We start from the raw sequence: 111,118 nt of genomic DNA, 5'->3' as shown, positions 1-111,118 counted from the left end.
GCTCTGGCTCGCCGAGCGGCTGGTGTTTCGCAAACTGCGCGCCCGCTTTGGCGGTCGCACCCGCTTCCTGCCGGTAGCCGGTGCCCGTCTGGCTGACGATGTGAACCTCTTCTTCCAGGCCATGGGGCTCAACCTCAAGTACGGCTACGGCATGACCGAAACCACCGCCACCGTCTGCTGCTACGAAGATCAGCAGTTCAAGCTGGGTTCCATCGGCACTGTGTTGAACGGTATCGAAGTGAAGCTGGGTGAGAACAACGAACTGCTGGTGCGCTCCCCCACCGTGATGCGCGGCTACTACAACAAGCCGGAAGCGACCGCCGAGGTGATGACCGAAGATGGTTTCCTGCGCACCGGTGATGCCGCCGAGCTCGACAGCGAAGGCAACATCTACTTCACCGAGCGCCTCAAAGAGCTGATGAAGACCTCCAACGGCAAGTACGTGGCGCCACAACTGGTCGAAGGAACCATCGGCAAAGATCGCTTCATCGAGCAGATCGCCATCGTCGCCGATGCTCGCCACTTCGTCTCGGCGCTGATCGTGCCCTGCTTCGAGTCGCTGGAGGAGTACGCCCGCTCCATCAACCTGCAGTATCAGTGCAAGACCGAGCTGCTGCGCCACTCCCGGGTAGTGGAGTTCTTCGAATCACGCATCGCCGATCTGCAAAAAGAGCTGGCCAAGTTCGAGCAGGTGAAGAAGTTCACCCTGCTGCCGAGCGCCTTCTCCATGGAGCTGGGTGAACTCACCCCCACCATGAAGCTGCGCCGCAAGATCATCGAAGCCAAGTACCAGAGCGAAATCGAGGCGATGTATAACCACGTCTGATACCGTTCGGGTTTCCGGAAACAAAAAAGCCGCTCATCGAGCGGCTTTTTTCTTGGTCTGCCGTCAGGCAGTGGTCTTGCTGGTACCGAAGTAGTCGGCCAGGAAGTCATCGAACGACACGCTGTCGCTGCGCTCGCGCTCCCGCTGCTTGGCCAGCGAATCCTTCGCCTCACCGGCAAAGTAGGCCTCATCCCAGTATTGCAGCTCCCCTGCCAGCAGCTCCTCACGATAGCGGGTCGCCAGCTTGTCGCCGTAGCAGCCATTGTCCTTGCCGCTCTCCAGCAGCTCCTTGAGCATGCGGGCGGAGTAGGTGAGCTCGGGGTCGAGCAGTTTCTCGCGATGCATCGCCAGCGTCTCGCGGTAGCGGTTGCGACCGCAGCAGCGATCCAGCAGGTCGGCTACCTGAGCCAGCTCCTCGAACAGCTTGAGGCCGTACTCTTTGAGGCCAATAGCATTGCCCTGCTCATCTTCAAGCGTCAGGCCGGGGCGACGCCCCTCCAGCACCACCTTGCTCTGGTTGCGGCGATTGCGGGCAATCTCCTCCTCGCTCAGCACCGGAGAGGGGCGCAGCAGACACCAGACCAGGAACAGGTCGAAGAAGCGGATTTGATCGGCGTCGATCCCCAGCGGCGTGAAGGGGTTGACGTCAACGGTACGCAGCTCGATGTACTCGATGCCGCGCTGCTCCAGCGCATCCGACGGCTTCTCGCCGCTGCGCGGGGTGCGCTTGGGCCGGATCGGGGCATACAGCTCGTTCTCCAGCTGCAGCACGTTGTCGTTGAGCTGGCGATACTCCCCATTCACCTTGACCCCGATCTTGGCGAATTCGGGATCATGGGTATTGATGGCGCGGCGCAGACTGCTGACATAGGCCGGCAGGTTGTCGTGGCTGATCTTGAGCCCCGCCTGGGAGCTGTTGGTATAGCCCAGATCGGAGAGACGCAGCGCGGTGGCGTAAGGCAGATAGAGGGTGCCCTTGCCGGTCTTCTCGAACGGCAGGTTGCTCTTGCGCCCTTTGAGGAAGGATTCGCAGATGGCCGGCGAGGCGCCAAACAGGTAGGGCACCAGCCAGCCGAAGCGATAGACGTTGCGAATAAGCCCCATGTACTTGTCGGAGATAAAGCGCTGGCTGCAGCACCCTTCGCACACCAGATCCTGCCACTCGCTCCAGAAGCTGTCAGGCATGGAGAAGTTGAAGTGCACCCCGGCGATCACCTGCATCAGGCTGCCGTAGCGATTCTTCAACCCCTGTCGGTAGAGGGTCTTCATTTTGCCGATGTTGGAGCTGCCGTATTGGGCCAGCCGGATGCTCTCCTCACCGCCGACGAAGCAGGGCATGGAGAGCGGCCAGATCCGCTCGTCACCCAGATGACGCATCACATGGTGATGGATGTCACCCAGTTGCTCCATCAGGCTGTCGAGGGAGTCGGTAGCCGGGGTGATGAACTCCAGCAGGCTCTCCGAGTAGTCGGTGGTGATGTTGGGATGGGTCAGGGCCGAGCCCAGCGACCGGGGATGGTCACTCTGGGCGAGTCGGCCATCCGGCGTGATGCGCAGACATTCACGCTCGATCCCGCGCCGGATCCCCTTGAGAGCAGTCAATCGCTCGGGAGATCCCAGCGCAGTCAGCAACTCGGTGAGTGACAAGCTTGTTGTAGTCATATTCACGGCTCATGTGAGGCCGCCCCATCCGGGGCGGCTCTTGATTTTTATAAAGCGTCAGTTACGGCAACTGCAGCGGATAGATGGGAAGATGAAGCTCCTTCAGGGGTTTTTCAAGCTTTTGCTTGTCTCCCACCACCACGATCACCATGTCGGCCGGATTGAGCCAGCGGGCAGCACTCGCCTTGAGCGTCTCGGCCGACACCGTCTTGATCAGGTTGTTCTGGGCCTGCACATAGTCCGGTTTCAGGTCATACATCACCATCTGCAGCAGGAAGCCCGCCTTCTGGCCCAAGGTCTCGTAAGAGAGGGCATCCTGCTGGGAAACTGCGCTACGCATATAGGCCAGCTCGACCGGGGTCGGGCCGCTCTTGCGGTAGTTGTCCATCTCCTTGAGGAACTGGCGAATGGCATCCACGGTCGCATCGGTACGCACATTGGCGCCGGTGGCAAAGGTACCCACCTCGCGGTTGGCGGAGAAGCCGGAGCTGGCACCGTAGGTGTAGCCCTTGTCTTCGCGCAGGTTGAGGTTGATGCGGCTGTTGAAGTTGCCACCCAGATTGAAGTTCATCAGCCCGGCGGTGAAGTAGTCACCCGTGGTATCGAACGGCATGGCACGGCGGCCGATGCGGATCACCGACTGGGGCGCACCCGGTTTGTCCACCAGATAGATGCCCGGCTTGGCCTGCTTGCCCTTGAGTTTGAGATCCCCCAGAGCCGGCGTCGCCCCTTTCCAGTCGCTCAGGAAGCCGAGCTGCTCTTCAATCAGCTTCTGGCTCACATCGCCAGCCACCACTACCTTGCCATTGGAGGGGTTGTAGTAGGCCTGATAGTAGTGCTTCACATCCGCCAGCGTCAGCTTGGCCACATCGGCAGGTACCCCGTCGGAGGGTTGGCCGAGGCGGTTGTTCTTGCCATAGACCAGCTCGCGGAATGCCTGTCCCGCCAGCCATTCAGGCTGCTGCTGGGCCTGTTGCATCCCCTGCAGCATTTGCGCCTTGACCCGCTCGAAGTCCGCCTCCCGCATACCGGGGCGCTCGAACACTTCGCGCACCAGCGCCAGCGTCTGTGGCAACTTGTCGGCCAGTGAGCTGATGGTGATCAGCGTGTTGTATTGGGCACTGGAGACATCGATGCTTGAGCCCAGCTTTTGCAGCTCGTCGCTGAGCTGCCCTTCGGTCAGGCGCACCGACCCCTGCCCCATCATGGCGGCGGTCAGATTGGCCAGCCCCAACTGCCCCTTCTCCTCGGCCCGGATACCACCCGGCAGGGCGATCATGATGGAAACCGCCGGGATTTCGTCACTTCGGGTGCCGATGATCTCGATGTTCTTGTCGAGCTTGCCGTGCCAGATGGCGGGCACCTTGACGCTCACCGCATCGGCCGCCTTGGGCTGTACGCTGCGATCGAAACTGTCTTTTACCGGTCGTTCGGCCAGCGCCTGATCATGCTTGCTGTAGTCCGGCAGTTCGCGTTTGGCCGGGGTGAAATTCGGGGTGGCGACCTGCCACTCGGCCTTGCCTTTCGGCACCACGCTCAGCACCACCGCCGGCTTGTTGGCAATGAACTGGTCGTAGGCGGTTTTGACCTGCTCCGGCGTCACCTTGCCGATGGCGTCGAGGGTCTTGAAGACGTAGTTGGGATCCTGGGCAAACACCTGACCCATGGCGAGCTGGCTCACCTTGCCGGAGACACTGTCGAGCCCCCAGATAGCCGAGGCGCGATAGCTGTTGATCGCCTTCTCCAGATCCTCCGGCTTGAGGCCGCGCTGGGCGAACTCGCCGATCACCTTGTCCACTTCGCTCTTGAGGGTCTTGAGGCTGCCATCTACCGCCGGGTTGGGGTAGGCGTAGACGGTCAGGGTACAGGCCAGCTCTTCGCAGTAGTGCGAGGCGCCCGCATCGATCGCCTTGCCGGTCTTGACCAGCGACTGGTAGAGCATGGAGCTGGCGGAGCCGCCCAGCACGTCGGCAAACATGTCGAGTGCCGGCTCCTGCGGATCGCCGAGCGACACGGTCGGATAGCTGATATAGAGCAGCGGCAGGTGCACCTTGTCCTGCAGCGTCACGTAGCGGGTCTCGGGCAGGGTAACCGGTTTTGGCGTCGGCTCGGCCACTTCCGGGCCGCGCGGGATGGAGCCAAAGTACTTCTCGATCCAGTCGAGGGCCTGCTTGGTATCAAAATCGCCGCCCAGAGTCAGAGTCGCATTGTTGGGGCCATACCAGCGCAGGAAGAACTGCTTGAGGTCGTTGACGTCAACCCGGTCGAGATCCTCCACATAGCCAATGGGCTGCCAGGAGTAGGGGTGAGTGCGCGGATAGAGCGCCTCGCCCACCTTCTCGCTCACCAGACCGTAGGGCTGGTTGTCGATACGCTGGGCCCGCTCGTTCTTGACGGTGGCGCGCTGGATCTCGAACTTCTTCTGGCTCACCGCATCGAGCAGGAAGCCCATCCGGTCGGCCTCCAGCCACAGCACCTTCTCCAGCTGATTGGCCGGCACGGTTTCGTAGTAGTTGGTGCGGTCCTTGTTGGTGGTGCCATTCATGTCACCACCGGCTTCGTTGATGATCCGCATATGCTCCTGATCACCGACGTGCTTGGAGCCCTGGAACATCATGTGCTCGAAGAAGTGGGCAAAACCGGACTTGCCGACCGTCTCCCGTGACGACCCGACGTGATAGGTCACGTCGAGATGCACCAGCGGATCGGATTTGTCGGGCGCCAGAATGACGGTCAGGCCGTTGTCCAGCTTGTACATCTGGTAAGGGATGGCGAGCTTGCCCTCCTCCTTGACCTGCTCGGAGACCAGAGTCGGAGCCGCCAGCACGGGCAGGGTGAAGCCCAGCAGAATGGTTAAAGGTATGACTTTGTTCACGGTAACCTCGTGAGTGACAAAAAGGGCTAGAAGATCTGACTGGCCAGTAGAAATACCAGAGCGTAACGCAACAATTTGCCGAGCCCTATCAGGACAAGAGAGCGCCAGAAGGAGAGGCGCAGCCAGCCGGCCAGCAGACAGAGTCCATCACCGACCACCGGCGTCCAGGCAAGCAGCAGACACCAGTGGCCATGTTGTTTGAGCCAGCCGAGGGCTTTTTGTTCCCCACGGCCTTGAAAATCTTCCGGTTTTTTCTTGAAGGTGGCGAGCCAGCCAAGCCACCAGGTGGTCATGGAGCCGAGGGTGTTGCCCAGCGTCGCCCACAGCAGCAGGCTCGCCATGCTCCACTCCCCCTTGGCCGCCATGGCCCCCAGCAGCACTTCCGAGCTGCCGGGCAACAGAGTGGCTGAGGTAAAGGCGCTCAAAAAGAGCCAACCCAGCCCCATCTCCATCATCCCGCTCATGCAGGACAACCGTCGGCGGCGGGCATGCGCAGCAGCAGCTTGCCACGTACATGGCCACCTTCGATACGCTGATGGGCCAACGCTCCTTCGCTCAGGGCAAATTCACCGGCGATGGCAATCTTTACTTCGCCCTGCCGCAGCAGCATCAACATCTGGCTCAACTGCTTCTGGTCTGGGTGCACCAGCATACCGACCACCTCGATACCGGCAGCCGCGCCGGCATCCTTGATCAGCTGGGCAGTGATGGTGGGCACAGTCACCAGCCGGCCACCCGGCTTGACGCATGCCAGCGCCGCCTTGCCGCTCTCGCCCCCCACCAGATCCAGCACCAGATCGAACTGGCCATCGGCGATCACCTCGGCGAACCATTCTGCCTGATGGTAATCCACCATCCTGTTCGCCCCGAGACTATGGAGGAAGCTGTGGTTGTCGCCGCTCGCCGTGGCTACCACGTGAGCACCATAAGCAGCGGCAAACTGCACCGCCAGATGACCGACACCGCCAGCACCGGCCAGAACCAGCACTCGCTGCCCCGCCTTAAGGGCGCCATGTTCGAACAATCCCTGCCAGGCGGTGAGTCCCGCCAGCGGCAGCGCCGCCCCCTGCTGGAGGCTCACCCCGTCAAGCTTGACCAGCTCGTGCTCGTTCGCTACCACGGATTCAGCGTAACCACCGGCAGCAAGGGGAAAACCGACCATACCGCACACCAGATCGCCCTCGGCCAGCGAGGCTACACCGGGACCCACTCGCTCCACCACGCCCGCCACGTCGTAACCGGGCGTCCAGGGCAGCTTGTCCTTGTTCTGAGCTGCAGCCCAGCCAAGACCGGCCCGGGTCTTGGCATCGATGGGGTTGACCCCCGCAAAGCAGATGCGCACCCGCACTTCGCCATCGGCAGGCACCTTGTCGAGAGAGGGGTTGAGCTTGAGTACCGAGGGGTCGCCGAATGCGGTAATCTGTAGTTGCGTCATTGCACAAGCCATCCTGTTGATGCATCGAGGGTCAACAGAATAACAGCGAGGAGACCATGGCTCGAATGTTTCTTATTCCTCTGTTGCTGGCGCTGGGGTGGTGGGCATTCCTGCTCTACTTCCGCATCCCGCTCAAACAGGGGGCCAAGGGGTTTTACTGGATCATCGGCATCGGTGGCGGACTGGCTGCCTTCCTCAGCCTGATGATGGTGCTGACCAACTGAATCAGATACGAAAAAGGCCACCCCATCGGTGGCCTTTTTGTCGCTGCCGTTACTGCACCGGCTGCGAATTGAGGTAGTAGTGGCGATTGCTCCCCTGCCCCAACACCCCCTGCGACAGCAGATGGTGGAACACCCGATCCACCTCCTCCAGCGAGAGTGACAGCGCCTGCGCCACCGAGCGCTTGCTGCACTTGAGCTCACCGCTCTCCAGCGCGCCGCGCACCTGAGCCAGCACCTCGGGAGCAGGCTCCGGCGGCTGCATGGGCTCGGACTGGGCTGCCTGTGCCAGCGCCTCCTGCTCCTCGGCACGGGCGCGTGCCTGCTGCCAGCGCCACATCCGGCGAAAACGACTCTCCTCACCGATCAGGCTGACGAAAAAGGCACCGAATACGTCGAGCAGCACCGAGAGGAAACAGACCAGCAGAAACTGCACCTGGCTGATGCTCATCCCGACCCCGTCCGCCAGACTGCTCATCAGCCCCAGCATGGAGGATTGCTCGTTGACCGGCTTGGCATCGCGCTGCTGACGCAACTCATCCTGCTGCAAGCGCAGCTTGGTGTTGGCGTGCTGCAGGGAAGAGACACCGCTGGAGATACGCTCCAGCTCGATATATTTGCGGGCCGCCTCTTCGTTTAGCTGGATCTGCCGCTCGATGCTGGCGATCTGTTCGTCAAAACGGGCGATCTCCCGTTCATGGCGCGCCTGCTGGCTCAGCACCGTATTGGTAGCGCTATTGATACCGCCGATACTGCCACCGATGGAGATAGCCGCCAGCACGCTGTAGAACAGCAACGACCAGAAGGCACCACTCAGATCCCGGCGCGCCTTGCGCTCGCCGTACTCGTACCAGACGTAGAACTTGCCCAGCTCGAAAATGATCGCCAGGCCGCCAAACAGCCACTTCATCAGCGGGTTGTCATCGATGGAGAGAAACAGCAGCAGGGAGAAGATGATGGAGGCCAGAATGGCCAGCCCAGTAAAACTGTATACCGTGGTGAGCGCGAACCATCCCTTGGGATAGCGCAGCGCGGAAGCGTCCTGTGTGGTCATGGTGAAACTGTGGTGCAGTGCAGGAAAAGTTGGCTGCCGATTATAGTCGGCAGAGCCGTTCAGAGAAGGGCAAACACCTGAATTCCTTCATATTGCAAACCAGCTGCCCAGAGTGCGACCAAAACGGACAAATTGGCAGCAGAAAAGCGCTACAATCCCCCTCCTGACTTCATCGTGTGGCGAGATGGGATGCGATTCCGCCCGGGTTCAGCCCGCAGACGTATACTCATCCGCCGTTGCAATTATCCGAGGCCATCATGAACAGAACGACCCCTTTGCTCCTCTCACTCTTGCTGCTCGCCGGCGCAGCCCATGCAGACCAACCATCCCAGGAGAGCAGCGGCTCAACCTTCTCTGTCGATGCGATGACCTTCAATCTGGACTGGGATGACAAGCAGTTTGGCTGGAGCCAGAAAGAGTGCCTCGATCTGGGGGTAAACGACTATATTCCCTCTGACTGCAAGGGGATGAGAGTCAATGTCGAGAGCGAAGAGAATCGCAACCAGCCGCCCAGTACCAACCAAGTGCCCGCTCCGCAGGGCAACAACCAGTAATCAAATGAGCAGGGGCCGAGTGGCCCCACCATCATGTTGCGTTACCAGTAGTTCTCCGCACTGATATTACCAGGTGCCCGGCGCAGATTTTTGGCCAACCCCAGTGCCAGCAAGGTCTGCTGAGTCTCTTTCACCATCTCCGGATTGCCACAGATAAGCACCTGACTCAGTTCGGGTGAGAACTCCAACCCTACCCGCTGCTGCAACTGGCCGTTGGCTATCGCAGCCGGGATCCTGCCAACCATTGCATCGTGCCATTCCTCTCGACTGACAAAGGGCACATAACGAAAGCGCTCGCCATGTTGCTCGGCAAAGCTGGCTATCAAAGCCTGATAGCTCAGCTCTTCGCCTTTGCGCACCCCGTGTACCAGCACCAGATTCTCGAAACGGTTGAAGGCCTCTCCATCAGCCAGCATGGAGAGGAAGGGGCCGATGGCGGTACCGGTCGAGAGCAGCCAGAGATCGCGTCCGGCCGGTACCTCATCCAGTGTCAGAAAGCCGGTGGCCAGAGACTGCACCAGCAGGGTATCGCCCGCTTGCAGCGAGCCGAGGGAAGGGGTCAGCTCACCGCTCGGGATCTCGACCAGATAGAACTCGTGGTATGGCGCAGAGGGAGGATTGACGAAGGAGTAGGCGCGCTGAATGCGCCGCTCGCCCTGCTCAAGGGCCAGTTTGGTGAATTGACCTGCCTTGTAGGGGGCCAGATCGGCCGCTACCCGCAGGGAGAACAGAGTGGGTGTCCATTCGATGCGTTCGATGACGCGACCTTCGACCCAGGCCATAGAGATCTCCTCCAGAGGAACAGAGCTTCACTCTACCCTCGGGCCTGAAAATAAAAAACCCGCGCAAGTGCGCGGGTTTTCTCTGCAAAAGCGAATCGCTATTACAGGGCAACAACCTGGATCTGTACGGTTGCTTTAACGTCAGCGTGCAGCTGAACAGCAACTTCGTAGTCACCGGTGTTACGCAGAACGTTGCCCATGCGGACTTCGCTCTTGGCAACGGCTACGCCGGCAGCAGTGATGGCTTCAGCCACGTCACGGGTACCGATGGAACCGAACAGCTTGCCTTCGTCGCCAGACTTGGAAGCGATAACCACGGTAGCCAGTTCGGCCAGCTTGGCAGCACGCTCTTCAGCAGCAGCTTTGTTGGCAGCCAGTTTGGCTTCCAGCTCAGCGCGACGAGCACCGAAAGCTTCGATGTTGGCCTTGGTGGCCATAACAGCTTTGCCTTGCGGGATCAGGTAGTTACGGGCATAACCAGATTTCACGGAAACTTGGTCACCCAGACCGCCCAGTTTGGCGATTTTGTCGAGCAGGATAACTTGCATTACCTTTCCTCTATAAATTTCGTTGAGTTAGGCTTAAGTGCCGGGCCGATTCTTACTTGTTGTGCAGATCGGTGTACGGCAGCAGAGCCAGGTAACGAGCACGCTTGATGGCGCGTGCCAGCTGACGCTGATACTTGGCGCGGGTACCGGTGATACGGCTCGGTACAATCTTGCCAGATTCAGTGATGTAGTTTTTCAGAGTAACGATATCTTTGTAGTCGATCTCGGTAACGTTCTCGGCGGTGAAGCGGCAGAACTTACGACGACGGAAATAACGTGCCATGGCCTTTATCCTCTAGTCAGTGATCCAGAATTACTCTTCGGAAGCAGCTTCAGTAGCTTCTTCGCGGCGCTCGTCGTCACGACGGGTGAAGCGCTCTTCTTTGGCCTTGGCCATCGGAGAAACTTCAGTCACGGCGTGCTTGGTGCGCATGATCATGTTGCGGATAACGGCATCGTTGAAGCGGAAGTTGGTTTCCAGCTCATCGATAACGGCTTGCTCTGCTTCTACGTTCATCAGAACGTAGTGGGCTTTGTGCAGTTTGTCGATCGGGTAAGCCAGCTGACGACGGCCCCAATCTTCCAGGCGATGAATGGTACCACCGGAAGTGGTGATGGCGCCGGTGTAACGCTCGATCATGCCGGGAACTTGCTCGCTCTGGTCCGGATGAACCATGAAGACGATTTCGTAATGACGCATTTTAGCTCCTTACGGATTAATTCAGCCTCCGCCCAGGTGCAGCCAGACCTCGGAGGCAAGGAACATAATGGTGTTTAGTCGCTGCTTTTCTAGGGCGGAGTATTGTACGAAATCGCATCCCTCACTGCAACTGACGACCTCAAAAGTTTTTCCCGATGGATATGATACAAAAGACCAATTGATAACAATTATCATTTAGATCTATTCTCTCTCCATATCCTGATGGAGGGTGATGCCATGCAACCCGCACTGACTACAACGATTCCAAGCCGCAAATTCAAACTAACCCTGCTCGGGCCCGCCTTTATCGCTGCCATTGGCTACATAGATCCGGGCAACTTCGCCACCAATATTCAAGCCGGCTCTACTTTCGGCTACCAGCTGCTCTGGGTGGTGGTATGGGCCAACCTGATGGCCATGGTGGTGCAGACCCTCTCGGCCAAGCTCGGCATCGTCACCGGCAAGAATCTGGCTGAGCATATCCGCGACCGACTGCCGAAACCGGCGGTCTGGGCATATTGGGTACAAGCGGAAATTATCGCCATGGCCACCGATCTCGCCGAATTTATCGGCGCCGCCGTCGGCTTCAAGCTGCTGCTTGGCGTGACCCTGCTGGAAGGAGCCTGTATCACTGCCGTGGTCACCTGGGGGATCCTGATGCTGCAATCCCGTGGCCAGAAGCCGCTGGAGTTCGTGGTCGGTGGCCTGTTGCTGTTTGTCGCGGCGGCCTACATCGTCGAGCTGATCTTCTCCCGCCCCCATCTGCCGAGCCTGCTGGAAGGGGCGATCTTCCCCGGTCTGCCCAACAGCGATGCCGTCTATCTGGCCGCCGGTGTGCTCGGTGCCACCGTGATGCCCCACGTCATCTATCTGCACTCGGCGTTGACTCAGCACACGCAGGCTCAGGGCTCGGTCAGCCAGCGGCTACATACCACCCGGGTCGATGTGGCCATCGCCATGACCATCGCCGGCTTCGTCAATCTGGCGATGATGGCAATGGCGGCGGCCGCCTTTCATAGCTCGGGCCACCAGCAGGTAGCGGAGCTGGAGTCAGCCTACCAAACCCTCACCCCGCTGCTGGGTCAGGCGGCGGCCACCCTGTTTGGCCTCTCGCTGGTCGCCTCCGGCATCAGTTCTACCGTGGTGGGGACGCTGGCTGGGCAAGTAGTGATGCAGGGTTTTGTCCGCTTCACCATCCCGCTCTGGCTGCGCCGCGCCATCACCATGACCCCCGCCTTCGTGGTGATCGCCATGGGCTTCAACACGACAGAGATATTGGTGTTGAGTCAGGTAATCCTGAGTTTTGGCATCGCGCTGGCGCTGATCCCGCTGCTGATGCTGACCGGTGATCGGGCGCTGATGGGGCAACATCGCAACCATCCGGTCACCCAGGCCATCGGCCGTCTTATCGTTGCACTGGTGATCGGGCTCAATGCCTACCTGCTGGTTGCCATGATCTAGCAACCAGTCACCAAACAGGAGGCTCATTAACACTGGTTAATGAGCCTCCTCGCACTTTGGCGTATGCTGCCGCTTTCTCTTCTCATCTATCGTTGCGGGAGCCTTGCCATGGAACATACCCGAGTCAGCTTCGTGCTGGGCCATCATCAGGAGCAGGCCAGCGTGGTCTGCTGCCAGCGCGGTGAAACCACGCTGCTGGTCACCGACCTCACCCCCTTTCATCCCCAAAGCCATCTCTGGCCCGATCAGCCGGGAGATGTGGGTCATGCATGCTGGGAAGGGGGCGAAGCCGCTATTGGCCCTTGCCGGATGGGGGCTCTCAGCCCGGATGGCGAGTTGTTCGTCGATGTCGATATTCCGGTCAAACGGGGTGCAGAGGGATGGCGGTTCGTTGTGGTACACCCCTTGGCGGGCGAGCACAGCTTGCCAGTCGGCAGTCGGGTCGTGTTGCAAGTTGATAGCGCCACCCGCCACGCCCTGAGCCTGGGCCACAGCGGCTGCCATCTGGCAGCGCTCGCCCTCAACCGGACTCTCACTCCTTACTGGCGTAAAGAAGTGAGCGAGCTCGATGCACTGGGTCAACCGGACTTCGACCGCCTCGCCATTCAGAGCTCGCGGGTCGAACCTTGTGGTTCGCGGGAGCAGTACCGCATCGGCAAGAGCCTGCGCAAAAAGGGGGTCAACAACGAGGCGCTGCTGGCAGATTTGGCGGTGATTGAAGAGAAGGTCAACCGGCAGCTGGCCGACTGGGTTGCAGCCGGGGGCGAGATCCGCCGTAGCCGCGCTGGCGAGGCGATCATCGATTCGCGCTACTGGCACTGCATGCTGGAAGGTCAGGAGGTGACCATCCCCTGTGGCGGTACCCATGTTGCCTCGCTCGCCGAGTTGGGAGAGGTCAGGGTGACGCTCAATCCTGCTGAGGAGGGATTCACGCTCCATACCCAAGTGACAGCGCCGGCAGCATAAGGGCGGGAAACACACTACACTGCAGCTGGCCAGCGACAAATTGCTTCATTTTTGGCCAGTGGCTCATTAGAATGCGCCTCCCACAGGAGGCACATCACCCATGAGTAGTACCCATCTGCGCACCACTTCGGATCGGCTCCGCTATCTGGTTCTCTATGAAGGCATTGGTCTGGCCATGGTTGCCCCGCTTATCAGCCAGCTGTTTGGCCAGGGCGTGGCAGAGGTCGGTTCACTGGCGATCTTCTTCTCGATTGTCGCCACTGCATGGACCTATGGCTGGAACCTGCTGTTTGACAAGGCGCTGCTGGCTCTGTGCGGGCGCACCAACAAGCGCCCTCTTGATCGCTTCCTGCACGCGTTTGGCTACGAAGCGAGCTTTATGATGCTCTCCCTCCCCTGCGTCATGTTCTGGCTCGATCTGGGGTTGTGGGAAGCGCTACTGCTGGATCTCGGCTTCGTCGCCTTCTACCTCGTCTACATCATTCTCTTTACCTGGGCCTACGAGCGGATCTGGCCATTGCCAGCGACCGCGCAGCAGACGGCCTGACGCGCAGAGTGCGCTTGCGCAAACCAAGGTAGGGAAGGGTAAAACCGAAAGCCCCAATAAAAACAATGCCAGTCAGCAAGCTGACTGGCATTGGACAAAACAGACTTTAAGACTTACTTGACGGCGTCTTTCAGAGCCTTGCCAGCCACGAATGAAGGCACGTTGGCTGCAGCAATCTGGATCTCTTTACCAGTTTGCGGGTTACGGCCGGTGCGGCCTGCGCGGTGGGTGACCTTGAAGGTGCCAAAACCGACCAGCTGCACAGCATCACCTTCTTTCAAGCTCTGGGTAATACCATTGATGATCTCTTCCAGAGCCACTTTGGCCTGAGCTTTGCTCAGATCTGCTTTGGCGGCAATCGCATCGACAAGTTGAGCTTTGTTCATAACATTTCCTTTATGATCGGGCATTTAGCGCTGGGTCACTCTATGCAAAAAAAAACGCTCAAGCAAAGGCTTTATCGAGCAGGGGGCGTCAAACGCTGGGGTTTTCATCAAGATCTGCGGAAAAAGTCACATTCCAGCCCTGAAAAACCCTGAACCAACCGGCCTCTCGCCCTTCAACAAGCTCAATTTGACACCCACCTCAATACCACTTAACAATATCCCGGCAAGCCTATTGACGCTTGGTCAGATTTTCCCTAGTTATAGGGTGTGTCACTGTTCAAACGGCTAGGAAGCCCCATCAATCGCCCGGCCTTGCCCCATGGAGGGATTATGTTGACGAAACTGGAACAGACCAAACAGGCGCTGGCAGGAAAACACAAGGCTATCGACGACTGGCTGGATGCAAGACAAGCCCTGCTGGTCGAATACATGCGGCTGGCTGGCCTTACTCCGGCCCGAACCAAACAGCGATGCCTGCCCAAACCCGAAGAGCTGCAGCACTTCTGTGACAGACTGGTCGACTACGTCAGCGCAGGCCACTTCGAAATCTACAATCACGTGGTCACCGCCTTCGAGCAGGCCAGCGGCGAAACGCTGGAGCTCGCCAAGCGCATCTATCCCCATATCCGTACCAGTACCGAACTGGCTCTCGAGTTCAACGACAAGTACAGCGAGGCTGATGAAGCCCAACTGCTGCTGCTCGATGATGACCTCAATGAACTGGGACCTGTGCTGGAGGAGCGCTTCAAACAGGAAGATCGTCTTGTCAAGGCACTCCATGTGGTGGAATCCCTTAGTGCACAACAGGCTTGAACGCCATTTTCGGAGCAAGTTCAAGATATGGGCAGTCAAGGTGGATTACACTCAAAGCAATGACCATCGGGTCCACACTGATTGCATACAAGATTGCATACAAGGAGATGAGCATGTCTGAGCGCCGCCGTTTTGCACGGATCCTCTACTTGACCATGGCTGAACTCACGCAGGGGGAACGCAAGTGGCGCACTCAGCTTGTCGATATTTCCCTGCAGGGTGCGCTGCTAATCCGGCCTGACGACTGGGTGAGCAATGAGAACAAAGAGTACCAGCTGAGCTTTGTCCTGAGCGGCAGTGACATCGAGATCAAGATGCAGGTAGAGCTGAACCATGAGGCCAGCAAGAAGCTGGGCTTCTACTGCCATCACATCGACATCGACAGCGCCACTCACCTGAGGCGGATGATCGAACTCAATGTGGGCGATGAGGAGCTGCTGCACCGGGAGCTGGAGCAGCTGCTGAGCGAGCATCTGGAACACAGCCAGCCCTGACGTTCCATATTTCCCCGTAATCCCGTAAATAAGAAGAGCGCCTTGGCGCTCTTCTTATTTTCGTTCATCCCAAGACATAGTCTTTTAGTTGCACCGGATTACAGCGCCTCGAGCGCATCAGACAACTTCTTGACCGGTACTACTTCCATCCCTTCGATTGGGTGCTTGGGGGCATTGGCGTGCGGCACGATGGCGCGGCGGAAACCATGCTTGGCCGCCTCTTGCAGTCGCTCCTGACCGGACGGCACCGGACGAATTTCGCCGGAGAGCCCGACCTCGCCAAACACCACCAGATCCTTGGGCAGCGACTGATCGCGGAAGCTGGAGACCATGGCCAGCAGCAGGGCCAGGTCAGCACTGGTCTCTTCCACCTTGACCCCGCCAACCACGTTGATGAAGACATCCTGATCCGCCATCTGCAGACCACCGTGGCGGTGCAATACAGCCAGCAGCATGGCGAGCCGGTTGTGATCCATCCCCACCGCCACCCGGCGCGGATTGGAGAGCTGGGAGTAATCCACCAATGCCTGCAGCTCCACCAGCAGCGGGCGGGTGCCCTCCCAGATCACCATCACGATGGAGCCGGGAGCCTGCTCCTCTCCCCTGCTAAGGAAAATGGCAGAGGGATTGCTTACCTCCCGCATTCCCTGCCCGGTCATGGCAAAGACGCCAAGCTCGTTGACCGCCCCAAAACGGTTCTTGTGGGAGCGCAAGGTACGAAAACGGGAGTCATGGCCACCATCGAGCAGCACGGAGCAGTCGATACAGTGTTCCAGCACCTTGGGGCCGGCCAGCGTGCCATCCTTGGTCACATGGCCCACCATGAAGATGGCCACGTGGTTCTGCTTGGCGTAGCGAGTGAGCAGCGCTGCCGCCTCCCGCACCTGCGAGACGGAACCGGGCGCCGACTGCACATCCGCCACATGCATCACCTGGATGGAGTCGATCACCATGATCTGCGGCTGCTCCTGCTGGGCAATCAAACAGATCCGCTCGACGCTGGTCTCCGACAGCATCCGCAACTTGTCGGTAGGCAAGCCGAGGCGATTGGCGCGCATCGCCACCTGCTGGAGGGACTCCTCACCGGTGACATAAAGGGTTTTCATCCGCTCGGCCAGACCACACATGGTCTGCAGCAGCAGGGTCGACTTGCCCGCCCCCGGGTTGCCACCGATAAGAATGGCAGAGCCTGGTACCACGCCGCCGCCAAGAACCCGATCCAGCTCCTTGAAACCGGAGGAGAAACGGGGGATCTCGGTAGTGGCTATCTCTGCCAGTGTCTGCACCTGACTGCCAATTGCACCGGCATAACCGGTATAACGGGCACTCTTGCCGGCAGGAGTCACCGACCCGAGGCGCACCTCGGTAATGGTGTTCCACTCCTTGCACTCACTGCACTGGCCCTGCCAGCGTGTGAAGTCGGCACCACATTCGGAACAAACATAAGCAGTTTTATTTTTGGCCATTGATTACTCGGGGACAGGATGAATTCCTGCTTGATATACTTGTTTGCGACCGACAGATCAAACCCAGAATCGGAAAAGTGACTTTCCGTGGCAGGAACACATGGATTCAGAACACCAACAATATCTGATTGAACAACTTGTCCCCTTGTTGCGGGAGAAAGATTTCGAGGAGATCTTCAACCGCATGACCCAGGAAGAGAACAGCAACAGCCGTTTTCTGCTCAAAATGGAGCTAAAACGCAAATGCTCTCCGTGCCGCAGGGTCATCGACATGCGCGATGAGCTGGCAGATGAGTGTCTGATCCATGAGTTCGACGGCATTACCCACTTCATGCCGGCCGAGGCGATCAACCTGTTCCAGTCCCAGTGCTATCTCTACCGTGACGCCTATACCATAGGGGTCAACGAGGCACTGCAACAGTGGCAAAAACAGCAGCACCACGCTCGCGTCGATGGCCACCTCACCCCGCCGGCCAGTCCGTTCAGGCAATATGATGTCAATACCATCGCCTTCGCCAGCTACTACGGCCGCCGTCAGGAGCGGATGCACTTCAGCTCGCCGGTACTGCTCAAGCTGCCGGATGGTGAAAAGCTGTTTGCCAAGAGTTCCGATCTCTCCCTCGGCGGGATGCGCATCTCGGTGCCCTATCTACCCAGTTACCATACCGGCGCTCAGGTCGAGGTCTTCTTCACCGGGCTGGAACGCGACAACCCCAACCCGGTACTGCACCAACCGGTCAATTACCAGATCCTCGGGGAAGAGAGCAAAGAGGGAAAATTCTGGCTGCGGCTGGTGCGCACTGGCGAGCAACCCGCCTTTGACGCTTTTTTGAAAGAGTTCATCGAAGTCAACAAGGTGCGCTACCGGGTCAGCGTCGACTACCTGCTCTCGGCCGCCATCATCAAGGGGTACGAGCAGTTCTACCTGCCACGCATGACCGGCATGCCGCTCTTCTTCGGGACCGGCGACAGCCCCTGCCTCGAGATTGCCCTGCGCACCGAGAACAACCAGCATCTGCTGGAGTACTGGCGTGACGAGAAGAACCGCGATGCGCTGGCGGGGCTCTTCAATGCCGAGCGGATGAAGCGACTCTGCCCCGCCCCCGGTGCCACCAGCGAAACCCTCATCTACTGCTTCACCCACACGGTGCGCAGCCACATCTACTTCTTCTCGGCAACTGCCGAAGAGCTGCGCCAGAGCGGCCTGACCGCCCTCTTCTTCCAAGTGGGCTCACGCCGCCCCAGCTGGCGCGTCTACAAGTTCACGCTGGAGGCGTGCGAACTGCTCGAAGCGGATGTCGGCCAGCTGCAGGGGCTCGAAAACCCGCAGTTGCAGGACATACTGCTGCTCGAGCGACTCAAGCAGATTGGCTATTGCGGCCTGCTGCAGGAGATCAGTCAGGAGTCCCAGCGCGAAGAGTTCTATCAGGAGGGGGAGGCTGGCAGCAACGCCAACGAGTTGCAGCGTTTTGGCCACGAGCAGGGGGTTGCCCCCTTCGAGATCGAGACCCTGCACTATGTCCAGCTGCGCAAGGAGCTGCGCTACATCCACAAGACGGCAGTCGCCATCCACCACAACGGCAAGTCCTGGCTGGGCTGGACCCGCGACATCTCGGCCCATGGCCTGCAGATCGAGCTGGAAGAGGCGTTTGTCGGCGAGAAAAACGATGTGGTGACCATTGCCCTGCCCCGCCTGCAGGAGCTCTCCAAGAGCATGGACTTGCAGCATCTCTCCTATCGGCTGGTCAGTCTCAACATGACCCGTACCGTGCTGCATCTCTGCATCGAGGGGGATTCCGATCGCCACACAGGTCGCCAGTTCTTCAGCCTGCTGATCGAAAGCAACCAGAACAAGCTCAAGGCAGCGCAGGAGCAGCGTCGCTACCGCGGGCTGGCCCGCGCCCTGCGCAACATCTACACCCACCACCTGTTCAACTCGCCGGTCTACATCAACAAGCTGAAGGGGGCCCCCAAACCCGCCTCCATCGGCAAGTCGCTCAAGCCGCGCAGCCTGCAACGGCTGCTCACCGCCTGCGCCGAGCTGCCGGAGCAGGAGAACCTCTATCCGCTGTTTCAGGGAGAGCTGCTCAAGGAGCTGCTGATGACGCCGCTGCGCAGCATAGAGCGGGAGGACAAGCCGAAGGAGGAGGAGGTCTACATCGCCAGCATCCAGACCAGAGCTGGCCTGCCCATCTTCCGCAGCCGTCTCGCCAGCGAGTTCACCGGCGTGAAGGAGAAACGCCAGTTTATTGAGCTGGCGCTACAGGAAGGGGAGTTCTACTCGGTGCTGGTCGGCGTCTCCCGCACCGGGCGCCCCGACACCAACTTCATTGCCAACGAGCTGGATTACATCGCCAAATTTGCCATTCACAAGGCGAAAAAGCTGGAGGAGGAGCTCTGGAGCGTCGTCGGGGTCGGCGAGCTGACCGACACCACCCAGGCGACCCTGTTCCGCCTCGGCATCACGCCGCCACTCAACTGATCCCGGCCACAAGAAACAGGGCGCATCATGCGCCCTGTTTTTTTATCACGCGGCCTGCGGATCCAGCAGCCAGTCGAGGATCCGGGGGAAGTGATCCTCCTGCGCCTGCGGGGCGGTCAGCATATTGATATGGTCGTAATCAAGCCGGTTGCCGTTGTCCCGGCCAAGCCGGGTATGGCGGGTCCTTGAGCCCATCTCGTCGCTGAAACGGCGCACGTCGGTGGGGTGGCCCAACACCTTGTCCGCCTTGGCCGAGATCATCCAGAGCGGCGGCCAGTTGACCCGGGCAGCCGCCTCGTCATAGGCAAAACCGTCGTGAGGATCCTGCCAGGGACCGCACTTGACCCAGGGGATGGTCTCCTGCAGGTAGCGCAGCGGCTCGTCATCGGCACCAATCTTGAGATCCCGAGCAGCCAGAAAACCGCGGCGACGCGCCAGCCATGGGGCCAGCCGGTTCCAGATCAGATCCACCTTCAACCAGCGCTCGGGATTTTGCACCGACACCCCGCGCTTGGTGCCGAAGAAGAGCAGGCTGGCCACCTGCTCTGCAAGTTCGGGAAAGCGCACCAGCGTGGAGGCCATGATGACGCCGCCCCAGGAGTGAGCCACCCAGTGCACCTTGAAGCCTTGGTGGCGCGCGGCAATCCAGCGGTGCAGGGCGGGCAGATCCTCGGTGATCAGCTCGTGCTGACCGTGCTCCGCCAGCTCGGCGATGGCGGGGGTACTGAGCCCGCGCCCGCGCAGATCGGCGACATAGACCTGAAAGCCGTGGCGAGCCAGAAAGCAGGCCAGCCCCTTGCCCGACTCGGTGTAGAAGATGCGACCGTTCTCGATGGCGCCGTGCACCATCAGGATGGGTTCACCATGAACGGCCGCCCCCGGTTTGATATGACGGACGTGCAGTTGATGCTTGCCACAGGGGACAAAGAGTGATTGCTGCAACAATTCCATTTCGATTGGTTTCCTCCATGAAACAATATCAGGGGCGATCCCAGCGCCTTTCGCTACAGCTGCGTGCCGAGAGCAGGCAGAGCACACCCTCCAGATCATGATGATTGAGGGTCGCTGCAGCCTGAGCCCGCACCAGCGGTTTGGCATGGATGGCGATGCCAAGACCCGCCACCGCCATCATTTTGAGATCGTTGGCGCCATCGCCGATGGCCACGGTCTGGGCGGGAGCAATTGCATACTCGGCCGCCAGCAGCTGCAACACCTCGGCTTTGACGCTGGCATCGACGATGCGCCCGCTCACCTTGCCGGTCAGCTGGCCCCCTTCCACCGCCAGCTCGTTGGCGAAGATGGCATCCAGCCCCAGCTCCCGCTGCAACTGACCGGCAAAGCGGGTAAAACCGCCGGAAGCGATTGCCACACGCCACCCCGCCTGTTTGAGGGTATCGACCATCAGCTGCAAGCCCGGCATCCAGGGCATCCATGCCGCCACCTCATCGAGGATGGCGACAGGCGCCCCCTCAAGCAGCGCTACCCGATTGCGCAGACTGTCGGCAAACTCCAGCTTGCCCTGCATGGCGGCCGCGGTCACCGCCGCAACCTGATCGCCCACCCCCGCCAGCCGTGCTATCTCGTCGATGCACTCGATGCGGATCGCGGTGGAGTCCATGTCCATCACCAACAGACCGGGCTCACTCAGGGTCGGCAGCGCGGGCAGATGGCAGAGATCGCTCTCCCACACCCTCTCCTTGAGCGCGGCCACCAGCTCGGGCGAGAAGCGGTCGGTACCGAGCAACAGTAACGGGCAACCTGCTACCTCGGTCGCCGGATAGAGGGTCGCCGTCACCCCGTGCTCAGCCAGCAGGGGCGCCAGCGCTTCCAGAGAGGCCGGCCCCAGCGCCTTGCCAAACAGCACCAGCCAGCCAGCCGCAAGGGGAGTTCCGGTCGGTTGCAGGGCATCTGGGGTCAGCTGCCACCAGGGGGAAGATGACAGCTGGGCGGGCCATTCGGATAAGGAGGTGGGGAGCCGGGACAACAACATAAGCGATACGCCTTCCATGGTGATCAAGGGGTTAACAATAGTGGCCCAGAGTAGCGTATTGCTTTTTGCGCAGGCAAGCGCCAAGATCCCGCAACTTCCGGTCAGCATGAGGTCTCGCGCTTGCAGCGTCATCTTCCCATCAAACGTGTGCTCAGTCTGGTAGCCGGCCTGCTGCTCGGCTGCTGGGTACTGGTTGTGCTCCTCCATATGCAGGGAGAGAGTCAGGCCGCCCTGCACAGCGAAGCGCGCAACCGCGCCCAGGCGCTGGTCGCCTATGCCGCCCGCGATATGAAGCGCTGGATCAAGGAGGACAACAGCAGCGAGCTGGAGCGACTAGCCCGGGATCTGGCGACCGAGCCGGAGATCCTCGATGTCACCCTCTATGATGGACGCGGCATCCCGCTCGCCCAGTCGGAGCAGGCCGTTCCGCTGGAGAGCCTGCTCCCCATCGGCAGCGACAACAAGTCGATGCCGGAGCAGGGCAAGGGACGCATCCAGTTCGTGCAGGAGATCCAGGACGGAGCCCAGACCCTCGGCTATCTGCGCATCACGCTGGAAGAGCAGCAAATGCTGGCGGACAAGGATACCCGGCTGAAAGTGACACAGGAGAAACAGCGGCTGATGCTGCTGGTCGCCCTGCTGGCCGGCGTACTCATCTCATACGGCATTCGCCGCAACTACATGCGGGTGCGCAAGCACAAGAAAAAGAGTGCGCCCCCCTCCCCTCCACCGGAAAACTGATGGCCCGGACAGAGAGCAGATAAAAAAACGGCGGCCCGCAGGCCGCCGTTTTTTATTCGCAAGGGGATTACTTGTCGCCCAGCAGGACGGAATCCAGTGCGATTTCGATCATGTCGTTGAAGGTCAGCTGACGCTCTTCGGAGGTGGTCTGCTCACCGGTACGGATATGATCGGAGACGGTGCAGATGGTCAGTGCCTTGGCACCGTACTCTGCAGCCACGCCGTAGATACCGGCGGCTTCCATCTCGACACCCAGGATGCCGTATTTTTCCATGACGTCGAACATGGAGGGGTCCGGGGTGTAGAACAGGTCGGCGGAGAAGATGTTGCCCACGCGCACGGCAACGCCCTTGTTCTTGGCAGCCTGCACAGCATTGGCAACCAGGTCGAAGTCGGCGATGGCGGCGAAGTCGTGATCCTTGAAGCGCAGACGGTTTACTTTGGAATCGGTGCAGGCACCCATACCGATTACCACGTCACGCAGTTTCACATCTTCACGCACGGCACCGCAGGAACCAACGCGGATCAGGGTCTTCACACCGTAATCGGTGATCAGCTCTTTTGCGTAGATGGAGCAGGAGGGGATACCCATGCCGTGGCCCATTACGGAGATACGACGGCCCTTGTAGGTACCGGTAAAGCCGAACATGTTGCGCACGTCGCAGATCTGCTCGACGTTCTCCAGGAAAGTCTCGGCGATGTACTTGGCGCGCAGGGGGTCGCCCGGCATCAGCACGGTATCAGCAAAGGCGCCATCTTTCGCATTGATATGAGGAGTTGCCATTCTCTTGATTCCTTCACACTTGGGTTGAGTTTTATTGTCTTTATTAAAATTGCCCGCCACCTGAGTGGCGGGCAGGTAAATTACAGGAAGCTGGTACCGTATGCCAGTTTGGGCAGACCGTGGTACGCCGCAATGCTCTGGCCGATGTCGGCAAAGGTCTCGCGACGGCCGACGGAACCGGCTTTGACCGGCTTGCCGTAGAACAGTACCGGGATGTACTCGCGGGTATGGTCGGTACCGCTCCAGGTCGGGTCACAACCGTGGTCTGCGGTCAACACCACCACGTCGCCATCCTGCAGCAGGTCGAACAGCTCCGGCAGGCGGGAGTCGAAATACTCCAGCGCATCGGCGTAGCCCTTCACGTCGCGACGGTGACCGTAGGAGGAGTCGAAGTCGACGAAGTTGGTGAAGACGATGGTGTTGTCACCGGCCGCTTTCACCTCTTCCAGGGTGCGATCCCACAGCTCGGTCAGACCGGTACCCTTCACTTTCTTGGTGATGCCCTGCTCGGCATAGATGTCGGCGATCTTGCCGATGGAGACCACCTGACCACCCGCGTCCTTCATGTAGTCCAGCACGGTCGGTGCCGGCGGCAGCACGGAGTAGTCGTGACGGTTGCCGGTACGCTTGAAGTTGCCTTTGCCACTGCCCACGAACGGACGCGCGATGACGCGGCCGATGTTGTAGGGCTCCAGCAGCTCGCGCACGATGTGGCACAGCTCATAGAGCTTCTCGAGGCCGTAGGTCTCTTCGTGGCAGGCGATCTGGAACACCGAGTCAGCAGAGGTGTAGAGGATCGGCTTGCCGGTGCGCATATGCTCTTCGCCCAGATCGTCCAGCACCTGGGTACCGGAGGCGTGGCAGTTGCCGAGGTAACCCGGCAGACCGGCCTTCTCGACAATGGCATCCAGCAGCTCCTGCGGGAAGCTGTTGGTATGATCCTTGAAGTAGCCCCACTCGAACAGTACGGGCACACCGGCGATCTCCCAGTGACCGGACGGAGTGTCCTTGCCGGAGGAGAGCTCCTGAGCGTAGCCGTAGGCACCGACCACCTCGATATCTTTCTTAAGACCTGCCGGGAAGGTGCCGGAAGCCTGTTCACAAGCGTGGCCGAGGCCCAGCTTGCTCAGGTTCGGCAGATTGAGGGCACCGCGGCCCTGCGCTTCACCAGCCGCACACGCCTTGGCGATATGGCCAAGGGTATTGGCGCCCGTGTCTCCGAACTTGTCAGCGTCGGCGGCAGCGCCGATACCGAAAGAGTCCATCATCAGGATAAAGGTACGTTTCATGGGACTTCCCCTTGTTACAAATCAGCCAGGGTGATACGGCGGTACACTTCAGGCAGTGCCTCGGGCCGCTCTCCACCAATCCGGACAGCCGCCTGCACCATGCTGGCAGCCTGAGCATATTGCTCTTCAGTCTGAGCGTGGATCATGGCGATCGGCTTGTCAGCATCGACGCTCTGACCCAGGCGGATAAAGTCGGTCAGACCAACCGCATAATCAAGTTTGTCACCGGCAGCGCGGCGACCGCCGCCCATGGCGACCACGGCCAGACCCAGTTCGCGGGTATCCATGGCGGTCACGAAGCCGCTGTTGGCCGCGAAGACCGGGCGCACGATGGCGGCTTTGGGCAGGTAAGCGTCGTAACGCTCCATAAAATCAGCCGGGCCACCCAGGCCAGTCACCATGCGACCGAAGATCTCGGCAGCCTTGCCGTTATCCAGCACCGCCTGCAGCTTGGTGCGGGCATCGCGCTCGTCGCTGGCCAGACCGGCGGAGATCAGCATCTCGGCACACAGCGCCATGGTCACTTCGTGGATGCGCGGGTTGCGATATTCACCGGTCAGGTAGCGCACCGCTTCACGCACTTCCACCGCGTTACCGGCGCTGGAGGCCAGCACCTGGTTCATATCGGTCAAGAGCGCTGAGGTGCGACAGCCGGCACCGTTGGCCACGGCCACAATGCTCTTGGCCAGCTCTTCAGAGGCTTCAAAGGTCGGCATAAAGGCGCCGGAGCCCACTTTCACATCCATCACCAGCGCTTCGAGCCCGGAGGCGAGCTTCTTGGAGAGAATGGAGCCGGTGATCATGGCGACAGATTCGACGGTGGCAGTAATGTCACGTACTGCATAGATACGCTTGTCGGCCGGGGCAAGATCGCCAGTCTGGCCGATGATGGCGACACCCGCCTCTTTCACCACTTTCAGGAAACGATCGTTGTCGACCGAGGTCTGGTAGCCGGGGATGGCATCCAGTTTGTCGAGGGTACCGCCGGTGTGGCCCAGGCCACGGCCGGAGATCATCGGCACGAAACCGCCGCAGGCGGCGACCATCGGGCCAAGCATCAGGGATACAACGTCACCCACACCGCCGGTGGAGTGCTTGTCGACAATCGGGCCACCCAGATTGAGGTGATCCCAGGTCAATACCATGCCGGAGTCGCGCATGGCGCAGGTCAGGGCAACCCGCTCATCCATGGTCATATCTTTGAAGTAGACCGCCATCGCCAGCGCCGCAATCTGGCCCTCGCCGATGGTGTTGTTGGTAATGCCCTGAACGAAGAATTGAATCTCTTGGGTACTGAGCGCTTCACCGTTGCGCTTCTTGCGAATAATTTCTTGAGGCAAAAACATCTTTCATTCCCTCCGCCATTGCTGGCGTTACACAAGCCTGAATCCTTGCCCGCGCACCACAGGTGGGGGCTTAACAGGGCGGACAGCAGTCCGCCCTCTCATCAACCTATTAGTAACCGCTGGTGTTGGCCGGCTTGTCGCCATGCCCCAGAGTGGCCAGCAGACTGGCCAGCAGGCTGGATGCACCAAAGCGGAAGGTACGGGCGGATACCCAGTCCTTGCCGAGGATCTCTTCGGCCATGGCCAGGTACTGACCCGCCACGGCGGCATCTTTCACGCCACCGGCCGGCTTGAAGCCGACTTTCGGATTCTTGGCCTTGATCACTTCCATCATGATGCGCGCCGCTTCCGGGGTCGCATTGACCGGCACCTTGCCGGTGGAGGTCTTGATGAAGTCGGCACCGGCATCGATACAGATTTCGGAAGCGCGACGGATCAACGCCTCTTCTTTCAGTTCGCCGGTTTCGATGATCACTTTCAGCAGCACGTTGGCACCACAGGCCTCTTTACAGGCTTTGACCAGATCAAAACCGATCTGTTCGTTGCCAGCCATGAAAGCGCGGTACGGGAACACCACGTCCACTTCGTCGGCACCGTAGGCGACAGCGGCACGGGTCTCGGCCACGGCGATCTCGATGTCGTCGTTGCCGTGCGGGAAGTTGGTCACGGTCGCAATGCGCACGTCGGCAGCGCCGATCTCACGCAGGGTCTTGCGAGCGATAGGAATGAAACGGGGGTAGATGCAGACGGCGGCGGTCAGACCGGCCGGTGACTTGGCCTTATGGCACAGGTCGATCACCTTCTGATCGGTATCGTCGTCGTTCAGGGTGGTCAGGTCCATCAGGTTCAGGGCGCGCTGGGCGGCCAGTTTCAGATCACTCATTCTGTTCTCCAAAGTCTCGATTTGATCCAGATAACCGGGCACCACCACAAGCTCCGAAAAGGAGATAGCAGTAGCAATTCCCAGCTATACGGGAATGGAATTACAGTGCGAAGGCTGAGGCACAACGACTGTAAATAAGGCAAGAGCCCTGTCACTTTCTTACAAAAGTGCGGACTTGGTTCCATGAAGACTTGAGAAAGGCAGAGCAACTCCGACCCGACTTCCCAATCAATTCCATTTGACCGCCAACACCCGATTTCATCGAGCATTAGTCATTGCCAGCACCCTGCTGGCAACGCCTATTTCAGCCGAGATACCCCCTGTTTGCAAGCCGGATTTGCCAATTTCAGAGGTACCTCACATCTGGCAAATCCGCATTCAAAAATGCCTTACGAAAAGAAGCGCGTCAGGATCCAGGAGTAGGCCAGCCCCCCTAGATAGACCCCGACAATCCCCATCACCCCGGACAAAACGGGAGGAGCAGGGATCGGCAATTTGAGGAAAGAAAACAACAAACCGACTATAAAGCCGGCCACCATCGCCAGTAGCACTTCATTCATATAACCTCCGATTTGACTCATTTTATTATTAGTTTAGATAGGAAAACGGTTGTCACCGCTCCATACGCGAACGCCACGGCAGATGCCGTGGCGTTCGTGTTTATACCCTGTCAGTCAGGCTGATATTACATGCCGGACAGTGCCAGGAAGAAGCCTGCGATGGTCGCAGACATCAGGTTGGACAGAGAGCCAGCCAGTACGGCTTTCAGACCAAATTTCGCAATGGTGCCGCGGCGGTTCGGTGCCATCGACCCCAGACCACCCAGCAGGATGGCAACGGAGGAGAGGTTGGCAAAACCACACAGTGCAAAGGAGATGATCGCCTTGGTGTGATCGGACATGGCCACACCGTTGATCAGCACCTCGTTTTTCAGGTACGGAGCGAAGTTCAGATAAGCCACGAACTCGTTCACTACCAGTTTCTGACCGATGAAGGAACCGGCAACAATCGCTTCACTCCAGGGCACACCGATCAGGAAGGCCAGCGGGGAGAAGATCCAGCCCAGCAGCAGTTCCAGAGAGAGCTGCGGATAACCGAACCAGCCACCCACACCGGAGAAGATACCGTTGATCATGGCGATCAGGCCGATGAAGGCCAGCAGCATGGCGCCGACGTTCAGAGCCAGTTGCATACCGGCAGAAGCGCCAGCGGCAGCGGCGTCAATGACGTTGGCCGGCTTGTCGTCCAGCTCGGCATCAGCGGAGCTTTCGTCATAGTTCGGGGTCTCGGTTTCCGGTACCAGCAGCTTGGCGAACAGCAGACCACCCGGTGCAGCCATGAAGGAGGCAGCGATCAGGTACTCCATCTTGACGCCCATGGAGGCGTAGCCAGCCAGAACGGAACCGGCAACAGATGCCAGACCACCACACATGACCGCGAACAGCTCGGAGTCAGTCATCTTGGAGATGTAGGGACGAACCACCAGCGGGGCTTCAGTCTGACCTACGAAGATGTTGGCAGTCGCAGAGAGGGATTCGGTACGGGAAGTGCCCAGCACTTTCTGCAGACCACCACCCAGCAACTTGATGACCATCTGCATGATGCCCAGGTAGTAGAGCACAGCGATCAGGGAAGAGAAGAAGATGATGACCGGCAGAACACGGAAGGCAAAGATAAAGCCGCCGCCACCGAACACTTCAAACATCTTGTTGCTGACCAGACCACCGAACAGGAATTCGATACCATTCTGGCCATAGCTGATTACGCTGGAGACTGCATCGGATACACCGACCAGAATATCGCGCCCAACCGGTACGTAGAGTACAAATGCACCCAGACCAGCTTGAATTGCAAACGCACCGGCTACGGTACGGACGTTGATTGCCTTGCGGTTGCTGGAGAACAGCACCGCGATAAGGACGAGCGTCGCCATCCCTACCAGACCCATGAACAAATTCATTATTATCTTCCTCTAGTAGCACCTGGCTTGTTAGCGAGTTGTAAATAAACCCAACTAATCAAGGGGAGCGCATTATACTAATTAAAGTCCGATAAAATAGAATGCTGGTCACATTTTATCGGTATCAAATTATTCAAGTGTCACAAAATTAGACAGCAAACGATTTTTACGCTTATTTTTTTCCCTGATAGCTCAACCACTTGTTACACCAATGTTTCATTTCCTTTTGCGATGCCGGAAAAGTCGCTCGGCATTATCAATTAACATAGTTGAAACATGCTCTGCAGATTCTTTTCGTATCCCCATCAATATCGCCGCAATTTCCGGCAGCGCTTCCGGTGTATTTCGCTCTCCTTGCCGCCCCTGTAGCGGCATATCCGGTGCATCGGTTTCCAGCACCAGCGATTCAAGCGGCATGGCCCGAAATACCTCACGGGTTTTGTTGGCCCGCTCATAGCTGATGACCCCGCCGACACCAAGATAAAAACCCAACTGCCAGAACGCCTCTGCTTGTTGCAGCGAACCGCTGAAGGCGTGGATCACGCCACCTCGAACCGGTTTGAAACGACGCAGCAGCTTGGCCACAGTGTCATTGGCCCGTACCGAATGAACTATCAATGGCAGCTCGAAATCCACTGCCAGCTTGATCTGCGCCTCGAACAGTTCGAGCTGCCTAGCCTGAGGTACATGGGAGCGCAGATCCAGTCCGCACTCACCGATGGCTACCAGCCCCTCGGGACGGCTCGATACCAGCTCCCGCAGCCGATCTATTACTCCTTCCTCTTGTTCACCGGCATACCAGGGATGAACACCCAGGCCATAGCACACGCCTGTGTGCTGGTTGGCCAGCGTCATCACACGGTGCCAGTTGGTCTCGGCAATAGCAGGAATGATATACTCCGTCACCCCGGATGCCTGGCAACGAGCCAGCAATGCCTCCCTGTCCTCGTCAAAGTCAGGAAAATCGAGGTGGCAATGGGTATCTGTCAGCTGCATATCACTCACACCTGTTTGTGGGATTTAATGGGTCATTGAAGATGATGAACAACAAACACCGTGGTTTTACCCTGATTGAGCTGGTGCTGGTCATCATCGTACTGGGGATCCTGGCAGTGGTGGCCCTGCCCCGTTTTATCAATATCAAGGATGATGCGCTAAAAAGCATGGTATCGGCGACTGCGGGCAATTTTGCCAGTGCGGCGCGCCTGGCCAATGCCGGCTGGGCGGTGGTGGTGAAGGGGCAATCCGTCGCGCTCTACAACCTGAGCAGTTTTGGCAACAGCACGATAGATATCAACCGCTATGGCTGGCCGGTGGGATCCGAAGAGGATTACAACAAGCCGGTAGACACCCCCTATCAGCCGGGATCGGGCAACCATATCTCGGTCAGCAACCAGTCAGACTGCCGACTGCTTTTTACCGATCTGCTGGATGGCAGTCAGAGCGTTGCGTCAACGGATCAGCCTGACGCAGTGCAGAAGCGGGCTGATTACCTTTCCACCATGATTGGCCCAGGTCATCCGGATGAAGATGAAGGCAACGAGATGCACTATAACTGCCGCTATATTCTGCGCGATTCTGTCGGTCGCTTCCCGGATTACCCGAATGGCCTGGGCTTTGAATACAACAGCGTTACCGGTGCCGTGACCCGCAATTTTCAGTAAGTGAATCATCACTGCCGGGATTGCACTCTTTCGATGGCTCCTCATCATAACGAACCGGCGTACAACAGCGCCGGTTCTCCTGAGTAAGTCCCCACTCTTCACACCACTCGTCGTAACGGGCCAACCAGCGTAGCAACACCCCTTTCATCGGCACTCCCTCCCGCAGTTGAAACACAAGCAGGAGAACATCCTAGCAGAGCGGTGAAAGTGAACAAGTCATCGCGATGCGACATAAACAGCGATAAAAAAACCGGCCAGCATTGCTGACCGGTTTTTCTCATCTTGACTCGATAGCCTTAGAGGCTTTTGAGCTTCTCTTCCGGCAGGGCCAGCTCGTCGTTGTGGTTAACGCCGATGCCGCGCTCCAGCACATGGCGAGCGATGGCATGGGCCTCTTCCAGCGAATGCATGCTGTAGGTGCCGCACTGATACTCGTTCAGCTCGGGGATCTTGCCCTGCTCCTGCACGGTCAGCACATCACTCATGGCTGCTTGCCAGGCAGCACCGACACGGGCCTCGTCCGGCGCACCGATCAGGCTCATGTAGAAGCCGGTACGGCAACCCATGGGGGAGATGTCGATGATCTCCACACCGTTGCCGTTCAGATGATCACGCATGAAACCGGCGAACAGGTGCTCGAGGGTATGGATACCCCGCTCGGAGAGGATCTCCTTGTTCGGTACGCAGAAACGCAGATCGAACACGGTAATGGTATCTTTGTTCGGGGTCTGCATGGTTTTGGCCACACGCACCGCTGGCGCTTCCATACGGGTGTGGTCAACGGTAAAACTGTCCAATAACGGCATTTCTGACTCCTGATTGGGTTACCAGAACCAGCCCCCGCGGGAGAGCTGATCCTTGCATTGTCGATACTGGGCGCCGTAGCGCTGGGCGCGAGCTTCCACCTTGCGCGAGGTTTTCATCAACCACCCCTTGCTGCGATAGCTGCCACGCCGATAGCCACCCCACCCTTCGTGATAATTGAGATACTGGCCATAGGCATCCCACTTGGAGGTGCCATTGAGCCGCTGGGCCTTGTTAGTGTACCAGCCCATAAAATCGATGGCGTCGGCAAAGTCATCGCGATCGCTCCAGCTATTGCCGGTCTCTCGCTGGTAATCAGCCCAGGTCTCGTCTTTCACCTGAGCGTAGCCATAAGCCGAGCTCGCCCGCCCGGTCGGAATAAAGAGGAAATACTCCATCGGCGGCTGGGCGTCGTGTACGAAGGAGGACTCCTGATACATCATGGCCATCACCACATGGATCGGCGTCCCCCACTTCTCGTTCATCTTGAGCGCGGCCTTGTGCCACTCCGGCTTCTCGCGAAAGATCTGGCACAGGTTTTCCGGCTGAGCCGGCGGGCGGGTACTGCACGCAGTGAGTACTACCAGCAAGCCTGCCACCGCCACGATGCGCTTTCGGGACAGCAGAGCAGAACTTGATTTGCTCTCCTGAACATAACGAGGCAAAAACGACATCAGATAGCGTCTTCGTTCTCTTCGCCGGTACGGATACGAATGACGCGCTCCACCTCGCAAACGAAGATCTTGCCGTCACCAATCTTGCCGGTGCGGGCAGTGTTCTGGATCGCTTCCAGACAGGCATCGAGATCCTCGTCCTGCACTACCAGCTCCACCTTCACTTTCGGCAGGAAGTCGACCATGTACTCGGCACCGCGATAGAGCTCGGTGTGCCCCTTCTGGCGGCCGAAGCCTTTGACTTCGGAGACGGTCATGCCGTTGATGCCAATCTCGGCCAGGGCCTCGCGCACATCGTCCAGCTTGAACGGTTTGATGATGGCTTCAATCTTCTTCATGGTGACTCCTTACCAGTTCTGTTTGCCAAACCCGGAAGTAATGGGGTAACGGCGATCCTTACCAAAGTTGCGGGCCGTGATACGGGGCCCAACCGCCGCCTGACGGCGCTTGTATTCGTTGAGATCCACGAGGCGGATCACCTTGCGCACCACCGCCTCCTCGAAGCCCTCTGCCACCATGTCGGCGACCGACGCATCCTCCTCTACGTAGCGCTTGAGGATGGCATCCAGGATGTCGTACGGCGGCAGACTGTCCTGATCCACCTGATCCGGCGCCAATTCTGCTGAAGGCGGACGGTCGATAACCCGCTGCGGGATAACGTAGTCGACCGAGTTGCGATATTCGCACAACTTGAAGACCAGCGTCTTCGGCACATCTTTCAACACGTCAAAACCGCCCGCCATGTCACCATAAAGAGTCGCATAGCCCACCGCCATCTCGCTCTTGTTGCCGGTAGTCAGCACAATACGACGACGTTTGTTGGAGAGCGCCATCAAGAGCACACCACGGCAGCGCGCCTGCAGGTTCTCTTCGGTGGTATCGCGGGCGGTACCTTCAAACAGCGGCGCCAGCTGGGTCATAAACCCTTCGAACATCGGCTCGATGGAGATGATGTTGAACTCAACCCCCATCCGCTCGGCCTGCTCCTTGGCATCCTCCACGCTCATCTGGGCGGTATAGCGGAACGGCATCATCACCGCCTGCACCTTGTCGGCACCGATGGCATCGGCCGCAATGGCGAGCGTCAGCGCCGAGTCGATGCCGCCGGAGAGGCCCAGCACAGCACCGTGGAAACCGTTCTTGGTGACATAGTCGCGCACTGCCAGCACCAGTGCCTGATAGGTCTCGGCCAACGGCTCCAGCGGTGTTGCAGGCTCCCGTTCTTTCACCGGCTGGCCATCGGCAAAACGTACCAGTGCCAGCTCTTCAGCAAACGGGGCCAGCTTGTGGGTCAGTTCGCCCTGGCTGTTGAACACCTTGGAGCAGCCGTCGAAAATCAGCTCATCCTGACCGCATACCTGATTGAGGTAAACCAGCGGCAGGCCGGTCTGATCGCAGCGTTCAATCATCAGTTCGCGGCGGATCCAGGGTTTCTCCTGATCGTAGGGAGACGCATTGATGGTGAGCAGCAGACCGGCCCCTGCCGCCTTGGCGGCCAGCGCCGGGCCCGGCTGCCAGAGGTCTTCGCAGATGAGTAGACCCAGATTGTGACCACGGAAGGGAACCACACAAGTCTCGGTCGCGGCGGTGAAGTAGCGCTTCTCGTCGAATACCCCGTAGTTGGGCAAGTCCTGCTTGAAGTAACGGGCAATCAGCTTGCCGTGCTCATAGAGGGAGGCTGCGTTATAGAGCGCCTCCCCTTCACGCCAGGGATGCCCGACCAAAATGGCGCAGTTCCCCTGCCATTCGGCAATGCGAGCCAGCGCGGCATCGACCCGGATCATCAGGTCGGCGCGCAGCAGCAGATCTTCCGGTGGATAGCCAGTCAGAGCCAGCTCGGAACAAACCAGCAGATCGGCACCTTGCAGCTCGGCCTGAGCCGCCGCAGCGAGCACTTTGTCAGTGTTATCTTCGATGGCGCCTACCGTCAGATTCAACTGGGCAAGCATCAGAGAGAGGGCTTTTGCCATGGCGATGCATCTTGAATTCGAAAATGATGGGGAATGATAAAGAAAAGGGGGGCGATCTGCCAGTTCAAGACTGGTGTAACCATGTGACAGCCATCGGCAGTAAGGATAAGCTGTAGATAGTCACGGAACGACACACCTCAGGCCACCATGAAACAACGCGGATTTACCTTGCTGGAGCTGATGATCGCCATTGCATTGGGGGTCATACTACTTGCTATTGGTATTCCTGCCCTAAGCGACCTGCTCAAAGAGAACACCGCCAACTATGAAAGTGAGCGGTTGATGAAACACCTGCGCTTCGCGCGTAACGAAGCAATCAGTGAACAGCAAACCGTAAGCGCATGTCTAATCAACAACACAAGCCAGTGTGTTTCCAGCAATTCAACACAGTTCTTGGTATTTGCCGATACCAATAACAACTCCCAACTTGATAACGGTGAAACAGAGTTGGCACGTACCCCAACCTTTTCATCCAACGCAGCCATCACTTCCACCAGAACCCGGGTTCTGTTTGCTCCAGACGGCACCAGCCTGGGCACCAATATGACCATTAAAGTCTGTGTGAGCCAAGAACCGGAGATTGACCTCGTTATTGCCGTTTCTGGCCGCAGTAGCAGGACAGACACCACAACAATCTGCCCTTGAGCCAATCATCTTGCACTACTGCTATCTTGGCTGCTCTTTCTCTTGTTTTCGGGCGGACTCGAGAGTGAAAGGCCGATCAACAGGCTGACATTCCAGCACTGTCCTCACCATCAGCAGCTGCCCGTTTATCTCAAATCCCTTCTCCTTGAAGGCAATCTCAGGCTTTTTGTTATCCGCAATAGCGCCCTGCAATACAACATTCGCCCCATTTTCCAGTTCGACATAGCACTTACGATCTACAGCTGCATGGGCGCAGCTAACGCCCAGCAGAGTCAACAACAGCATATTCACTCTCATTGGGGTTCATCCTCGTAGAGGTATATCTTCTTGGGTGTCATATCCATTTCGGCCTCATCGGCTCCCTCTGAACATTGCCCGGCCCCGGTACAACGGGTAGGTTGATTATTCCCGTCATCTTTCAGAATAACCTCCTCGCCCGGAGCACCACCGATAATACGGATCTTGGCATCATCACCAGCATGCACCACAAGGTCATCAGCCACTTTATTATTGACCTCGACATAACGTTCCGGAGACTGATTACCATCCTGATCGACCGTGTAGCGGAATGATGTGCCATAGTGCATATCCACCATGTATTGCCGCATGGCACCTATCGACTGAATGGTACACTCTTCGAAAGATTGAACCTGCGGCAGGAAGGAGGTGAAGTAAAGTTTGCCCTGAAGGACAACCCCAGCCCCCATCGACTTCTCTCCCGTTTCATCCAGCCAATATTTCCACCCCATCTTGCTGGTCAGACTTTTCTTTATCGTCAATATCTGTGCATCGGTTTTGCCAAGGAAGGGGTCTGTCGTTACATCGTAGAGTTGATCAATAGTGATCGCCGATGGAGGAGTGACGGTGCGGTAGGATTTGGGTACAACCTGATAGTCCCGCAGCATGAAATAGGCATTGTTGACGGTCGATTCTGATGATGGGCGATTACGGTCACCAGAACCAATCAAGACCGCATCGAAGGGGCGTTCGCTATAAACATACTGGCTATTTTTTACTTCCCACCCCTTATTGATTGTTCTTACCAATACAGGCTGAGTGAAGAAACGCCGATCTTCACTTTGCTGTGTATCGGAACCCAGACTGGCAAATTTGAATACACTCCAATCTGTTTTATTGGTTCCTGGCAAATCCATTCGCCAGATATTTCCGCCGGTATCGCTGGCATAAATACGGTCGACTTTACCATCCCCATCACTATCAAGTGTCGCCACACCACCAGGCATACTGTCCAGCATGGTGCTGACTTGCAGGTTTGTCGTACTGTTGGCTGCTGGCGTTGCACTGTATATCAGCGCACCGGTATTGGCATTCACTATGTAAATACCAGCTCCGCTACTATCAGAACTGCCCAGCCCGAGAGTACTTTTATTCAGGTCATAACCACCGGAAAAAATAACTACCGGATCGGTAACACCGGGAACAAATGCCACTTCAGGGACAGACCAGGTCTGCCCCAACTGGGAAAATCCACTCGAGTCGGGTGTGATGGACCATTTCAGTGTTGGTGCATCAGGATTCGTGACATCAAAGGCATAATAGTTTTTACCGCCACTACGCAACCCGACAAACATCCAGACATAATCGCCCTCTGATGCTTTTATCACCCCATTCTGGTTAGCATCTTTGATGAGTGCTACGGGAGAGGAGTCGACACCAAATACGTGAGCAGATGACTCACTATTTTGCCGTAAAGCTTTTTGAGTGGCTAGCAGCGGATAAGGCATCATGGCCCAAGTTTCATCAACAGATGAACCAAGATCCTTGAACATATGCAGAAAACCGGCATTGGTCCCCATGATAATACGCAAGTCAGGGGTACAACTAGTCTGCCCTTGTGCAACCGTACAACCGTAGTTGATGACTAAAGGTCTGGAGTGCAGGGGATCACCCAATATATATTTCCTGATTGTCGTACTGCTGTCGTTATCTTCATTGTCGACATCACTACCAGTGATCCAGCTGAACATATTATCCAGTTCAGAGACGTCAGATAACTGCATCAGTGAACGTAGCGCCTCAGCACTGCCAGCCATTATCTGGGCATTGCTGCGCGTAAAACTATCAAGGCGTTTTGGCGATGCCTTGTCATTGATGAGATAAAGGTTGCGGTTACTTTTATCGGCAAGCATCTCCTGCACACCACCTTTTGCAACCAGATTACCGTCATCCTCTGATGACCAAAAAGTTCTGGCCCCCTCCAGAATGGTGCCATCACTCTTTATCGCCGGTAATGTAGTGGTATCAACTACATAGCCCTTGTCAGACAAGACCAGTTTTTTCAGATTACCTTTCCATCGTGGACCCGTATCAGGTTCAAACATGGCATAGTAGATATTATTAAGACTTCTGGTCCGGTCAAAGTTATTTGTTGCAATAGCGGGAGATACCAGAGAGGTATTGATGCGCAGTATGGCAAGCAAAGATGACTTCAGTGCCTGACTGAGAGCTTCGGCACTAGTCGCAGGATAATATAGTCCGCCACCACGACGCGCTGTTTCAGCTAACAGGTTTCCTGCACCAGTAACAGCATCATCACCAAATCCAACTGTAAATGTTGTAACAGTCTGAACTCCGGGAGAACCTGGGTTTATATCCTTGTTTTTCATATAGCCAGCCAGTGCAGCAATATAGCTGGTGCTGCCACTACTGCCATATCCAACAGTTGTACCATATGCTGCTTTTTCAGTCGCATTGAGATTATCCAGCAACCCCTGCACTAACGAGTTGGCATTGGTATCCTGGGTTGGCTCACCATCTGTTATATAAATAACATAGCCATTATTAGAGCATTTATCATAAGGAGCTTTATAGGTTCCGACAGGGTTTTCTGCCAATGTATCCCGAGTCGGAGTTCGTGAGCTATCGTCATCACCATAATAAACTGAGCGGCCACCAAATAGACGATAGGCTTCATATAGCGTTTCACATAGCGGCGTATTAGTTTCCGCTCCAAGGCTATCTATGGTCGACAATAAATTCTGTTCTGCAGTAACACCATTACCGATATCGGTATCGTTACTCAGAATACGACGAACGATGCGCCCACCATTTCGGCCACCATTGCTGTCGTTGTAATTATATACAGCCAGTCCAAAATCAACACCAGGAGTTGAAGATATCAATCCCTTCACAGCATCCTTGGCGACCTGAAGTCGTGACTGGACACTATGTCCTGTCGGCCCATAATACCACCTGATGTAGTTTGCACTATATAAGGTAACTGCAGTATTACTCCCCGCAGCAGCATTGCTGATATTCGTTGTGTAATACCATAAGCCACTACTATTTGAAGTCTTATTTACTGGATAACCATTCGAGATGCTTCCAACAACCAAAGCTGGACCAGAGTAGGGGTTACTGTTGTTACTGGAAATTATATCTTGCTTGCAATCAACCAATACAATGTTCGATTCAGTTCGGCCAGACACGGAACCCCATGTTCCCTGCCTCGGTGTACTGCCTGAATAACTGGAATAGTTGTAACTCCATACTTGAGACTGGAAATAGCCAACTGTAGACAGTGGAGACTTTGAGGATGCGCAGGCATTTATACTATCTTTAAATCGCTGAGTATTGGTGATTGTCGGAACTGTACCATCGGTAGAAAAGTAGACATACTTTTTACTATTTCCGGTGTCTGGATCATTACTGAGTGCTGGATATATCGTATTTGGATCGTAAGCTTCTCTAACCACATCCATGGTCGAGCTCATACTCCCTGAATTATCAAAGATAACCAGGATTTTGGGTCTGAAGTCACCTGCTTTTGAAAAATCATAAATAAACAGCTCGGTGTCATCAGAATAACTGCTGCTTGCCAAGACCGGCATGGCGGCCATTACGGTGCAAAGCAGCAAGGCTCGTCCATGTTCGCGCATATCCTATGCTCCTATTCCGCCTTTAACAGGGGTTGCTCTACCCCAGCAGTCCAATTCATTGCACGACTGTTCTTGCCATATGTTGCTGCAGCCTGCAGCTCAACATAACGACAAGAAGGGATAACATTCTGGCTACTGGCATCCACTTTTCGCTTGCAGACACTTTCACCACGCCGTTCCATATTGACCGTATTTCCATTAACCGAGATTGCAGAACTGGCCCCCATTGTCGCAATCTTGCTCGACAGACCAGCTTGCAATAACGCACTCTCTATCATCCCTTCAATCCGATGCTCAGCCTGCTGCAAACTGGCTGCAGCCCCCGCCATTTTGAGATCCACACCACTGGACTGCATCATCACGACAGCAATCAGGGTCAGCGGTACCAGGATGACCAAAGCCACGATCAATGCAACGCCTCTGGCTCGTCTCATTTGCCACCTCCAGCAATGGCAGCAGGGTTACGCAACGCAATGGATGTCTCCAGAAGCAATCGCCGAAAACCATCACCACTACCGGTGACCTGAATATTACCAACCTGATATGTGTTGTTATTTACATATTTTGATGAAGCTTGCAGAGAGCGCACAAGAATAAACAGACGGGCAGCAATGACCCGTCCTTCATTCCATTCATTACTGGCAACAGAACTGATTGACACATATTTGTCTATTCGCCCATCCTGAACTGGACTGGTATCTACACCGTATAGCAAAGTTATTTTTTCTATACCTTGCGCCAGTGCGCCAGATATATCCCATGATCCATCGTTGGCAGTCAGCATTCGCTTGTGTAATTCAGGGACTCCACTGTTATCCACAATATGGTAGATGTAATGCTGGTACTCCCATAACTGTCTATTTGGCATAGCAGTATTATCAGGAGGGGCTTCGTTGCCGCGAAATATAACAGCAGACTGAGGCGTCGTTGCCATATAGAATCTATTTGCAGAGAGTGCACTGTCTGCCAAGGGGAAACCTATCAACCGCTTGATGCTGATGATGTCTGAATTCGCAACCCTGTTGGCCGATGCAATACAGCTGAAAGCATTGCCTGTGATCAGCTTGTTGGCATCAATATGTGTCGCCCATACACCACGTACTGGTGCGGATGCTGATGGGAAACTTCCTTCACCACGCTCATCCAAGCAATCTTTGCTGGAGGTAATAACAGCACCAGAAGTTATCGTTACCCCTGAGTTCAGCTGCATCGGCATACCGGTATAATCGCCCCAAAAACCGGCCCACTTGAGATCCTGGGCTATCAGACGCATCGCCAATCGCCCATTTTCCTGCAACTCACTCTGGTCAAACGCATCTTCAGAAGTCGTTCTGGAAGCAACGAACACACTCAGCACACCACCTAGCAGAAAAACACCGATCACCATAGCAATCAGCCATTCCACCAAGGTAAAGCCACGGTTATTCATAAGGTGGTCGTCAATACGTATTGACGCCTCGTCAAGTCGACCCCGGATATGCCGCAAGCATTGGTTGTAACTGATGCGATAGCACTTGAACCATCATGGGAAGCCTTGCGACCAGCCCAGAAAATGGCCACGGTCAGCGAGTCACTCGCCCCCTTGATGATGCAACCGACAGGATTGTTGAGCGTGGAGCCGGCACCCGATGCGGCACTACCTATCAAGGACTGACGCCAATAGTAGAGATCGAGCGCCAGCATATTGGCATCACTGCAGTTGCTCATGGTGCCATCAGCATTGGCACAGGATGGTAGCGATGATGTACTCGAACTGACGATCCAGGTATTACTGGCTTGCACCTCCCAGATAGCTCGATTGACCTTGATCCGCTCCACCATGTCGTTTGCCAGCCAGCTGGCTATGGTGCGTTGTCGCGCCTCATATCCTGCGAATTTGGATTGCGCCTGCATGGCGACCAGTCCCAGCAGACCAAAAGAGAGCACAACAGCAGCAATCATCACTTCAAGCAAGCTGAAACCGGAGGGCACACTATCAAAACCAGTGCGTTTCATGACCTAGTTCCAGCAATCATTGTTGGTTGCATTGCTGATATTTTTTGCGCTCTTGGTGCCATTTTGATCGACAGAGAAAATAATGCAGTCTCGGTCAGAGCCCTGTGCACCAGAGGCAGTCGCAGTCAGGGTATAGGTATTAGCGGCAGCAGAAATAACCAGATGGTAAAAACCGGAATCTGAATTGTCAGAGATATTGAGTGCCGACGCCGAAGAGGCGTACTGATTGAAGTCCATAAAATAGCTCTCTTGCCGGTTGGCGGCATCAAGCAGCATCTTTTTTGCATCGACACGATGACTGGTCAGCAAATATTGCTGATAAGCGGGATAAGCGATGGTGCCAAGGATCGCCACAATGGCGACAACAACCATCAACTCAATGAGAGAAAAGCCACGAAAGTATCCAATCATATCCCATCCTTGGTGACAGACTGCTTCATAAGTTTAACGCCGAGCCTGTCACTAGAACAAACCCGGCGTCAATATCATTGCACTTTATTCTTAAGCCTTGCTGGCGTCACTCAAATGATTCTAAGTTCCGGCGGTACTTCAAACACCACGTTCTCTTCGCGACCGGGATGCTCGGCGACCACCTTGCCACCCAGCTCGCGCAGGCGAGTAATGACGGATTGCACCAGCACCTCGGGGGCAGAGGCTCCGGCAGTCACGCCAATAGCCTTGACCCCTGCCAGCCAGCCGGCCTCGATCATGGAGGCGTCGTCGATAAGGTAGGCCTTGGCACCTACTTTCTCGGCAAGCTCCCGCAGACGGTTGGAGTTGGAGGAGTTACGTGACCCCACCACCAGCATGGCTTCCACCAGCCCCGCCATCTCCCGCACCGCATCCTGGCGGTTCTGGGTGGCGTAGCAGATGTCATCCTTGCGCGGCCCCTGAATGTTGGGGAAGTGCTTGCGCAGCGCATCGATGACATCCGAGGTCTCATCCACGCTCAGGGTGGTCTGGGTGACGAAACAGAGGTCATCCGGGTTCTTCACCTTGAGTTTGGCCACATCTTCCGGCGTCTCCACCAGATACATGCCACCCTCACGGTTCTCGTACTGACCCATGGTGCCGATCACCTCGGGGTGGCCGGCATGACCGATAAGCACGGCTTCGGAGCCCTTGCGACTGGCACGATGGACTTCCATATGCACCTTGGTCACCAGCGGACAGGTTGCATCGAATACCTTGAGGGCGCGGGACTTGGCCATCTCGCGCACCGCCTTGGAGACGCCGTGGGCGGAGAAGATAACAATGCTGTCATCCGGTACCTCGTCCAGCTCTTCGACGAAGACGGCACCCGCATCTTTCAGCTTGTTCACCACATAGCGGTTATGTACCACTTCGTGACGAACATAGATGGGAGCACCGAACTTCTCCAGCGCACTCTCGACGATGCTGATGGCACGGTCGACACCGGCGCAGAAGCCACGGGGGTTAGCCAGCAGAATATCCATCAGTGAACCTTCTCCTCGTCATCAACCCCCAGGATCTCCACCTCGAAGGTAACGGTGTGACCGGCCAGGGGGTGGTTGAAATCGACCGTGACCGACATCCCTTCCACCGCCCGGATGATCCCCGGCAGCTCGCTGCCGTTGGGCTGGTCGAACAGGATGATGGTACCGACCTTGGGCTCTACATCGGCGCCAAACTTGGCGCGATCCAGATGGTAGATGTTGTCGGGGTTGGAGAGACCAAAGGCCTCTTCCGGCGCCAGAGTAAAACTCTTGCTCTCCCCTTCGCTCAGCCCCAGCAGACACTGCTCGAAGGTGGGAGTCAGGCTGCCATCGCCCATCCGCAGGCGGGCAGGTTTGCCGTGCAGTGCAGTGCTGTCGGCAACCGAGCCATCTTCCAGCTTGATGGAGAAGTGGAACAGCACGCTGCTGTTAGCGGTGATCTGCTGGCTCATGCCTGCTCCTTTTTCTCACCACGGAAACCGTCCAGCACGATCATGGCGGCCCCGATAAAGATAAAGCTGTCAGCCAGATTGAATGCCGGCCAGTGCGCACGCTGCCAGTAGAAGTCGAGGAAATCGACCACATGGCCCAACACCAGTCGATCAAAGACGTTGCCGAGGGCGCCGCCGATGATGAGTGAATAGGCGATACCGCTCCAACGCTGGGTCACCGACTGCTTGCGCAGCCAGTGGATCAGCAATCCACAGATGGCAAAAGCCAGCACCGCGAAGAACCAGCGCTGCCAGCCCCCCTGATCAGCCAGAAAGCTGAATGCGGCGCCCTTGTTGTAGACGTGAACCAGATTGAAGAAGGGGGTGATCTCCACCCCCGGGTAACCAAATGGCAGCAACTTGACCACGGCGAGCTTGCTCGCCTGGTCCAGTACAAAGGCCAGCACTGCCAGCCACAGCCAACGCAGGCCGCTTTTATGTTGAGTCATCTTCATCAGGCAAATTGACGAGTTTCGCCGTCACCCTCAACGTTGGTCACACAGCGACCACAGATCTCTTCGTGACCCGCGATGGTGCCCACATCTTCTACATGGTGCCAGCAGCGGTCGCACTTGGCGGCGGCAGACTGGGCCACGCTCAACCAAAGGTCATCACGCTCGGTCCCGGTGCAGTCGTGACCAATGATTTTGAATCGGCCACCCTCAAGTTTGACAATCCCACCGACCCCACCGAAGTCCATTGACATATTTAATCGTTCAATTTGTGTGGCACTTAATTGATTAATTACTTCTGCGGATCTCTCTTTATCTTCATTATCAAGAGCATGTAGTGAAACATTTTGGTCAACCCGCTCAACCATTGCTTTAGAGGTGATAAGTACAAAGCGCAGCTCATCTCCCAACTGACCGAGCTGCTCTGCCAATCTAGGCCTTGCATACAAAGTGACCTCTGCCTGTAAGGATCCGCCGATGCGCTTCTCGCTACGGGCAGCTTCCAACGCTTTGTTCACTTCAGCCCGCACGCTAAGAATCGTGCTCCAGAATCCGTTGTCGGTTTTATTTTCACCAGCGCTCAGTTCGAGCTTGTCAGGGAATTGATACCATTCTTCAGTAAAGACAAACTCGCCACGCTCACCCGGCAGCAGTGCCCAGATTTCGTCAGCGGTGAAGCTCATGATCGGCGCCATCCAGCGCACCATGGCTTCGGCGATGTGATAGAGCGCGGTCTGGCAAGAGAGACGGGCCTGGCTGTCGGCCTTGGCGGTGTACTGACGGTCTTTGATGATGTCCAGATAGAAGGAACCCATCTCGACCGAACAGAACTGCATCAAAAGCTGAGTTACGCCATGGAAGTTATATGACTTGTAAGCCTCTTTAATTGCCTTCTGAACATCTTTGGCACGACCAATAGCCCAACGATCCAGCTCCACCATTTGTGAAGGCTCACGAACCATGTCGGTCGCCGGATTGAAGCCGTTCAGGTTGGCCAGCAGGAAGCGGGCAGTGTTGCGAATACGACGATAAGCATCGGCAGAGCGCTTGAGGATCTCGTCGGAGACAGTCATCTCGCCGGTGTAGTCAGTGCTCGCTACCCACAGACGCAGGATGTCGGCACCCAGCTTGTTCATTACGTCTTGCGGGCTCACCACGTTGCCGATGGACTTGGACATCTTGCGACCCTGACCATCCACGGTGAAGCCGTGAGTCAGCACCTGGTTGTAGGGAGCCTTGTCTTTCATGGCCACGCCGATCATCAGGGAGGACATGAACCAGCCACGGTGCTGGTCAGAACCTTCCAGATACATGTCGGCCGGCTTGCCGTTGAACTCGGGACGGGCATCGACCACGGATGCGTGGGTAGAACCGGAGTCAAACCAGACGTCGAGAGTGTCAGGCACTTTCTCGTAGTTGTCGGCATCGGCGCCCAGCAGCTCGGCCTTGTCCAGATCCCACCAGGCCTGGATACCGGACTGCTCGACCCGCTTGGCCACCTCTTCCATCAGGCGGACAGATTCCGGATGCAGTGCCTGAGTCTCCTTGTGAACGAACAGGGAGATGGGCACACCCCAGGTACGCTGACGGGAGATACACCAGTCCGGACGGTTCTCGACCATCGCCTGAATGCGGTTTTTACCCCAGGCCGGCACCCAGCCGCTCTGACCGTGCTGGGCAATGCCCTCTTTCTCGATACGCTCGATCTCTTCCAGCGCACGCTTGCGCAGACCCTTCTGCTCCATGCTGATGAACCACTGCGGGGTGGCACGGAAGATGATCGGGGTCTTGTGACGCCAGCAGTGCGGATAGGAGTGGTTGAACACCTTGTGGTGCAGCAGGGCACCACGCTCGGTCAACACCTCGACAACAGCTGCGTTGGCCTTGAATACGTGCTGGCCGGCAAACAGTTCGGTATCCGGCAGATAGACGCCGTTGCTGCCAACCGGGTTGGCCACTTCCAGACCGTACTTCTGACCGACCACGAAGTCTTCCTGACCGTGGCCAGGGGCGGTGTGAACAGCACCGGTACCGGCATCCAGAGTAACGTGATCGCCCAGTACCACCGGCACATCGAAGCTGTAGAAGGGGTGGTTGAAGCGCAGCAGCTCAAGAGCGGCACCCTTGGCGTAGCCCAGGTTGTGGTAGTGCTCGATACCGGCGCGATCCATCACGTCCTTGACCAGCTCGGCGGCCAGGATCAGACGCTCGGGGTTCTCCCCTTCAACCTGCACCAGTGCGTAGTCCAGATCGGCGTGCATGGCGATGGCGCGGTTGGCCGGCAGGGTCCACGGGGTAGTGGTCCAGATCACGGCAGAGAGTGTGCCTTTGCCGGTGTGGCCTTCGGCGCAGTCAAACTTGGCGGCAACGGCGGCCTCGTCAACGGCCTTGAAGCGCACGTCGATAGAGGGGGAGTTCTTGTCGTAGTACTCAACTTCGGCTTCAGCCAGCGCGGAGCCGCAATCGGTACACCAGTGCACCGGCTTGGAGCCTTTGTGCAGGTGACCGTTTTCAACGATCTTGGCCATGGCGCGGATGATGTTGGCTTCGGTGCCAAAATCCATGGTCAGGTAGGGGTGTTCCCAGTCACCCAGCACGCCCAGACGGATGAAGTCGGTCTTCTGCGCTTCGATCTGGGTCTTGGCGTATTTGCGGCACTCGGCGCGGAATTCGGCAGCGGAAACCTTCTCGCCCGGCTTGCCGACCATGCCTTCCACTTTCAGTTCGATAGGCAGACCGTGGCAATCCCAACCCGGCACATAGGGGGAATCGAAACCGGAGAGGCCTTTGGACTTGATGATGATGTCTTTGAGGATCTTGTTGACCGAGTGACCGATGTGAATGTTGCCGTTCGCATAGGGGGGGCCATCGTGCAGAATGAAAGAAGGCTTGCCCGCTTTAGCGCGGCGAATAGCGCCGTAGAGATCCTGATCGTACCAACGTTTCAGCATGTTGGGTTCGCGCTTGGCCAGATCGCCACGCATCGGAAACTCGGTTTCCGGAAGATTCAGGGTGTGTTTATAGTCGCTCATCAGTCCTGGGTTCCCTTCTTTTCTAAAAGAGTGCTGGGTAAATGAAATTGCGGCAGCCCGAACCAGGCTCGGGCCGCCAGGGCATCTCGTTCGATCTGCTCTTTCAAGGCAGAGAAAGAGTCAAATTTCTGCTCTTCGCGCAGCTTGTGGCGAAGCAGCACCTTGACCTGTTGACCGTAAAGGTCACCAGAAAAATCAAACAGATGTACTTCCAATCTGGCTTGTGTACCGCTCAAGGTCGGCCGTACACCCACATTGGCTACACCGGGGAAGGTCTTGCCGGAACATATCACTTCCACCGCAAACACGCCACCGACCGGGATTACCTGACGCTTGAGGGCCAGATTGGCGGTGGGAAAACCTATGGTGCGCCCCAGCTTGTCGCCGTGGGCCACCCGGCCGCTGATGGCATAAGGACGGCCGAGCATCAGCTCAACCTCCGCCATCCGGCCCGCCTTGAGCGCCTCGCGCACCAGCGTGCTGCTGACCCGCTGACGGGATAGCTGGAAGCTCTGGGTGCTGATCACCTCGAAACCGAAGCGTTGGCCCGCCGCCTCCAGCAGGTGGAAGTCCCCTTCCCGCCCCTTGCCGAAGCGAAAATCGTCGCCGACCACCAGATAGCGCACGCCAAGCTTCTCGACCAGCAGCTGCTCGATGAAGGTGGCAGCCGCCTGACTGGCAAAGCGGTGGCTGAAGCGCACGCAGAGCATGCGGTCGATCTGCAACCCCTTGAGCGCTTCATACTTCTCGCGCAAGCGGCTCAGGCGTGCCGGCGCCTCGCTACCGGCAAACAGCTCCAGCGGCTGCGGCTCGAACAGCATGACGCAGGCGGGCAATCCCAGCTGGGCCGCTTTCTCCCTGAGACGTGCCAGTACCGCATGGTGACCCTGATGAACCCCATCAAAGTTGCCAATGGTCAATACACATCCCCGGTGACGGGGCTTGAGATTGTGAATACCGCGAATAAGCTCCATCGCTGCCTTGTGCGTTGCTGCTGTCGAAATCGCCGGATTATATATCAGGCGGCCATCAGGGTCAGCCCTGTTGCGGCCCCGATTTCAGCTCTCGGGGCCGAAATACCAACTCACTTGGCGCCTTCAAGCCTCGGATATGGATCAATCTTCACGACCCGCTCTCAGATCTCTTGGCCGGATCCCCAGTGCCAACAGCACACCTGCATAAATGGCACCACCCAGCACCAGCAACATGGTCAGCTGCAGGCTCGCCTTGCCCATGCTCCATGCTCCCCATTGGGCCAGCTCTGGCGACAGGTAGAGGAGCACGCCCCCCATCAGCAGGCTCGCCGTCAGCAACTTGAGGCAAAAGACCCCGGTGTGGCGGGAAGGCCGGTAGACGCTCTGCTGATGGAGTCCCTTGAACAGCAGGGCTGCGTTAAGCGTGCCCGAACAGGCGGTCGAGAGCGCCAGCCCCACGTAACCGAGCGGATAGATGAAGAGGAGGTTGCAGACCATGTTGGCGGCCATAGAGATCATCCCGATCCGTACCGGCGTTTTGGTGTCCTGACGGGCGTAGTAACCGGGCGCCAGCACCTTGATTAACATCAGCGACAGCAAACCGGAGGTGGATGCCAGCAAGCTGGCGCTCGACATAGTCACCTCATGCAAGCCGAACTCGCCGCGCATGAACAGCACCCGCAGGATGGGCTCACGCAGCACGGCAATCCCCACCATGGCGGGCAAACCGAGCAACATCACCATCCGCACCCCCCAGTCCATGGTGCGGGAGAAGTCAGCGGGATCGGCATCCACATGCTTCTTGGCCAATGCCGGCAGAATGACGGTACTGATGGCAACGCCGAACATGCCGAGCGGGAACTCCAGCAAGCGATCCGAGTAGTAGAGGTAGCTGATGGCACCGGTCGCCAGAAACGAGGCAAGCATGGTGTTGACCAACAGGTTGATCTGGCTGACCGATACCCCGAACAGCGCCGGGATCATCAGGGTGCGGATCTTCACGACCCCCGGATGGTGCCAACCCCACTTGGGCCACACCAGCATGTTGATCTGACGCAGGAACGGGAACTGGAACAGGAACTGTACCAGACCACCGAGGAAGACACCGATGGCCAGCGCCAGTTCGGGATCGTCCAGCCAGGGCGAGATCCACCAGGCGGCGGCGATCATGGTGATGTTGAGGAAGATAGGGGTAAAGGAGGAGACCCCGAAGCGACCGAAAGTATTGAGAATGGCTCCCGCCATGGCGGTAAAGGTGATGAACCAGAGGTAGGGGAAGGTGATTTTGAGCATCAGGCTCGCCATCTCGAACTTCTCGGCGGCCGGCCCGCCATGGAGCCAGTCCCAGAACCAGCCCCAGCCAAACAGGGCGGTCAGCACGCCGGAGCCCAGCACCCCGAGCAGGGTGACCACGGTCACTATCCCGCCGAGAGTCCCCGCCACCGCAGCCAGCAGTTCACGCACTTCACTCTCATCACCCTTTTTCCGGTACTCGGTCATCACGGGAACAAAGGCCTGGTTGAAGGCGCCTTCGGCGAACAGACGACGCAGGAAATTGGGAATGCGATTGGCAAAGAAGAAGACGTCTGCGGCAACCCCGGCACCGAGCAGATTGGCGATGACCACATCGCGCACCAAGCCCATCACACGGGATGCCAACGTCATTCCGGACACAATAATTCCGGATTTGATCAATTTCTTACTCAAGACGAGGCCTCTGGAACTGTCAGAATGAAAAGAATGCTGCTAGAATCGGCCGACAGTTTAACCGTCTCCCATCTGACACACCACCGGGGGGCGGTGTTTATTTGCACAAATCATTTGACAATATGTGGTTGGGAAGGCATATTTCCGGGCCTTTTCAATACACTCGCTAAGACAGTTTTAGGAGTTTTACCTTGGCTAACATCAAATCTGCTAAGAAGCGCGCTCTTCAGTCAGAGAAACGCCGTCAGCACAACGCCAGCCGTCGTTCCATGACCCGTACCTACCTGAAGAAAGTCATCGCTGCTATCGCCTCTGGCGACAAAGCTGCCGCGACTGCCGCTTTCGCTGTTGCTCAGCCGATCATGGATCGTATGGCGACCAAAGGCCTGATCCACAAGAACAAAGCTGCTCGTCACAAGAGCCGCCTGTCTGCCCAGATCAAAGCTATGGCTTAATCAGCTTCTGCTGATAAAAGCTGAAAAAACCGGCCTAGTGCCGGTTTTTTATTTATCTGCGCTGCAGTAAAGCCGATGCAGCAAGGTGATCATCTCGCGCACCTCGTGACTGCGCAGCGAATAGTAGACCGTCTGGGCCTCTTTTCGCGTGTTGACCAGCTCATCGCGCCGCAGCAATGCCAAATGCTGTGATAAGGCCGACTGGCTCAATCCCAACCGCTCGTTGAGCTCCCCCACCGACAGCTCCCGCTCCAGCAGATGGCACAGGATAAAGAGCCGCCGCTCGTTGGCCAGCGCCTTGAGCAGGGCAACCGCCTGACCCGCACTGGCTTCCATCTCTTCAAGTTGCATCACATCTCTCCTCTGCCAATCATCGCCGATGATACGTGGTGACGCGCCGTTTTAAAACGACAGGGACGCAGGCTGGATGGCGGAGAAGTTCTCCTCCCCGGCAAAGAGGAAGGTGAAATCACTCTCGCACACCCGTTTTACCGCCGGATGCTGGATCATCCGCTCGGCGAAGATGACGTAGTACTCCTCCATCAGATCCTGGGTCTCACCCAGCAACATCACCCCCTCTCCCTCGAGGATCTCCTCCCGATAGATGGTGGGGGCCATGAAGATACCCTGATTGAAGAAGCCAAACGCCTTCATCAGAGCCGCATCGTCAAACTCGCCAAGAATGCTGGGGGAGACCCCCTGCTGTTCAAACCACTGGGTAAGCTGGCGCCCCATTGCGGTGCGGCGCCCAGGAATAAGCAGCTTGCGCTCTTCAAGACAGGCCGGAAAAGGGAGCGATGGCAGCGGCGCCTTACAGAAGAAGCTGACACCACAGCCACCAAGTCGCTTGGAGAGCAAGCCCGCATGCTGGCTCGAATCCACCGGACAGTCGGAAAGGATCATGTCTAGCTTGTGCTCGCTCAGCTGCTCCAGCAGCAACTCGTGGGTCGATTCGAAGCAACGCAGGTGGATGGAGCCATCGTTGGGGATGACTGAGAGCAGCACACGGCTGGCAAGACGCTTGGAGAGGGCATCGGCGATGCCGACGTCGAACAGGATCTGGCTCTCCTTGCGGTAGTTGACGATATCGAGCATCTCGTAGGAGAGGCTGAACATCTTGTCGGCGTAGCGAAACACCAGCTGGCCCAGCTCGGTGGCCTCAAGGGTGCGCCCCTTGCGCTTGAGTAGCTTGCCGCCCAAACGCTGCTCCAGCAGCTTGATCTGGCCGGTCACAGTCTGCGGGGTCAAAAAAAGGGCTTCTGCCGCCTGAGTGACAGAGCCCTTCTTCTGCGTCATCCAGAAATAGTAGAGATGGTTGTAGTTAAGGTGTGACATCCGATGGGGTTCCCGCCTGGCGCGGGCTCCGGTAGCAGCTGAGTTCAACCGCCAGAATGTCATACATGTCGCTGACCGAGTCAACCTTGTTCGCGCCGAACTGCGCCATCAGGTCAGCCTTGAGCCGCGCCTTGTCGGGCTGGCGATCACCGCAGTAGCGTTTGTTGGAACGCTTGACCATCTCCCCTGCCCGGCTGCTCAGCGCCCGCTCGGAGAAGGTCTCGCCAAAGCGGGCCCTGGCCTGCTTGTCCCCCAGCAGCACGGCGCTGTCCACCACACCGTTGAGATAGGCAGAGCAGCTTGCCGAGGCGGCATCCTGCCTGCAATCCTCAAATCCGCCCGCCCATGCCAGCGGGCTTAGCAACATTACTGCCAGCCATACCTGTTTTTTCATAGTCCCTCCGCACTCTGATCCCCGTCACACTTGGGAAGAGCCAATCGCAAGGCCAGATAACCAACTACCGCCGCCAGGGTTGAGCCCACCAGAATACCGAGGCGAGAGTAGCTGCCGTAATCCAGCCCACCATGCTCGAATGCCAGCGATGCGATAAACATCGACATGGTGAAACCAATGCCGCAGAGGATGCTGACCGCAAAGATCTGCTTGAAGTTGACTCCCGGTGGCAACTGCGCCACACCCAGCTTGACCGACAACCAGCTGATGGTGAACACCCCGAGCGGCTTGCCGATAAACAGCCCCAGCATGATGCCCATGGGTACCGGGCTCAGCAGGGATGAGAGACCGATCCCCTCCAGCGATACCCCCGCGTTGGCAAAGGCAAACAGCGGCAGGATCAGGTAGGCACTCCAGGGGTGCAGGGCATGCTCCAGATGCTTGAGCGGCGAGGCATAGCGCTTGCCGTTAAGCGGGATCATAAAGCCAACCACCACGCCTGCCAGGGTCGCATGGACACCGGATTTCAGCACAGCCACCCAGAGCACCAGACCAACCAGCATGTAGAGGCTGATCCGATCCTCGCCGCGGCGGTTCATCCAGAAAAGCGTCAGGGTCGCCAGAATACCGACCGTCAATGCTGCCAGCGACAGTTGCTGGGTGTAGAACAGCGCGATGATGATGATGACACCCAGATCATCCATGATGGCCAGCGCCAGCAGGAATACCTTGAGGCTCACCGGCACCCGCTTGCCGAGCAGCGCCATCACCCCGAGGGCAAAGGCAATATCGGTCGCGGCAGGAATCGCCCAGCCAGCGCGCGCCACTTCATCCGAGTAGTTGAAGAAGGCGTAGATCAGGGCCGGAGCCAGCATACCGCCCACCGCAGCGATGGCCGGAAAGGTCGCCTGCACTCGGGATGAGAGCGCTCCTTCCAGCATCTCGCGCTTCACTTCTAGCCCGACCAGCAGGAAGAAGATCGCCATGAAGCCATCGTTGATCCAGAGCAGCAATGGCTTGTTGATGTCCAGTGCCGCAATGCGTACCTGCACCGGCGTATCGAGGAAGGCCTGGTAGCTGCCAGAGAAGCCGGAATTGGCCAATATCATTGCCAGCATGGCCGCCATGATCAGAATAATTCCGGAGGCGGCCTCCAGCTTCAGGAACTTTTTGATTACGTCGCTCATGGTTAAAATATCCACAGAATTACTTTACGTTGAGTCTATAACCGATAACAACTCTTGGAAAATCGTTTCTTACTGCTCAATACAACGAAAAAACCGAAGTAAAACCAAAACAGCTCCGCCAAAGGCATCTTTCATAGCGGTGTGGCCAGTTCTCGATTTTCAATCACAAAAATGAATATCTAACTGTTTTTAAGCATAAAAAAGGCGCCCTGGGGCGCCTTGCAATCAGATGGCGACGGGCGCCTTGATGCCGGGATGGGGGTCGTAACCCTCTATCTCGAAATCCTCGAACTTGTAATCGAAGATGGAGTCCGGCTTGCGCTTGATCACCAGAGTTGGCAGCGGACGCGGCTCACGGGTGAGCTGCAGTGCAGTCTGCTCCATGTGATTGGAGTAGAGGTGCACATCACCGCCGGTCCAGACAAAGTCGCCCACTTCCAGACCACACTGCTGGGCCATCATATGGGTCAGCAAAGCATAGCTGGCAATGTTGAACGGCAGGCCGAGGAACACGTCACAGCTGCGCTGGTAGAGCTGGCAGGAGAGCTTGCCGTCCGCCACATAGAACTGGAAGAAGGCATGGCAGGGCGCCAGCGCCATCTTGTCCAACTCGCCCACGTTCCAGGCGGAGACGATGATGCGGCGCGAATCCGGGTTGTGCTTGATGTCGTCCACCGCTTTCTGGATCTGATCCACCACGCCACCGTCGGCGGTCGGCCAAGAGCGCCACTGGGCGCCATAAACCGGTCCCAGATCGCCGTTCTCGTCGGCCCACTCATCCCAGATGCTGACGCCGTTCTCTTTCAGATAGGCGGTGTTGGTGTCGCCATTGAGGAACCAGAGCAGCTCATGAATGATGGAGCGCAGGTGGCACTTCTTGGTGGTCACCAGCGGAAAACCTTCCGCCAGATTGAAGCGCATCTGATGACCAAACAGAGAGACGGTGCCGGTACCGGTGCGATCGGACTTGACGGTCCCCTCGTCCAGGATCTTCTGCATCAAGTCGAGATAGGCTCTCATTGCTTTGCCTCCTTCACGGCGTTACCGAACAGCTGCGGGCGCTTGTAGGCAACCCAAATCATCAGGGCACCGATGAAGATCATCGGGGTGGAGAGGATCTGACCCATGCTGATCTCGTTGAAATAGAGGCCCAGCTGGCTGTCTGGCTGGCGGACAAACTCCACCAGGAAGCGGAACAGGCCGTAGAACAGCAGGAACATACCGGAGATGGCACCGCGCGGCGGGTTCTTGCGCCAGAACAGGTTGAGGATGATGAACAGCACCACCCCTTCCAGCGCGAACTGGTAGAGCTGGGAGGGATGACGCGGCTCGGGGCCGGCCTCCGGGAAGATGATGGCCCAGGGCACATCGGTGATCCGGCCCCACAACTCACCGTTGAGGAAGTTGCCGATACGGCCGACGCCGAGGCCAAACGGAATAAGCGGTGCCACAAAGTCGGCCACGGTGAAGAAGTGGCGCTTGGTCTTGTGGGCAAACCAGATCATGGCAGTGATCACCCCGATCAGACCGCCGTGGAACGACATGCCGCCGGTCCAGATCTTGAACAGGTAGGTCGGATCCGCTAGGAAGAGATCGAAGTTGTAGAAAAGTACGTAACCGACACGGCCACCGAGGATCACCCCGAGGAAGCCGTAGAAGAGCAGGTCAGAGACCTCGTTGCGTGTCCAGCCGCTGTTCGGCGCATCGGCGCGACGGCCAGCCAGCCACATGGCAAATGCAAAACCGAACAGGTACATGAGACCATACCAGCGTACCGATAGTGGTCCCAAACTGAATGCTACGGGATCAATCTGCGAGAAAACCCAATATCCATCGTGCTGCATAAGCGGCCCCAGTCATAAGAAAAGCCGCATTTTCCGATCATTCGCCAGCAGGGACAAGGCATGTTTATCAATCAACCGATTTTCGGTTTGTGACCCGCGCGCAGCAAGCCCCCCAAACCGTGCTCTTCCAGATAGCGGGCAAACAAGCCGCGCAGCACGTGCGGATTGTCGTGCTTGAGACCATCGGCCAGCAGCTCGGTCAGCTCACTCAGGGTCGATTGGCGCAGCACGTACTTGATCCGGGCGATGTTGTGGGTATTCATACTGAAGCGGCGATAGCCCATGGCCAGCAGCAACAGCACACCGACCGGATCACCAGCCAGCTCGCCGCAGACCGAGACCGGCTTCTGATAGCGGTTGGAGGCATCGACCAGCAGTTGCAACGCGCGGATCACCGCCGGATGGAACGCATCGTAGATGTTGGCGACGCGGGAATTGTTGCGATCCACAGCCAGCAGGTACTGGGTCAGGTCGTTGCTGCCCACCGACCAGAAGTCGATGAGCGGCGCCATCTCCGGCAGGATGTAGAGGGCGGAAGGCACCTCGATCATCACCCCGAGGCTGGGGTAACGGATCTCGGCATTGCGGCTGGCAGCCTCTTCCGATACTTCGCGCCACGCCTGATCCAGCAGACGGCGGGACGCCTTGATTTCACTGACACTGCTGATCATCGGCAGCATGATGGCCAGATTGTCGAGCCCTTCGCTGGCCCGCAACATCGCCTTGAGCTGCACCAGAAACAGTTCGGGGTGATCCAGGGTGAGCCGGATCCCCCGCCAGCCAAGGAAGGGATTTTCCTCGACGATGGGGAAATAGGGCAACTGCTTGTCACCGCCTACATCCAGCGTCCGCATGCAGACCGGCCGGTTGCGATAGGTCTCGAGAATGCCGCGATAGCGGGCAGTCTGCTCCCACTCGGAGGGGAAGCTGTCTTGCAGCATGAAGGGAATTTCGGTGCGATAGAGACCGACCCCGTCCGCCAGATGATTGAGAGAGATCTCGGTATCGGCGCTGAGCCCGGCGTTGAGCAGCAGGGAGACCTTGGTACCGTCCGCCGTCTCCGAAGGCTGGTTGTCGACACTGCGCACCAGACTGTCGAGTGCCCGCTCTTCACTCAGCAGCTGGCGATACTCGGTCAGGATCACCTGATTGGGTTCGATGAAGAGATCGCCGCTATAGCCATCGACAACCAGCATGCGGCCACCGATATCACCGAGCGGCAGATCCACCCCCATGATGGCGGCCACCCCCATGGCGCGGGCCAGAATGGCGGCGTGGGAGTTGGTCCCCCCCTTGAGCGAGACAACCCCGGTCAGGTATTCGCGGGGGACTTCCGCCAGAATGGTGGCAGTCACCTCGTCGGCGACCAGCACCACGGGCTCACCGATGGAAATATGCTCCGGCTCGTTCTGCACCAACCGACTGATGAGGCGTTGGGCGATATCCTTCACATCGGTGGAACGCTCCTGCAGGTAGGGATCCTTCATCCCCTTGAACTGCTCGATGAGGCGATCGCTGACCAGCTTGACGGCGGAGACCGCGGTCCAGTGCTCCTTGCTCACCTTGTTGCGGATCGGCTTGATATAGCCGGGATCGGCTAGCAAATGGAGATAGATGTCGAAGATGGCGACAGAATCCTCGCTGTAACTCTCGCGAAAGCGCAGCGCCAGGCTCTCCAGATCGTGACGGACCTCTTCTACCGCCAACTCCAGCCGTTCCAGCTGGCCGGCATGATCCTCATCCTTGCGCGGAGTGATGGAAGAGAGCGCCTTGCGCGGCCGCCACACCCAAGCCTTGGCCATAGCGATGCCGCTGGCACCGGCAATACCGCGCAGCGGCTTGCTCCAGTCAGTCTTCTGCAGCCACCCCTTGGCTTGCGCCTGAGCGATATGCGCTGCCAGCTGGGCCGCCAGCGTGACCATGAAGGACTCTTCCCCCTCATCGAAACGGCGGCTCTCTTTTTGCTGCACCACCAGAATGCCGACCACCTGACGCTGGTGCATGATGGGGGCGCCCAGAAATGAGCGAAACGCCTCTTCGGCGACATCTGGCAGGAATTTAAAGCTGGGGTGTGCAGGGGCATCGGCCAGGTTGATCAGCTCTTCCCGCTGACCGACCAGACCGACGATACCCTGCTCGAAGGGCAGAGTGACCTTGCCGACCGCCGAAGGGGCAAGACCATCGGTCGCCGCCAGCCGGTAGCGGCGCATCTCGGGTTCCGAAACGTAGACAGAGCAGCAGTCCACCACCATGGCGTGCCGGGTCTGGCTCACCAGTGCCTGCAAGGCCTGTTCCAGGGTGTTGGCCCCGGCCATGCTCTCGACGATACGTCTCAGTTCCGTTAACAACTAATCTGTGCTCCTTAGCGAGCGCGGTTGCGCCGCCCATCCTTCTTGTTGACCTGCTGCACTGCCGGCGCCGGCATCGCCAGCGGAGCAAACTCCTTCATGACCCGGCGGTAAACCTCCCGCTTGAACGAGACGACCTGGCGTACCGGGTACCAGAAGCTGACCCAGCGCCAGTCGTCAAATTCGGGATGACCATGACAACCGAACTGGATCCGCGACTCTCGGCCCGAATTGAGCTGCAACAGGAACCATTTTTGTTTTTGGCCAATACAGACCGGTGAACTGTCCCAGCGGACAAGACGTTTGGGTAAACGGTATTTAAGCCAGTTACGACTGGTGGCCATGATGGTCACATCTTCGGGCTTGAGGCCTATCTCCTCATACAGCTCGCGATACATGGCCTGTTCCGGCGTTTCACCATCATCAACTCCCCCCTGCGGAAACTGCCAGGAGTGCTGCCCATAGCGTTTAGCCCACAACACCTGTCCTTCACGGTTACAGATCACGATACCGACATTGGGACGAAATCCGTCGCCATCAATCACGTGATCACCTTATAAAGGCTGAATCTATAAAGAGATTGTTCCACATTCACTTCGTGGCAGCAAACAAGGAGTGACTCCCGGCGTTCATGAATAACTTTCAATTTCACACATACTTATAAACAAACGGGAAGATCTGCTCTACCAAGTTGCCCACCCAGACTGTGCATAAGCCTGTGAGCAAGCTGGTATATACAGTACTTTTTAACTGTAAGTGAAAAACAGACTATCACCTCGCAGATCAGAGTTAAAACTAATTTTTATTTATTATACATATAGTTAAACACAAACAACTGGATCTGGATCCATGGTTTTGCTCACGCAGGATCCGCGACGACGATTGTGAACAAGTTCTACTGCTCAAAGATCCACCAAGGCCAAATTATCCACAGGAGTGGCACAATATCTACCCTGTTTCCTCGATGAAAATGGGGTCAGATTCACAATTTTTTGTAACATATCAGATACTCCTCCCACTTTATGCCACTTATCCAAGATTTCTGTGGATAACTGTGTGTAACATCATCCTCAAACCCTTGGACAACTATTTCGGACCCGGATCGGGTGAATATCCTTGCTCGATAAAAAAGACAAATTTCTTTAAAATCATAATCATAAGACCTACATAGCCGAATTATCCCCATTTACCCTTATCCACTCAGGATCGGTTATAAAAACAGCGATCCTCCCGGGATCCTGCCCTGTTAGAATAGGTCGAGCAATATGGAGCCAAACATGCCAAACAATCCCCAATCCGAACAGGAGTTGCTGAGCCGTGCCTACGCCATGGCAGGCTTCACGCTGGCGCAGCTGGCCGCCGAAGCTGGTGTGGCGGTACCCAGAGATCTGCGCCGGGACAAGGGGTGGGTGGGCCAGTTGATCGAGCTGCAGCTGGGGGCCAGTGCCGGCAGCAAGCCGGAGCAGGACTTTCCGGATCTCGGGATCGAGCTCAAGACGATCCCGGTCGATCCTCAGGGCCGACCGCTGGAAACCACCTTTGTCTGCGTCGCGCCGCTGATCGGTGTCAGCGGTCAGCGCTGGGAGGAGTCCAACGTGCGCAACAAGCTGTCACGAGTGCTCTGGATCCCGGTGGAAGGCAGCCGCGAGATCCCGGTTGGCGAGCGGCGGGTGGGGATGCCGCTGATGTGGAGCCCCAGCGAGGAGGAAGATCAGCTGCTGCGCCAGGACTGGGAAGAGCTGATGGACATGATAGTGCTGGGTGAGGTGGAGCAGATCAGCGCACGCCACGGCCAGGTGATGCAGCTGCGTCCCAAGGCTGCCAACAACAAGGCGCTGACTCGCGCCATCGGTCGCGATGGTCAACCGATTATGACCCTGCCCCGCGGCTTTTATCTCAAAATCGATTTCACCCACAGCCTGCTGCAACGCTATTTTGCCCTGCCAGTTTGATCTGCTTTATCAACATCTTTGTCATAAGGTGGTATAAAAATAGGCAGGAGCCATTTTTAACTCACAGACAAGGAGGCGTCATGCCACTTACCAAGCAGTTTCTCAAGTCCAAACCAGAGGTGAAGGTGACCTTCGCCGTCGAGAAAGAGGCCGCAGCAGGCGCACAGCAGGTGATGCTGATCGGCGAGTTCACCCAGTGGCAACCGGTCGAATTGAAGCGCATGAAGAGCGGTGAGTTCAAGGCCACCCTCAACCTGCCGACCGACGGGCCGGAAAGTTTCGAGTATTGCTACCAGTTCATCACTTCGGAGGGAGAGACCCTATACGAGAATGACTGGCAAGCCGATGCCTACGTACCCAGCCCCTACGGCCGCGATAACTCGGTGGTGCGAGTGATCCAGTAACAACAACCAGATAGCCAATAGACGGATACAAAAAAGGCTCGCCATTGGCGAGCCTTTTCACTACCTATCGAGCTTTTCGCCGACATATCGACACCAATTCGAATCGAATTAGTTGAGCTTCTCTTTGATACGAGCAGCTTTACCGGACAGGTTGCGCAGGTAGTACAGTTTGGCGCGGCGAACATCACCACGACGCTTCAGTTCTACACTGTGGATCAGCGGAGAGTGAGTCTGGAATACACGCTCAACACCTTCGCCGTTGGAGATCTTGCGAACGGTGAAAGCAGAGTGCAGACCGCGGTTACGCTTGGCAATTACGATGCCTTCGAAAGCCTGCAGACGCTCTTTACCACCTTCTTTAACACGAACTTGAACACGTACGGTATCGCCCTGGGCAAAAGCCGGGATGTCGGTACGCATTTGCTCTTGTTCAAGCTGCTGAATAATCTTGCTCATTGTCTTTCCTTACCTAGGATAAACTGAAAACTCTACTTAACGCTGTCACGCACTTCGCGGACATACTCGGCAAGAAGTGATTCTTGCTCGTCAGTCAGAGCTAGGTTGTTAATAAGTTCCGGCCTTCTTTGCCAGGTTCGTCCGAGCGATTGCTTGAGACGCCAGCGCCGAATCACTTCGTGATTGCCGCTTGTCAGCGCCTCGGGCACCGCCAGCCCATCCAACACCTCCGGCCGAGTATAGTGGGGATGATCCAGCAAGCCATCCGTAAAGGAGTCCTGCTCGGCACTGGCCTGATCACCCAAGACTCCTGGAACCAGACGCGAAACCGCATCGATCAGGGTCATGGCAGGCAACTCGCCACCACTTAACACGTAATCCCCGATAGACCACTCTTCGTCGACTTCGGTTTGTATCACGCGTTCATCAATACCTTCGTATCGACCGGCTACCAGAATCAGTTTCTGATTCGTCGCCAACTCGGTTACGCCCGCTTGAGTCAGCTTGCGTCCCTGAGGGGAGAGATAGATGACTTTCGCCCCGTCTCCCGCCGCTTGCTTGGCTGCATGAATCGCGTCACGCAGCGGCTGAACCATCATTAACATGCCGGGCCCACCACCATAAGGACGATCATCGACCGTACGGTGTTTGTCGTGGGTAAAGTCCCGGGGGTTCCAGCACTCAATCTGCAGCAGGCCACTCTTGACGGCCCGACCCGTTACCCCGTGTTCGGTAATGGCTCGGAACATTTCAGGGAAGAGGCTAATCACCCCAATCCACATAAGAAACCTCCGGCACTCGTGTTACCGCGGGAAACTAGAAACCAGGATCCCAATCAACTTCGATTGTTCGAGCAGTCAGATCAATATTCTTGATCACCTGCTCTTCCAGGAACGGAATCAACCGCTCCTTTGCACCAAAGGCATCTTTTACATTGGCCTCAACCACCAACACATCGTTGGAGCCGGTTTCCATCAATTCGGTCACCTTGCCCAGGTCGTATCCCTTGGTGGTCACTACCGAGCAACCAATCAGGTCACGCCAGTAGAACTCGCCCTCGGGCAACGCAGGCAACAGATCGGCTGCTACGCCAATCTCGACATTGGTCAATGCCAGGGCATCCTCGCGCACATCGATACCATCGAGTTTGCAGATCAGACCCTTGTTGTGACGTTTCCAGGATGAGACCCGAATTTCACGCCACGCCCCGTTCTGATTAATCAGCCAGGGGTTGTAATCGAAAATCGCTTCGGCAACATCGGTGAAGGAGTTCACTTTAAGCCACCCCTTGATGCCGTATACGGTACCCAGGGTGCCCAGAACTACAGGTTTTTCCACCTTAACTCCTTACCGTTTGACTGATTAAGCAGCTTTGGCAGCGTCTTTGATCAGCTTGGCAACGCGCTCAGAAACAGCGGCACCAGTAGCAACCCAATGCTCGATACGAGCCAGGTCCAGGTTCAGCTTTTCAGCTTGACCAGCAGCAACCGGGTTGAAGAAACCAACGCGCTCGATGAAACGACCGTCGCGGGCGTTACGGCTGTCAGCAACTACTACCTGGTAGAACGGACGCTTTTTCGCGCCACCACGTTGTAAACGAATGGTTACCATATCGTCCTCATTAACATCTAATGAACAAGGCCCGCAAACACGCGGACCCTAGCTTAAAATAAGCCGCATAATTCTACTTGGATTCGTAATAAATGCAACCAAGCCAGCCATTTTTTGCGCAGAGCAGCAATGAAAAGGGTCTGCCACCGGCAGACCCTCATGCAATACGTCAGCCCGAATAATCAGAACGGGCCGCGACCGCCACCAAATCCCGGTGGCAGCATGTTCTTCATCTGGCTCATCATTTTGCGCATACCGCCCTTGCCGGACATCTTCTTCATCATGCGCTGCATCTCGGTGAACTGCTTGAGCAGCTTGTTCACGTCCTGCACCTGCATGCCGGAGCCTGCGGCGATACGGCGCTTGCGAGAGCCTTTGATCAGGTCGGGATGGGCACGCTCCTTCGGCGTCATGGAGCTGATGATGGCCTCCATCCGCACGGTGAGTTTGTCATCCATCTGATCCTTGATGTTGTCAGGCAGACCGGACATGCCGGGCAACTTGTCGAGCATCCCCATCATGCCGCCCATGTTGCGCATCTGGGCCAGCTGCTCGCGGAAATCCTCCAGATCGAAGCCCTTGCCGCTCTTGACCTTGCTGGCCAGCTTGGCAGCCTTCTCTTTATCGACGTTGCGCTCGACCTCTTCGATAAGAGAGAGCACATCGCCCATGCCGAGGATACGGGAGGCGAGACGATCCGGATGGAACGGCTCCAGCGCGTCGGTCTTTTCACCCATACCGATGAACTTGACCGGCTTGCCGGTGATGTGGCGTACCGACAGGGCGGCACCGCCGCGAGCGTCGCCGTCCGCCTTGGTGAGGATCACACCGGTGAGCGGCAGCGCCTCGTTGAACGCCTTGGCGGTGTTGGCGGCATCCTGACCGGTCATGGCATCGACCACAAACAGGGTCTCGACCGGCTTGATGGTGGCGTGCAGATCCTGGATCTCGGCCATCATCTCGCTATCGACGTGCAGACGACCGGCGGTATCGACGATCACCACGTCATAGAATTTCTTGCGCGCCTGATCGATGGCGGCAGTCGCGATGGCGACAGGCTTCTGGCTGGCATCGCTCGGGAAGAAGTCGACGCCGATATCGCCCGCCAGTGTTTCCAGCTGCTTGATCGCCGCAGGGCGATAAACGTCGGCACTGACGACCAGTACCTTCTTCTTGCTGCGCTCTTTGAGCAGCTTGGCCAGTTTGCCGACCGTGGTGGTTTTACCGGCACCCTGCAGACCGGCCATCAGGATGATGGCGGGCGGCTGGGCCGCCAGATTGAGCTGCTCGTTGGCCTCACCCATGACGGTGACCAGTTCGCCGTGCACAATCTTGATGAACGCCTGACCCGGGCTCAGGGATTTGGCCACTTCCTGGCCGACGGCACGCTCTTTGACGCGCGCCACGAAATCACGCACGACCGGCAGGGCGACGTCCGCCTCGAGCAGCGCCATGCGGACTTCGCGCAGGGTTTCCTTGATGTTCTCTTCGGTCAGGCGGCCACGGCCGCTGACATTGCGCAAGGTGCGCGAGAGTCGTTCTGTCAAATTCTCAAACATGACGCATTCCGGTTCTTGGCGTTGTAAATGGGGGGCATTATAACCCAGAGCAGCCGCGAGGACGATTATTCGCCGCACTGCCGCTCATCGATGCTTCATTCCTATATATGGGCGGATCGGCCATTGCACAACTGGCGAGCATTTCGCGTGCAAGGTATACTGCCCCTCTTACCCTCAAAAGCTTGTGCATCAACGACCTGGTTATGATCGTAATCTCTGTTCTGGCCCTGGCGTTTTATCTGCTGGCCATCATCGCCTCCCTGCATCTGTTACTGAGCGCCAAGCCGGTAGGACAGCGCTCCCTCTTTGCCTGCATCGGACTGGCCCTGATCGCCCACGCTACCGCCCTCGGAACCGAGGTGTTGAAAGGCTCCGGCCAGAACCTGAGCATGCTCAACGTGGCCTCGCTGGTGAGTCTGATCATCAGTACCTTCATGACCTGTATCACCCGCCGCTTCAACGGCTGGATCCTGCTGCCGGTGGTCTACAGCTTCTCGGCGCTGCTGCTGGCGGCCAGTGCCCTCATACCCGGGCGCTATATTACCCATCTTGAGGCCCATCCCCAGCTGTTGCTGCATATCGGTCTGGCACTGATGGCCTACTCGGTATTGATGATCGCCTGCCTGTTTGCCCTTCAGCTCGCCTGTCTGGACAAGCAGCTCAAGTCGAGAAAGATCAGCCAGTTGCCAGCCATGCCCCCCTTGATGACCGTCGAGAAGCGGCTGTTCCAGCTCATCTCCGCCGGCGTGCTGCTGCTGACCCTCTCCATCGCCTCGGGGCTCTTCTTCCTCGAAGACATGTTCGCCCAGGGCAAATCCCACAAGGCCGTGCTCTCCATCATCGCATGGTGCATCTACGTACTGCTCTTGTGGGGCCATCACACCTATGGCTGGCGTGGCCGCAAGGTGGTCACCCTGAGCCTGATCGGCAGCGTCATCCTGACCCTGGCCTATTTCGGCAGCCGCTTCGTCAAAGAAGTGCTGCTGAGCTGATAACCGTTAGTCACACCATCTACAGGAGCCCTTTTTGGACAGCATCTCAACGAGCACACTACTGATTGTTCTCGTTATCTTGATCCTTCTATCCGCCTTCTTCTCCAGTTCCGAAACCGGTCTGATGTCCATCAACCGCTACAAGCTGCGGCATCTGGCACAGACCAAACACAAGGCGGCCCGTCGGGTAGAGAAGCTGCTGTCACGCCCGGATCGGCTGCTCGGCCTGATCCTTATCGGCAACAACCTGGTCAATATCCTCGCCTCCGCCATTGCCACCATCGTCTGTATCAGGCTGTTCGGCGATCTCGGTGTCGCGGTGGCCACTTTTGGCCTGACGCTGGTAGTGCTGGTATTTGGTGAAGTGACTCCCAAGACGCTGGCGGCCATGTTCCCCGAGAAGATTGCCTACCCCGCCTCCTGGATCCTCAAGGGGCTGATGGTGCCGCTCTCCCCGCTGGTCTGGCTGATCAACGGCATCACCAGCGGTCTGCTCAAGATGCTGAAGATCACGCCAAACAAGGATGACTCCCTCAACACCGAAGAGCTGCGTACCATAGTCAACGAGGCGGGCAGCCTGATCCCCCAGCGCCATCAGGAGATGCTGCTGAGCATTCTGGATCTCGACAAGATGCTGGTCGAGGACATCATGGTGCCCCGCAGCGATATCTACGCCATCGATATCAATGACGACTGGAAGAGCATCCAGCGCCAGCTGGCCCACTGCGCCCACACCAAGATCCTGCTCTATCGCGACAGCATCGACGACGTGGTGGGCTTTCTCCACGCCCGCGACGCTCTGCGGTTGATGGCCCGGGATCAGTTCAACAAGTCGAGCCTGCTGCGGGAAGTGGACGAGATCTACTTCATTCCGGAAGGTACGCCGCTCAACGTGCAGCTGGCCAAATTCCAGCGCAACAAGGAGCGAATTGGCCTGATCGTCGACGAATATGGCGACATTCAGGGGCTGATCACCCTGGACGACATTCTGGAAGAGATAGTGGGCGACTTCACCACCTCCATGACGCCGACCCCGAGCGACGAGATCCATCCCCAGCCGGACGGTTCGTTTCTGGTGGAGGGGTCAGCCAGCGTGCGCGAGCTGAACAAGGAGATGAACTGGCATCTGCCCATCGACGGGCCGCGCACCCTCAACGGCCTGATCCTCGAATATCTGGAGGAGATCCCCCAGCCCAATATCGGGATCCGGCTGGCGGGCTACCCCATCGAGATCCTCGAAGTCGAGAACAACATGGTCAAAATGGCGCGGATCATGCCGGCCTCCTACCGAGCTGAAACTGCACCACAGAATTGAAAAAGGGCTGCCACTGGCAGCCCTTTTTCATTGCAGCTCTTCACTGTTCATCTTCGTCATCCGGCTCCAGCACCAGGGTCGGGATCAACTCGCCAAACACCCTCTGCAGCTCGTCGCGATTGGCCAGCAAGTCCTGCAGGGTGTAGCTGTCCATCACCGCCAAAAACGCATCCATCGCCTCTTTCAGCGCATTCTTGAGCAGACAGACAGAGACGATGTGACAAGCGGGCGAGCCGCAATCAATCCCGTCCAGATTTCCTTCCAGCGCCCGGATCACCTGCCCGATGTTGATGGTGGCGGGATCGCGCGCCATGCGGATCCCCCCATTCTTGCCACGCTGGGATTGCAGATAGCCCAGCTTCACCAGCTGATTGACCACCTTCACCATGTGGTTGCGAGAAACGTCGTACAAGGCAGAGACCTTGGCTACGCTCGAGAGCTCCCCTTCCGGCAGGGTGGCAAGGTAGAGCAGGGCTCTCAATCCGAAATCTGTATAACTGGTTAGTCTCATAAAGCCTGATTAGCGCGATGCGAAAAGTGGAGTATTGATTCAAATCAAATAAACATCTAGGATGCCACTTATTAAATGGCATTTTAGATGTTCAATTAACGACGAGGCTCCCTATGCTAGACCAAACCACCATTGCCGTCATCAAAAGCACTATTCCTCTGCTCGAATCAGCCGGCCCGGCGCTGACGCAGCACTTCTACCAGCGGATGTTCAGCCATAACCCGGAGCTGAAAGATATCTTCAATCTGGCCCATCAGCGCAGCGGTGGTCAGCCACTGGCGCTGTTCAACGCCGTCGCCGCCTATGCCAAAAATATCGACAATCTGGGGGCGCTGGCTGGCGCGGTCGAGCGGATTGCCCACAAGCATACCGGATTCCTGATCCAGCCAGAACAATATCACATTGTAGGTAGTCATCTCTTGGCCACGCTCAAAGAATTGGGCGGAAGTGCGGTCACCGACGAGGTGCTGGAGGCATGGGGCAAGGCATATGGCGTGCTGGCCGACATCTTCATCGGCCGCGAGCGGGAGATCTATCAGGAGAAGGCGAGCCAGAGCGGCGGCTGGCAAGGGACCCGCTCCTTCATCATCAAGGAGAAGCGAGCCGAGAGCGAGCTTATCACCTCCTTCCAGCTGACACCGGAAGATGGCAAGCCGGTGCTGACCTTCCAGCCGGGCCAATACCTCAGCATCAAGCTGGTTCACCCCGAGCTCGAGCATCACGAAATCCGCCAGTATTCGCTCTCGGATGCACCGAACGGCCGCGACTATCGCATCAGCGTCAAGCGCGAGCCGCAGGGTCAGGTCTCCAACCTGCTGCACGACCGCCTGCAAGCGGGCGACAAGATTGAAGTGATGCCACCCACCGGCGATTTCTACCTGAAAGCGGATAGCCAGACGCCGGTTGTGCTGCTCTCGGCCGGGGTCGGCCTCACCCCCATGATGAGCATGCTCAACCAGCTGCTGACGAGCGACCATCAGGCCAGCATCACCTGGCTGCACGCCTGCGAGCATGGTCGTGTCCACGCCTTCCGGGAAGATATCCGCAGCAAAATCAGCCAGCACACCAATCTGGTCAGTCGGGTCTGGTATCGGGAGCCCGCAGAGAACGACAAGCAGGGAGAGAATTACGACTTCAGCGGCACCATGGAGCTGAACGCGGTGAAGGAGCGTATCACACCAGAGGCCCACTACTACTTCTGCGGCCCGCTCGGTTTCATGCAAGAGGTGAAGCGGCAGCTGACTGAGGCCGGGATCCCCGCAAGCCAGCTCCATTACGAAGTTTTTGGCCCCCACCAAGATCTATAACCGCCGGGTAGCCATATAACGAAAGGAGGTTCCTGCCTGTCATGGCACGGCGGCAGGAACCGGACCCACAGGTGCAGACCTGTGGGTCATTTTTTTTGGATCAGTGCATCGCCTTGGCGCGGGCCACCACGTTGGCCGGCATCCGGTTGCCAAGCCGACTCAGCAGACTGGCCGCCTTCTGGTGCAGGGCTTTGTCACCGATAACGGAGCCGTGCAGCCAACGGTAGGCATCTTCGTAATCGAGCGGGCTCCCCATCCCCTGCAGTAACATCTCGACCCACTCCATGCGAGCCCGCAGAAAACCGAGGCTGGCCGCTTCACGCATCAGCGTCTCGGCACGAACCAGATCCTTCTGCACCAGCGTCCCTTTCCAGTAGTAGCGGCCCAGCTGCTCCAGCGCGGGAGCCAGCCCCTGATTGGCCGCCTCCCACATATACTGTACCCCCAGCTCGGCGTTGGACTTGGTACAGACGCCCCAAGCCAGCATATCTCCCCAGAGGAACTGGTAGGCAGGGATCTTCATCACCGACGCTCGCGCCTCTATATCCTGAGTCAACTGGCAGCGATCCTGTTTCACCTGAGTGAGGTGGCGTCCCTGCTCGATCCAGTTGAGCAGCTCGTCCTGACGATAGATGGCCACCGCCTGCAGATCGCCGGCATTCAGCGGTGCCACCGAAGGCGCTGGTTCCGCAGGTGGCGCGGCTGGCACGGGGGCTGAAGCGGGCTCTGCGGCCGGAGCAGGCGCTACCGGATCAGCCGGCAACAGCACAGGCGCAGGGGCCGCAGTCACCGCTGCCGACGGAGCCGCCTCTCCGGTAGCCGCGGGAGCAGGTGCCGCAGCTTCAGCTGGCAACAACACGGGAGCCGGAGTAGCTATCGCCGCTGATGCGGGCGCCGTTTCGCCAGCGGTGGCGGAAGCAGCCGAGGCAGCTGGCACCGGCTCGGCGGCATAAAGGGGCGCGCCAGCCAGACAGATAAGGGAGAGAAGGGTAAGGGGTTTCATCATAAGGGATCTCCTGCTGCTCTCTGTTATCGGCCACAACCCCCATCTTCTTAAGCTGGCGGGAGCCCAACAACGCAAAAGGGAGCCGAAGCTCCCTTTTCATGCGGTCATGCCGCTTATTTGACGAAGTCGACACCCAGCTGGATATCGGCTTTCAGGGTGGCCAGCATCCCTTCCATCGCTTCCAGCTCGAAGGCACTCAGCTTGCCGTAGTCCAGCACGGTTTCGACACCGTTCTTGCCCAGCAGGATCGGCTGTGCAAAGAAGGTAGCGTGTTCGCCGTTGCCTTCAACGTAGGCACACTCGATGACGTTGGCTTCGCCCTGCAGGCCCTTGATGAGCGACAGACCGAAACGGCAGGCAGCCTGACCCATGGAGAGAGTGGCGGAACCGCCACCGGCCTTGGCTTCTACCACTTCGGTACCGGCGTTCTGGATACGCTTGGTCATGGCAGCCACTTCTTCGGCACTGAAGGAGGCACCTTCAATCTGGGAGAGCAGCGGCAGAATAGTCACGCCACTGTGGCCACCAATCACGTTGACGCGAACCTTGTCCACGTTCAGCCCTTTGGCGGCGGCGACGAAGGTCTCGGCGCGGATCACGTCCAGAGTGGTGACACCGAACAGGCGACGCTTGTCATAGACACCTGCTTTCTTCAGCACTTCGGCGGCGATGGCGACGGTGGTGTTGACCGGGTTGGTGATGATGCCGATCAGCGCTTTCGGGCAGGCTGCCGCGCACTTCTCGACCAGATTCTTGACGATACCGGCGTTGATGTTGAACAGGTCGGAGCGATCCATACCCGGTTTGCGCGCCACACCGGCGGAGATCAGCACCACGTCGGCACCAACCAGTGCAGGAGTCGGATCTTCACCGCAGAAACCCTTGATGGCGACATCGGTAGGAATATGGCTGAGGTCTACGGCTACGCCCGGAGTGACCGGGGCAATGTCATACAGGCTCAGCTCGGAGCCGGCCGGCAGACGGTTTTTCAACAGCAGAGCAAGGGCTTGACCGATGCCACCAGCGGCACCCAGAACGGCAACTTTCATGATCAACTCCATGTTTAAGCGTAGGTTTAAGGTTATTTGTTCTTGTGCGCCCAACCTTAATGGATCCCCCCATAAAAAACAATCTGATAACAGTTGCAGTCACGGGTTCTGTGAGCCAAGAAACAGGCAGCGAATAAAAATGGGGAAAAATCCAAAAAATTGGAGGGGAAGCACAGTTTTTCTGCACTTCACCCTCCCATAAAGAGGTAGTTATGCCGACTCAAGCCTGGAATGCCAACGCCCGCTTTTCACACCAACGAAAACCAATTGTTAACAATCCGTTCATGGTGAGGTAAAGGGCCCCCGCAACGCCGAAGACGGCAAGGGTGTCATAGGTCTGGGCATTGAGTCCCTGTGCAAGCCCCATGATGTCCATGATGGTGATGGTACTGGCGAGGGAGCTTCCCTTTAGCACCAGGATCACCTCGTTGGAGTAGGCTGGCACCAGATGACGGGCGGCGTGGCGCACCTTCATCCAGAGGGTCTGACGACCGTTAAAACCGAGCGCACGGCACGCCTCCACCTCACCGGCAGGAATAGCGTCGAGCGCCCCCTTGAACAGCCGGGTGGAGTAAGCCGCGGTGTTGAGGCCCAGCGCCAGCACGGCGCAGAACCAGGGCTGCTTGAGCAGCGGCCAGAGCGGGCTGGCTTTCAGCCACTCGAACTGACCCGGCCCGTAGTAGATGAGGAAGATCTGGATCAGCAGCGGCGTGCCGGTAAAGAGCAAGACCCACAGCTGCACCAGCTGGGTCGCCACCGGCAGCCGCAACTCCAGCACCCAGGTCATCAGGGCCGCCAGCACGAAGCCGAGCAGCAGGCTGAACAGGGTCAGCTCCAGCGTGGTGAGCAAGCCCCCCAGCAGGGTCACAAGATACTCTTGCATCGATTAGCCTCCGTAGCGACGGGTGTAGCGGGCCGCGAGGCCGAGGCCATACTCGCTCACCAGGCTGATGGCCAGATAGATGAGGGCTGCGGCGGCATACCAGGTGAAGGGCTGATAGGTACTGGCCGAGGCCATCTGCGCCTGACGCATCATCTCGTTCACCCCGATAAGCGACACCAGCGCGGTATCTTTCAGCAGCACCAGCCACTGGTTGCCGAGGCCCGGCAGGGCGTGCCGCCACGCCTGCGGCAACACGATGCGAAAGAAGATATGGCTCTTGCTCAACCCCAACGCCAGCGCCGCCAGCCGCTGCCCTGCGGGCACCGCATTGAGCGCTGCCCGCAGGGTCTGGGTCGCATAGCTGGCGAACAGCAGAGAGAGCGCCAGCACGCCGCAAGCGAACGGGCTGAACTCCACATACTCGCCGGTGATGAGAAACAGCACCTGGGTCGAGCCAAAGTAGATGAACAGCACCACCAGCAGCTCGGGCAACCCGCGGATCAGGGTGGTGAGGGTGGCCACCGGCCACACCAGAGCGCGCTGCTTGCTCAGCTCAGCCGCACTGAACGCCAGTGCCAGCACCATGCCCCCGACCAGGGATGCCAGGGCCAGCCAGAGGGTCATCCAGGCTGCATCCAACAACAGGCTCAACATGGCTTAGTGCGCGAAGTATTTGTCGAAGATCTTCTGATAGGTGCCGTTGGCCTTGATATCGGCCAGCCCCTTGTTCAGCTGGGTCAGCAACTCCTGATTGCCCTTGGCCACCGCGATGCCAAAGCCGGTACCGAAGTACTTGGCATCGGTCACCGGCGCACCCACCACGGCGTACTCCTTGTGCTGCTTCAGCCAGTCGGCGGCGACGGCGGTATCGGCAAACACGCCGTCGGTGCGGCCGTTCATCATGTCGAGGAAGGCGCTCTGGTAGCTGGCGTAAGGCACGGTCAGCAGCCCCTTGCTCACCCAGTTATCCACCAGATAGGACTGGTGAGAGGTGCCGTTCTGCACGCCGACCGTCTTGTCTACCAGCCCTTCCGGCCCCTTGAAGGCGCCTTTTTTGGCCACGAACACGGCAGAGTTCTCGTAGTAGATGTCGGAGAAGTCGACCTGCGCAGCCCGCTCCGGGGTCACGTCCATGGCGGCGATGGCAGCGTCATAGCGACGGAATTTCAGGCTGGGGATCAGGCTGTCAAAGGCCTGGTTGTGGAAGCTGCACTCCAGCTTGGCCTGCTCGCAGATGGCGCGCGCCAGATCGATGTCAAAACCCTGAAACTCGTTCTTGTCGTCCAGATATTCGAACGGTGCGTAGGTGGCCTCGGTGGCGAACTTGATCTCTTTGGCCAGTACGGAGGTACTCAGCAACCCCATGGCTGCGACCAGCAACAGACTCTTTTTCATGACAGCTTCCTTATCGATTCAGTATCAATGCATCAAGAATTCGGCAAACCGGCTGGTTTGCGGGGATTGGAAAATGGCGGCGGAGCCGGACTCGATGATCCGCCCTTTCTCCAGATAGATCACCTGACTGGCGACCTTGCGGGCGAAGTCGACCTCGTGGGTCACCACCACCTGGGTGATGCCGGTCTGGCTCAGGGTACGGATGATCTCGGCCACCTCCTTGGTGATCTCGGGATCGAGGGCGGCGGTCGGCTCGTCAAACAGCAGCACTTCCGGATCCATCATCAGGGTGCGGGCAATGGCCACCCGCTGCTGCTGACCGCCGGAGAGGCGTGCCGGCCAGGCATCGCGCTTGTCGGCCAGTTGCAGCTGGGCCAGCAGATAGGCGCCCTTCTCGATGGCCGCCTCCTTGCTCATGCCCAGCACCTTGACCGGCGCTTCAATCAGATTCTCCATCACGGTGAGGTGTGGCCAGAGATTGTACTGCTGGAACACCATGCCCACCTTGCGGCGCAGCAGTTGGGACTGGCGATTGAATTCGGCAGTGGAGAGGGGGCTCGGGAAAGAAAATTCATTTTCCCCTATGCGCAGAACACCGGCATCCGGGGTGTCCAGCAGGTTCATCATGCGTAGCAGCGAGCTCTTGCCTGCACCGCTCGGGCCCAGCAGTACCAAGGTCTCACCGGGGGATGTCCGAAAGCTCACCTGTTGCAGTACCGGCACCTTGTGCCAGGACTTCTCGATACCTATTAATTCAATACCCATACAGCCCAATTGAATAAGTTTTCAAAATTTCGTCCCGATTCTATCCCTTATAAAGGTTGATGCAAGCCATTTTTGAATCAATATGCAGAACAAGCGCCGCTTCCTTGCAAAAAACGGCATATGAATGCAAAATAGCCACGCTGTTCGTATCTGCCGCCTGGCTCTGAAACAGGCCGCCACACCTCCTCATTCGTGAGACCAAGATGAAACATAACGACAAGCAAGAAAAACTGGCTAAGGCCTTTAAAGCCTTGCTGAAAGAAGAGCGCTTTGGCTCCCAGGCAGAGATCGTCACTGCCCTGCAAGAACTGGGCTTCGAGAACATCAACCAGTCCAAGGTATCGCGCATGCTGAGCCGCTTCGGCGCCGTTCGCACCCGCAATGCCAAGATGGAGATGGTCTACTGCCTGCCGGTAGAACTGGGCGTACCCACCACCTCCAGCCCGCTCAAGAATCTGGTGCTGGATGTCGACCACAACGGCGCACTGGTGGTGATCCACACCAGCCCGGGCGCAGCCCAGCTGATCGCCCGCCTGCTCGACTCCCTCGGCAAGGCAGAGGGGATCCTCGGTACCATCGCCGGTGACGACACCATCTTCATCACCCCGACCAGCGATACCGATATCGAAGAGCTCTACCTCTCCGCCCTCGAGCTGTTCGAACAGACTCCGTAATCGTTGCCGCCGCGTCATCGCGGTCACGCCAGAACGAAAAATCCCGGCCAAGGCCGGGATTTTTGTTTGGTGAGCCAGCAGATCGGGAGTCTGTTCTGCCCCCTCTCGCTGCGCCCATCCTCGCGATGCTGATCGAGATTGTTGCACCTATTACTGGCATAAATTGATTTTCGTTGCACCAGCGAAACAATCTAGCCAGCAGCGTCAGCAGCTCTCGGAGCATGACAGGCCACCCCCACCGCCCGATCTCTTGGCAACCAGGCGCTCTCTGCGCACTTGGCGGCACGAGGGGGAAGGTGGCGCAGTCACATCCGCTATTACTTGCCCTGCGCCATCAGAAAACCTTCCGATGGGGCGAAGAAGGCGGCGCCAGTCACTGCCCTGGTGAAGCGCAGCAGGTGGTCGAAGTGGCTGCCCTCCCCCTTGTACATGCTGGCCAGCATGGCGTTGAAGTGCTGCTGAGTTCGGCAGCAGGAGATGAAGTAGAGCCCCTGCTCGGTCATGGTGCCCCAGGGCATGCTCTGGCGCAGGATCTCCATGGACTCCCCTTTCGGGGTCTTGAGGTTGACCCGCTTGATGTGGGCGGTCAGCGGCTTGGCGGCAGACTCATACTCGATGTTGTCGGGCTTGGTGCGACCGATGATGTCTTCCTGCTCTTTCTGCGCCAGCTTCTCCCAGTCGCTCATGGCGTGGACCCAGCGCTGAACGTGGATGTAGGAGCCACCGGCAAACTCGCCCTCGGCCAGCAGCGCCACTTCGGCGCGGTGCTCATCCTGCGGGTTCTCGGTGCCATCGACGAAACCGGTCAGGTCACGGCAATCCAGATTGCGGAAACCGCGCACCTCTTCGGCCAGCTCTACCAGTCCGGCCAGCAACGCCATCACTCGATGACCGGCGTGGTGCAGCACGTCCACCCGATCGGCACGCAGCTGAATGAAGAGATCAAACGGAGTGTTGGGGGCTTCCTGACCGTTGGCGGATTGCGCCATAAAGCTGCGGAACTGGGGCGGACGTGCGGCAGGGTAGAGACCATCCCAGGCATCGGCGCCGACGGCAACCAGACCGCTGAAACCGGCCTCGGGGAAATCGGCAGCGACCGCCTGCCACAGGGCGGGCAGTTTGGCCAGACGGCCGACCAGTTCGGCGGCATCGCCGGTGCGATTGAACATCAGATAGAGGGCGTGCAGATTCGGCTCTGCGCAGATCCCGGCTTGGGCTTTCATATATCTCTCCCCTGAGTAGGCGTTAGCGTTATGGGCTATTAGCGTTGCGCGATTATAAACCAGAGCAGCTCCAGTTCTTTGATTTCACGACGATATCACGCGTTCAGGGTAAAGGGTCAAACAACACCAGCGTATGAGGCGCCACCCGGATTCGGGCCCGCATCCCCTCAAGAGGCTCGCCAATGCTCGCCTCCAGCTGCAGATCGCCACACTCGAACAGCACCCGGCAGTGATGGCCGAGGAACTGCTGCTCCACCACCTTGAGCTCCCCATCTGCGGCGCTCTCCAGCAGCAGTTGCTGGGGTCTGAGCATCAGCTGCAACTGCTCGCCCACCGCCCGGCCATGGGGTTCGCTGCCACAGATAACCCCGAGCACCGTCTGGACGCAGTGGCTGTCCACCACCTCGGCGGCCAGATAGTTGACCCCGCCGAGAAACTCCGCCACGAAGCGGTTTTGCGGGCGGCGATAGAGCTGCTCCGGCTGGCCCACCTGTTCGATATGACCTGCGCGAAACAGCGCCAGCCGATCAGCGAAGGCGAACGCCTCCTCCTTGCTGTGGCTGACGAAGATGGCGCCGATCCCCTGCTGCTTGAGCAGGGCTCGGATCTCGAGGATCAGCTTCATCCTCACCTGGGTATCGATGTTGGAGAAGGGTTCATCCAGCAGCATCAGCCGCGGCTTGCACACCAGCGCCCGGGCGATGGCCACCCGCTGCTGCTGGCCACCGGAGAGCTGGTGCGGATAACGATCCCCCAGCCCCTGCAGATTGACCAGCGCTAGCGCCTCTTCAACCTGTTGCTGGCGAGCGCGGCGATCGAGTTTGGTCAGGCCGAAACCGACGTTGTCTGCCACCGTCAGGTGGGGGAAGAGGGCGTAATCCTGAAAGATCATCCCGATATTGCGCGCCTCGGGCGGCACGCTGGCATCCGGCCCGTCGAGCAGGGTATCGCCGAGGCGGATCGTCCCCTCTGCCAGCGGCAGCAGGCCGGCGATGGCCTTGAGCAGCGTGGTTTTGCCGCAGCCGCTTGCTCCCAGCAGGCAGACGATCTCGTTGTCTGCCACCGTCAGGGAGAGCTGTTCCAGCACATTGCGGCCGTTGTAACGGCAGCTGACATTTTCAACCTGCAAACAGGACAAGGCTGACTTCCTCTCGTTTCTGGCGGCGTACTGCCTTTCGGTTCAGCGCACCGCATGCAATTTCATTGGCCGACGTGGCGACTCAGTGGCCGGGACTATCCAGACTGCGGTTGACCCAGATCAGCGGCAACAGCCCCACCAGCACGATGACAATGGCCCCCAGCGCGCCGCGCTCCAGCATCTCGTCCGAGACGAACTGGTAGACGTGGGTCGCCAAGGTATCGAAGTTGAACGGCCGCAGCAGCAGGGCGGCGGGCAGCTCCTTCATGGATTCGATAAACACCAGCATGGCACCGGCAAACAGACCGCGGCGCACCAGCGGCAGATGGACCCGCCTCAGCATGGCACCATCCCCCTGCCCCAGAGAGCGGGCCGCCATGTCGAGGCTGGGGGAGATCTTGCCCATGCTGCTCTCCACCGAGCCGATGGCGATGGCCACGAAGCGCACCAGATAGCCGAACACGATGGCGGTGATGGTACCGGTCAACAGCAGGCCCGGCCCCTGACGCCCGAGCCACTCGGCGAGATCATTGATGGCAAAATCGAGGGCAGTGAGCGGCACCAGGACCCCGATGGCGAGCACGGTACCCGGCATGGCGTAACCCATGGCGGCGATGCGCAGCGGCAGCAGGCTCTTGATCCCGCCATCGAGGCGGCGACAGAAGCCGAGCAGCAGGGCAATCCCCATCGCCAGCAGGGCGGTCAGCGCCGAGATAAGCAAACTGTTACCGGCAAAACGAACGAACTCCGGTGTCCACGACAACTCGAAGTAGCGCACCCCGTAATCGAGCAGGATGACGAACGGCAGGCCGAAACCGGCCAGCACCAGCCCCCAGCACCAGAATGCGGCCAGCCAACGACTCATCCCCTTGAGCGGATAGCGCAGCGGCTGCTCATGGCCCATCGACTTCTGGAACACCTGCTGCCGACTGCGCGAGCGGCGCTCCAGCGCGATCAGCAGCACCACCGCCAGCAGCATCAGGCAGGAGAGTTTGGCCGCAGTGGCCAGACTGCCGTAACCGAGCCAGGTGTCGTAGACCGCCGTGGTCAGGGTGTTGATGGCAAAGAAGTGGACGGTGGCAAAATCAGCCAACGTCTCCATCGCCACCAGCGACACTGCCACCATGATGGCCGGGCGAGCCAGCGGCAGACTGAGGCGGCGAAAGCTCTGCCACGGGGTACAGCCGAGCAGGCGGCTGGAGTGAATGAGGCTGACCGACTGCTCCAGAAAGGAGGCGCGGGTCAGCAGATAGACATAGGGGAATAACACCAGCGCCAGCACCCAGGCGGCGCCGCCAAGGGAGCGAATGGCTGGAAACCAGTAATCGGCCGGACTGTTCCAGTCAAAGAGGGCGCGCAACCCGGCCTGTAGCGGGCCCGAGTAGTCGAGCAAGTCGGTATAGACGTAGGCGACGATATAGGAGGGCATCGCCATCGGCAGCATCAGGGCCCACTGCAGGGCACGCCGCCCCGGCACCTGACACATGGCCACCAGCCAGGCGGTTGGCACGCCAAACAGCAGGCTGAGCAGCACCACGCCAACCACCAGCCCAAGGGTATTGGCCAGATAATCGAGCAGCACGGTATCGGCGAGGTGGCGAAACAGCTCTCCCTCAGCCGAGAAGGCAGAGAAGACGAGAGCGAGCACCGGCAAAGCCAGCAGCAGGGCGGTGGCCCAGCTGCCGGTAATCCATCCAGAATTTTTCATGAGACCACAGAGGTTGATGGGGCCATTGGCCCCATCTGAATTACAAGTCGAACTTCACTTCATCCAGCAACTGCAAGGCGTCCTTGCGGTGCTTGGCGTAATCGCTGACCGGTAGTGCGTCAGACTTGAAACTGCCCCAGGACTTGACCATGGCGGAAGGCTCGACCCCGGCCTTGACCGGATACTCGGCATTCACGTCCGCATACATGTGCTGGGCGGTGTCGCCAGCCAGAAACTCCATCAGCTTCTGAGCGGCCTCTTTGTTCTTGGCATACTTGGTCATGGCCACGCCGCTCACGTTGACGTGGGCACCGCGGTCGGCCTGATTCGGGAAGTTGATGTAGACGGCATCAGCCCAGGCTTTCTGCGCCGGATCCTTCAACATGGCGCCCAGATAGTAGCTGTTGCCGAGCGACAGGTCACAGATGCCATCCTTGATAGCCTTGACCTGATCCCGGTCGTTGCCCTGCGGCTTGCGCGCCAGGTTGGCTTTGACCCCTTCCAGCCAGGTTTTGGTCTCGGCCATGCCGTGATGGACGATCATCGAGGAGACCAGCGCCACATTGTACTCATGCTTGCCGCTGCGGGTGCAGATTTTCCCTTTGAATTCCGGCTTGGCCAGATCTTCGTAGCTGATGGTATCGAGCTTGCCGAGGCGATCCTTGCTGGAGTAGATGGCACGCACCCGGGTGGTCAGGGCGAACCAGCGGTTCTCCGGATCGCGATAGCTGGCGGGGATGTTCTCCTGCAGGATCTTGCTCTCCACCGGCTGCACCAGCCCCTTGTCTACCAGATCGGTCAGACGGCTGATATCGGTTGTCAGCATCAGGTCGGCCGGAGAGAGCTTGCCTTCCCGCTCCAGACGCTCGTTCAGCCCCTCTTTGGCGAACACCACGTTCACCTTGATGCCCGATTCCTTCTCGAACTGCTGGATGATGGGCTTGATCAGCTCATCCTGCCGGTTGGAGTAGACATTCACCTCTCCTGCCGCCAACGCAGACTGGGCTGCCAATGCAGAGAAAGCCAGTGCCAGCATCTTCATTTTCATCATCCATTCCTTGAGTTGCTAAATCGAGTGAGAACAATTGCCGTTTGCATTCTGCATATTCCAATTGCGAGATCAAGGAGGAGTGGCGGGGGAAGTTCACATATTTAAACGAGGCATAAATAAAAGGGCCGGATAGAATCCCATCCAGCCCCAATCGGGTTTTGCCATGGCAAGTGAGGTGACAAACCGGCGATCAGAGCGCCTCTTCGTCGTTCTCGCCAGTACGAATCCGCACCGCCTGCAACAGGTCATACACGAAGATCTTGCCGTCACCGATCTTGCCGGTATAGGCCGCCTTGCAGATCGCTTCTATCACCCCTTCGACGTTGTCATCCGTGGTGGCGATCTCCAGCTTCACCTTGGGTAAAAAGTCGACCTGATACTCGGCCCCCCGGTATAATTCGGTGTGTCCCTTCTGGCGGCCAAATCCCTTGACCTCGGACACGGTCAACCCCTCCACCCCCAGGTTGGCAATGGCCTCGCGGACATCGTCCAGCTTGAACGGTTTGATAATCGCACTAATCAGCTTCATCTGGTTGCTCCCAATCCATGGTGTGTCATAAACCGGGAATCAATTCTTGTGCCAAGTATTTTTATTATTAAATTTCATGAAGATAGCGTCTAATTACGGAGCAACACCCAAAGCGAGCCAGGATCGACCAGCCACGCGCCCCATAATGAGGCACCACGCTGTGGCGGCCAGCGCCTCTGCACCAAACAAGAGCACAGCAGTATGTTAGTCATCTCCAACAGCGTTACCCTCCCCTGGCATGAGCTGCAGTTCCAGACCATGCGGGCCCAGGGCAACGGTGGCCAGCACGTCAACAAGACCGACTCCGCCGTCTGGTTGCGCTTCGATTACCGCAACTCCCCAAGCCTGACCCCGCTCTACAAGGAGGGGCTCGACAAGCTGAGCGACAGCCGGGTGCATGACGGTTTTATCCTGATCCGGGTCGAGAGCCACCGCAGTCAGGACATGAACCGCAAGGAGGCGATGAGCCGTCTGGTGGAACTGCTGAAAAAGGCGGCGTGGCGTCCCAAGGCCCGCCATGCCACCAAGCCGACCCGCAGCTCCCAGCGCAAACGGGTTGATGCCAAGAAGCGCAAGGGGGAGATCAAATCGACCCGCGGCAAGCTGGTACTGGACTAACCCTGGCCCGAGGATCACAGCATGAAATACAGTTTTTGCGACAGCGCCCACGGCCCTCTGCTCATCGCCATCGATCGGGACGGGCTGCGTTATGTGGAGTTCGTGCGGGGGGAGCAGCCGGTAACGCCGACCGCAGAGTGGCAACGGGATGATCTGGCTCTTGCTCCCTTCGTCGAGCAGTTCGCCGCCTACTTCGCCGGAAAGTTGCAGCAATTCGACCTGCCGCTGGCCGCCCGTGGCACGCCATTCCAGCAGGCGGTATGGCGCGCCCTCTGTGACATTCCCTACGGTGAAACCGTCAGCTATCTCGAGATTGCCCAAGCCATCGGCAATCCCAAATCGGTCAGAGCCGTGGGAGCCGCCAACGGGCGCAATCCGCTCAGCATCATAGTGCCCTGCCACCGGGTGATCGGCCGCAGCGGCGAGCTGACAGGTTATGCCGGCGGCATTCCCATCAAACGCTGGCTACTGGAGCTGGAGCAGCGTCACGCGCCGTTTGTCCTGACCTCATAAACGCGGAGTTCTGAAGAATCATCGCAGCAGAGGAGAGCCTCGGTCACCTTGCTGAAAACGTGTCGAGAAGATGAACAGAGGATGAAGAATTGTCTCAGAACTACTTCAGATAGCAGCTGGCATGATGGCTCCATACTTGAGTGGCACGGCTCATTCACCACTCCAAGTAGCACCCATGTGACGCTTCCAATCTGTCTTTTTTCCCCAGCGCCTCCCTTGAGGCGCTTTTTTTGTGTCCGGAAGAATTCGTCTGCAAAGAGAAGGGGGAAGGCTGAAACGGCCTTCCCCCTTGTTGCTACCAGACGATGACCGGATCAGGATTCTCGCGGGGCGACAAACTGCAGCTCCGGAGCCGAAGAGGTGAGTACGTCGGCGCAGTAATCCCAGGTCGAGATGCGGTAGTGCTGCAAATCTTCGTCCAGATGCAGGCCATCAGACTCCTGATGGAACCAGCTGGCGAAACGGGAGGGGGTGATGAGCTGGATCTGCTCTTCGATGGCGTGGCTATCCTTCCCCTCCGCCAGATCGCAATCTTCGATCACCCGCAGGGCGTAGATATGGCGGAAATAGACCCGGCAGAGGATTTGCGGAGGCAGATCGATGCTGCGCGCCCGACCCAGCATGATGGTCAGGGAGTCGCTCCAGAGATCCTGATGCAGCTCGGCAACGACCAGTCCGGGCGGGAGCTGGCGGGACGGAGCCCAAGGTACGGCAACCTGCCGAATGGCATTTTTCTGTTCCATATAAACCTCGCGACGACTCACTCCCTGTCTTGAGTCTATCTGAACCACATAGTCCCCGCGAAGGCAATCGATGGACAATAAAAACGGCAATAAAAAAGCCGACGTATCAAACGTCGGCGAATAAAAAGTGCTTACAACAGAGGATTCACATATTCAGACCCGCGGGTCGAAAGATTGGTTCCCTCTTTTTGTAATTAATTTTCGGCGCGTTTAAACATCAGGGTATTGGCGTCCGACTCCTCCGGCACGAAGTAGTAGCCATCGGCGTTGAAACCGGTCAGCTGCTCCACCTCGGTCAGACGGTGCTTGATGATGTGGCGAGCCATCATGCCGCGCGCCTTCTTGGCGTAGAAGCTGATGATCTTGAACTGGCCGTTCTTCTCATCCTTGAACACCGGGGTAACGATCCGCCCTTTCAGGCTCTTGGGTCGTACCGACTTGAAATACTCGTCGGAGGCCAGATTGATCAGCACCTCATCACCTTGGGCTGCCAGCGCCTCATTGAGGTGGTGAGTGATCACCTCGCCCCAGAACTGGTAGAGATCCTTGCCGCGACCGTTGTCGAGCCTGGTTCCCATCTCAAGCCGGTAGGGCATCATCAGATCGAGGGGGCGCAGCACACCGTAGAGACCGGAGAGCATTCGCAGATGCGCCTGAGCGAAGTCAAAATCGGCCTCGCTGAAATCCTCCACCGCCAATCCGGTGTAGACATCCCCCTTGAAGGCCAGCAGCGCCTGACGGGCGTTGGCCGGAGTAAAGTCGGGTTGCCACTCGGCAAAACGGGCGGCGTTGAGACCCGCCAGCTTGTCGCTGATCTTCATCAGGGTGGCAATTTGATCCGGGCTCAGTTGGCGAGCCCGCTTGATGAGTTCTGCAGAGTGATCCAGCAGCTCGGGTTGGGTGAATCGGGTTGTCACCAGCGGTGACTCGTAATCCAGCGTCTTGGCCGGGGAGACAACAATCAGCATAAGGTTCCTTTATTGCGTGGGGCCAAGCCGCGGCCCGACCCCATTGTTCATTCATCCAGCGTCACATTGTCCAGCGTACCGGTTCCAAGCTGATCACGGCCGGAAAGCTTGATCAGCAGCCGCAGGTCGTTGGCCGAGTCGGCATGGGCAAGGGCCTCACTGTAGCCAATCTGGCCGGAGCAGAACAGGTTGAAAAGCGATTGATCGAAGGTTTGCATGCCAAGCTCGGTCGATTTGGTCATCACCTCCTTGAGCCGGTGCATCTCCCCTTTGCGAATGATGTCGGTGATAAGCGGGGTGTTGAGCAGGATCTCGAATGCGGCGCAGCGCCGCTTGCCATCCACACTCGGCACCAGCTGCTGGGCGACAATGGCCTTGAGGTTGAAGGAGAGATCGAACAGGAACTGACGATGCTTCTCCTGCGGCACCAGATGCAGAATGCGATCCAGCGCCTGGTTGGCGTTGTTGGCGTGCAGGGTCGCGAGGCAGAGGTGACCGGTCTCGGCGAATTGCAGGGCAAACTCCATGGTCTCAGAGCTTCTGATCTCGCCGATCAGAATGACGTCAGGTGCCTGACGCAGCGAGCTTTTCAACGCCACATCGAACGACTCGGTATCGATCCCCACCTCCCGCTGGGTTATCAGGCTGCGGCCATGCTGATGGACAAACTCCACCGGATCCTCCACCGTCAGAATATGGCCGTCGGCATGCTGGTTGCGATAACCAATCATGGTCGCCTGGGTGGTCGATTTGCCCGCCCCGGTGGCGCCAACAAACAGCACCAGTCCGCGCTTGGCCAATGCGACCTCCTGCAGGATCACGGGCAGTTGCAGGTCATCGAAGGTCGGGATGCGGGTCTCGATACGCCTAACCACCATGCCGGGCAGCTCCTGCTGCCAGAAAGCGCTGACCCGAAACCGGCCCAAAGTTTCGCGGTGAATGGCGTAGTTGGCCTCCCTGGTGCGGATATAGCGCTCGAAATGCTCGGGGCTCAGGGTCTCCCTCACCAGCGTCAACGCCGCCTTTTTATCGAGCGCTTCGCCTCCCAAAGAGAGCAGATGGCCGTTCACCTTGAGGGTGGGGGGCGTCCCCACCGTCACAAAGAGATCCGACCCTTTTTTCTCTACCAGCTGGCCCAGCAGTTCATCCAGATTCATCATCGATCCCTCCCTGGATCCGGCATCATCAGATGCTGTTGGGGTCAACCGCCTTGGCCTTGGCGTCGAGAGACGCCACCATGCCACGGCTGACCAGCTGCTTGAGACTCTGATCCATGGTCTGCATGCCGTGGGTCATCCCGGTCTGTATCACCGAGTAGAGCTGGGCGATCTTGTCCTCCCGGATGAGATTACGCACCGCCGGGATCCCCATCATGATCTCGTGAGCAGCCACCCGGCCGCCGCCAATGCGCTTGAGCAGGGTCTGGGAGATAACCGCCCGCAGGGATTCGGAGAGCATGGAGCGCACCATGTCCTTTTCAGCGCCGGGAAAGACGTCGATGATACGGTCGATGGTTTTGGCCGCCGACGAGGTGTGCAGGGTGCCAAATACAAGGTGGCCGGTTTCGGCTGCGGTCATGGCGAGGCGAATGGTTTCAAGATCGCGCATCTCACCTACCAGAATGATGTCAGGGTCTTCCCGCAGTGCCGAGCGCAGGGCATTGCTGAAGCTCTTGGTATCGCGGTGCACTTCCCGCTGGTTCACCAGACAGCGCTTGTTCTCGTGCACAAATTCGATGGGGTCTTCGATGGTGAGGATATGGTGATGGAAGTTCTCGTTGATGTAGTTGACCATGGCCGCCAGCGTGGTCGACTTACCGGAACCGGTCGGCCCGGTCACCAGCACCAGACCGCGCGGGAACTCGGCGATCTTGCGAAAGATCTCCGGCGCATCGAGATCTTCGAGGCTCAGCACTGTGCTGGGGATGGTACGAAATACCGCGCCGGAACCGCGCGCTTGCTGGAAAGCGTTGACCCGGAAACGGGCCAGATTGGGCACCTCGAACGAGAAGTCGACCTCGAAGTTCTCCTCCAGCTCCTTGCGCTGGTGATCGTTCATGATGTCGTAAATGAGGGCGTGCACTTCCCGATGTTCCAGGGCGGGCAAATTGATCTTGCGAACCTCGCCATCAACCCTGATCATCGGGGGAACCCCGGCGGACAGGTGTAGATCCGACGCTTTATGCTTTACACTGAAAGCCAATAACTCTGTGATATCCATAGATTTGTCATTCTCCCATCACAAGATCACTAACGAAACATGAACCAGATTGCCCAGCACCTGCTTCAGGTAAAAGAACGTATTGCCCAGGCAGCCAGAGGGGCGAGCCGCGATCCGGAGCAGGTCCGGTTGCTTGCGGTCAGCAAAACCAAACCCCTTGAGGCCCTGATGGCCGCTCACGCTGCCGGCCAGCGCTGCTTTGGCGAATCCTACGCTCAGGAAGCGGCCACCAAGATCGACACCCTGCGCCAGCAACCCGAATATAACGACTTAGAGTGGCACTTTATCGGCCCTTTGCAATCGAACAAATCCAGGCTGGTTGCCGAACGGTTCGACTGGGTGCAAAGCGTGGACAGAGAGAAGCTGATCGAACGTCTGAACAATCAGCGCCCTGCCAGCATGGCACCGCTAAATGTTTGTCTGCAAATCAATATTAGCGGAGAGAGCAGCAAATCCGGAACGTCGGAACAAGAGATTTTCCGCCTCGCCGAACTGGTTTCTCACAGTGAGCGGCTGGTGCTGCGCGGGCTGATGGCCATTCCCGAACACACCAGTGACGAGACCATATTGGCCGCCCAAATGGCCCGTATGCAGACTCTGTTCACCGAGCTTGCGCGACAATACCCGAGCGTCGATACCCTCTCCATGGGGATGACCGAGGATCTTGAACTGGCGATCGCCCACGGCAGCACCATGGTGCGGGTCGGCACTGCTATCTTCGGCGCCCGCGACTACTCATAAGCAGGTGCGCGAGCGCATGTAACGCACGCCGCGTGCCAGCGCCCCACCAAGCAACAGGAGCCTTTAATGCAACAGCACAGGACGCTCGCCTTCATCGGCGCTGGCAACATGAGCCGCAGCATCATCGCCGGTCTGGTCAAGGCGGGTTATCCGGCAACGCTTATCACTGCCGCCAACCCGAGCCAGCCCAAACTGGATGCGCTGGCCAGCGACTACGGCATTCGCACCACCCGCTCCAATGCCGAGGCGGCCCGCCATGCAGAGGTGATCGTGCTGGCGGTCAAACCGCAGCTGATGGCCGGCATGCTGGCAGCGCTGGTTGCCGAGCTGGGCTCCCTTGCGGGCAAGCTGCTCGTCTCCATCGCCGCCGGCATCAAGGTTGCTCGCCTTGCCGAGATGGCCGGTGGTCACGACCGTATCATCCGTACCATGCCCAATACCCCGGCCCTGTTGGGTCTGGGTATGACTGGCCTCTACGCCTCCGAGCATATTGCCGCCAGCGATCGCGACTTTGCCGAGCAGATGATGCAGGCGGTCGGCAAGACCCTCTGGGTGGAGCAGGAGTCCGGCATCAACAGCGTCATCGCCGCAGCCGGCAGCGCCCCGGCCTACTTCTTCCTCTTTATGCAGGCGATCGCCGAAGAGGCAGAAGCGATGGGCTTCTCACCCGATCAGGCACGCCAGCTGGTGCAGCAGACCGCCCTCGGCGCAGCTGCCATGGTGGAGCAAAATCCCGAACTGTCGCTGCAAACCCTGCGTGAGCAGGTCACCAGCAAGGGCGGCACAACCGCCGAAGCCATCAAGACATTCCAGCAGCAGGGGCTGATGCCGCTGACTGCCAACGCCATGCAGGCAGCCGTAGCTCGCGCCGCCGAAATGGAAACTCTTTTCTGACAGGAGCCCCGATGAACACCGCTTACTTTCTGATCAACACCGTTTTCGATCTCTACCTGATGGTGGTGCTGCTGCGCGTCTGGCTGCAGTGGGCGCGTGCCGACTTCTATAACCCCATGAGCCAGATGGTGGTCAAGCTGACCAACCCGCTGGTGGTGCCGCTGCGCCGGGTTATCCCGGGTCTGGGGGGGCTGGATCTCGCCTCCGTGGTGCTGGCACTGGCTGTCGCCTTCCTCAAGCTGGCCCTGCTCAAGAGCATGAACGTGCTGCTGGCCGACTGGCTCAGTCTCAGCCTGTTTGCCGCGCTGACCGTGCTGAAAAAGGCCGGTTCGATGATCTTCTGGGTACTGCTGATCCGCGCCATCCTGAGCTGGGTCAGCCAGGGTCGCAACCCCATCGAATATGTGATGTACCAGCTGACCGAGCCCTTCCTCTCTCCGATCCGCCGCGTGCTGCCGGCACTGGGCGGACTGGATCTCTCGGTGCTGGTTGCCTTTATCGGGCTGCAGGCCATCAACTATCTGCTGGGCGACCTGTTCGGCCAGCTGTGGTGGATGATTTGATGCCTGCCGTCCTGCTACAGGGGGATGAGCTGGTACTGCATCTGATGATCCAGCCCAAGGCGAGCCGGGATCAGATCGTCGGATTGCACGGAGAGGAGTTGAAAGTGGCCATCACGGCACCGCCCGTCGATGGCCAGGCCAACAGCCATTTGATCAAGTTTCTGGCCAAGCAGTTCAAGGTGGCCAAGGGGCAGGTCACCATAGTGCGGGGCGAGCTGGGGCGACACAAGACGGTCGCCATCGACAGCCCCAAACAGTTGCCGCCGGAAGTGAGCGCTCTGCTGGACAATCCGGCCTGAGCCAACATTGATACGAGAGGGATGACACCATGAAAACAGCCTGGATGAGCTGCCTGTTGGCACTGCTGATGACCCTGCCCCTGCGGGCCGAACAGATGAAGGAGCTGGGCCCCTGGCAGGTGCACTACAACGCCTTCAACTCCAGCTTCCTCACTCCCGAGGTGGCCAAAACCTACGGTCTGGAGCGCAGCCGCTACAACGGCATCATCAACATTGCGGTGCAGGACAAGCAGGGCAAGGCCCAAGCGGTCTCCGTCACCGGCGAGGCCAAAAACCTCACCGGCACCATCCGCAACCTCAGCTTCCAGGAGGTCAAGGAGGGGGATGCCATCTACTATCTGGCAACCCTCCCCTACCGCAATGAAGATACCTACCAGTTCACCTTGAAGATCATGGGGGGTGGTCAGCAGCAGATCCTCACCTTCCAGCAAACCTTCTACGTTGACTGAATAGCGCAACAAAAAGCCCCGACTCAGGTCGGGGCTTTTTATTCGGGAAAAACAGCAAGGGCGCCATGATGGCGCCCCTGTTTTATAAATTATCCAGGCCTGTTACAGGGCGAGGAAGATGCTCGCGAGGGAGGCGCTCATCAGGTTGGCCAGCACGCCGGAGAGGATGGCACGCATGCCGTAGCGGGCGATAAAGCCTTTGCGCTCCGGCACCATGGCGCCCAGACCGCCGATCAGGATGGCCATGGAGGAGATATTGGCGAAACCGCACAGGGCGAAGGTGACGATGGCCTTGCTCGACTCGCTCAGGGTCTGATCCTGCACCAGGGCGATGAAGGCGACGAACTCGTTGACCACGATCTTGGTACCGATCAGAGCACCGGCAGCCTGTGCCTGCTCCCAGGGTACACCGATCAACCAGGATACCGGGGCAAACAGCCAGCCCAGAATGATCTGGAAGCTCAGATCAAGACCCACCAGGCCACCAGCCCAGCCGAGCAGACCGTTGAGCATGGCGATCACGCCGACGAAGGCCAACAGGGTTGCACCGACCGCCACGGCGATATTGAGGCCGGACATGGCACCATCAGCCGCTGCTTCAATCACGTTGGTGGCACGGGGGATCTCGACATCCTGATGGTGATCCACCTCTTCAACACTCGGCGGCACCAGGATCTTGGCCATCGCCAGACCGGCTGGCGCGGACATGAAGGCAGCCGCAATCAGGTATTTCAGCTCGACCCCGATGCTGGCGTAACCGACCAGAGTACCACCCGCGACGGAGGCGAGACCACAGCTCATCACCGCGAAGAACTGGGAGTCGGACATCTTGGAGAGGTAGGGTTTGACCACCAGCGGCGCTTCCACCATGCCGACGAAGATGTTGGCGGTGGCGGAGAGGCTTTCGGCACGGCCGGTGCCCAGCAGCTTCTGCAGACCGCCGCCCAGCAGGGAGATCACCCGCGGCATCAGGCCGATGTGGTAAAGAATGGCGATCACCGCAGAGAAGAAGATGATGACCGGCAGCACGTTGAAGGCAAAGATGAAGCCCAGCTTGAACTTGGCCAGATCGCCGAACAGGAAGGCGATCCCCTCCTGACCGTAGCCAATCACGCTGCTGACACTCTCGCTCACCCCATTCAGCACGTGCTGACCAGCAGGCAGCCAGAGCACCAGCGCGGCAAACATGACCTGCAGGCAGAGGGCAAGGCCAACTGTTCGCAACGGGATACGACGACGATTATCAGAGCAGATCACGGCAAGCGCCAGGATACTCAGGATGCCGAGCAGGGCAATCATAGGGACTCCATCAGGTGGGGAAAAAGATGGGCGCGGATTCTGCGCCTCTCCCCCCGTCACTGCAAGTCCACTTGGTTACGGGCCTGTTAGAAAAAACGTTTGCACGATACCGGTTGCGCCAACTGGCTGATTTGGCTCGATTTTAGTATCAGAAGAAATCAAATGTTTCCATTTAAAAACAATTATTCCTCGCTGCCGGACAATCGACCACCGAGCCAGGGGGCCAGCCGCTGCTCCCAGTAGGGTTCCGGGCCAAAGCGAGCCTTGAGGAAATCGATGAAGAGACGGATCTTGGGATCCAGATGTTCGCGCCGGGCATAGACGGCGTGTACCGCCATCTGCTGGTTCGGCCGCCACTCCGGCAGCAGCGGGATCAGCTTGCCGCTTTGCAACTCCTTGTCCAGCAAGTAGTTGGCGATGTAGGCGATGCCAAGCCCGGCCAGCGCCGCATCGCGCACCGCCTCAGCCATGTCGACCCGATAGTTGCCAGCAACCTGCACCGTCTGGCGCTCCTTGCCCTGACGGAACGACCACTGGTGATAGCGCCGCTCCCGGCTCTGATAGGTGATGCAGTTGTGCTGGGCCAGCTCTTTCGGATGGAGTGGCGTACCGTGGCTCAACAGGTAATCCGGCGAAGCAGCCAGCACGAAGCCGATATCGGCCAGCCGCTGACCGACCAGCCCTTCCGGTTTGTCCTCATAGGTGGTCAGCCAGAGATCCAGCCCTTCGTCCACCAGATTGGTTTTGTGATCGAACAGGGAGACCTCCAGCTCAAGCTCGGGATAACGATCCTGAAACGCCTTGAGATGGGGAATGACATGCAGACGGCCGAAAGATTGGCCCACTCCGAGATGGAGCACGCCACTCACCTTGCCGCGCCGCTCGGCGATCATCGAGTTCGCCTCCTGCGCCACCGCCACCAGCGCATGGCAGTGGCGGGCATACTCCTGACCCAGCTCGGTCAGAGCGAAGCGACGGGTAGTACGCTGTACCAGCTGGGCGCCAAGGGCTGTCTCCAGCAGCGCCAGCTGCTTGCTGATGTGAGATTTGGAGACACCGAGACGGCGAGCGGCAGCAGAGATCCCCTGCTCGCGCACCAGCGCATCGAAGATCACCATTTGCGGAAGACGTTGCAGCACAGGATAACCGGGTTGAAAGGGCGGGAGCCCATTATTCCAGAGCTCCTCGCCAAGGGGTAGGGTCAGCGCGCCAGCGCTCGGGTGATCTGCAGCTTGAGGGGATCATCGGACGGATTCTGGTTGGCGCCATAGCTGGCAATCAGCTTGCCATCGCGCCCCACCAGATACTTGTGGAAGTTCCAGTTCGGTTCATCGCCATCTGCGGCCACCGCCAGCCCCTTGAACAGCGGTACGGCATCAGAACCACGCACAGCCACCCGGTTGAACATGGGGAAAGTCACGCCATAGTCGCGACGGCACACCTCGGCGGTCTTGTTCTCGTTGCCCGCCTCCTGCCAAAAGTCGTTGGAGGGGAAACCGAGAATAATCAGCCCCTTGTCCTTGTAGCTCTGATAAAGCTTCTCCAGATCGCGAAACTGGCCGCTATAACCGCAGTAGGAGGCGGTATTGACCACCAGCACCACCTTGCCCTCGGTCAGCTGACAGAGATTGTGGCGCTGGGTGCTGTTGAGCTCGCGCATCTCCACATTGAAATAGTCGGGACAGGTGGCAGATGCCATGCCGCTGCCAAGCAGCAACAACAGCGCGAACCATTTCATCGGCAACACTCCTTGTGGTTTTCTCTCTGATACGTCCCTTGCACCGGGGCGGTTCACTCTCAATGAAGAGGAATGCCGGTCAGCCAGCCGTGGCCCCAGAAGATGAGCAGCGCCGTGGCCGCCAGTCCGGCCCCGACACTGATGCAGGTACCGGTCCAGTTGGCCTCGGGGCGTGGATACTTCTGCCAGTCCCGCACCGAAATCCAGACGATGCTCACCAGCGCCCACAGCCCGATACCGCCAAACAGCACCAGTGAACGCGCCTCGCTGTTGACCAGCAGGTGGGCAATGGCCCAGAGCAGGGTGCCGAGCAGCTGCGGATGAACCAGCCAGCGCCGCAAATGGTTGGGGCCCTGCCCCGAAAAAAAGAGAATGAGGGAGATGGGCATCATCCCCATCATGGCCAGCGGCCCCCAATCCGGCAGGAAATAGAGCGGAAATGGCCGGACAGTGCGCCAGCCGGCAATGATGCAGGCGATGGCAACGAAAACCAGCAGGGAGAAGAGCCCCTTGTAGCGATTTTCCCCGAGCCGCTCGCGCAGCTGTGCCCGATGCGCCGCTGCAAAACAGGGGTAGAGGTGGATCAGGGTAAATAGCGCGACGCCCAGAGTCAGCAGGATCATGGGTCTCTCCTTGTTCGTGTGGCTACCACTATGCCGGAAAGGGCGGAATGCGCCTATAGAAACCGCGCGACCCCATGGCATCGAACATGGAGCCGGAGGATGTAACAAGAAAAAAGCCGATCACGGAGGATCGGCAAAGAAGTGCTAGGGCAGCCAGACATCTCGCGGGATGAGAGATGCCCCATACGGGAATATTGGGTGGCCGATGGCGCCCATCGGCCGAACCGGATCAACCCTTGAGTTGATAGAGTGCCGCGACGTTGCGCGCAGTCAGCTGAATGTTGGTGCTGGCGGTCTCCAGCGCTTCCGGCAGGGACATGGCGCGGTTGACCACGGCGAACACCGCATCCAGTCCGTGCTCGTGCACCACGCCGCAATCATCGGTCAGACAGCCGGAGATACCGATCACCGGCTTGCCAAACTGCTTGGCACAGCGTGCGACACCGATTGGCGTCTTGCCGTGGATGGTCTGGCTATCGATACGACCTTCACCGGTGATGACCAGATCCGCATCGGCCACTTCATCAGCCAGTTTCAGGGCTTCGATGACGATCTGGATACCGGGCTTGAGCTCGGCACCAAGCAGACCGACCAGCGCGGCCCCCATACCACCGGCAGCGCCCGCCCCCGGAATATCCTTCACCTGCTTGCCAAGGGCCTGCTCGATGCAGTCGGCATAACGGGAAAGGTTGGCATCGAGCTGCTGCACCATCTCCGGGGTCGCCCCCTTCTGCGGGCCAAACACCGCGGAGGCGCCTTTCGGGCCGCACAGCGGGTTGTTCACATCACACGCCACCTCGATAACCAGCTCGCCCAGACGCGGGTCCAGACCGCTCAGGTCGATGGTCGCGAGTTCGGCAAGACCGGCGCCACCCAGCTCGATGGCTGAGCCATCGGCTTTGAGCAACTTGCCGCCGAGCGCCTGGATCATACCGGCACCGCCGTCATTGGTGGCACTGCCGCCGATACCGAGGATGAGGTGCTTCACTCCCATCTCCAGCGCGGCCAGGATCAGCTCGCCGGTACCGAAGCTGGAGGTGAGCAGCGGATTGCGCTGCTCGGGAGCGACCAGATGGATACCGGAGGCGGCGGCCATCTCGATAACGGCGCGCTGGCCATCGCCCAGCAGGCCGACAAAACCCTGTACCTTGTTGCCAAGGGGGGCGGTCACTTCGACCGGCAGAATGCGGCCACCGGTGGCATCGACCAGCGACTGCACCGTGCCCTCGCCGCCATCGGCCATCGGCAATTTGACGTAGGTGGCGTTTGGCAACACCTGCTTGAAACCGGCCTCGATGGCATCAGCCACCGCCATGGCGCTCAGGCTCTCCTTGAATGAATCGGGGGCAATAACAATTTTCATATCAATTCCTTAGGCGAGGCCAAACACGCCAAACATCAGGGTAGAGACAGCTGCAATGGTCAGACCGACCGCGGTTTCGTAGGGGATGAGCTTGAGTCGCTCACCCACGCCCATGTGGACGCTGCCGCCAGTAGCATGGAAGAAGGAGCCATGGGGCATATGGTCAAACACGGTGGCACCGGCATGGATCATGGCGGCACCCGCCAGCGCACTAACACCCAGTTCAAGCAGGGTGGAGCTGAATACGTTGGAAGCCACTACAGTACCGGCGGTGGTCGAGGCAGTTGCCAGCGACATCAGAGCACCGGAGATGGGGGCCAGCAGGTAAGAGGGCAGACCCGAGGCGGTCAGGCCGCTGATCAGCACATCTTTCAGGCCTGAGTTGGCAATGATGCCCGCCAGAGTACCGGTACCCAGCAGCATGATGGCCACCGGCGCCATGCGGGAGAGACCGGAAACCGCAAACTGGTTCACTTTGCTGAACTTGCCCATCATCAGGGCACCGACCAGACCACCGAGCGGCAGCGCAATCAGCGGATCCACCACGATACCGGCGACCGGGCGCAGGGCCAGCAGCAGGATGGCAACCAGCGGCGCACTGATGGCGGCGGCAAAGCCCGGCAGTTTGGTACCCTCGAAGCTCACCACCTCGTCAGCGGCAACCTTGCTGCCCTTGTTGTTCAGACGCTTGGCCAGCCAGTAGGCCATCACCAGACCAAACAGGCCCGGGATGATGCCGGCCGCCATGACCGAGGTCAGCGGCAGGTGGAAGGCATCCGCAGCCGCGATGGCGTTGGGGTTGGGTGACATGACGTTGCCCGCCTTGCCGCCACCGATCATCGCCAGCAGGATGGCCGCCTTGGAGAGATCGGCACGGCGGGCGATGGCCAGCGCAATGGGCGCCACAGTGATAACTGCCACGTCCACAAATACACCTACCGCGGTCAGGATCATGGTCGCCAGCGCCAGCGCCAGCAGGGCGCGGGTCTCACCCAGTTTTTTGACGATGGTCTCGGCGATGGTGGTAGCCGCACCCGATTCAATCAGCACGCCGGCCAGTACACCGGCCGCCAGGATCCGCATCACCGCAGTGGTGATCCCCTGGGCGCCGCCGATCATCAGGGCGACGGTCTGGCTGAGATCGGAGCCGCCGATCAGGCCGCCAGCGAGCGCGCCGACGATCATGCCGTAAGCGGGCGGTACCTTCTTCAGAATGAGGAAGATGGCGATGGAGAGCGCCGCGATGGCGCCAAGGGCAGTAACCGGGATCATGACGGACACCTTCAATGGGAGTGAATGGCCGCCATTATGGAGATCTGCAATCAGAATGCTTTGGCCAAATGGCCAAATATTGCATCATCGAACAGGGTTTATTTGTCTATTTGAACAATCACAAATCGAGATTAAGGCCGAGATAGAGCAAAAATTTGTCGTCTAACTTGTTGAAATTCAATCCGGTTATCTGCTCGATCCGGCTTAGCCGGTAACGCAGGGTATTGGGGTGAATGAACAAGGCCTCGGCACAGCGATGCAGATCACAATCCTGCAAGAAATATTGGCGCAGGGTCTTCTGCAGCGCCCCCTTGCCATCTTCCCGGGCCAGTTTCTGCAGCGGTGCGCGCAGCTGATCCGCCTGCCAGGAGTCCGCCAGACTGCCGAGCAGCACCGGCAAGCGGTAATCCTCGAAGAAGTAGACCTGCTTGCGCGGCGCTTGGCGCATGCCACGGCGCAATGTATCGCGCGCCGTCTGGTAGGAGCGTGCCAGCCCGTTGATCCCGGCGAAGTAATCTCCCACCCCGATCCGCACCTTGAAGTGGGGGATGCGCGCCAGCAGCTGCCTGATGCGGCTGCGCTCCTGCGCCGATTGCCAGAGGCCGTCGCTGAGCTGGGCCGGTTTTAGCACCACTATCTCGTCAAGACCGTTGATGGCCACCAGATTGTCCCGCTCCGGGTTCTCCAGCAGATGTACCAGCTCTCGCAGCCGGGCCGGGTCGCTCTCCTCCAGTGCCAGCACCGCCACCACTCGTGGCTGGCCGAGATCGAGCCCGAGGAAACGGGCCGCCTGCTGCAGCTGATCGACCCGCCCCTCGCCGCGGATCAGCTGCAGCACCAGTTCCTCCTTGTGGCGCTTGTCCCACTGCAACTGCTCGGTGAGCGCCGCCTGCTCCAGGATCAGCTCGGCAGTCATTCGCACCAGCTCGGCGTAAGCTCGAACGATGTCCGGATCGCCGGAGATACCGATGACCCCCAGCAACTCCCCCTGATAGGCGATGGGCAGGTTGATGCCGGGACGCACCCCCTTGAGCTCGCGGGCGGTCGCTTCGCTGATCTCCACCACCCGGTTCTCGGTCAGTGCCAGCACGGCCCCCTCGTGACGCTGATGGAGCCGCTCCGGATTGCCGGACGCAATGATGAGACCATGTTCGTCCATCACGTTGACCGAGAACGACAGGATCTTCATCGCCCGGCTCACAATCTGACGCGCCAGGGTATCGTTTAGCTGCATAACATCTCCAAAGAAGGGACTCGGCAACCCGCAGGAAAGCGCCTGCTGCGGGGCAAAGATGCCACATCATCAAGACAAGCGAGAGGGGGATCGCTAGAATAGGCCACTTTACCCGATGTGAGCCCGCCATGGAGCAGGATTTGGTGCTGCCACCACGGCTTCGTGCAGGCCCATCCCCCCGATTTGGAGTGCGCTATGGATTATGAATTTCGCCGCGACCCGTTCGGTGGTTATCGCGCCCGCTTCTCCATGGGCCATGAAGCCATCGGCCAGTGGCTGATCGACGAAGTGGGCAAAGATGAGGAGAAGATCGACGATCTCTTCGCCATCATCGACCAGCTATCCAGTCGGAGTCGCACCGAATACCGGCTTACCGGCGGGGATTACTCCCTGCTGCTGACCCACGAAGAGGCGGAGGTGAAAGCCAACGTCCTCAATATCGAACTGGGCGAGGATCTCGACGATCTCGCCTACTACGATGATGAACAGCTGGCCATGTGCGGGCTGGAAGACTTTGCCCAGGTGCTCACCTCCTGGCGCGCCTTTATCCGCAACGAGGATATGGGCTGATTGACCCCGTTTCGCTTATTCTGGTCGGCCACTGCGGTCGACCATCCAAACCAACAGGATTGACTATGTCTATTTACGATTTTGATGACGAGCTGCCGGAAGACGAGCAGGATCAACCGAAGAAACCCGCCCAACCCAAGAAGAAGGGCAAGCAGGTGCTGAACACTCAGGTCAACCTGAGCCCGCGCGATGCCAGCCGTCTGAACGGCATGCACGTTGAAGCAATCACCACCCTGGATGATGTCAGCCTGCCGAAGAACGTCATCTTCAAGGCTGGCCTGATCGCATTGGGTGAGCTGGATGCCAACCAGCGCGCCGACATCATTGCCCGCGTCATCGCCGAATCAGGCCGCTAATCGCGCCCCTGAATGAACAAAGCCGGAGCCACTGCTCCGGCTTTGTTTTTTCTGACCCCCTTACTTGCAGCGAGGTGAGCGGGGCATGCTTCTTGGCACCAGCTTGTCGTAATGACCGCTGGCCCGACTCGCCGCCAGAGCCTCGTTGAACCGCTCGATCAGCTCCCGGCCACCGGGCGCCTTGCGCGAGACCATTAGATAGAAGCTGTCGGTCTGGCGAAAATAGGGGAGCGGCTGCAGATAGTTGGGATCGCCGAAGATCTGCATGCTGGCATCGGCGGTGACTGCATCGTTCATCGGCATCAGCTCCACCCGCTTGAGTGCCACCATCTGCAGGCACTGCGCCAGAGAGGCAGGACGGATCAGCTGCAGCGAAAAGCGGGCGATCACCTCGTCGGCATGACTGGTGCTCCAGCCCGCCGGAATGCAGACCCGCAGCCCCTGCCACTTGCCGTCCAGCACCGCATCGCTGCCCTGATAGGTGAACCAGGAGAGGTGATCGATATGGAGCGGGGCGCTGTAGTAGAAGAGCTTGGCCCGTTCGCTCGTCCAGGCGTAGGGGTAGGTGGCCGTCATCAGGCCATTGCGGGTCAGTTCATAACCCCGGTTCCAGGGCAGATAATCTACCTTCACCTCGTCATAACCGGCCTGGCGCAGCAGCGTTGTCACCAGCCGGGTGCTCTCCCCGCCATCCGCCAGCTCCTTGCCGCTATAGGGAGCAAACTCCCCGGTCGCCAGCAGCACGGGGGCTGCCTGCAACCAGGTGCACCAACAACAGAACAACCACAGATAGTGCTTCATCACCAACTCCCCCTTCACCCTGTGATGAGTATAGAGAAGGGGCCCGACCACCTGCTGCGCGGTTGTTCTCGCGGCGGCCCCTTGTTAAGGTGGCCGTTTGCCTCGACCAAGGAGATCCAATGTTACCCCTGCCCGATTCGCTTATCTGGGGCGCGCTGGCGCTGGCCGTGCTGTTTGCCCTGCTGCGCCAGCGCCTTCCCGCGTTTGGCCTGCTGGGCCTATCTCTGCTGCTGGCCCTCTGGCTTGGCCGCATCACACCGCCTGCGCTGGTCATCACGCTGGCGGGATTGCTGCTGGCGTGGCGCACGCCCGCCCTGCCACCCCGCTGGGCGACCACGGCCAGAGTTGCACTGATTGTCTGGTCGCTTGCGCTGACCCTGCACTTCATCCCCGGCTTCAGCAATCTCAAGGTGCTGGACAAGGTGCTCGCCGGCCCCGGCAGCGTGCCGTTCAACATGTACCTCAATCTGGACAAGCCACTGCTGATCTTCGCCCTGCTGCTCGCCTTCCCGACCCTGCTCGGCAAAGGAGGGATCATTCGCTGGCGTCCTCTGGCTCTGCTGATCCTGCCGCTGGCGGCGCTGTTCGGCATTGCCTGGCAACTGGGAGCACTGCGCCCCGAGGTGGGACTGCCCCACTGGTGGTGGCTGTTTGCCCTCAACAATCTGCTGTTCACCTGTGTGGCGGAAGAGGCGCTGTTTCGCGGCGCGATCCAGCAGGAGCTGGCAAGCCGCAGCAAACCCTGGTTTGCCATTGTGGCCAGCGCCCTGCTGTTTGGCGCCATCCACCTGCCGGGCGGCCCCCTGCTGGCGCTCTTCGCTACCCTTGCGGGCTGCTGTTATGGTCTGGCCTTCCAGCTAAGCGGCCGCCTCAGCATCGCCATCGCAGTGCACTTCGCCTTCAACTTCGCCCATCTGGCGCTCTTCACCTATCCGCTGGCCCACCACTAACGCCTGCAGGCGCCCGACACGGGCGCCTTCTCTCGAAACGCCCTCTCTTCAAGCGTGCTGCCTTGCTCGCTTTACACCTCCACAAAGCTCCAAACAAAACCAATTCATTTACTTGTAACCAAAATGTAAACAAACTGACCTCTGCATTCGCCATAACAGTCACTTTCCATTGCCCTGCCACCAAAAGGATCCTGTGATGCAGAAAACCCTCAGTTATGCCGCCCTGCTGCTGGTCAGCCAGTTCCCGCAACTGGCACTGGCCGATACCGATGTCTATCTCACCAACAACAGCCCTGAACCGCTCCAGATCGACATCCGCCAAAGCGGTACCGGCCAGCTGCAACCCGGCAGTCAGTGGCTTCAGCACCGCACCGAGCTGGGCCCATGGGAGAGTGCCATGGTGCTCAGCTTCAATCGCTATGAGGGGGTCAAGGCGGGCAAGAGCTATCTGTTCGAAACCCGCGTGACTACAGCGAGTGGCGACGTCTATCGGCTCAACCAGCTGATGGAGGGAACCTGGTGGAACACCACCTTGCAGCACGGTGGCGAGACGCCGACCAGCGCATCCGGCTGGCAAAACGACAGGGAGATCCATCGCGTGGCGGGGCCACAAGAGCTGGCCTTTGCCGCCAAATTCACCGGCCGCTACGACGATCTGCACTATATGATCACGCCCCCCCAAAAACGGGAACAGCCGGAACCGGCAGAAAACAGGCTCAAGGTGGCCAGCTACAACGTCTGGGCGCTGCCGGTGATCGCCTCCAGCATCGGTGAGCGGCTGGCACTGCTGCCAGAGCATCTCAAGGGCTATGACGCCCTGCTGCTGCAAGAGGTGTTCGATGGCCGCCGCGAGGGCTTTTTGCAGGCGCTGGCGAAAGAGTATCCCTACCAGACCAAAGTGCTCAACAAGCCCGGGGTCAACGTCCACGACGGCGGCGTGGTGATCGTCAGCCGCTATCCCATAGTGCGGGAGGCACAACTGGTCTATCCCCAATGCACCGGCACCGACTGCTTCGCCGACAAGGGGGTGATGTACGCCGAGGTGATCAAGGGGGGCAAGGCGTGGCACCTGTTCGCTACCCACACCGCCAGCTTCGACACTGACGAGGCGCGCAAGCTGCGCCAGATCCAGTTCGGCCAGATCCGCGCGCTGGCTGCCAGCCTGAAGATCCCTGCCACGGACACCGTCATCTATGGCGGTGACTTCAACGTCAACAAGCGCAAGTTTGCCGACGATTACGCCGGCATGCTGGCCAACCTCAATGCCGATGAGCCGACCTACGGCGGCTATACCGAAGCGACCTTCGATCCCAGGATCAACCCCTATGCCGGTGGGCCGCTCTCGGGCGGAGCCAACGTCGAGTATCTGGACTATCTGGTGGTGAGCCGTGAGTACGGCGCCGTACGCCACAACCTCAACACGGTCTGGATCCCGCGCAGCAGCGATGGCAGCCTCTGGCCCGCCAGCAACCTCTCCGATCACTTCCCGGTCAAGGGAGAGATAAGCCGATGAAACGTTACCACGGCTTGCTGGCGTTGACTGTGCCGGCACTGTTGCTGTTCAACCTGTTCGGCGAACAAACAACACCAGAGCAGCGGGCTCCGGCCAGCCAGCCGATCCGACCAGCCAACGTGGCTGCTCAGGTGCCGCTTTCTACGGTCGCCAGCTCGCAGGCCACCACAGCATCGTCTGCTCGCAGCGAACCACTGCCCGCCAGCTGGCGGGCTATGCCGGATGAGCTGAGCCAGCAGCTCGCCAGCGAGGTAAGCGACAGCGATCTGCCGCTGGCCGAGCGGCTTGCCAATCTGGAAGGGGCAGAGGCCCGCTGGCTTGGCGAGGGAGAGAGCCTGTATCGGCTGCAGGGGGGCTATGCGCTGGCGCTGGAGGAGCTGGCTCAGGAGAGCGAGCAGTTACCGCTGGCCGAGCGACTGGACGTCCTCAGTCGCTTGCAGGATCAGTGGGCAGCAGATCACCCGGATCTGGCGGGCGAGCTGTTCAACCCGGATGCCCGCTTGCAGCAGGCTCGCCAGCTGTGGGGGGATGAGGAGCTGGCGACGTTGGCTCGCCACTTCCTGTCAGCAGAGCAAGCAGAGGCGACCGTGCAGTTTGCCGCCAACCGCCAGCAACAGCTGGATCAGCGCAGCCGCTATCAGCAGCAGCTCGCAGCGTTGGAACAGCAGCTGGCCGCCGCGCAGGGGGCTATGGCGCCTACCGCGTGGCAGCAGTACCGCGAAGAGCAGCTAAGCCGGTTCAGGCGCGATTTTTTCGCCAACGAACAGAGAGTTAGCGCCGTCCCTTGAACTGCTTGACGCTGCGTTTGGCTTGGGTGCGGCGATTGGCCTGCTTGTCGCGGGGTGGGCGCTTGCCCTCCCCGCTGGCTGGCTGGTCGGTGACCGGGAAGCCGGCCAGCTCACTCACCGGCAACTCACGTCCGGTAAGGGTGCGGATCGCAGTCAGCATATCGGCTTCACCATGACAGGTGAGCGAGATGGCGAGCCCGCTGCGCCCGGCCCGGGCGGTACGACCGATGCGGTGCACATAGATGGGGGCGCTGGCGGGCAGATCCAGATTGATCACCACCGGCAGAGCCTCCACATGGATGCCGCGCGCCATCAGATCGGTGGCCACCAGCACCCGAACCTTGCCCGCCTTGAAATCGGCGAGAGCCTGCTCGCGCACCGCCTGCTCCTTCTCGCCATGGAGTGCCGCCACCGCGATACCCGCCTTGGCCAGCTTTCTGGCGACGCCATCGGCATCATCCCGCGCACTGATAAAGACCAGTACCTGCGACCACGCCTGCTCCTTGAGCAGACTGACGAGCGCCGGCACCTTGCTGCTCTTGTTGACCAGATAGAGCCGCTCTTCGATATCGTCGGCCACGCTGTTGCGGGGATCCGCTTCCACCCGCTCCGGCGCCTTCAGCAGGCCGGTCGCCAACTCCTCAAGCTCGCCCGGCAGGGTGGCAGAGAAGAGCAGGGTCTGGCGCCCGACCGGCATGCCATTCATCAGCCACTGGATGTCGGGCCAGAAGCCCATCTCCAGCAGGCGATCAGCCTCATCCAGTACCAGAATGCGCAACCCGGCCAGATTCAGCAGTTGCTGACCCAGCAGATCCCGCAATCGCCCCGGCGTCGCCACCAGCAGTTGTGGCCCCTGCGCCAGCTCGGCCTGTTGCAGCTCCTGCGCCACCCCGCCACACAGGGTCACCAGCCGCACGCCCAGCTCATCGGCAAAGCCTTGCAGCGCACCGCTCACCTGTGCGGCCAGCTCGCGGGTCGGCACCAGCACCACCCCCTGCACCTCGGATATGGCGGGATCCAGCCGCTGCAGCAGCGGCAGACCGAACGCCAGCGTCTTGCCACTGCCGGTTCGAGCCAGCGCCAGCAGATCCCGTCCCGCCAGCACGGCAGGGATGGCCAGTTGTTGCACCCGGGTCGGGTGCTTGAGGTCGGTTGGCAGGGCTGCCAGCAGAGCGGGGGCGAGGGCGAGTTCGTTAAAGGTCATGGCGTTACGCAGATATCGGCTGAATGAAGAGGTGGAGGCGAAGTCTAGTGAGCGGGGAGAGATAAGTAAAACCCAATCCGTTATGGCACGGCAGGGATAGGGGGATGGCTACACTTGTCCTGACCCTATGCAAAGAGTGAGAAGCCATGATCAGACACATCCCCCTCCTGCTGTTGGCTGCAGCCCTGACCGGCAGCGTCACCCTCGGCCTCTCCCGCAGCACGGCGAGCGACACTGCCACCACTCAGGCCAAACCGGTTCGCATCATCAATGCCCACCTTGGCGAGCTACCGGGGCTGATCAATGCCGACAAGACGGGCCCTTTCGTCGATCTGGTGCACGCCATCGACGATCTCTACCCCGATGTGACCATCAAGATCACTATCTATCCCATTGCGCGAGCCATGGTCGGGGTAATCGCCGGCAAAGCCGATCTCGGCCTGCCCGCCATCCGCAATCTCAAGGATGTCGACATGCTGCCCTACCGCTTCAGCACCCGCAGCTTTGGCAAGGTGACCCATGTGATTTACAGCAATACTGCCAATCCGGTCACCACTGACATGGCTTATGGCATAGTTCCCACCAAACGGGATCTGCTGATCGAAGCCGTGCCCGACTATATGCCCTTCCCGGTACAGCGTTCGATGAGTATCGAGCAGTCACTGCGCAAGCTCTCTCGGGGTCGCATCGACGCCTTTATCTGGGCTCAGGAAGAGGCGGACCTCATGCTGAAAAATCTGAAACTGACCAATATTCACCGTGAATTCTTTGGCGATTTCGAGGATGTTTTCATCATCCAGAAAGGGGGAAACGGGGATGAAATGGACGAATTTATAAGTCGCGCCATCGAGCAACTCGCCGCCTCCGGCAAACTGGCCGAGATTTACGAGAAAATCCACCGACCCTATGTGGATTGGCAACCATCCCCGCTTGCCAGGGCTGAATCGGTAACCACCAAGTCCACCAAGCCCTGAACAGGTTCTCTCCCCATAAAAAAATCCCGCCAAGGCGGGATTTTTTACGCTCTGCCTCTTACAGCACGGCCAGCGCGGCGGCGTAGTTTGGCTCGTCGGCCACTTCGGCCACCAGCTCGCTGTGCAGCACCTTGTTCTCTTCATCCAGCACCACGATGGCACGGGCAGCCAGACCTACCAGCGGGCCGGAGGAGAAGGCTACGCCGTAATCCTGCAGGAAGGCGGCGCCACGCAGAGTGGAGAGGGTCACCACCTTGTCCAGCCCTTCGGCACCGCAGAAGCGGGACTGGGCGAACGGCAGATCGGCGGAGATGCAGAGCACGACTGTGTTATTCAGAGCGCTGGCCTGCTCGTTGAACTTGCGCACCGAGGTGGCGCAGGTCGGGGTATCGACGCTCGGGAAGATGTTCAGGATCTTGCGCTGACCGGCGAAGCTCGCCAGGGTCAGGTCGGAAAGATCCTTGGCCACCAGAGCGAAAGGCTTGGCCTGCTCACCGGAAAGCGGGAAGTGGCCAGCGACAGAAACCGGGTTGCCTTGCAAAGTGACTGAGTTGCTCATGTGTCATGTCCTTTATTGGTGTTGTAAAAATCAGGCCTCCCAGTATAGGCGTGCCGGGGGTACACAAACACCCGTCAACCACAGGGATATAACGGGAAAATGGCGCCTCCCCTGCTGAATCATCAGCGTGATAAAAAGGGGGTTGACCTTGGATATAACACCAAGGTTTACACTTGCCTCAGTTATTCAGGATCCCGCAGGGGCGGGATCCAGCCAAGAGGAACACACCATGAGCAAATCCTGCTGCTCCACCCAGCATGCTGCGGCCCCCATCAAGGCTGTCAGCAAGGCCAGCTCCACCGAGCACCAGCATAACAGTCACTGCTGTGACAATGCCGCGCCGGTCAGCTGCTGTGGCGGCGCCACCTCTCATGATCATCAGGATCTCGAGAAGTGCGACTCACCGGGAGATGAAGAGCCCCCCCTAGGCGGCGCGCACTCCCGGAGCTGCTGCACAGCGAACTCATCCCATGACCATGACCATGACCATGACCATCATGATCATGACCACGATGCGCAGGCTCCTGTCGAGCCGCTGACCGCACCGGCGCAAGGCAACAGTCGCCACAGCTGGCAGGTGTTGGGGATGGATTGCCCCAGCTGCGCTCGCAAGATCGAGACAGCCGTCAGCCGTGTCAACGGTGTCCAGCAGGCTCGCGTGTTGTTTGCCACCGAGAAGCTGGTGGTGGATCTGGCCCCCGGCCTCTCCCCTGATCCCGTCACTGCCGCCGTGCTGGCCGCCGGTTTTCAGCTCAAGGGCGAGAGCAGCGGCAAGCAGGAGCCCGGCCGTGAGCGCGGCCCGCTGCAGACCCTGCTCGCCAAATATTGGCAGCCGCTGTCGCTGGCCGGCCTGATGCTGGTGGCGGCCCTGCTGCCGGGTAACATCGGCCAACCGCTCTTTACCCTGGCCACCCTCTGGGGGCTGTGGCCCATCTCTCGCAAGGCGTGGGCGCTGACCAAGAGCGGCTCCCCCTTCGCCATCGAGACCCTGATGACGGTCGCCGCCGTGGGGGCCCTGTTCCTTGGCGAAACCGCCGAAGCCGCCATGGTGCTGCTGCTGTTCATGCTGGGTGAGCATCTGGAGGCCTACGCCGCCGGTCGCGCCCGTGCCGGGGTCACCGCATTGATGGCGCTGGTGCCTGACAAGGCGTTACGGATCCGTACCACTGCCGAGGGCGAGGTGCGCGAAGAGGTCGGCGCCGATGAGCTGCGTCCCGGCGACATTATCGAAATCGCCCCGGGCGCCCGTCTCCCGGCCGATGCCCGCCTGCTCGACGCCCTCGGTGCGTTTGACGAAAGTGCCCTGACCGGTGAATCCATCCCGGTGGAACGCCGCCAGGGTGACAAGGTGCCGGCCGGCAGTCTGGCTGCCGATCGAGTGCTGCGTCTTGAAGTGGTATCGGAACCGGGCAACAACGCCATCGACCGCATCCTGCACCTCATCGAGGAAGCCGAGAGTCAGCGCGCACCTATCGAGCGCTTTATCGACCGCTTCAGCCGCTGGTATACCCCGGCCATGATGCTGGTTGCCCTGCTGGTGGTGCTGGTGCCGCCCCTTGCCTTCGGCCAGAGCTGGGACGAGTGGATCTATCGCGGGCTGGCGCTGCTGCTCATCGGTTGCCCTTGTGCGTTGGTCATCTCCACCCCGGCAGCGGTTACCTCCGCACTGGCGGCGGCAACCCGGCAGGGGGCCCTGATCAAGGGTGGTGCCGCACTGGAGCGATTGGCCCATATCGATACCGTGGCGTTTGACAAGACCGGCACCCTGACCCTGGGCAAGCCGCAGCTGACCGAGCTGGTGAGCCTCAATGGTCAGAGCAATGGCGAACTGCTGGCACTGGCTGCCGCCATCGAGCAGGGCTCCCACCACCCGCTGGCCCGTGCCGTGGTGGCCGCCGCCAACGAGCAGGGGCTGGCACAGGCAGAAGCCCGCGATCTGCGAGCCCTGCCGGGCATGGGTGTTGAAGGGCGCATCAACGGCGAGCTGTGGCAACTGCTGGCACCGAGCCGGATAGCTACGCTGAGCAAAGATCAACAGGCCCAAATTGCCATGCTGGAGCAACAGGGCAAGACGGTGGTCGTGCTCTGCCAGAGCAGCAGCGAACAGGCTCTGCCGGTGGCCCTGCTGGCCCTGCGGGATCAGATCCGGCCGGAAGCGGCAGAGGCGCTGCAAGAGCTCAACCGGCTCGGCCTGCAGAGCATCATGCTGACCGGGGACAACCCCCGCGCCGCCGAGGCCATCGCCGGTGAACTTGGGATGGGCTGGCGCGCCGGCCTGTTGCCGGAGGGTAAGGTCGATGAAATTGCCAAGCTCGCCAGCTCGCAGAAAGTCGCGATGATCGGCGATGGCATCAACGATGCCCCGGCCATGAAGCGGGCCAGTATCGGCATCGCCATGGGGGGGGGCACCGACGTGGCACTGGAGACCGCCGATGCGGCGCTGACTCACAACCAGCTCGGCGGTATCGCCGCGATGATCCGCCTCTCCCGCTCGGCGCTGGCCAATATTCACCAGAATATCGCGCTGGCACTGGGACTGAAGGCCATCTTCCTGGTCACCAGTCTGCTCGGCATCACCGGCCTGTGGATTGCGGTGCTGGCCGATACCGGCGCCACCGCGCTGGTCACCGCCAACGCCCTGCGCCTGCTGCGCAAGCGTTAAGCCAGCCGACAGCATCCCAACCAAAAGTCGTCCCCCAACCGGGGCGGCTTTTCTTTTTCCTCTCATTTCTCTCACGGCACCCCGTAAAAGAAAAAGCGCGCCTGCCGGTCGGCAGTCGCGCTTTGCTTACTCTCTCGGATTATCCCACCCTTGGCGAGGTGGAATTCAACCCGGGGACGCCGAGCCATCCCCCGGGCTCAATGGGTTTACCTAGGGTGTTGCATCCGCCACGCTGACGCTCAGGGTCGGCTTCTCCTTGTCCATGGCGGTAAAGACAAACTTGTAGTTACCCGCCTTGCTCAGGGTCATACCGACGTCACTCCCCCCTTTGCACAGGGTAAGAGGGGCTGAAACGGTCAGCACATCGCTCGGCGCACACTTGCCGTAGTTGGCGATATTCCAGCTGGCATCGGCGATCTTCAGGGTGGTCTGACCCAATTGGCCATCGGTGACCGGCACGGTCAGCCCGTACATGTAGTTGCCATCAAAGCTCATCTGGTTAACCGCATCCCACTGCCCCAGGAAACCACGCACAAAAATGCCCGTGTTGCCAAACGGTGGCAGGGTGCTCAGGTCGGTTTTCTTGCCAAGCGGCAGACCCGCCCCCTGCGCACCGGACTGCGGCTTGACGAACACCGCGACCGACCAGGCTCCCAGCGTCAGGGTGCCGCCGCTGACAGCGGCATCGCGGGCGATGCTGTTGCCAGCGTGGTGAGCGGAGCTCAGTTGCAAACCGCTCAGGTCGATGGGCTGATCGTTGCCATCACGGAAGTCGCCGATGTTCTGGCTCTGGTTGGTGGCATTGATCATCACCACCAGACCGTCGATGGCCGGATCCAGATCCGCCCCTGCATTGACGCCGTCATCCACCGTCATCACGATGAGGCCGGGCACCTGAGCCGGGCCGGTATTGCGGAAATCGACCCGCTTGATCACCTCGGCACCGCTGCCAAGACGCAGCAAACGCGATGATTTGCGCAGCTCCACCAGCTCCTGATAGAAGCCAACCATGGTCTCCATGTCGGTGCCATTTGGCTTGCCGTTGAGCGTCAGCACCTGCTCGATCAGCGGATAGTTGTCGCCATCCTTATCCTTGCGCGGCAACCCCTTGTCGAAGTTGTTGTCGGCAAGGGTGTAGTCGACCTTGTTGTACCAGTCGCCCGAGTCGTAGCTGTCCCGCTCCATGGATTTGGATCGCAACAGCTCGACACCGGCGTGGGTGAAGGGGATACCCTGCCCCAGCATGGCGGTGGCGAGAGAGACCCCCTGCATCCGCACCAGATCGGCGCTGGCAGGCGCCTTGTAGATCAGGTTGTCGAACAGGGTCTGGTTGTCGTGCTTGTCGACATAGTTCTGCACCTCCCCCGGATCCTTGGCATAACCGGCGCTCTGGCCGTTGTAGTCAATCTCGGAGCCCTTCTTCGGCACCCCGTCCTTGTCGGTCAGGACGAAATCCCTGAGGTTGCCCGCCATGCCAAGACGCACCAGATCCGCCAGATGGAGTGCCTGATCCCTGGTCACCTTGTTCGTTTCATTGGGATAGACAAAAGCACCGTTGCCAAAGCCCTGGGTTTCGCGAATGGTATCGCCACCGTCGAACGGACTGCCGCCGCGCACCGCATCCCGCAAGCGGTCGGAGAAGGAGCCGATGCCAGTGCCTCCCAGATGCTTCTGGGTCGCCTGCACGAAGCGCTTGTCATCCTGTACCTCGCCGAAGTTCCACCCCTCGCCGTAGAAGTACATATCCGGGTTGACCTTTTTCACCGCGGCCAGCGCCTGCACCATCTGATCTTTCGGGTGGTGGCCCATCAGGTCGAAGCGGAAGGCATCGATCTTGTAGTCACGCGCCCAGGTGACCAGCGAGTCATCCATCAGCTTGGCGAACATGGCGTGTTCCGGCGCCGTGTTGGAGCAGCAGGTGGAGTTCTCGACCGAGCCGGTCTCCGGATTGAGGCGCTGATAGTACCAGGGCACTATCTTGTCGAGCACCGACTTGGGGCCAAGTCCGGATTCGTTGGTGTGGTTGTAGACCACGTCCATCACCACGTTCATGCCGATATTCTGTTTGATGGCCTTGACCATCTCGCGGAACTCAAGGATGCGCTGGGTGCCCTCGGCATTGGTGGCATAGGAGCCTTCCGGCGTAGTGTAGTGGTAGGGATCATAACCCCAGTTGAAGGAGTCGACGCCGCGCAGATAGCCGGAGAGCTCCTGCACCTGCGGGTTATCCTTGCTGTCGCCCGACTTGAGCGTATCCAGCACCTGGCCGACTGTCTGGCCGCCACCGCAGTAAGTGCCAAACTTGGACGTTTTCACATCTGGATTGACCTGGCAGAGCTTGCTGAAGTCATCGCTGATATTGGCCACCTTGGCCGGATCCTCGTTGACGGTAGCGATGTCGAACACCGGCAGCAGGTGCAGGTGGCTGACGCCGCTTTTTGCCAGCGCCTGCAGGTGGGCGACCGGCTTGGTGCCATTATCGGTCAGGCCGAGGAACTTGCCGCGGTGCTCCACCGGGGTGGAATCATCGTTGCCGGTGAGATCGCGGACATGGGCTTCATAGATGGTAATATCGGCTGGATTCTGCTGGCTGTGGGGCGCCTTCAGGCTATCCCACCCTTCCGGCTTGAGGGCCGGATCGTTGAGATCCACCACCTGACTGAACTCGGAGTTCATCGCGAGGCTCAGGGAGTAGGGGTCGGTCACCTCGTAGTGCTCGACTTTGCGGCTCAGCGGGTGGTACACCTCCATGTCGTAGCGGTAGAACTTACCGATCAGCTCGCTGCCCCCTTCGTAACTCCAGCTGCCGCTGGCGCTGTCAAAGGTCATAGCTACCTCGCCACTCTTCTGGTGACTGGCGTTGTAGAGGGCCAGCTTGACCGACTTGGCGGTCGGCGCCCAGAGGCGGAAGGTCACCCGGTTGCCCTCTACCACTGCACCATAGCTGAGCTTGGTCGCCTCTGGGGCATAGAGCGCATCGAGGGCGCCGGCGCTCTGCACCAAGGTGGCTCCTTGCAGGATACCGTCGGCATCGGTGCCGATAGCCACCAGTTCCCCCTTGAGCAGGGGCTTGAGATCCTTGCCTGCCGGCAGGGCAAAGGCAGCCGCATCCTTGAGGTGCGGATATTTGGCCTGCTGCTCGGCGCTCAGAGTGGTCGCGGTCAGGGTGATATAGGGGAAGTCAAATACCCCGGCAGCATTGGCCTTGATGGATCCCGTGTCGGTGTAATAGAGACGAACATGCGGCTTGTCCTTGCCCCCTTGCCAAATCAGGGTGTTGCCATCGATCAGATGAGCGCTGGCCCCTGCCACGCCAAACGCGGCGGTGAAGGCTTCGGCGCGGCTGCCAAACACCTCCTTCTTGCCCGCCACAATGGCCACGGTGCGATCCGGATGATCCTTGAAGATCACCTTCATATCGCTGCCGGTCAGGTTGGCCAGATCGCCGTTGCGAGCGATAAAGTTGATGCAACCTTCCAGCTTGCTGAGCGGCACCACCCAGGCCGGGCCAAAGCTGTCAGCCGCTGCCGGGCTCTTGCTCTTGTCATCCCAACCGCTGTTCAGGCCGCTCGCCTCGGTGGCAGAGCAGGCCTCGTTGTTCCAGAGATGGAGGCTGTAGCTGGCAAAGGGCCCTCGGGCACTTCTGGCCGCCGCTGTCTGGGTATCGACCAGGGCGATCACCGCCTGATTGTTACCGGCCATCAGCAGCTCTTTGGGGGGATCCATCTTGGGTAAACGGGCAACAGGCCCATCAGTCACTTCAGGTGTAGGCGGTGTAGGGGGGACGGGTTTCACACCGGAGGAGTCTGAGCTGTTGTCATTACAACCAGACAAAAGCATGAGCAGTGAGGCTGTTGCCAGCGCCACTTTGGTCTTTTTCATATCCATGATTTTTATAATTCCCGCTGTGTAGTTAGTCTCGATAATCGAGCACCCGGTCATTGCCAGGTGGTGCCATCTTAATCAGCGAAAATCGTTGCAAATGTGAGCAAGCAGGCAGAAAAGCCAAACTTTTTCAACAAGATAACGTTTTCAGATGGAAACTTGGATCCGGCTCACAGACCCCGCGGCAATTTGGCCTCATATCTGACTAACGGTGGTCACCGGGTCGGGAAAAGCAATTTTCGATCAAGTGGATAGAGAAGGAGCAGGTGATGAAAAGGATTGAGGAACAGGCGCAACGGCTGGATCTGGAGTACCAGGCGATCGGTCAGCTGTTCGACCAGTTTTGCCAGCAGGCTGGCACCCTGGCCGAGCAGTATCACTTCTTCAACTGGCCCGACTATGAGGACTCACCTCCCCTGAGCCGCGCCTTCACTCTGCTGGGAGAGCCCCGCGAGCTGCGGCTGCGCTGCCAGCCCGGCGAGCGCGGCGCCCTCAACGGTCTGCTCCAGGTGGTAGCCGAAGATGGCACCGTCGATGCGAGCCTTGGCTTTGGTGCCGACGGACAGCTGCTGCTGGAGTCAGGCAAACTGCTCGATAACCCACCACAACTGCTGCTTAAGCTGCTGCTGGGCGCGGTCTGGCAACACAAGCCGCAGGAGGAGATCTCCGGGCAGCCGCACTGACATCAGAGCGCCAAGGGCATTGAAACCAGGGGGGCCAAGGCCCCCTGTTTGCTTTTATTCGGTCGCAATCTCGATGGTCACGTGCACCAGCTCTTCATGGATGGCGAGCCGCTCGCGGATCTGGTTGGCCGACAGGGGCGCCATCATCAGCAGGGAGAGCACGCAGGCATACTGCTGCTGCCCCACTCGCCAGACGTGGAGATCACGGATCTCGGTCTGTGGCAGTTCGGCAATCACCTCGCGGATCTCCGCCACCAGCGGGGCATCCATCTCGGCATCCAGCAGCACCCGGCCGGAGTCGCGCAGCAGCCCCCATGCCCATACAGCGACCAGTCCGGCACCCACTATGCCCATCAGTGGATCGAGCCAGTCGGCCCCCCACAGCATGCCCCCCACCAGCGCCAGAATCGCCAGCACCGAGGTGGCTGCATCTGCCAGCACGTGGATGTAGGCGGCGCGCAAATTGAGATCCTGATGGCCGTGGTGATGATCGTGCGAGTGATCGTGGTCGTGATGATCATCATGGTGGCCATGCCCATGGCCGTGATGATGGTGGTGACCATGATCATCCTTGAGCAGCCAGGCACAGGCCAGATTCACCAGCAGGCCGACGATGGCGATGGCGATAGCCTGCTGGTAGTGGATCGGGCTGGGATCCAGCAGCCGGAACACTGATTCGAACAGCATCATGCCGGCCACCCCCACCAGCAAGAGAGCGCTGGTGAAGCCACCCAGCACCTCGATCTTCCAGGTGCCGAAGCTGAATCTATGGTCGCGGGCAAAGTGGCGGGCGGCGCGGTAGGCAAGCACCGAGAGACCGAGCGCCAGGGCGTGGGAGCTCATGTGCCAACCGTCGGCCAACAGCGCCATGGAGTTGTAGAACCAGCCGCCGCCGATCTCCGCCACCATCATGATGACAGTGAGCAGCACGGCCCAGCGAGTCTTCTGTTCGGCCAGCGGATTGCCTTCGTGCACGACGGGTTGGTGGCAGTGGGATGAGGCGAGGGATGACATGAATTTCTCCTGAGAACTACAATGCAATATACTATACCCCAGTATAGTTTTATTGATCGAGAGAATCCTGCATGTCACACACCATCCACGACAAGAAGAAGCTGCTGGCACGGGTGCGCCGCATCAAGGGACAGGCCGGGGCGCTGGAGAGTGCGCTGGAGCAGGAGAGCGAGTGCGCCGCCATCTTGCAGCAGATCGCGGCTATTCGCGGCGCCGTCAACGGCCTGATGCTGGAGGTGCTGGAGGGCCACATGCGTGAACATCTCGGCGCCGAAGAGGCGACCCCGGCCGAGCGGCTGGAGGATCTGGATCAGGTAGTGCGGGTCTTGCGATCCTATCTGAAATAAGGCCTGAGAATGGGGCTGCGGGCGACTCGCATCATCCCGTTTACACCAGACCAGTGTCAGCCCGCCAGCCCTGCCCCTTTCTGACTTGAGCCCTCGCCGGCTTTACGCCATGATGAGCGCCGATCATTGATCGCCATACCCTGGATTCCATTTCGCAAGGACCCCCCATGTTTGAACACGTCGATGCCTATGCTGGCGACCCCATCCTGACCCTGGTCGAGACCTTCCACAAAGACACCCGCGAGCAGAAGGTGAACCTGGGGATCGGCCTCTATTACGATGAGCAGGGCCGCATTCCGCTGTTGCCGTCGGTGCAGCAGGCCGAAGCCCAGCGCGCCGCCGCCCCGGCCCCGCGCCCCTACCAGCCGATGGAAGGCGCCGCCAACTACCGCACCGCGGTGCAGCACCTGCTGTTCGGTGCCGACCATGAAGCGGTCAAGGCGGGACGTATCGCCACCATCCAGACTATCGGTGGCTCAGGCGCGCTCAAGATCGGCGCCGACCTGCTCAAGCGCTACTTCCCGACCTCCGAGGTATGGGTCAGCAATCCGACCTGGGACAACCACAAGGCGATGTTCGAGGGAGCTGGCATCAAGGTGCACGACTACCCCTACTACGATGCGGCCAACGGCGGCGTGCAGTTCGATGCGATGATCGACTGCCTGAGCACCCTGCCGGCCAAGAGCATCGTGCTGCTGCACCCCTGCTGCCACAACCCGACCGGAGTGGATCTCTCCCGCGCCCAGTGGGATCGGGTGATTGCGCTGGTGGTCGAGAAGAACCTGATCCCCTTTATGGACATCGCCTATCAGGGCTTCGGTGATGGACTGGAAGAGGACGCCTACGCCATCCGCGCCATGGTGGCCGCCGGTGTCAGCTTCTTCGTCAGCAACTCCTTCTCCAAGAACCTCTCCTTCTACGGCGAGCGCTGTGGTGGCCTGTCGGTCATCTGCAAGGATGCCGAAGAGGCGAGCCGGGTGCTGGGCCAGATGAAGGCCACCGTGCGTCGCAACTACTCCAGCCCTCCCACCCACGGTGGCCAGATCACCGCGGCTGTGATGAGCCAGCCCGAGCTGCACGCCATGTGGGTCGATGAAGTGACCGAGATGCGCACCCGCATCAAGGCAATGCGCCAGAAGCTGTTCGAGGTGCTGAGCACCAAGGTACCGGGCCGTGATTTCAGCTACTTCATCAACCAGCGCGGCATGTTCAGCTACACCGGCTTCACCCCGGAGCAGGTAGATCGCCTGCGCGAGGAGTTCGCCGTCTATCTGGTGCGCTCCGGCCGCATGTGCGTGGCGGGCCTCAACAGCCGCAACGTCGACTACGTAGCCGACGCCATGGCCGCGGTGCTCAAGGGCTAATCCGCATCAGCCCCGCTTTGGCGGGGCTTTTGGTCTGTTTCATTCGCTTGTGGAATCTTTATGGATCTGATCGCACTCTCGAGATTGGGCGGTCGCCATCTGGTCACCCTGCACCTGCTGCTCGATAACCAGAGCGTCACCCGCACCGCCGAGCGGCTCTGCACCACCCCCTCTACCGTCAGCAAGACCCTCAACCAGCTGCGTGAACAGCTCGGCGATCAGCTGCTCTACCGCCAGGGCAACCAGCTGCTGCTGACCCCCTTTGCCGAACGGCTGGCCCCGACCCTGCACCGACTGGTGAGCGAGCTGAGCGGACTGACCCGCCAGAACGCCTTCGACCCCCAGCAGTGGCAAGGCACCTTGCGGCTGGGATTGCGCGAGAGTGTGATGAGCTGGCCGGTGGGGCCGATTTTGGGGCAGCTGATGAGAGAGGTGCCCGGCATGGTGCCGGAGATTTGGAACAAGGATGAGCAGGGGCTGGAGGCGCTGGCGGCGGGCAAGCTCGACTTCGTCATTCTGCCTCACGATCAGAGCCAGCCACTGCCGCGCCAGCAAGGACTGGTGTGGGAGACACTCCGGGAGGAGCAGCTGGTTTGCCTGCTGCGTAAGGATCATCCTGCGCTGGCACAGCCATGGGATCTCGATGCTTACCTGAGCTGGCGCCACATCGCCATCCGCGACAGCGAGCTGGCCAATCCCTTCTTCGAGCAGAGCCTGGCCCAGCAACAGGTACGCCGCCAGATTGGCGCCACCCTGCCCGATTTTGCCAGCGCCGCGGCCCTGCTACCTCA

115 protein-coding genes (2 of these 115 running past the window's edge) are annotated in these 111,118 nt (G+C 58.9%); 37 read left to right on the top strand and 78 right to left on the bottom strand.

From position 1 onward, the window contains the following. Positions 1-826, top strand: the 3' portion of a protein-coding gene (locus BS300_RS14715; RefSeq protein ID WP_071913620.1) for a long-chain fatty acid--CoA ligase. It extends 965 nt beyond the left edge of the window; only the last 826 of its 1,791 coding nucleotides appear in the window; the start codon falls outside the window, past its left edge; the stop codon is at positions 824-826. 63 nt (positions 827-889) lie between these two features. On the opposite strand, the gene gshA is transcribed toward BS300_RS14715, so the two are convergent. The 4 genes from gshA to BS300_RS14695 all read right to left on the bottom strand — a co-directional run bounded on the left by gshA (position 890) and on the right by BS300_RS14695 (position 6,798). Then, on the bottom strand, positions 890-2,488 hold the full coding sequence (gshA, locus tag BS300_RS14710) for a glutamate--cysteine ligase (RefSeq protein ID WP_071913618.1): 1,599 nt from the start codon (positions 2,486-2,488) through the stop codon (positions 890-892). Between the two features lie 61 nt (positions 2,489-2,549). After that, positions 2,550-5,363 (bottom strand): pitrilysin family protein, encoded by a 2,814-nt coding sequence (locus BS300_RS14705; RefSeq protein WP_071913616.1) that lies wholly within the window; start codon positions 5,361-5,363, stop codon positions 2,550-2,552. A gap of 26 nt (positions 5,364-5,389) precedes the next feature. Then, positions 5,390-5,827 (bottom strand): YqaA family protein, encoded by a 438-nt coding sequence (locus BS300_RS14700; protein WP_033112967.1) that lies wholly within the window; start codon positions 5,825-5,827, stop codon positions 5,390-5,392. Next, positions 5,824-6,798 (bottom strand): NADP-dependent oxidoreductase, encoded by a 975-nt coding sequence (locus BS300_RS14695; protein ID WP_071913614.1) that lies wholly within the window; start codon positions 6,796-6,798, stop codon positions 5,824-5,826. Before BS300_RS14695 ends, BS300_RS14700 begins: the two co-directional genes overlap by 4 nt. 56 nt (positions 6,799-6,854) lie before the next feature. Here BS300_RS14695 and BS300_RS21140 point away from each other — a divergent pair, with 56 nt between their 5' ends. After that, positions 6,855-7,022 carry a hypothetical protein gene (locus BS300_RS21140; protein ID WP_162516863.1) on the top strand — a complete coding sequence of 56 codons (168 nt, stop codon included), beginning with the start codon at positions 6,855-6,857 and terminating at the stop codon, positions 7,020-7,022. A gap of 49 nt (positions 7,023-7,071) precedes the next feature. On the opposite strand, the gene BS300_RS14690 is transcribed toward BS300_RS21140, so the two are convergent. Next, positions 7,072-8,073 carry a Preprotein translocase subunit SecY gene (locus BS300_RS14690; protein WP_071913612.1) on the bottom strand — a complete coding sequence of 334 codons (1,002 nt, stop codon included), beginning with the start codon at positions 8,071-8,073 and terminating at the stop codon, positions 7,072-7,074. A 257-nt stretch (positions 8,074-8,330) separates the two neighbouring features. Here BS300_RS14690 and BS300_RS14685 point away from each other — a divergent pair, with 257 nt between their 5' ends. After that, entirely contained in the window at positions 8,331-8,627 is a 297-nt protein-coding gene (locus BS300_RS14685) for a hypothetical protein (protein ID WP_083593498.1), read from the top strand. Between the two features lie 41 nt (positions 8,628-8,668). On the opposite strand, the gene BS300_RS14680 is transcribed toward BS300_RS14685, so the two are convergent. The 4 genes from BS300_RS14680 to rpsF all read right to left on the bottom strand — a co-directional run bounded on the left by BS300_RS14680 (position 8,669) and on the right by rpsF (position 10,657). Further along, positions 8,669-9,409, bottom strand: coding sequence for a ferredoxin--NADP reductase (locus tag BS300_RS14680; RefSeq protein WP_071913609.1), 741 nt, complete (start codon positions 9,407-9,409; stop codon positions 8,669-8,671). A 101-nt stretch (positions 9,410-9,510) separates the two neighbouring features. After that, the gene (gene rplI, locus BS300_RS14675) at positions 9,511-9,957 is read right to left on the bottom strand and encodes a 50S ribosomal protein L9 (protein ID WP_005340490.1); all 447 of its coding nucleotides are present in this window, start codon (positions 9,955-9,957) and stop codon (positions 9,511-9,513) included. Between the two features lie 52 nt (positions 9,958-10,009). After that, on the bottom strand, positions 10,010-10,240 hold the full coding sequence (gene rpsR / locus BS300_RS14670; RefSeq protein WP_005308890.1) for a 30S ribosomal protein S18: 231 nt from the start codon (positions 10,238-10,240) through the stop codon (positions 10,010-10,012). A 30-nt stretch (positions 10,241-10,270) separates the two neighbouring features. Then, positions 10,271-10,657, bottom strand: coding sequence for a 30S ribosomal protein S6 (gene rpsF / locus BS300_RS14665; RefSeq protein ID WP_005308887.1), 387 nt, complete (start codon positions 10,655-10,657; stop codon positions 10,271-10,273). Positions 10,658-10,894: 237 nt separating this feature from the next. Between rpsF and BS300_RS14660 the strand changes: the two genes are divergently transcribed. The 3 genes from BS300_RS14660 to BS300_RS14650 all read left to right on the top strand — a co-directional run bounded on the left by BS300_RS14660 (position 10,895) and on the right by BS300_RS14650 (position 13,631). Further along, entirely contained in the window at positions 10,895-12,118 is a 1,224-nt protein-coding gene (locus tag BS300_RS14660; RefSeq protein ID WP_071913607.1) for an Nramp family divalent metal transporter, read from the top strand. 108 nt (positions 12,119-12,226) lie between these two features. Beyond that, entirely contained in the window at positions 12,227-13,084 is an 858-nt protein-coding gene (locus BS300_RS14655; protein WP_071913605.1) for a hypothetical protein, read from the top strand. A 100-nt stretch (positions 13,085-13,184) separates the two neighbouring features. Then, complete coding sequence (locus BS300_RS14650) at positions 13,185-13,631, top strand: PACE efflux transporter (protein WP_083593495.1); 447 nt, start codon at positions 13,185-13,187, stop codon at positions 13,629-13,631. A 113-nt stretch (positions 13,632-13,744) separates the two neighbouring features. On the opposite strand, the gene hupA is transcribed toward BS300_RS14650, so the two are convergent. After that, positions 13,745-14,017: a nucleoid-associated protein HU-alpha gene (gene hupA / locus BS300_RS14645; RefSeq protein ID WP_005340484.1), complete on the bottom strand. Its 273-nt coding sequence runs from the start codon at positions 14,015-14,017 to the stop codon at positions 13,745-13,747. Positions 14,018-14,347: 330 nt separating this feature from the next. On the opposite strand from hupA, the gene BS300_RS14640 reads away from it, so the two are divergent. Then, positions 14,348-14,830, top strand: coding sequence for an Rsd/AlgQ family anti-sigma factor (locus BS300_RS14640; protein WP_033112959.1), 483 nt, complete (start codon positions 14,348-14,350; stop codon positions 14,828-14,830). A 113-nt stretch (positions 14,831-14,943) separates the two neighbouring features. Next, positions 14,944-15,324 (top strand): PilZ domain-containing protein, encoded by a 381-nt coding sequence (locus tag BS300_RS14635; RefSeq protein ID WP_041209115.1) that lies wholly within the window; start codon positions 14,944-14,946, stop codon positions 15,322-15,324. Between the two features lie 98 nt (positions 15,325-15,422). Here the strand turns inward: BS300_RS14635 and radA are convergent, their stop codons facing one another. Continuing rightward, the gene (gene radA, locus BS300_RS14630) at positions 15,423-16,790 is read right to left on the bottom strand and encodes a DNA repair protein RadA (RefSeq protein ID WP_071913603.1); all 1,368 of its coding nucleotides are present in this window, start codon (positions 16,788-16,790) and stop codon (positions 15,423-15,425) included. A gap of 100 nt (positions 16,791-16,890) precedes the next feature. Here radA and BS300_RS14625 point away from each other — a divergent pair, with 100 nt between their 5' ends. Continuing rightward, entirely contained in the window at positions 16,891-19,272 is a 2,382-nt protein-coding gene (locus BS300_RS14625) for a PilZ domain-containing protein (protein ID WP_071913601.1), read from the top strand. A 45-nt stretch (positions 19,273-19,317) separates the two neighbouring features. On the opposite strand, the gene BS300_RS14620 is transcribed toward BS300_RS14625, so the two are convergent. Then, on the bottom strand, positions 19,318-20,223 hold the full coding sequence (locus BS300_RS14620; protein WP_071913599.1) for an alpha/beta fold hydrolase: 906 nt from the start codon (positions 20,221-20,223) through the stop codon (positions 19,318-19,320). A gap of 28 nt (positions 20,224-20,251) precedes the next feature. Next, the gene (gene serB / locus BS300_RS14615) at positions 20,252-21,262 is read right to left on the bottom strand and encodes a phosphoserine phosphatase SerB (RefSeq protein ID WP_071913597.1); all 1,011 of its coding nucleotides are present in this window, start codon (positions 21,260-21,262) and stop codon (positions 20,252-20,254) included. A gap of 120 nt (positions 21,263-21,382) precedes the next feature. Between serB and BS300_RS14610 the strand changes: the two genes are divergently transcribed. After that, positions 21,383-22,003: an AhpA/YtjB family protein gene (locus tag BS300_RS14610; protein WP_041209110.1), complete on the top strand. Its 621-nt coding sequence runs from the start codon at positions 21,383-21,385 to the stop codon at positions 22,001-22,003. Between the two features lie 67 nt (positions 22,004-22,070). Here BS300_RS14610 and deoD read toward each other — a convergent pair whose 3' ends face one another. From deoD to BS300_RS14575, 7 genes are all read right to left on the bottom strand, one after another. Beyond that, a complete protein-coding gene (deoD, locus tag BS300_RS14605; protein WP_005340471.1) occupies positions 22,071-22,787 on the bottom strand; it encodes a purine-nucleoside phosphorylase in 717 nt (238 codons plus the stop codon). Between the two features lie 80 nt (positions 22,788-22,867). Further along, a complete protein-coding gene (locus BS300_RS14600; RefSeq protein WP_043851167.1) occupies positions 22,868-24,076 on the bottom strand; it encodes a phosphopentomutase in 1,209 nt (402 codons plus the stop codon). A gap of 14 nt (positions 24,077-24,090) precedes the next feature. After that, complete coding sequence (gene deoA, locus BS300_RS14595; RefSeq protein ID WP_042030712.1) at positions 24,091-25,422, bottom strand: thymidine phosphorylase; 1,332 nt, start codon at positions 25,420-25,422, stop codon at positions 24,091-24,093. A gap of 109 nt (positions 25,423-25,531) precedes the next feature. Continuing rightward, a complete protein-coding gene (deoC, locus tag BS300_RS14590; RefSeq protein ID WP_033112950.1) occupies positions 25,532-26,305 on the bottom strand; it encodes a deoxyribose-phosphate aldolase in 774 nt (257 codons plus the stop codon). A 389-nt stretch (positions 26,306-26,694) separates the two neighbouring features. Beyond that, positions 26,695-26,865, bottom strand: a complete 171-nt coding sequence (locus BS300_RS14585; protein ID WP_005340467.1) for a XapX domain-containing protein — start codon at positions 26,863-26,865, stop codon at positions 26,695-26,697. A 125-nt stretch (positions 26,866-26,990) separates the two neighbouring features. Continuing rightward, positions 26,991-28,265 carry a NupC/NupG family nucleoside CNT transporter gene (locus tag BS300_RS14580; protein ID WP_033112949.1) on the bottom strand — a complete coding sequence of 425 codons (1,275 nt, stop codon included), beginning with the start codon at positions 28,263-28,265 and terminating at the stop codon, positions 26,991-26,993. Positions 28,266-28,481: 216 nt separating this feature from the next. Beyond that, the gene (locus tag BS300_RS14575) at positions 28,482-29,261 is read right to left on the bottom strand and encodes a TatD family hydrolase (RefSeq protein ID WP_071913595.1); all 780 of its coding nucleotides are present in this window, start codon (positions 29,259-29,261) and stop codon (positions 28,482-28,484) included. Between the two features lie 41 nt (positions 29,262-29,302). Here BS300_RS14575 and BS300_RS14570 point away from each other — a divergent pair, with 41 nt between their 5' ends. Then, positions 29,303-29,929: a type II secretion system protein gene (locus tag BS300_RS14570; protein ID WP_071913593.1), complete on the top strand. Its 627-nt coding sequence runs from the start codon at positions 29,303-29,305 to the stop codon at positions 29,927-29,929. On the opposite strand, the gene BS300_RS14565 is transcribed toward BS300_RS14570, so the two are convergent. The 5 genes from BS300_RS14565 to BS300_RS14545 form a co-directional block, all read right to left on the bottom strand. Continuing rightward, on the bottom strand, positions 29,898-30,077 hold the full coding sequence (locus tag BS300_RS14565; RefSeq protein WP_071913591.1) for a DUF5363 family protein: 180 nt from the start codon (positions 30,075-30,077) through the stop codon (positions 29,898-29,900). The genes BS300_RS14570 and BS300_RS14565 overlap by 32 nt on opposite strands. A 148-nt stretch (positions 30,078-30,225) precedes the next feature. Then, the gene (gene luxS / locus BS300_RS14560) at positions 30,226-30,735 is read right to left on the bottom strand and encodes an S-ribosylhomocysteine lyase (RefSeq protein ID WP_033112946.1); all 510 of its coding nucleotides are present in this window, start codon (positions 30,733-30,735) and stop codon (positions 30,226-30,228) included. Between the two features lie 18 nt (positions 30,736-30,753). Then, positions 30,754-31,407: a transglycosylase SLT domain-containing protein gene (locus BS300_RS14555; protein WP_050490096.1), complete on the bottom strand. Its 654-nt coding sequence runs from the start codon at positions 31,405-31,407 to the stop codon at positions 30,754-30,756. Continuing rightward, on the bottom strand, positions 31,407-31,745 hold the full coding sequence (gene glnB / locus BS300_RS14550; RefSeq protein ID WP_005308848.1) for a nitrogen regulatory protein P-II: 339 nt from the start codon (positions 31,743-31,745) through the stop codon (positions 31,407-31,409). The genes BS300_RS14555 and glnB overlap by 1 nt, the downstream gene beginning before the upstream one ends. A gap of 9 nt (positions 31,746-31,754) precedes the next feature. Then, positions 31,755-33,377, bottom strand: coding sequence for an NAD+ synthase (locus BS300_RS14545; protein ID WP_071913589.1), 1,623 nt, complete (start codon positions 33,375-33,377; stop codon positions 31,755-31,757). A 147-nt stretch (positions 33,378-33,524) separates the two neighbouring features. Here BS300_RS14545 and BS300_RS14540 point away from each other — a divergent pair, with 147 nt between their 5' ends. After that, positions 33,525-34,022: a GspH/FimT family pseudopilin gene (locus tag BS300_RS14540; protein ID WP_043851171.1), complete on the top strand. Its 498-nt coding sequence runs from the start codon at positions 33,525-33,527 to the stop codon at positions 34,020-34,022. Positions 34,023-34,043: 21 nt separating this feature from the next. Here BS300_RS14540 and tapY2 read toward each other — a convergent pair whose 3' ends face one another. From tapY2 to murJ, 12 genes are all read right to left on the bottom strand, one after another. After that, on the bottom strand, positions 34,044-34,307 hold the full coding sequence (gene tapY2 / locus BS300_RS14535; protein ID WP_269319552.1) for a type IVa secretion system protein TapY2: 264 nt from the start codon (positions 34,305-34,307) through the stop codon (positions 34,044-34,046). 8 nt (positions 34,308-34,315) lie between these two features. Further along, positions 34,316-37,921, bottom strand: coding sequence for a PilC/PilY family type IV pilus protein (locus BS300_RS14530; RefSeq protein ID WP_071913586.1), 3,606 nt, complete (start codon positions 37,919-37,921; stop codon positions 34,316-34,318). Between the two features lie 11 nt (positions 37,922-37,932). Further along, complete coding sequence (locus BS300_RS14525; protein WP_041209101.1) at positions 37,933-38,355, bottom strand: PilX N-terminal domain-containing pilus assembly protein; 423 nt, start codon at positions 38,353-38,355, stop codon at positions 37,933-37,935. Further along, positions 38,352-39,350 carry a PilW family protein gene (locus BS300_RS14520; RefSeq protein WP_071913584.1) on the bottom strand — a complete coding sequence of 333 codons (999 nt, stop codon included), beginning with the start codon at positions 39,348-39,350 and terminating at the stop codon, positions 38,352-38,354. Before BS300_RS14520 ends, BS300_RS14525 begins: the two co-directional genes overlap by 4 nt. Next, positions 39,347-39,916: a type IV pilus modification protein PilV gene (pilV, locus tag BS300_RS14515; protein WP_071913582.1), complete on the bottom strand. Its 570-nt coding sequence runs from the start codon at positions 39,914-39,916 to the stop codon at positions 39,347-39,349. The genes BS300_RS14520 and pilV overlap by 4 nt, the downstream gene beginning before the upstream one ends. Positions 39,917-39,919: 3 nt before the next feature. Beyond that, positions 39,920-40,327 carry a type IVa pilus pseudopilin TppA gene (gene tppA, locus BS300_RS14510; RefSeq protein ID WP_071913579.1) on the bottom strand — a complete coding sequence of 136 codons (408 nt, stop codon included), beginning with the start codon at positions 40,325-40,327 and terminating at the stop codon, positions 39,920-39,922. 110 nt (positions 40,328-40,437) lie between these two features. After that, positions 40,438-41,373 (bottom strand): 4-hydroxy-3-methylbut-2-enyl diphosphate reductase, encoded by a 936-nt coding sequence (gene ispH, locus BS300_RS14505; RefSeq protein ID WP_041209098.1) that lies wholly within the window; start codon positions 41,371-41,373, stop codon positions 40,438-40,440. Next, positions 41,373-41,825 carry an FKBP-type peptidyl-prolyl cis-trans isomerase gene (gene fkpB / locus BS300_RS14500; RefSeq protein WP_071913577.1) on the bottom strand — a complete coding sequence of 151 codons (453 nt, stop codon included), beginning with the start codon at positions 41,823-41,825 and terminating at the stop codon, positions 41,373-41,375. The genes ispH and fkpB overlap by 1 nt, the downstream gene beginning before the upstream one ends. Continuing rightward, a complete protein-coding gene (gene lspA / locus BS300_RS14495) occupies positions 41,822-42,319 on the bottom strand; it encodes a signal peptidase II (RefSeq protein ID WP_071913575.1) in 498 nt (165 codons plus the stop codon). The genes fkpB and lspA overlap by 4 nt, the downstream gene beginning before the upstream one ends. Continuing rightward, on the bottom strand, positions 42,319-45,348 hold the full coding sequence (ileS, locus tag BS300_RS14485; RefSeq protein ID WP_158025285.1) for an isoleucine--tRNA ligase: 3,030 nt from the start codon (positions 45,346-45,348) through the stop codon (positions 42,319-42,321). The genes lspA and ileS overlap by 1 nt, the downstream gene beginning before the upstream one ends. Then, the gene (ribF, locus tag BS300_RS14480; RefSeq protein ID WP_033114075.1) at positions 45,348-46,322 is read right to left on the bottom strand and encodes a bifunctional riboflavin kinase/FAD synthetase; all 975 of its coding nucleotides are present in this window, start codon (positions 46,320-46,322) and stop codon (positions 45,348-45,350) included. Before ribF ends, ileS begins: the two co-directional genes overlap by 1 nt. 141 nt (positions 46,323-46,463) lie before the next feature. Next, positions 46,464-48,029 (bottom strand): murein biosynthesis integral membrane protein MurJ, encoded by a 1,566-nt coding sequence (gene murJ / locus BS300_RS14475; protein WP_071913573.1) that lies wholly within the window; start codon positions 48,027-48,029, stop codon positions 46,464-46,466. Positions 48,030-48,220: 191 nt separating this feature from the next. Here murJ and rpsT point away from each other — a divergent pair, with 191 nt between their 5' ends. Further along, positions 48,221-48,484 carry a 30S ribosomal protein S20 gene (gene rpsT / locus BS300_RS14470; RefSeq protein WP_005308808.1) on the top strand — a complete coding sequence of 88 codons (264 nt, stop codon included), beginning with the start codon at positions 48,221-48,223 and terminating at the stop codon, positions 48,482-48,484. A 48-nt stretch (positions 48,485-48,532) separates the two neighbouring features. Here the strand turns inward: rpsT and BS300_RS14465 are convergent, their stop codons facing one another. From BS300_RS14465 to rppH, 8 genes are all read right to left on the bottom strand, one after another. After that, on the bottom strand, positions 48,533-48,835 hold the full coding sequence (locus tag BS300_RS14465) for a metalloregulator ArsR/SmtB family transcription factor (RefSeq protein ID WP_033114073.1): 303 nt from the start codon (positions 48,833-48,835) through the stop codon (positions 48,533-48,535). A gap of 51 nt (positions 48,836-48,886) precedes the next feature. Then, positions 48,887-49,819: a transcriptional activator NhaR gene (nhaR, locus tag BS300_RS14460; protein ID WP_042030739.1), complete on the bottom strand. Its 933-nt coding sequence runs from the start codon at positions 49,817-49,819 to the stop codon at positions 48,887-48,889. Then, positions 49,806-50,213 (bottom strand): hypothetical protein, encoded by a 408-nt coding sequence (locus tag BS300_RS14455; RefSeq protein ID WP_071913571.1) that lies wholly within the window; start codon positions 50,211-50,213, stop codon positions 49,806-49,808. The genes nhaR and BS300_RS14455 overlap by 14 nt, the downstream gene beginning before the upstream one ends. Then, positions 50,210-51,400, bottom strand: coding sequence for a Na+/H+ antiporter NhaA (gene nhaA, locus BS300_RS14450; RefSeq protein ID WP_071913569.1), 1,191 nt, complete (start codon positions 51,398-51,400; stop codon positions 50,210-50,212). Before nhaA ends, BS300_RS14455 begins: the two co-directional genes overlap by 4 nt. Before the next feature lie 225 nt (positions 51,401-51,625). Next, positions 51,626-52,420, bottom strand: a complete 795-nt coding sequence (gene thyA / locus BS300_RS14445) for a thymidylate synthase (protein ID WP_033114069.1) — start codon at positions 52,418-52,420, stop codon at positions 51,626-51,628. After that, positions 52,417-53,244, bottom strand: coding sequence for a prolipoprotein diacylglyceryl transferase (gene lgt, locus BS300_RS14440; protein WP_033114068.1), 828 nt, complete (start codon positions 53,242-53,244; stop codon positions 52,417-52,419). The genes thyA and lgt overlap by 4 nt, the downstream gene beginning before the upstream one ends. 71 nt (positions 53,245-53,315) lie before the next feature. Next, on the bottom strand, positions 53,316-55,592 hold the full coding sequence (gene ptsP, locus BS300_RS14435; RefSeq protein ID WP_071913567.1) for a phosphoenolpyruvate--protein phosphotransferase: 2,277 nt from the start codon (positions 55,590-55,592) through the stop codon (positions 53,316-53,318). A gap of 14 nt (positions 55,593-55,606) precedes the next feature. Beyond that, positions 55,607-56,137 carry an RNA pyrophosphohydrolase gene (gene rppH / locus BS300_RS14430; protein ID WP_033114066.1) on the bottom strand — a complete coding sequence of 177 codons (531 nt, stop codon included), beginning with the start codon at positions 56,135-56,137 and terminating at the stop codon, positions 55,607-55,609. A gap of 732 nt (positions 56,138-56,869) precedes the next feature. Here rppH and mutH point away from each other — a divergent pair. Next, complete coding sequence (gene mutH, locus BS300_RS14425; protein ID WP_071913566.1) at positions 56,870-57,544, top strand: DNA mismatch repair endonuclease MutH; 675 nt, start codon at positions 56,870-56,872, stop codon at positions 57,542-57,544. Between the two features lie 80 nt (positions 57,545-57,624). Further along, positions 57,625-57,948, top strand: coding sequence for an isoamylase early set domain-containing protein (locus tag BS300_RS14420; RefSeq protein ID WP_042030746.1), 324 nt, complete (start codon positions 57,625-57,627; stop codon positions 57,946-57,948). Positions 57,949-58,056: 108 nt separating this feature from the next. Here the strand turns inward: BS300_RS14420 and rplS are convergent, their stop codons facing one another. The 5 genes from rplS to ffh all read right to left on the bottom strand — a co-directional run bounded on the left by rplS (position 58,057) and on the right by ffh (position 61,574). Further along, complete coding sequence (gene rplS / locus BS300_RS14415) at positions 58,057-58,404, bottom strand: 50S ribosomal protein L19 (RefSeq protein WP_005308701.1); 348 nt, start codon at positions 58,402-58,404, stop codon at positions 58,057-58,059. 32 nt (positions 58,405-58,436) lie between these two features. Next, the gene (gene trmD, locus BS300_RS14410; protein WP_005308699.1) at positions 58,437-59,186 is read right to left on the bottom strand and encodes a tRNA (guanosine(37)-N1)-methyltransferase TrmD; all 750 of its coding nucleotides are present in this window, start codon (positions 59,184-59,186) and stop codon (positions 58,437-58,439) included. A gap of 34 nt (positions 59,187-59,220) precedes the next feature. Beyond that, positions 59,221-59,742: a ribosome maturation factor RimM gene (rimM, locus tag BS300_RS14405; RefSeq protein WP_033114063.1), complete on the bottom strand. Its 522-nt coding sequence runs from the start codon at positions 59,740-59,742 to the stop codon at positions 59,221-59,223. A 24-nt stretch (positions 59,743-59,766) separates the two neighbouring features. Continuing rightward, on the bottom strand, positions 59,767-60,015 hold the full coding sequence (rpsP, locus tag BS300_RS14400; protein WP_033114062.1) for a 30S ribosomal protein S16: 249 nt from the start codon (positions 60,013-60,015) through the stop codon (positions 59,767-59,769). 182 nt (positions 60,016-60,197) lie between these two features. Beyond that, on the bottom strand, positions 60,198-61,574 hold the full coding sequence (gene ffh / locus BS300_RS14395; RefSeq protein WP_042030747.1) for a signal recognition particle protein: 1,377 nt from the start codon (positions 61,572-61,574) through the stop codon (positions 60,198-60,200). Between the two features lie 203 nt (positions 61,575-61,777). Between ffh and ccsA the strand changes: the two genes are divergently transcribed. Together ccsA and BS300_RS14385 are read left to right on the top strand one after the other, a co-directional pair. Further along, entirely contained in the window at positions 61,778-62,566 is a 789-nt protein-coding gene (gene ccsA, locus BS300_RS14390; protein ID WP_071913668.1) for a cytochrome c biogenesis protein CcsA, read from the top strand. 34 nt (positions 62,567-62,600) lie between these two features. Further along, a complete protein-coding gene (locus tag BS300_RS14385) occupies positions 62,601-63,881 on the top strand; it encodes a CNNM domain-containing protein (protein WP_041209085.1) in 1,281 nt (426 codons plus the stop codon). Positions 63,882-63,921: 40 nt separating this feature from the next. Here BS300_RS14385 and BS300_RS14380 read toward each other — a convergent pair whose 3' ends face one another. Further along, positions 63,922-64,392, bottom strand: a complete 471-nt coding sequence (locus tag BS300_RS14380) for an Rrf2 family transcriptional regulator (protein ID WP_071913564.1) — start codon at positions 64,390-64,392, stop codon at positions 63,922-63,924. Positions 64,393-64,505: 113 nt separating this feature from the next. Here BS300_RS14380 and hmpA point away from each other — a divergent pair, with 113 nt between their 5' ends. Further along, positions 64,506-65,699 (top strand): NO-inducible flavohemoprotein, encoded by a 1,194-nt coding sequence (hmpA, locus tag BS300_RS14375; protein ID WP_071913562.1) that lies wholly within the window; start codon positions 64,506-64,508, stop codon positions 65,697-65,699. A 100-nt stretch (positions 65,700-65,799) separates the two neighbouring features. Here the strand turns inward: hmpA and BS300_RS14370 are convergent, their stop codons facing one another. From BS300_RS14370 to BS300_RS14345, 6 genes are all read right to left on the bottom strand, one after another. Then, positions 65,800-66,408 carry a sel1 repeat family protein gene (locus BS300_RS14370; RefSeq protein ID WP_043851198.1) on the bottom strand — a complete coding sequence of 203 codons (609 nt, stop codon included), beginning with the start codon at positions 66,406-66,408 and terminating at the stop codon, positions 65,800-65,802. A 410-nt stretch (positions 66,409-66,818) separates the two neighbouring features. After that, positions 66,819-67,754, bottom strand: coding sequence for a malate dehydrogenase (mdh, locus tag BS300_RS14365; RefSeq protein ID WP_071913560.1), 936 nt, complete (start codon positions 67,752-67,754; stop codon positions 66,819-66,821). A 220-nt stretch (positions 67,755-67,974) separates the two neighbouring features. Beyond that, positions 67,975-68,637, bottom strand: a complete 663-nt coding sequence (gene artM / locus BS300_RS14360; protein WP_042030756.1) for an arginine ABC transporter permease ArtM — start codon at positions 68,635-68,637, stop codon at positions 67,975-67,977. A gap of 3 nt (positions 68,638-68,640) precedes the next feature. Continuing rightward, positions 68,641-69,291, bottom strand: a complete 651-nt coding sequence (gene artQ, locus BS300_RS14355) for an arginine ABC transporter permease ArtQ (RefSeq protein WP_071913558.1) — start codon at positions 69,289-69,291, stop codon at positions 68,641-68,643. 3 nt (positions 69,292-69,294) lie between these two features. Further along, a complete protein-coding gene (locus tag BS300_RS14350; RefSeq protein WP_042030758.1) occupies positions 69,295-70,032 on the bottom strand; it encodes a transporter substrate-binding domain-containing protein in 738 nt (245 codons plus the stop codon). Between the two features lie 24 nt (positions 70,033-70,056). Next, positions 70,057-70,797, bottom strand: a complete 741-nt coding sequence (locus BS300_RS14345) for an ATP-binding cassette domain-containing protein (RefSeq protein ID WP_071913666.1) — start codon at positions 70,795-70,797, stop codon at positions 70,057-70,059. Positions 70,798-71,000: 203 nt separating this feature from the next. Here BS300_RS14345 and argR point away from each other — a divergent pair, with 203 nt between their 5' ends. Next, a complete protein-coding gene (gene argR, locus BS300_RS14340) occupies positions 71,001-71,471 on the top strand; it encodes a transcriptional regulator ArgR (RefSeq protein WP_005340378.1) in 471 nt (156 codons plus the stop codon). 317 nt (positions 71,472-71,788) lie between these two features. Here the strand turns inward: argR and BS300_RS14335 are convergent, their stop codons facing one another. The 5 genes from BS300_RS14335 to glnK form a co-directional block, all read right to left on the bottom strand. Further along, positions 71,789-72,694 (bottom strand): Dyp-type peroxidase, encoded by a 906-nt coding sequence (locus tag BS300_RS14335; RefSeq protein WP_005341402.1) that lies wholly within the window; start codon positions 72,692-72,694, stop codon positions 71,789-71,791. A 103-nt stretch (positions 72,695-72,797) separates the two neighbouring features. Then, positions 72,798-73,832, bottom strand: a complete 1,035-nt coding sequence (locus tag BS300_RS14330; protein WP_071913556.1) for an ABC transporter ATP-binding protein — start codon at positions 73,830-73,832, stop codon at positions 72,798-72,800. 82 nt (positions 73,833-73,914) lie between these two features. After that, on the bottom strand, positions 73,915-75,540 hold the full coding sequence (locus BS300_RS14325; RefSeq protein ID WP_071913554.1) for an iron ABC transporter permease: 1,626 nt from the start codon (positions 75,538-75,540) through the stop codon (positions 73,915-73,917). Positions 75,541-75,580: 40 nt separating this feature from the next. Beyond that, complete coding sequence (locus tag BS300_RS14320) at positions 75,581-76,588, bottom strand: Fe(3+) ABC transporter substrate-binding protein (protein WP_143241803.1); 1,008 nt, start codon at positions 76,586-76,588, stop codon at positions 75,581-75,583. Positions 76,589-76,781: 193 nt separating this feature from the next. Then, positions 76,782-77,120 carry a P-II family nitrogen regulator gene (gene glnK / locus BS300_RS14315; protein ID WP_033114048.1) on the bottom strand — a complete coding sequence of 113 codons (339 nt, stop codon included), beginning with the start codon at positions 77,118-77,120 and terminating at the stop codon, positions 76,782-76,784. A gap of 201 nt (positions 77,121-77,321) precedes the next feature. On the opposite strand from glnK, the gene arfB reads away from it, so the two are divergent. Together arfB and BS300_RS14305 are read left to right on the top strand one after the other, a co-directional pair. After that, the gene (gene arfB, locus BS300_RS14310) at positions 77,322-77,738 is read left to right on the top strand and encodes an alternative ribosome rescue aminoacyl-tRNA hydrolase ArfB (RefSeq protein WP_033114047.1); all 417 of its coding nucleotides are present in this window, start codon (positions 77,322-77,324) and stop codon (positions 77,736-77,738) included. A gap of 21 nt (positions 77,739-77,759) precedes the next feature. Next, entirely contained in the window at positions 77,760-78,251 is a 492-nt protein-coding gene (locus BS300_RS14305; protein WP_071913553.1) for a methylated-DNA--[protein]-cysteine S-methyltransferase, read from the top strand. Positions 78,252-78,565: 314 nt separating this feature from the next. Here the strand turns inward: BS300_RS14305 and BS300_RS14300 are convergent, their stop codons facing one another. From BS300_RS14300 to tapT, 4 genes are all read right to left on the bottom strand, one after another. Further along, positions 78,566-78,994 carry a hypothetical protein gene (locus BS300_RS14300; RefSeq protein WP_033114045.1) on the bottom strand — a complete coding sequence of 143 codons (429 nt, stop codon included), beginning with the start codon at positions 78,992-78,994 and terminating at the stop codon, positions 78,566-78,568. A gap of 194 nt (positions 78,995-79,188) precedes the next feature. Continuing rightward, positions 79,189-79,962 carry a peroxide stress protein YaaA gene (yaaA, locus tag BS300_RS14295; protein WP_071913551.1) on the bottom strand — a complete coding sequence of 258 codons (774 nt, stop codon included), beginning with the start codon at positions 79,960-79,962 and terminating at the stop codon, positions 79,189-79,191. A gap of 47 nt (positions 79,963-80,009) precedes the next feature. Then, the gene (tapU, locus tag BS300_RS14290) at positions 80,010-81,119 is read right to left on the bottom strand and encodes a type IVa pilus ATPase TapU (RefSeq protein WP_071913663.1); all 1,110 of its coding nucleotides are present in this window, start codon (positions 81,117-81,119) and stop codon (positions 80,010-80,012) included. A gap of 28 nt (positions 81,120-81,147) precedes the next feature. Then, positions 81,148-82,182, bottom strand: a complete 1,035-nt coding sequence (gene tapT / locus BS300_RS14285) for a type IVa pilus ATPase TapT (RefSeq protein ID WP_033114043.1) — start codon at positions 82,180-82,182, stop codon at positions 81,148-81,150. A gap of 39 nt (positions 82,183-82,221) precedes the next feature. On the opposite strand from tapT, the gene BS300_RS14280 reads away from it, so the two are divergent. From BS300_RS14280 to BS300_RS14260, 5 genes are all read left to right on the top strand, one after another. Further along, positions 82,222-82,923, top strand: a complete 702-nt coding sequence (locus BS300_RS14280; protein ID WP_071913549.1) for a YggS family pyridoxal phosphate-dependent enzyme — start codon at positions 82,222-82,224, stop codon at positions 82,921-82,923. A 66-nt stretch (positions 82,924-82,989) separates the two neighbouring features. Beyond that, positions 82,990-83,817: a pyrroline-5-carboxylate reductase gene (gene proC, locus BS300_RS14275; RefSeq protein ID WP_071913547.1), complete on the top strand. Its 828-nt coding sequence runs from the start codon at positions 82,990-82,992 to the stop codon at positions 83,815-83,817. Positions 83,818-83,828: 11 nt separating this feature from the next. Continuing rightward, positions 83,829-84,380: a YggT family protein gene (locus BS300_RS14270; protein WP_041209071.1), complete on the top strand. Its 552-nt coding sequence runs from the start codon at positions 83,829-83,831 to the stop codon at positions 84,378-84,380. Further along, positions 84,380-84,679, top strand: a complete 300-nt coding sequence (gene yggU / locus BS300_RS14265) for a DUF167 family protein YggU (protein WP_033114039.1) — start codon at positions 84,380-84,382, stop codon at positions 84,677-84,679. The genes BS300_RS14270 and yggU overlap by 1 nt, the downstream gene beginning before the upstream one ends. A gap of 29 nt (positions 84,680-84,708) precedes the next feature. Continuing rightward, entirely contained in the window at positions 84,709-85,128 is a 420-nt protein-coding gene (locus BS300_RS14260) for a DUF4426 domain-containing protein (protein WP_041209070.1), read from the top strand. Between the two features lie 102 nt (positions 85,129-85,230). Here the strand turns inward: BS300_RS14260 and BS300_RS14255 are convergent, their stop codons facing one another. The 7 genes from BS300_RS14255 to BS300_RS14225 all read right to left on the bottom strand — a co-directional run bounded on the left by BS300_RS14255 (position 85,231) and on the right by BS300_RS14225 (position 92,657). Next, positions 85,231-86,427: a NupC/NupG family nucleoside CNT transporter gene (locus tag BS300_RS14255; protein WP_071913545.1), complete on the bottom strand. Its 1,197-nt coding sequence runs from the start codon at positions 86,425-86,427 to the stop codon at positions 85,231-85,233. Between the two features lie 182 nt (positions 86,428-86,609). Next, positions 86,610-87,545: a LysR family transcriptional regulator gene (locus tag BS300_RS14250; protein WP_033114036.1), complete on the bottom strand. Its 936-nt coding sequence runs from the start codon at positions 87,543-87,545 to the stop codon at positions 86,610-86,612. Between the two features lie 83 nt (positions 87,546-87,628). Continuing rightward, positions 87,629-88,165: a glutathione peroxidase gene (locus BS300_RS14245; RefSeq protein ID WP_071913543.1), complete on the bottom strand. Its 537-nt coding sequence runs from the start codon at positions 88,163-88,165 to the stop codon at positions 87,629-87,631. A gap of 59 nt (positions 88,166-88,224) precedes the next feature. Beyond that, entirely contained in the window at positions 88,225-88,788 is a 564-nt protein-coding gene (locus BS300_RS14240) for an NnrU family protein (protein WP_071913541.1), read from the bottom strand. Between the two features lie 229 nt (positions 88,789-89,017). Beyond that, complete coding sequence (locus BS300_RS14235; RefSeq protein WP_043850000.1) at positions 89,018-90,151, bottom strand: glycerate kinase; 1,134 nt, start codon at positions 90,149-90,151, stop codon at positions 89,018-89,020. Between the two features lie 9 nt (positions 90,152-90,160). Beyond that, positions 90,161-91,423, bottom strand: a complete 1,263-nt coding sequence (locus BS300_RS14230; protein ID WP_071913539.1) for a GntP family permease — start codon at positions 91,421-91,423, stop codon at positions 90,161-90,163. 118 nt (positions 91,424-91,541) lie between these two features. Then, on the bottom strand, positions 91,542-92,657 hold the full coding sequence (locus tag BS300_RS14225) for a sugar diacid recognition domain-containing protein (protein ID WP_071913537.1): 1,116 nt from the start codon (positions 92,655-92,657) through the stop codon (positions 91,542-91,544). A 195-nt stretch (positions 92,658-92,852) separates the two neighbouring features. On the opposite strand from BS300_RS14225, the gene BS300_RS14220 reads away from it, so the two are divergent. Both BS300_RS14220 and BS300_RS14215 read left to right on the top strand, forming a co-directional pair. Further along, positions 92,853-93,227: a YacL family protein gene (locus BS300_RS14220; protein WP_041209063.1), complete on the top strand. Its 375-nt coding sequence runs from the start codon at positions 92,853-92,855 to the stop codon at positions 93,225-93,227. 65 nt (positions 93,228-93,292) lie between these two features. Next, on the top strand, positions 93,293-93,583 hold the full coding sequence (locus BS300_RS14215; RefSeq protein ID WP_041209062.1) for a hypothetical protein: 291 nt from the start codon (positions 93,293-93,295) through the stop codon (positions 93,581-93,583). Between the two features lie 60 nt (positions 93,584-93,643). Here the strand turns inward: BS300_RS14215 and BS300_RS14210 are convergent, their stop codons facing one another. Further along, on the bottom strand, positions 93,644-94,384 hold the full coding sequence (locus BS300_RS14210; RefSeq protein WP_071913535.1) for a transporter substrate-binding domain-containing protein: 741 nt from the start codon (positions 94,382-94,384) through the stop codon (positions 93,644-93,646). Positions 94,385-94,503: 119 nt separating this feature from the next. Here BS300_RS14210 and BS300_RS14205 point away from each other — a divergent pair, with 119 nt between their 5' ends. The 3 genes from BS300_RS14205 to BS300_RS14195 all read left to right on the top strand — a co-directional run bounded on the left by BS300_RS14205 (position 94,504) and on the right by BS300_RS14195 (position 97,635). Continuing rightward, complete coding sequence (locus BS300_RS14205) at positions 94,504-95,334, top strand: CPBP family intramembrane glutamic endopeptidase (RefSeq protein WP_071913533.1); 831 nt, start codon at positions 94,504-94,506, stop codon at positions 95,332-95,334. Positions 95,335-95,530: 196 nt separating this feature from the next. Continuing rightward, positions 95,531-96,847, top strand: a complete 1,317-nt coding sequence (locus tag BS300_RS14200) for a sphingomyelin phosphodiesterase (RefSeq protein ID WP_071913531.1) — start codon at positions 95,531-95,533, stop codon at positions 96,845-96,847. Continuing rightward, the gene (locus BS300_RS14195) at positions 96,844-97,635 is read left to right on the top strand and encodes a hypothetical protein (RefSeq protein ID WP_071913529.1); all 792 of its coding nucleotides are present in this window, start codon (positions 96,844-96,846) and stop codon (positions 97,633-97,635) included. Before BS300_RS14200 ends, BS300_RS14195 begins: the two co-directional genes overlap by 4 nt. Here BS300_RS14195 and BS300_RS14190 read toward each other — a convergent pair. Continuing rightward, on the bottom strand, positions 97,619-98,839 hold the full coding sequence (locus tag BS300_RS14190; protein ID WP_071913527.1) for a DEAD/DEAH box helicase: 1,221 nt from the start codon (positions 98,837-98,839) through the stop codon (positions 97,619-97,621). The two genes, BS300_RS14195 and BS300_RS14190, sit on opposite strands and share 17 nt — an antisense overlap. A 146-nt stretch (positions 98,840-98,985) precedes the next feature. Between BS300_RS14190 and BS300_RS14185 the strand changes: the two genes are divergently transcribed. After that, positions 98,986-99,813: a transporter substrate-binding domain-containing protein gene (locus tag BS300_RS14185; protein ID WP_041209056.1), complete on the top strand. Its 828-nt coding sequence runs from the start codon at positions 98,986-98,988 to the stop codon at positions 99,811-99,813. Between the two features lie 58 nt (positions 99,814-99,871). Here BS300_RS14185 and tpx read toward each other — a convergent pair whose 3' ends face one another. Beyond that, on the bottom strand, positions 99,872-100,372 hold the full coding sequence (gene tpx / locus BS300_RS14180; protein ID WP_071913525.1) for a thiol peroxidase: 501 nt from the start codon (positions 100,370-100,372) through the stop codon (positions 99,872-99,874). A gap of 229 nt (positions 100,373-100,601) precedes the next feature. On the opposite strand from tpx, the gene BS300_RS14175 reads away from it, so the two are divergent. Further along, positions 100,602-103,034: a zinc/cadmium/mercury/lead-transporting ATPase gene (locus tag BS300_RS14175; protein ID WP_071913523.1), complete on the top strand. Its 2,433-nt coding sequence runs from the start codon at positions 100,602-100,604 to the stop codon at positions 103,032-103,034. Between the two features lie 210 nt (positions 103,035-103,244). Here BS300_RS14175 and pulA read toward each other — a convergent pair whose 3' ends face one another. Continuing rightward, complete coding sequence (gene pulA / locus BS300_RS14170) at positions 103,245-106,922, bottom strand: pullulanase-type alpha-1,6-glucosidase (protein ID WP_239693834.1); 3,678 nt, start codon at positions 106,920-106,922, stop codon at positions 103,245-103,247. A 266-nt stretch (positions 106,923-107,188) separates the two neighbouring features. On the opposite strand from pulA, the gene BS300_RS14165 reads away from it, so the two are divergent. Further along, entirely contained in the window at positions 107,189-107,602 is a 414-nt protein-coding gene (locus tag BS300_RS14165; RefSeq protein WP_071913521.1) for a hypothetical protein, read from the top strand. A gap of 54 nt (positions 107,603-107,656) precedes the next feature. Here BS300_RS14165 and dmeF read toward each other — a convergent pair whose 3' ends face one another. Further along, positions 107,657-108,616, bottom strand: coding sequence for a CDF family Co(II)/Ni(II) efflux transporter DmeF (gene dmeF, locus BS300_RS14160; RefSeq protein WP_033114019.1), 960 nt, complete (start codon positions 108,614-108,616; stop codon positions 107,657-107,659). 71 nt (positions 108,617-108,687) lie between these two features. Between dmeF and BS300_RS14155 the strand changes: the two genes are divergently transcribed. The 3 genes from BS300_RS14155 to BS300_RS14145 form a co-directional block, all read left to right on the top strand. After that, complete coding sequence (locus BS300_RS14155; protein WP_071913519.1) at positions 108,688-108,963, top strand: metal/formaldehyde-sensitive transcriptional repressor; 276 nt, start codon at positions 108,688-108,690, stop codon at positions 108,961-108,963. A gap of 167 nt (positions 108,964-109,130) precedes the next feature. Then, entirely contained in the window at positions 109,131-110,327 is a 1,197-nt protein-coding gene (locus BS300_RS14150; RefSeq protein WP_071913516.1) for an amino acid aminotransferase, read from the top strand. Positions 110,328-110,387: 60 nt separating this feature from the next. Next, positions 110,388-111,118: the 5' portion of a LysR family transcriptional regulator gene (locus BS300_RS14145; RefSeq protein WP_071913513.1), read on the top strand. Its footprint extends 202 nt past the window's final position; only the first 731 of its 933 coding nucleotides appear in the window; its start codon is at positions 110,388-110,390; its stop codon lies beyond the right edge, outside the window.

This window comes from Aeromonas sp. SCS5, assembly GCF_001887375.1.
Lineage (GTDB): Bacteria > Pseudomonadota > Gammaproteobacteria > Enterobacterales > Aeromonadaceae > Aeromonas > Aeromonas jandaei.
The sequence above is the reverse complement of the archived record's forward strand: the minus strand, read 5'-3'. Positions and strand labels throughout refer to the sequence as shown.

Excerpts from the sequence above, each read along its gene's own strand:
- gshA (WP_071913618.1), bottom strand. The coding sequence starts at position 2,488 with ATGACTACAACAAGCTTGTCACTCACCGAGTTGCTGACTGCGCTGGGA.
- BS300_RS14700 (WP_033112967.1), bottom strand. The coding sequence starts at position 5,827 with ATGAGCGGGATGATGGAGATGGGGCTGGGTTGGCTCTTTTTGAGCGCC.
- BS300_RS14695 (WP_071913614.1), bottom strand. The coding sequence starts at position 6,798 with ATGACGCAACTACAGATTACCGCATTCGGCGACCCCTCGGTACTCAAG.
- BS300_RS21140 (WP_162516863.1), top strand. The coding sequence starts at position 6,855 with ATGGCTCGAATGTTTCTTATTCCTCTGTTGCTGGCGCTGGGGTGGTGG.
- BS300_RS14690 (WP_071913612.1), bottom strand. The coding sequence starts at position 8,073 with ATGACCACACAGGACGCTTCCGCGCTGCGCTATCCCAAGGGATGGTTC.
- BS300_RS14685 (WP_083593498.1), top strand. The coding sequence starts at position 8,331 with ATGAACAGAACGACCCCTTTGCTCCTCTCACTCTTGCTGCTCGCCGGC.
- BS300_RS14680 (WP_071913609.1), bottom strand. The coding sequence starts at position 9,409 with ATGGCCTGGGTCGAAGGTCGCGTCATCGAACGCATCGAATGGACACCC.
- rplI (WP_005340490.1), bottom strand. The coding sequence starts at position 9,957 with ATGCAAGTTATCCTGCTCGACAAAATCGCCAAACTGGGCGGTCTGGGT.
- rpsR (WP_005308890.1), bottom strand. The coding sequence starts at position 10,240 with ATGGCACGTTATTTCCGTCGTCGTAAGTTCTGCCGCTTCACCGCCGAG.
- rpsF (WP_005308887.1), bottom strand. The coding sequence starts at position 10,657 with ATGCGTCATTACGAAATCGTCTTCATGGTTCATCCGGACCAGAGCGAG.
- BS300_RS14660 (WP_071913607.1), top strand. The coding sequence starts at position 10,895 with ATGCAACCCGCACTGACTACAACGATTCCAAGCCGCAAATTCAAACTA.
- BS300_RS14655 (WP_071913605.1), top strand. The coding sequence starts at position 12,227 with ATGGAACATACCCGAGTCAGCTTCGTGCTGGGCCATCATCAGGAGCAG.
- BS300_RS14650 (WP_083593495.1), top strand. The coding sequence starts at position 13,185 with ATGAGTAGTACCCATCTGCGCACCACTTCGGATCGGCTCCGCTATCTG.
- hupA (WP_005340484.1), bottom strand. The coding sequence starts at position 14,017 with ATGAACAAAGCTCAACTTGTCGATGCGATTGCCGCCAAAGCAGATCTG.
- BS300_RS14640 (WP_033112959.1), top strand. The coding sequence starts at position 14,348 with ATGTTGACGAAACTGGAACAGACCAAACAGGCGCTGGCAGGAAAACAC.
- BS300_RS14635 (WP_041209115.1), top strand. The coding sequence starts at position 14,944 with ATGTCTGAGCGCCGCCGTTTTGCACGGATCCTCTACTTGACCATGGCT.
- radA (WP_071913603.1), bottom strand. The coding sequence starts at position 16,790 with ATGGCCAAAAATAAAACTGCTTATGTTTGTTCCGAATGTGGTGCCGAC.
- BS300_RS14625 (WP_071913601.1), top strand. The coding sequence starts at position 16,891 with ATGGATTCAGAACACCAACAATATCTGATTGAACAACTTGTCCCCTTG.
- BS300_RS14620 (WP_071913599.1), bottom strand. The coding sequence starts at position 20,223 with ATGGAATTGTTGCAGCAATCACTCTTTGTCCCCTGTGGCAAGCATCAA.
- serB (WP_071913597.1), bottom strand. The coding sequence starts at position 21,262 with ATGTTGTTGTCCCGGCTCCCCACCTCCTTATCCGAATGGCCCGCCCAG.
- deoD (WP_005340471.1), bottom strand. The coding sequence starts at position 22,787 with ATGGCAACTCCTCATATCAATGCGAAAGATGGCGCCTTTGCTGATACC.
- BS300_RS14600 (WP_043851167.1), bottom strand. The coding sequence starts at position 24,076 with ATGAAACGTACCTTTATCCTGATGATGGACTCTTTCGGTATCGGCGCT.
- deoA (WP_042030712.1), bottom strand. The coding sequence starts at position 25,422 with ATGTTTTTGCCTCAAGAAATTATTCGCAAGAAGCGCAACGGTGAAGCG.
- deoC (WP_033112950.1), bottom strand. The coding sequence starts at position 26,305 with ATGAGTGATCTGAAACTGGCCGCCCAGCGCGCCCTGAACCTGATGGAC.
- BS300_RS14585 (WP_005340467.1), bottom strand. The coding sequence starts at position 26,865 with ATGAATGAAGTGCTACTGGCGATGGTGGCCGGCTTTATAGTCGGTTTG.
- BS300_RS14580 (WP_033112949.1), bottom strand. The coding sequence starts at position 28,265 with ATGAATTTGTTCATGGGTCTGGTAGGGATGGCGACGCTCGTCCTTATC.
- BS300_RS14575 (WP_071913595.1), bottom strand. The coding sequence starts at position 29,261 with ATGCAGCTGACAGATACCCATTGCCACCTCGATTTTCCTGACTTTGAC.
- BS300_RS14570 (WP_071913593.1), top strand. The coding sequence starts at position 29,303 with ATGATGAACAACAAACACCGTGGTTTTACCCTGATTGAGCTGGTGCTG.
- BS300_RS14565 (WP_071913591.1), bottom strand. The coding sequence starts at position 30,077 with ATGAAAGGGGTGTTGCTACGCTGGTTGGCCCGTTACGACGAGTGGTGT.
- luxS (WP_033112946.1), bottom strand. The coding sequence starts at position 30,735 with ATGCCGTTATTGGACAGTTTTACCGTTGACCACACCCGTATGGAAGCG.
- BS300_RS14555 (WP_050490096.1), bottom strand. The coding sequence starts at position 31,407 with ATGTCGTTTTTGCCTCGTTATGTTCAGGAGAGCAAATCAAGTTCTGCT.
- glnB (WP_005308848.1), bottom strand. The coding sequence starts at position 31,745 with ATGAAGAAGATTGAAGCCATCATCAAACCGTTCAAGCTGGACGATGTG.
- BS300_RS14545 (WP_071913589.1), bottom strand. The coding sequence starts at position 33,377 with ATGGCAAAAGCCCTCTCTCTGATGCTTGCCCAGTTGAATCTGACGGTA.
- BS300_RS14540 (WP_043851171.1), top strand. The coding sequence starts at position 33,525 with ATGAAACAACGCGGATTTACCTTGCTGGAGCTGATGATCGCCATTGCA.
- tapY2 (WP_269319552.1), bottom strand. The coding sequence starts at position 34,307 with ATGCTGTTGTTGACTCTGCTGGGCGTTAGCTGCGCCCATGCAGCTGTA.
- BS300_RS14530 (WP_071913586.1), bottom strand. The coding sequence starts at position 37,921 with ATGCGCGAACATGGACGAGCCTTGCTGCTTTGCACCGTAATGGCCGCC.
- BS300_RS14525 (WP_041209101.1), bottom strand. The coding sequence starts at position 38,355 with ATGAGACGAGCCAGAGGCGTTGCATTGATCGTGGCTTTGGTCATCCTG.
- BS300_RS14520 (WP_071913584.1), bottom strand. The coding sequence starts at position 39,350 with ATGAATAACCGTGGCTTTACCTTGGTGGAATGGCTGATTGCTATGGTG.
- pilV (WP_071913582.1), bottom strand. The coding sequence starts at position 39,916 with ATGAAACGCACTGGTTTTGATAGTGTGCCCTCCGGTTTCAGCTTGCTT.
- tppA (WP_071913579.1), bottom strand. The coding sequence starts at position 40,327 with ATGATTGGATACTTTCGTGGCTTTTCTCTCATTGAGTTGATGGTTGTT.
- ispH (WP_041209098.1), bottom strand. The coding sequence starts at position 41,373 with ATGGATATTCTGCTGGCTAACCCCCGTGGCTTCTGCGCCGGTGTCGAC.
- fkpB (WP_071913577.1), bottom strand. The coding sequence starts at position 41,825 with ATGAGCCAGCAGATCACCGCTAACAGCAGCGTGCTGTTCCACTTCTCC.
- lspA (WP_071913575.1), bottom strand. The coding sequence starts at position 42,319 with ATGAAGATGACTCAACATAAAAGCGGCCTGCGTTGGCTGTGGCTGGCA.
- ileS (WP_158025285.1), bottom strand. The coding sequence starts at position 45,348 with ATGAGCGACTATAAACACACCCTGAATCTTCCGGAAACCGAGTTTCCG.
- ribF (WP_033114075.1), bottom strand. The coding sequence starts at position 46,322 with ATGGAGCTTATTCGCGGTATTCACAATCTCAAGCCCCGTCACCGGGGA.
- BS300_RS14465 (WP_033114073.1), bottom strand. The coding sequence starts at position 48,835 with ATGCAACTTGAAGAGATGGAAGCCAGTGCGGGTCAGGCGGTTGCCCTG.
- nhaR (WP_042030739.1), bottom strand. The coding sequence starts at position 49,819 with ATGTCACACCTTAACTACAACCATCTCTACTATTTCTGGATGACGCAG.
- BS300_RS14455 (WP_071913571.1), bottom strand. The coding sequence starts at position 50,213 with ATGAAAAAACAGGTATGGCTGGCAGTAATGTTGCTAAGCCCGCTGGCA.
- nhaA (WP_071913569.1), bottom strand. The coding sequence starts at position 51,400 with ATGAGCGACGTAATCAAAAAGTTCCTGAAGCTGGAGGCCGCCTCCGGA.
- thyA (WP_033114069.1), bottom strand. The coding sequence starts at position 52,420 with ATGAGAGCCTATCTCGACTTGATGCAGAAGATCCTGGACGAGGGGACC.
- lgt (WP_033114068.1), bottom strand. The coding sequence starts at position 53,244 with ATGCAGCACGATGGATATTGGGTTTTCTCGCAGATTGATCCCGTAGCA.
- mutH (WP_071913566.1), top strand. The coding sequence starts at position 56,870 with ATGCCAAACAATCCCCAATCCGAACAGGAGTTGCTGAGCCGTGCCTAC.
- BS300_RS14420 (WP_042030746.1), top strand. The coding sequence starts at position 57,625 with ATGCCACTTACCAAGCAGTTTCTCAAGTCCAAACCAGAGGTGAAGGTG.
- rplS (WP_005308701.1), bottom strand. The coding sequence starts at position 58,404 with ATGAGCAAGATTATTCAGCAGCTTGAACAAGAGCAAATGCGTACCGAC.
- trmD (WP_005308699.1), bottom strand. The coding sequence starts at position 59,186 with ATGTGGATTGGGGTGATTAGCCTCTTCCCTGAAATGTTCCGAGCCATT.
- rpsP (WP_033114062.1), bottom strand. The coding sequence starts at position 60,015 with ATGGTAACCATTCGTTTACAACGTGGTGGCGCGAAAAAGCGTCCGTTC.
- ffh (WP_042030747.1), bottom strand. The coding sequence starts at position 61,574 with ATGTTTGAGAATTTGACAGAACGACTCTCGCGCACCTTGCGCAATGTC.
- ccsA (WP_071913668.1), top strand. The coding sequence starts at position 61,778 with ATGATCGTAATCTCTGTTCTGGCCCTGGCGTTTTATCTGCTGGCCATC.
- BS300_RS14380 (WP_071913564.1), bottom strand. The coding sequence starts at position 64,392 with ATGAGACTAACCAGTTATACAGATTTCGGATTGAGAGCCCTGCTCTAC.
- hmpA (WP_071913562.1), top strand. The coding sequence starts at position 64,506 with ATGCTAGACCAAACCACCATTGCCGTCATCAAAAGCACTATTCCTCTG.
- mdh (WP_071913560.1), bottom strand. The coding sequence starts at position 67,754 with ATGAAAGTTGCCGTTCTGGGTGCCGCTGGTGGCATCGGTCAAGCCCTT.
- artM (WP_042030756.1), bottom strand. The coding sequence starts at position 68,637 with ATGCAAGAGTATCTTGTGACCCTGCTGGGGGGCTTGCTCACCACGCTG.
- artQ (WP_071913558.1), bottom strand. The coding sequence starts at position 69,291 with ATGTTGAGCCTGTTGTTGGATGCAGCCTGGATGACCCTCTGGCTGGCC.
- BS300_RS14350 (WP_042030758.1), bottom strand. The coding sequence starts at position 70,032 with ATGAAAAAGAGTCTGTTGCTGGTCGCAGCCATGGGGTTGCTGAGTACC.
- BS300_RS14345 (WP_071913666.1), bottom strand. The coding sequence starts at position 70,797 with ATGGGTATTGAATTAATAGGTATCGAGAAGTCCTGGCACAAGGTGCCG.
- argR (WP_005340378.1), top strand. The coding sequence starts at position 71,001 with ATGAAACATAACGACAAGCAAGAAAAACTGGCTAAGGCCTTTAAAGCC.
- BS300_RS14335 (WP_005341402.1), bottom strand. The coding sequence starts at position 72,694 with ATGAAAGCCCAAGCCGGGATCTGCGCAGAGCCGAATCTGCACGCCCTC.
- BS300_RS14325 (WP_071913554.1), bottom strand. The coding sequence starts at position 75,540 with ATGAAAAATTCTGGATGGATTACCGGCAGCTGGGCCACCGCCCTGCTG.
- BS300_RS14320 (WP_143241803.1), bottom strand. The coding sequence starts at position 76,588 with ATGAAAATGAAGATGCTGGCACTGGCTTTCTCTGCATTGGCAGCCCAG.
- glnK (WP_033114048.1), bottom strand. The coding sequence starts at position 77,120 with ATGAAGCTGATTAGTGCGATTATCAAACCGTTCAAGCTGGACGATGTC.
- arfB (WP_033114047.1), top strand. The coding sequence starts at position 77,322 with ATGTTAGTCATCTCCAACAGCGTTACCCTCCCCTGGCATGAGCTGCAG.
- BS300_RS14305 (WP_071913553.1), top strand. The coding sequence starts at position 77,760 with ATGAAATACAGTTTTTGCGACAGCGCCCACGGCCCTCTGCTCATCGCC.
- BS300_RS14300 (WP_033114045.1), bottom strand. The coding sequence starts at position 78,994 with ATGGAACAGAAAAATGCCATTCGGCAGGTTGCCGTACCTTGGGCTCCG.
- yaaA (WP_071913551.1), bottom strand. The coding sequence starts at position 79,962 with ATGCTGATTGTTGTCTCCCCGGCCAAGACGCTGGATTACGAGTCACCG.
- tapU (WP_071913663.1), bottom strand. The coding sequence starts at position 81,119 with ATGAATCTGGATGAACTGCTGGGCCAGCTGGTAGAGAAAAAAGGGTCG.
- tapT (WP_033114043.1), bottom strand. The coding sequence starts at position 82,182 with ATGGATATCACAGAGTTATTGGCTTTCAGTGTAAAGCATAAAGCGTCG.
- BS300_RS14280 (WP_071913549.1), top strand. The coding sequence starts at position 82,222 with ATGAACCAGATTGCCCAGCACCTGCTTCAGGTAAAAGAACGTATTGCC.
- proC (WP_071913547.1), top strand. The coding sequence starts at position 82,990 with ATGCAACAGCACAGGACGCTCGCCTTCATCGGCGCTGGCAACATGAGC.
- BS300_RS14270 (WP_041209071.1), top strand. The coding sequence starts at position 83,829 with ATGAACACCGCTTACTTTCTGATCAACACCGTTTTCGATCTCTACCTG.
- yggU (WP_033114039.1), top strand. The coding sequence starts at position 84,380 with ATGCCTGCCGTCCTGCTACAGGGGGATGAGCTGGTACTGCATCTGATG.
- BS300_RS14260 (WP_041209070.1), top strand. The coding sequence starts at position 84,709 with ATGAAAACAGCCTGGATGAGCTGCCTGTTGGCACTGCTGATGACCCTG.
- BS300_RS14255 (WP_071913545.1), bottom strand. The coding sequence starts at position 86,427 with ATGATTGCCCTGCTCGGCATCCTGAGTATCCTGGCGCTTGCCGTGATC.
- BS300_RS14250 (WP_033114036.1), bottom strand. The coding sequence starts at position 87,545 with ATGGTGATCTTCGATGCGCTGGTGCGCGAGCAGGGGATCTCTGCTGCC.
- BS300_RS14245 (WP_071913543.1), bottom strand. The coding sequence starts at position 88,165 with ATGAAATGGTTCGCGCTGTTGTTGCTGCTTGGCAGCGGCATGGCATCT.
- BS300_RS14240 (WP_071913541.1), bottom strand. The coding sequence starts at position 88,788 with ATGATCCTGCTGACTCTGGGCGTCGCGCTATTTACCCTGATCCACCTC.
- BS300_RS14235 (WP_043850000.1), bottom strand. The coding sequence starts at position 90,151 with ATGAAAATTGTTATTGCCCCCGATTCATTCAAGGAGAGCCTGAGCGCC.
- BS300_RS14230 (WP_071913539.1), bottom strand. The coding sequence starts at position 91,423 with ATGATCCCGGTTACTGCCCTTGGCGCCATCGCGGCGCTCTCCATCGCC.
- BS300_RS14225 (WP_071913537.1), bottom strand. The coding sequence starts at position 92,657 with ATGCAGCTAAACGATACCCTGGCGCGTCAGATTGTGAGCCGGGCGATG.
- BS300_RS14220 (WP_041209063.1), top strand. The coding sequence starts at position 92,853 with ATGGATTATGAATTTCGCCGCGACCCGTTCGGTGGTTATCGCGCCCGC.
- BS300_RS14215 (WP_041209062.1), top strand. The coding sequence starts at position 93,293 with ATGTCTATTTACGATTTTGATGACGAGCTGCCGGAAGACGAGCAGGAT.
- BS300_RS14210 (WP_071913535.1), bottom strand. The coding sequence starts at position 94,384 with ATGAAGCACTATCTGTGGTTGTTCTGTTGTTGGTGCACCTGGTTGCAG.
- BS300_RS14205 (WP_071913533.1), top strand. The coding sequence starts at position 94,504 with ATGTTACCCCTGCCCGATTCGCTTATCTGGGGCGCGCTGGCGCTGGCC.
- BS300_RS14200 (WP_071913531.1), top strand. The coding sequence starts at position 95,531 with ATGCAGAAAACCCTCAGTTATGCCGCCCTGCTGCTGGTCAGCCAGTTC.
- BS300_RS14195 (WP_071913529.1), top strand. The coding sequence starts at position 96,844 with ATGAAACGTTACCACGGCTTGCTGGCGTTGACTGTGCCGGCACTGTTG.
- BS300_RS14190 (WP_071913527.1), bottom strand. The coding sequence starts at position 98,839 with ATGACCTTTAACGAACTCGCCCTCGCCCCCGCTCTGCTGGCAGCCCTG.
- BS300_RS14185 (WP_041209056.1), top strand. The coding sequence starts at position 98,986 with ATGATCAGACACATCCCCCTCCTGCTGTTGGCTGCAGCCCTGACCGGC.
- tpx (WP_071913525.1), bottom strand. The coding sequence starts at position 100,372 with ATGAGCAACTCAGTCACTTTGCAAGGCAACCCGGTTTCTGTCGCTGGC.
- BS300_RS14175 (WP_071913523.1), top strand. The coding sequence starts at position 100,602 with ATGAGCAAATCCTGCTGCTCCACCCAGCATGCTGCGGCCCCCATCAAG.
- pulA (WP_239693834.1), bottom strand. The coding sequence starts at position 106,922 with ATGGATATGAAAAAGACCAAAGTGGCGCTGGCAACAGCCTCACTGCTC.
- BS300_RS14165 (WP_071913521.1), top strand. The coding sequence starts at position 107,189 with ATGAAAAGGATTGAGGAACAGGCGCAACGGCTGGATCTGGAGTACCAG.
- dmeF (WP_033114019.1), bottom strand. The coding sequence starts at position 108,616 with ATGTCATCCCTCGCCTCATCCCACTGCCACCAACCCGTCGTGCACGAA.
- BS300_RS14155 (WP_071913519.1), top strand. The coding sequence starts at position 108,688 with ATGTCACACACCATCCACGACAAGAAGAAGCTGCTGGCACGGGTGCGC.
- BS300_RS14150 (WP_071913516.1), top strand. The coding sequence starts at position 109,131 with ATGTTTGAACACGTCGATGCCTATGCTGGCGACCCCATCCTGACCCTG.